The organism is Kitasatospora sp. NPDC089509, from assembly GCF_044749365.1.
In the GTDB taxonomy this organism is placed as follows: Bacteria; Actinomycetota; Actinomycetes; order Streptomycetales; family Streptomycetaceae; genus Kitasatospora.
On the sequence record NZ_JBIVHS010000003.1, the window covers coordinates 38,615 to 153,957 of the forward strand.

Sequence of the window (115,343 nt, forward strand, 5' to 3'; positions counted from 1 at the left end):
CGCGCCGGGGGCTGGGCCCCGGGGGCGGCCACCCGCCCCCCGGTTTGCACCCGCCCGGGGGGGGGGGGGGGGGGGGGGGGGGGGGGGGGGGGGGGGCGCCCGGCCCGGCGGGGGGGGGCCCGCTCGCCCGTTCCACGGGCCCGCTCCAGGGGCGGGCTCAGGCCTCCACGAGGGCCGCGAGCTTCGCCACCAGCCGCTCCGCCTGGTCCGCCTCCGGCAGGCCGAGCCGGGCGAAGAGGGCCTGCCCGACCTGCGCCTGGGCCAGCCCCGCACCGGGCCGCCCGAGGTCGCCCAGCACCTGTCCGATGACCAGCAGCGCGTTCCCCCGGTCGCGTTCGATCCCCAGCTCCTCGCAGAGCGCCAGCGCCCGTTCGCCCTCGGCCAGGGCCGCGTCGAGCGAGCCCAGCACCCGCTGGGTCTCCGCCAGCCGGAACCGAGCCTGCGCCTCCCGCCCGCGGATCCGGGCCGAGACGCACATGTCCAGGCACCTGGTGTAGCTGGTGACGGCCTCCGGGTACCGCCCGGCCTCGTGCAGGGCCATGCCGTGCACGTACCAGGCGTACGAGATCCCGTGCGGGTCCGCCATGGCGTGCAGGTCGACCAGCGCCTGCTCGCAGGAGGCCACCGCCTCCTCCGGCAGTCCGCTGCGCAGCCGGGCGTGGGCCGCGTTCAGCATGGTCACCAACTCACCGGAACGGTGGCCGAGTTCCCGGGCGAGCTCGATCGCCCGGTCGTAGTAGTCGACCGCGTCGGTGTACCGCTGCTGGAACTGCGCGATCAGGCCCCGGTCGTTGAGCAGCTGGCGCAGGATGACCTTGTCCCCGACCCGCCGGCAGGCGTCGGTCGCCAGCCGGGCGTGCAGTTCCGCCTCGGCGAGCTGGGTGGAGTGCAGGGCGGCGTTGCCGCACACGAAGCGGGCCCGCCCCTCCGCCTGGTCGTTGCCCTGGAGCGCCGCGGTCTCCGCCGCCGTCCGCGCCACCGCCGCGAGTTGGCCGTACGCGACGTCCCCGCTGAACGGGGTGAGCGAGACCAGCAGGTCGACGGCCGTGCACAGCATCCCCGGGTCCCGGCCGAAGGCGCCCCCGGCGGCCAGCGCGACCGCGCTGGTGGCGCAGTCGAACTCGGACTGCACCCAGGCCCGCGCGTCGGCCAGTGTGCCGAAGGCCGGGCGGGGCGTGGTGCCCGCCCCGAGCACGGCGCCCACCGGGTCCCCGGGCACCATGCTCTGGAAGGCCGCGCAGGCCCCGGCGAGCAGGTGGTCGAGCAGCCGGCGCAGCGCCGCGGCACCCGCCCCGCCGCCGCGGTCGTCGTCCGCGCGGACGGTGGTGAGCTGCAGGGCGAAGGAGCGGACCAGGTCGTGGTAGCGGTACCGGCCGGGCAGCGGGGCCTCCAGCATGGCCGCGTCGACCAGCGACTCCAGCACGTCCTCGGCGTCGTACGGGTCGAGGTCGAGCACCACGGCGGCGGCTTCCAGGCCGATGCCGGCCCGGGCGACCGGGGCGAGCAGGCGGAAGGCCCGGGCCTGCGCGGGGGTGAGCTGGTGGTACCCGAGTTCGAAGGCGGCCGCCACCGCCAGGTCGCCGGCGCGCAGTTCACCGATCCGCAGCCGCTCGTCGGCGAGTCGGTCGTTGATGGACGCGATGGTCCAGCGGGGCCGTGCGGCCAGGCGGGCGGCCATGATCCGCACGGCGAGCGGGAGGTGGCCGCAGAGCGCGACCAGCTCGCCCGCGGCCTCCGGCTCGTCCAGCACGCGCCGGGGCCCGACGACCTCCCGCAGCAGTCCCAGCGCCTCGTCCGTGTCGAAGACGTCCAGGTCGAGGTGGGTACCGGCGGGAAGCCCGGCTAGTCTCGCCCGGCTGGTGACGATCACGCCGCACTCGACCGAGCCCGGCAGCAGGGGTCTCACCTGTGCGGGGTCGCGCGCGTTGTCCAGCATCAGCAGGACCCGACGGGTGCTCAGGGTGCTCCGGAACAGCCGGCCCCGGTCCTCCGTCCCGGCCGGGATGCCCTGCGGGGGAACACCCAGCGCGGCCAGGAAGCCGCCGAGGACGGTCCCGGGGTCGGCCGGTTCCAGGCTGTTGCCGCGCAGGTCCACGTAGAGCTGCCCGTCGGGGAAGTGCCGGACGGCCTGGTGTGCGGCCCGGACGGCCAGGGTGCTCTTGCCGATGCCGCCCATTCCGGTGATGGACGCGACCGGTACGGACACCCGGTCCGGATCGCCGAGGACGACGGCCAGTGCCGCCACCTGGGCCGCTCTTCCGGTGAAGTCCGGTGTGTCGGCAGGTAATTGAGCGGGAACGGCGACGTCCGGGCCGGGTCTGAGCGGGGGTTCGCCGCCGCTCCCGGGCGGCGGGGTGCGCTCGGCGGACCGCCCCCGGGGTGCCGCCAGCAGCATCGGGTCGCTGGCGAGGATCCGCTCGTGCAGGGTGCCGAGCTCGGGCCCGGGGTCGATGCCCAGCTCCTCGGCCAGCACGTGCCGGGCCCGGCCGAACACGGCGAGGGCCTCGGCCTGGCGCCCGGTCGCGTAGAGCGCCCGCATCAGGAAGCCGTACGGTCTTTCCTGCATGGGGTGTTCATGGGTGAACGCGATGAGTTCCGGGATCAGCAGCTCGTGCCGACCGCCGCGCAGGTCGTGGTCGAAGCGCTCCTCCATCAGCGTCAGCCACAGCGCGGTGAGCCGGGAACGCTGCTGCTCCGCGAACGGCCCGGGCACGCCGGCGAGCGGTTCGCCCTGCCAGAGCGCGAGGGCCTCGGCGAGCAGGCGGCCGCACGCCGCCTCGTCACCGATGTCCCGGGCCCGCACCGCGCCGGTGGCCAGCGCCTCGGCGTGCACCGCGTCCACCGAGGACGGTTCGATGAGCAGTTGGTAGCCGTCCCGCAACGAGACCAGCCGCTTGGGCGTGGTGCGGTCGTCCTCCACGATCCGCCGCAGCCGCCAGGCGTAGGTGCGCAGACTCGACAGCGCGGACTCCGGCGCCGCCTCCCCCCAGATCGCACCGATCAGCTCGTGGGCGGAGACCGCCCGCCCCGAGCGAAGGAGCAACGCCCCGAGCAACGCCTGCTGCTGGGGTGCTCCGGTGGCCATACTGGCCTCGCCTCGGATGACCCGCACGCCGCCCAGCACAGTGAACCGGATGTTCTCTCCCACGGATCCCCACACCCCCTCCATGGCCGGCGCCGACGGCCCCCTCCGTCACGCCTCACTAGTGTTTTCGTCAAACTGAGGACTGTTTATCACACCGGATGGCGCCTTTCACCAGGTCACGGCCATTCTTTTGGAACACCCCCCACCGCGAAATCCGCGCGCCTCCACCGGCGGCCAATAGTCCCCGATTCGATGCGGACCGCCCCTGCCCCGAACGGTCGGAACCGCAGGTGAGAGCCCTTGCCGGAGCGTCGGGTCCGGCGACCGCGAAGCCCCCCGCGCCCCCCTCCGCCGGCGCATCCCGGGCTTCCGGCGGTTTGCCACCGAGGAAAAGGGAAGCCCGGACAGGGACTTCGAGGACTTCGCAGACATTCCCACCACCCCGGCCGATATCCCGGGCCGCGGCCGGGTCATGGACGTCGGCATTCGTCCGCCGCGGGCGGGAATGCCACCGACGACCGGACCGGCCTTCACGGCGCGGTGCCCGCCGGACCGCACAGCGGACGGCGACGCGGAGGTCGGCGAGCAGGACGGGCACGCGGGCGCGGAGATTCCATACCGCAAGGCTGTGTCGTGGCGGAGCTCCCCACCACCACCCCCGGGTGGAGCGACGGGTCTACCGTCGGTCCACCCGGGGGTGGTGGTGGAACTCCACTCGGGATGGCGGGGAGTCGCCCGGCGCTGGGGCTTCGCCAACTCCAGCCACTTCAGCCGCGCCTTCCGCGCGGCCTACGGCATCTCCCCCAGTGACTGGCAGGCCGGCGGCACGCCGCAGATCTGACGCTCCGACGACCGCGGCCGGGCAGTGTGCGATGTACTCCACCCCTGCCGGGCTGCACGAAGAGATCAAGTTCGCGTAAGCTGTCCAGCACTTTGGCATGGTGTTGCCGAGATTTGACAGTGCTCGGCGAGCCCTGGATCCGCCTGACTTCCCATTGCCCTCAACGGAGTTCTGATGGACCTGATTCCCCAGCATCGACAGCAGGTACTGTGCGGCGGCCAGGTCGGGACCGGCGACTGCCGCTTCGTCGGCGAACGGTCGGTCCGTCAGCCGGGGGTCTCCTGACGGGCCATCGTGCCGGCCGTGCCGCGCGCAGCGCCTCGGCGTGAGCCGCGCCTGCCGCTGCCGGGTCAGTACATCGTTCCTGCCCAAGAGTACCGCACAACTTCCGCACGTTTCCGGGATGTTCGCGTCTTCTCCACTGCCCGCAGCTTCCCGCAGGCCTGCGCCCGCTCCTGACCCCGGGCCCTGCGCGGAGTTGCCGATCGAGGCCCGACCACTACCCCCTAGGACCGCTCCCTCGTGACCTCCCAATCAGAACTGGCCCTCGGGCTAGGCGCCCTGGCCGTTCTCATAGCCGTCGTGGCCGCAGTACTGGCGCGATCACGCCGGGGACTCGCCCGGCAGAACCGGGCGCTGGCGGCCTCCCTGAAGTCCGCCGAAGCGCTGGCGCAGTCCGCCGATCAGCGCCGACAGGCCGCCGATCGGGACCGGCAGGCCGCCGAATCCCGCGCGGACGACGCCGCGGCCCGCGCGGCGGAGTTCCAGGACGAGGTGCGCCACCTGCACTCCGTGCGGCTTCCCGCCCTCGCCCTGCACCTGATCAGCTCCCACCACCCGGTCCCGGGGCTGCGCCACGAGAGCCTGGCGGGGTCGACGGAGGAAGAGCTCGTCGACTCCGTGATCGACCTGGTGACCGGCGTCGTGCTCAAGGAGCGCCGTCGGGTGGACGCCGCCGCCCGAGCGGCCCTGCGCGGCACCAGCCAGGACTCCCAGGCGCTGTCGTACCGTCTGCAGACGGAGATCGAGGCCCTGCAGAACGAGTTCAGCGCACCGCGGCGGTTGACGGAGCGTCTGCTCGCCACGGACCACCTCAACGAGCAGAACCTCCGCCTCATCCAGCGGACCGCGATCGTGTGCGGCGCCTGGCCCGGCCACGTGCGCAAGAACACCTACCTGGTGGAGCTGGTGCAGGGTGCCTCGTCACGACTGCGCGGCTTCGAACGCGTCAAGATCAACTCTCGGCTCGGGGCCTCCAACCTCGGCATCGTCGGGCGCGCGGCCGAGCCCGTCGCCGTGGCCTGTGCCGAGCTCATGGCCAACGCGCTGGAGCACTCGCGCGACGACCTCGCCGTGGAGGTCAGCCTGATCCAGACCGGGAACGGCAGCGTCTGCATCACGGTCGACGACGCGGGCAAGGGCATGACCTCGGAGGCCCTCGGCCGGGGTGTCCGGCTGGTCTCCGGTGAGCAGCGCGAAGTGATGCTCACCGAACTGGGCGACCCGCCGTCCCAGGGGTTCGCCGCCATCGGCCGTCTCGTCGCCGACTACGGCTTCCACGTCTCCATCGACAATCCGTCTCCCTACGGCGGGGTGCGTGCTGTGGTGTCTGTTCCCCCGAACCTGCTGACCTCCATCGACGAAGAGGCCGAACCGCCGTCGGCGATGGCGCCGTTGCCTGTAGTGGCGCCCCAGGTCGCCCAGCGCCCGGCCCCGACCCCGGCCGTCCAGGCCGACCCGGGCACGCCGGCTCCCGCGCCGACCGCGGCGGGGGCCGCGCCGGAGCTGCCGCAGCGTCGCCGTCGCGCCGCCACGGCGACGCCCGCCCCGAGCACCGCGACCTCGACGCCGCGGGCGCTGGACCCGGAGCGGGAGCGCAACATCTGGGCCGCCTTCCAGGAGGGCCACACCAGCGGCCGTAACGAGACCGATCCCGAAGGAGAGCAGTGACCGTGCCCGAGAACCTCACCGCGGCGGACCAGTCCGCCTGGTACCTGAACCCGATCACCGAGATCCGGGGCGTGCGACACGCCCTGATCATGACCCTCGACGGGATGGTTCAGGGCAGGTCCCAGAACCTCACGGTCGACGAGGCGGACGGCATAGCGGCGATGACCGCCGCGATGCACGCCGCCGCCCGCGCCGCCACGAACACCGCCCTGGGCGCGGCCGAGAACCTTCCCATCCAGACCGTCACCGCGGTGAACGCGCTCGGCACCTACATGGTCATGCCGGCCGGCGCCGGTACCAACACCCTGATCGCGGCCGCCGGCGACGAGGAGATGCCGATGGGCGTGGTCGCCCACACCATGGCCCGGCAGGCGAAGAAGCTCGGCGAGCAGGTCATGTCCGTTCCGCGCCGCGGGACCGAGGCCGGAGCGTGAGCCGCGGTCAGCAACAACGACGGCTGCTGCCCTCCTACCTGGCGACCGGAAGCAGCAGCCTTCCGGCCCGCAGCACCCTCGATTCGCTGACTGCCCTGCGTGCCACGGGCGTTCCGCCCGCCTCCTACCACACCGCCGTGCACCAGCGCGTCGTCCGGCTGCTCACCGGTGGCGCCCTCACCGTCATCGAGGTGGCCGGCTATCTCGGCTTACCGGTGAGCGTGAGTCTGGTGCTCGCCGAACAACTCGTCAGTGACGGTCACCTGAAGGCCACCGTGCCGCTCCCGGATGCCCTCGCCCCCTCGAACGCCGGGCGCCCGTCGAAGGAAGTAATGGAAGAGGTGTTGAGTGGACTCCGCGCCCTCCTCGTCTGACCCGCGTCCCGTCTACCTGCCCGAGCGGGACCACCGCAGGGTCAAGATCCTGGTGACCGGCCCGCTCGGGGTCGGCAAGACGACGGCGATCAGAACCCTGTCGCAGATTCCGACCCTCCACACCGACGAGGTCATGACGGACGCCGCGGTCGGCACCGACGACCTCAGCCTGGTCGGGCTGCGCAACAAGAGCACCACCACGGTGGCCATCGACTTCGGCCGGCTGACCCTGCCCGGCAACCGGGTGGTCCTGTACCTGTACGGCACGCCGGGCCAGCGGCGGTTCCTGCCGCTGTGGGAGGGCATCGCGCACGGGGCGCTCGGGGCGCTCGTCCTGGCCGACACCCGGCGGCTGGACGAGTCCTTCGAAGTGATGGACCTCATCGAGGAGCACGGTCTGCCGTACGCCGTCGCCGTGAACGTGTTCCCCGATTCCCCCGACTACGACCTGGAGCTGCTGCGTTCGAAACTGGACCTCGCCCCGGACACTCCCCTGGTCACCTGTGACGCCCGTGCGAAGAACAGCAGCCTCACCGCTCTGGTCGAGCTGACCGCCCACTCCCTGTCCCTCGCTGGAGCACAAGCGTGACGAAGATACCCACCGCGGCGCCGGTGCCCCTGTATGGTGCCGAGCACGCCGCGGACCCCCAGCGCAGCTACGACCTGTTGCGCCTCCAGGGCGCCGTCGGCCTCGCCGAGATCGCCCCCGGGGTCGTGGTCCACCTGGTCACCGACTACCGGGCCGCGCTGGACCTGCTCCAGGATGCCGAGACCTGGACCAAGGACACCCGCGGCTGGCTGTCCCAGGTGCCGCTGTCCAGCCCGATCCGGCCCAACGTGGAGTGGCGGGACAGCCTCTTCTACGCCGACGGCGAGTACCACGCGCACCTGCGCAAGGTGATCACGGACAGCTTCGGGCTGCTCGACCCCCACGACGTGCGCATGGTGACGTTCCGCTTCGCCGACACGCTGGTGCAGCGGTTCGCCGACACCGGGACGGTCGACCTCGTCGACCAGTACGCGCGGCAACTGCCGCTGATGGTCTTCAACCAGCTGTTCGGCATGCCGGACGAGTACGGCCCCCGGCTGGTGGACGCCCTCGCGGCCATGGTCGACACCGACCCGGAGCGGCAGGCCGCGGGTGGGCAGGCCTTCGGCGAGTACCTCGGCACCCTCTACCAGACCAAGGCCGAACAGCGCGGCCACGACCTGACCTCCTGGTTCATCGACCACCCCAACGGTCTGAACCAGGAGGAGGCCGTCAACCAGATCCTGATCACCCTCGGGGCCGGGAACGAACCGCTGTCGAACCTCATCGCGAACACCTGTGTCCGGATGCTGAGCGACGCGCGCTACTTCGGCACCCTCACCACCGGCAGCCTGCCGATCCAGCACGCCATCCACGAGGCGCTCTGGCAGAACTCGCCGCTGGCCAACTACAGCCTCCACTTCCCCAAGCGGGACCTGACCTTCCACGGCACCCACCTGCCGGCCGGCTCACCGGTCATGGTCTCGTACGCCGCGGCCAACACCTGTCCGCACGCGGGCGTCCCGTCCGACGGCTACCGCTCCGGCACCAAGGCGCACCTGGCCTTCGCGGCCGGTCCGCACGCCTGCCCCGCCCGTGACCTCGCCCTGCTCATCGCCACCGCCGCCATCGAAAGGCTCACCAGCTACCTGCCGGACATCGAACTCGCCGTCCCGGTCGAGCAACTGACCTACCGCGAGGGCCCCTTCCACCGCACCCTCACCGCGCTCCCCGCCCGCTTCACCCCGCTGGCCCCCGACGCCGAGGGGGCGACTCCCTGGAGCCGGAGCCCCGCCGACGCCGGCCCGGACGCCGGACCGAACGCCGGGCCGGACGCCGCGCCCGCCCCGACGGCGGGCCCGACGGCGGCCCCGCTCGCCGCGAGGGCCTAAGCCCGCAGGCGGTGGTGGTGGCGGCGGACGCCACCACCACCGCGCGCCGACGGGAACCCGTGTCCTCGTTCTGTCCAGACGGAAACCACCGCGACGGCCACCGACCGAAGAAGGAACCCAGGATCCGATGACGGACACGCTCGCCCAGACCGCTCCGCCCGACCTCACCTCGCTACGGCAGCAGGTGGACGCGGCTCTCACCGGCTTCCTGCACGCCAAGGCCGAGGACCCACCCGGTGTCGAGGTGCTCGACCTCACCGACACCCTGCGCACCCTGCTCTTCGGCGGCAAACGCCTGAGATCCGTGCTGTGCCTCTACGGCTGGCACGCCGGCGGAGCATCGGGCGAGCCGACGGCCGTCGTCCGCGCGGCCGCCAGCCTCGAACTCTTCCAGGCGTTCGCCCTGGTCCACGACGACGTGATGGACAACAGCGACCTCCGGCGCGGGACACCCTCCGCCCACCGGGCGCTCGCCACCGCCTACACCGCCGACGGCGGCCCGCAGGAGCGGGCGCAGGCCTACGGTCTGGGCGCCGCCGTCCTGCTGGGCGACCTGGCCCTCGTGTGGTCCAGCGAGCTCCTCCACACCGCGGGCCTCGACCCCGACCAGCTGGCCCGGGTGCTGCCCCTGGTCCACGCCATGCGCAACGAGGTCATGTACGGCCAGCTCCTGGACCTGCGGAGCACCGGCCGGCTCTCCGGGGACGTCGACACCGCGCTGCACGTGATCCGCTACAAGACGGCCAAGTACACCGTCGAACGGCCGCTGCACATCGGGGCCACCCTGGCCGGGGCCGCCCCGTCGGTGCTCGACGCGTGCACCGCCTTCGGCGTACCGCTGGGAGAGGCGTTCCAGCTGCGCGACGACCTGCTCGGCGTGTTCGGCGATCCCGCCAGGACCGGCAAACCGGTCCTGGACGACCTGCGCGAGGGCAAGGCCACCGTGCTGATGGCGCTCGCCGTCCAACGCGCCACGCCCGCCCAGTCGGACACCCTGCACCGCCTGGTCGGCCGGAGCGACCTCACCGGTGAACAGGCCGCCGAGGTACGCGAGGTCCTCGAAGCCACCGGTGCCCGGCAGACCGTGGAGGAGATGATCAGCGCACGGTACGACGCCGCCCGCACCGCCCTGGACCGGGCCCCGTTCCCGGCCGCGGCCGCCCTCGGTCTGCGCCGGCTCGCCGAGGCCGCGACGGCGAGGCAGAGATGACCGACCGCCGCAGAACAGTCACCGCAGCCAGCCAGGGGGAGCACCCTTCCGTGAACACCACCCAGACCCACAGGACCTACGCCGAACGGGCCGGTGCCCTGGTGGCCCGGGTCGACCGGGACGACTGGGGCAGTGTCCGCCCCTCCCTGTACGAGACGGCCCGGGTCGCCTCGGCGGCGCCCTGGCTGCCCGGGGAGTCCCGCCGCCTCGCCCATCTGCTGGCGGAGCAGGCGCCCGACGGCAGTTGGGGTGAGGGACCGGAGCCGTACCGGCTGCTGCCGACGCTCAGCGCGGTGGAGGCCGCGTTGGCGGTCCTGCTCCGGGGCACCGCGTCCGCGCAGGACGGCGCCCGGCTCGCGGCGGCGGCGGACCGGGGGCTCGCCGCCCTGCGCGCGCTGCCGACGGACTGTTCGTGGCCGGACACGGCCGCCGCCGAGATCCTGGTGCCCGGTCTGGTCGCCCGGATCAACGAGCACCTGGAGCGGGCCGCCGCCGAGGGACTGCCCCGGCTCGGGCCTTGGCACGCGCGGCCCCGGCTCGCGGTCCCGCACGGCTACCACGAGGCGGCGCCCGCCTACGTGGCGCGCAAGTACGCGTCGGCCGGTCGCCTCCCGGTCAAGTTCCACCACACCTTCGAGGGCGTGGCCGGGTACCTGCCGCAGGACCTCATACCCGAGATACCCGGGGCGGCGGGCCTGTTGGGCAGCTCACCGGCGGCCACCGCCGCGGTGGCCGCCGTCGCACCCGCCGCCGTCCCCCGGGCGATCGCCGACCTGGGAGCCGTCGCCCAGCGCTACGACGGCCTCTTCCCCGAGGCGGCCCCGATCCTCGTCTTCGAACGCCTCTGGGTGGCCGTCGCACTGGCCCGGGCCGGACTTCCCGCCGCCGCCGTGGAAACCGTCCGCTCGTGGGTCGACCGGATCTACGACCCCGCGGGGGTACGCGGCGCGCCCGGCCTCATGGTGGACGCCGACGACACCGCCATGGCCGTGCTGGTGGCCTCGCTCGTGGGCCGGCCGTACGGCCCCGCGCCGCTGGAGCTGTTCCACAACGGCGGCCACTACGACTGCTACGTCGGCGAGGACACCGGCTCGGTCACCGCCAACGCCCACGCCCTGCAGGCCCTCGACGGCCACCTCCGGCTGCGTCCCGACGCCGGGCCCGGCCACCGCCCCCGGATGCACCAGCTGTCCGAGTGGCTGGTCGACGTGCAGCAGCCCGAGGGGCACTGGCACGACAAGTGGCACGCCTCCCCCTACTACGCCACCGAACGGTGCGTGACCGCGCTCGCCCGCCACGGCGGCGACCGCGCCGGCGCGGCGGTGGACGCGGCCGCCACCTGGACGCTGAACACCCAGCGCGAGGACGGTTCCTGGGGAATCTGGGGCGGCACCGCCGAGGAGACCGCCTACGCCGTGCAGATCCTCCTGTGCGCTTCCGCCCGTTCACACCGGCCCCGGCACGAGCAGGCCCTGGACCGCGCCGCGCTCTTCCTGGAGTCGACGGCGGCCCCCGGACACCGGCACCCCGCCCTCTGGCACGACAAGACCCTGTACGCGCCCGGCGCGATGATCGAGGCCGAGGTGCTCGCAGCGCGCGAACTCCTGCGCGCCCGGCACGACTCGGCGGATCGACGGGCCACTGCCGCGGGCCGCTCCGTCGGCGCCCACCTGCAAGGAGCACGCCCGTGACCGCCGACCTCCGGACACCGTCGACCGCTCCCGGGCGACTGCCGCTCCTCGGCCACGCCGTGCCGCTGATCAGGGACCGCCTGGCGTTCATCCAGAGCCTGCGCGCGCACGGGCCCGTCGTGCGCATCACCGTCGGCCCGAAGTCGGTGACCGTGGTGAACTCGCCCGAGTTGATCCACGAGATGCTCACCAGCAAGGCCGATCAGTTCTCCAAGGGGCTGCTCTTCGAGAAGCTCAAGCTCTTCGGCAAGGACGCGCTGCCGGTCGCGGAGGGCAGGGCGCACCTGCACCGCAGGCGCCAACTGCAGCCCGCCTTCCACCGGGAGAAGATCAGCGGCTACGTCGACTCCATGCGGGAGACCGTGACACCGACCGTCGCGGGCTGGCACGCGGGGGCCGAGCTCGACCTGAAGGCCGAGATGCAGCTGATGGCCCAGAACGTCGTCATGTCGGCGCTCTTCTCGTCGACCCCGGAGAGCGGCGCCGCCCACGCGATCCTGGAGAGCGTCGACACGGTCTTCACGGCCGCACTGCGGCGGGCCCTGCTTCCGGTGTCCGTGCTGGAGAAGCTGCCCACCCGCGGCAACCGGCAGGTCAAGGTGGCCAACGGCGTCCTGCGTGCCGCGGTCGCGGAGATCCTGGCGGAGCACCGGGCGAACCCGGACGCCTACGACGACATGGTGTCGCTGCTGCTGACCGTCGAGGACGGCGACGGTCAGCCGCTCTCCGACGACGAGATCCTCTCGGAGATCACCGGACTGCTCGCCGCGGGATCCGAGACCACCGCGGTCGTGGTGGCCTGGCTGTTCTACGAACTCGGCCGCAATCCCGACCTGGAGCACCGGCTGCACGAGGAGCTCGACGCCGTACTCGGCGGCGAGCCGGTCACCGCGGAGCACCTCGGGCGGCTCACCTTCACCCGCAGGCTCCTCAACGAGACCCTGCGGCTGTACAGCCCCGCCTGGCTGGTGACCCGGCAGGCGCTCGCGCCCGTGCGCCTCGGCCCGGTCGAACTGCCGGCGGGGGCGGACCTGGTGTGGAGTCCGTTCGCCCTGCACCGGGACCCCGACCTGTACCCCGATCCGGAGCGCTTCGACCCCGACCGCTGGCTGCCGGAGCGCCCCCAGCCGCCGAAGGGGGCCTTCATCCCCTTCGGTTCCGGCAAGCGCATGTGCATCGGGGACGCGTTCGCGTCGACCGAGGCGATGGTCATCACGGCGGTCATCGCCTCCCGTTGGCGGCTGCGGCCGACCCGCCCCGACGCGGTACGGCCGATCGGCGAGATCACCGTCCACCCCTCGTCGCTCCAGGTGGCCGTCGAGAACCGGCTGACCGCGGGGCGGCACGCCCACGCGGGGAGGACCGCATGACCGACACCGCCCAGCCCGCCCAGCCGGCCCCGCCCGCCCCACCGGCCCTGCCGATGCCCGACCTCGGGCACTGCTTTCCCGGCCCCTTCGCCGTCAGCCCCCACGCCCACGACATCGAGCGGCAGACCGCCGAGTGGCTCGGCGCCTTCCCGCTCGTCGGCTCCCCGGGCAAGCTGAAGGCCCTGTGCAACATCACCGGCCACGGCATGGCGCGCACCTTCCCGACCGCGGACCGCGAGGGCCTCTTCCTCTGCGCCGACCTCCTGCTGTGGCTCACCGCGTTCGACGACACGTACGGCGAGGCCGCCGGAGCCCGTGACCCGGCCGGCCTGGTCCGCCGGATCGGCGAGTGCGTCCACCTGCTGGCCGGTCACGGCGAACCTCCCGGCGACACCGGCGTGTTCGGTGCCGCGCTGCGCGACCTCCTGGCCCGGCTCCGGGAACGGGCTCCCGGCACGCGGTACCTGCGGCTCACCGCGCACCTGCGGGACAACCTGTTCGGCATCCTCTGGGAGGCCCACCACCTCGACGGACCCGACCCGGTCGGCCTCGCCGACTACCGCGCGATGCGACCGCACACGGTCTTCGTGCGGACCGTCATGGCGGCCGCCGAGGTGGTGCTCGGCTACGAACTGACCGAGCGGCAGCGCGAGTCGGAGGCAGTGCGGGAGCTGGAGTCGGCCGTCGCCGACCTCGCCGGCTGGATCAACGACCTCGCCTCCTACCGGAAGGAGGCGGCCCACGACGGCCCGCCGCCGCTGAGCCTGCCGACCCTCCTGATGCGGCAACACGCCTGCGACCTGGACGAGGCCTTCCGACTGGCCTCGCGGATGTGCGAGGACCGTGCCACCAGGGCCGGCGCCCTCATCACCGAACTGACCGGCACCGGCGACGGCGCGCTCCGCGAGCACGTGGGAGCCCTCCGGTCCATCGCCTCCTCGTACGTCTGGCACATCGAGCACGCCCGCTACCGGGTCTCCTGACGGCCCCCTCGGCGAAACCCATGGACAGGCGCGTTCCGGGCGCCGAACGACGCTAGCGTCGTTCGGCGCCCGGTTCGCGCGCGGGCAGGCCGCGGAGCAGCGTGCCGAGGAAGAGGTCGAAGCGGGGAGAGCCGTCGCCGAGGTCGTGGGGGTGCTCCTGGGCGGCGAGCCAGCCGACGACTGAGGTGATGAAGACGTACCAGCTCTGTTCGGCGAGCTGGGGCGGGACGCCGGCGTCGGTGAAGGCCGCGATGACGGCGGCGCGCAGCCGGCCGAGGGCCGAGTCGGTGTGGCGGTGCGGTCGGGAGAGCCGGGTCGCGTAGCCGGGCAGGGCGAGGAAGGTGTCGTGCATGCCCCAGGCGAGGTCGGCGAGCCAGGGCCGCCACTCCTGGCCGTGGGGGCCGTCGGCGGGGAGGACCCGTTCGACCATCACCTCGTTGACGAGGTCGAGCAGTTGGTCGCGGTTGGCGACCCAGCGGTAGAGCGCGGCGTGGGTGACTCCGAGCCGGGTGGCGAGCTCCCGCATGGTCAGGGTGTCGAGGTTCCCGGCCGCGACGGCGGCGTCGACGATCTGCTCGCGGCTGATCCGTGCGGGGCGTCCCCGGCGGGCGGGGGTCGTCGGGGTGTCGGCCATGGTCAGGACTATACGAGGGCCGCCGTCGGGCACCCGTCACGAGGGTTTGCTTCCGGGGGGTGGACTGGCGCGACTTATTAAGTAACCATTGGTAGATAAGTGGGTCGGCCGGTCGGCCGCCCACCGACACCCATGCCGCCACGGAGCCGGGAGGGCACGACGATGAAGGACAGGACTGTGGTCGAGAACGCAGTGCGGGGCACGGTGGCCGACGGCTTCGAGCCGGTGCGCGCGGAGTTCGCCGCCGTCGCGGCCGAGGAGGGCGGCGACCACGCCGCGCAGCTCACGGCCTACCGGTGGGGCGAACGCGTCGTGGACCTGTGGACCGGCCCGGAGACCACCGGGGACTCGCTGTTCGGCGCGTACTCCGCGTCCAAGGGCGCCGCGCACCTGGTCGTCGCCTCGCTCGTCCAGGACGGCGTGCTGGACCTGGACCGGAAGGTCAGCCACTACTGGCCGCAGTTCGCGGCGCACGGCAAGGGGGACCTCCTGCTGCGCGAGCTGCTGGCCCACCGGGCCGGCCTGGTCGGCACGGACAGCGGCTTCAGCGCCGAGGAACTCGCCGACGACCGGACCGTCGCCGAGCGCCTCGGCGCGCAGCGCCCGTACTGGCGGCCGGGCACCGCGTTCGGCTACCACGCACTGGTCGCGGCGGCGCTCAGCGGCGAAGTGGTGCGCCGCGCCACCGGGTGCAGCGTCCAGGCGCTGTTCGCCGAGCGGGTGCGCGACCCCTACGGCGTCGACTTCCACCTCGGGCTGGCCGCCGCGCAGGAGCACCGCTTCCTCGACGCCCGGCCGATGACGGCGACCCCCGAACGACTGGCCGCCCTGGCGGCCGACGCGGGCGCCCCGAACAGCCTGTCCGGCATCGCCTTCAACCGCCACCACCCGCGCAACCCCGCGGTGTGGGAGCTGCCGAACATCCCGGCGGTCCGCACCTCGGGGACGGCCTCCTTCGGCGGCGTCGCCTCGGCGCGCGGCCTGGCCCGGATGTACGCGGCGGCGATCGGGCCGCTGGACGGGACGCCGCCCCTGCTCGCGCCGGAGACCGTCGCGCTGGCCGGGCAGATCCAGTCCTCCGGCCACGACCTGGTCCTCGGCGTCCACAAGGCGTTCACCATCGGCTTCCACGCCACCGCCGAGTACCACCCCCAACTCGGCCAGGGCTCCTTCGGCCACAGCGGCGCGGGCGGCCAGCAGGCCTTCGCCGACCCCCGCAACGGCATCGCCTACGGCTACACCCGCCGCCGCACCCCGTTCCCCGCCGCGGCCGCACCCGAGAACGACCGCCTGATCCGCGCCCTGTACGCGGCCGCCGCCGCACGATGAGCGCCGAGCTGCCGGGGGCGCTCGGTGCGGTCGTCGTGTTCCGCTCGGCCGTCGGAGCGCCTCGGCCGGACAGGGCCTAGAGTTGCGAGGCCCCTCCGTCGACGGGGAACTCCGCTCCGGTCGAGAAGGTCGCGTCGAACGCCAAGTACGCGACCGCGGCGGCGACTTCCTCGGGCGTCCCCAGCCGCTGCATCGGGTTGGTGCTCCGGTAGGTGTCCTTCATCCCCTCGACGACGTCGGCGGGCAGCGAGGAGCGGTCCAGGATCCCCGAGTCGATCGGGCCGGGGCTCACGGCGTTGACGCGCACCTTGCGCGGAAGCAGCTCGCGGGCCAGGGTGCGCGTCATCGACCGCAGGGCCGCCTTGCTCGCCGAGTAGACGCTGAGCGCGTCGAGGCCCAGGACGTTCACCACCGACGTGGTGAGGACCACGCCGCTCCCCTCGCGCAACAGCGGCGCCAAGGCCTGCACCGTGAAGTACGGGCCCTTGACGTTGATGCCGAACAGCTCGTCGTACATCTCCTCCGTCGTCGAGTCGAACGGCGCGGACGCGGTGACGCCGGCGTTGACGAACAGCGCGTCCACCGTGCCGAACCGCTCCTGGACGGTGCCGGCCAGCGCCCTGATGTCCTTCAGGGAGGCGGTGTCGCTCCGGACGGCGATCGCCTCGTTCCCCAACTGCTCCAGGGCGGCGTCCAGGGTGGCACCGGTACGGCCGGTGATCAGTACGTGCGCCCCACCGGCCGCGAACAACCGGGCCGCGGCCAGGCCGATACCGCTGCTTCCGCCCGTGATCACGATCTTCTTGCCGTCGTAAGTGGTCATGTCCTCCAGTCAAATGTCCACCCGCGCACCGCGTCCAAGACCTGTTCCGCATGCCGCCATGCCCCGGGCGCATGACGGCGCACGACGTACCCTGGGCGGATGGACGTCGATCTGCGGCTCGTGCGCTACTTCACGGTCGTGGCGGAGTACGGCAACTTCGGCCGGGCCGCCACCAGGCTGCACCTGGCGCAGCCGTCGCTGAGCCGCCAGATCCAGCGGCTGGAAGCCGAGCTCGGAGTCCGGCTCTTCGACCGCTCGCCGCAGGGCAGCAGCCTCACCGACGCCGGTCAGGCCTTCCTGCCCAGGGCCCGGATCCTGCTCCAGGAAGCCGAGCAGGCCGCTCGCGCCGCCAGGGCCGCCGTCCAGCCCCGTACCCTCACCGTCGGCTACGCCGAAGGACTGGTCATCACCGCCTGGGTGCAGGAACTGCGCCGCCGGCACCCCGACAGCCAGGTCCGCACCCGGCACCTCGACTGGCGGGACACGGACGCCCTCGCCGAGGGACGGGTCGACGCCCTCGTCGCCTACCGGCCCCTGCCCGTGGGCCTGTTCGCAGGGGGCTTCCGGGTGACCACGCTCCACGAGGAGTCGCGGGTACTCGTCACGTCGGCAGGTCATCACCTGGCGAACGAGGAATCCGTCAGCCTGCGAGCCCTCTCCGACGAGGAGTTGGTGACCTGCGTCAGCACTCCGGTGGTCTGGAGCACGCCCAAGCCGGTCGGCGACCGCCCGGCACCGCCCCCGCCCGCGATCGACGACAGCTACGAGGACAAGCTGGAACTCATCGCCACCGGCCACTGTGTCGCGCTCTTCCCGGCCGGCGACCGACGCCCTGCCGTACGCGAGGACATCGCCCTGGTGCCCGTCCTCGACGCCGATCCCTGCGAGACCGTGCTCGTCACCCGCGCCGACGACCCCAACCCGCTGCTCGGATCGCTGGAAGACGTCGCACGGACGCTGGGAGAACGAACAAAGGTCTAGCGGCCGTCACTCCGACCCAGCACAATCGCTCGTGTGACGACCACCACGCATACTCCCCCGGCCACTCACAACACGCCCGTCGCGTGCGCCCGGGGGCTCCTGACCGGTGGTGTGGTCGGGGCGTCGCTCGCCGCGCTCGTCGTGGGCACCGTCGTCGAGGACGCACCGCTGTTCGTCGCGGGGTTGGTGGTGCCCACGGTCTACGGGCTGCTGCTGTTCCTCGCCGGCATGCCCAGGCGTGCCCGGGAGGCGGCGGTCGTGCACCGCACGGCGCTCGCGAGGATCGAGAGCCTGGAGGCCGTCCGGGGCGAGTCGAGCGACGTGCCCGTGCGCTTCGAGCTCACCGTCGTACCGGACGACGGGCCGGCGTTCCGGGTGGGGACCACGCAGGACATCAACCTCGTCGACCTGCCCGACTACCGGCCGCGCGGTGTCGTGGTGGTCGAGTACCCCCCGGACCGGCCGTGGCGGGTGCGCATCGTCAAACGGCCGACGCCGCCGTGGGAGGACCGGGCCGCATCGGCCGGCCTCGAACCGGTGTCCGCGACGACCACCGTGGCCGCGCCCCCGGAGGGTTGTGCCTTCGGCTTCGCCGTGCTCCTCGGTCTGCTGCTCGGCGCGGCGGCCGTGGTCCTGCTCTTCCGCGCGGACCTCTTCGGCCGGGACGACAGCGCGCAGCCGCCGCCGTCCGTCTCGTCCACGTCGTCGTCCACGTCCTCGACCACCTCGGCGACCGCCTCCTCGACCACGGTCGTCACGTCGGCGTCCGGAACGGTCACCCTGGGCGCGGGCCAGTCGTTCCTCGACAAGGGCGAGTTGGGCCGGGCCGTCGACTCGCTCACCAAGGGTGGGGACGCGCGCCAGGCGCTCACAGTCGTCGTCGGGGAACGCCTGCTGTCGGTCGTGTTCGCGCCGACCGGCGCCCCGCAGACCCCGGCGTTCGACCCCCGGGCGCTGCCCTACGACCGTTTCCCCGCCCTGGTGGACGAGGCCGCGACCGCCCTCGGCGCCGGCTCCCCACAGACCTGGCAGATCACCGCTGAGCGCCTCACCGGCTCCCTCGTCATCAGGGTCGTCGTGACCGGGCCCGGGGGTACCGCGTCACTGGAGGCCGACGGGCGGGGCGACGTGGTGCGCCGTGCCGGGACGGCACGCTGAGGCACCCCCGGACGAGAGCAGGAGAGTCGGATGGATTGGATGGATTGGCACGGATACCTGGTCCCCTGGTGCGGCGTGTTCGGCGCGGCGGCGCTCGTCGGCTACGGGCGGTCGCTGGCCGGGATGACCCGGGCGCAGCGGACGGTCCGGGTGCGGGGGCGGATCGAGCGGGTGGACGAGCCCCGGCACGGGAGCTCCCCGGAGGACGGGATCGGCGTGGTCGTCTCCTTCCAGGACCCGTCCACCGGGCAGGAGTTCACCGTCACCAACGACGGTGAGCGCGGCGAGCGGACCCGCGTGGCCTGGACGGGCCGGGAGATCGGAGTCCGCTACCCGCCCGGCAGGCCCCACGCCTACCGGTTCGTCAACGACCCCTCCGAGGGCGGCCGCGGGCTCGGCTGGCCGACCTTCGCGCTGCTCCTCTGCTACGCCGGTCCGGTCACCGTCCTCGCGATCGACCGGGGCTGGCCGTGGGCCCTGCTGGGCTTCTGCGGACCGTGGGCCCTCTCCGCGGCGTACCACCTGCCCGGGAACATCCGCGACCGCAACCGCCGCCTCGACCGGCTGGCCGCGATGGCCGCCGTACCCGGGCGTTTCGTCGCCGTCCTCAGAAGCGTCACCGTCGACGACGACGGGTACACCTCCAGCCGCCTGGTGCCGGTCCTCGCCTTCACCACCCTCGACGGCCGGGCCGTCACGGCCTACTGCGAGTCCAACCTGCCCGATGCCGCCAGGGCACGGGGCCTGGACGCCACGGTCCACTACGCCCCCGACGACCCGGCGGTCTTCGTCCTGGACGTCGAGGCCGCACGCCGTTCCTGGAAGCTGGACATGGCCGTCAACGTGGTGGGTCTGCTGGTGGTGGCGACGGCGGCCGTGGTGGGGGCGGTCGCGCTGTGACCGGGTGCGGCCGAGCCCGCCCGGCGTCCGCCGGTGGGCGGGTTCAGCGGTCCACCGGGAGGCCGTCGCGTTGTTTGATCGGCTTCATGATGATCTGCGAGTTCACGGCGGTGGCGCCCGGCAGCCGGGTGAGGCGTTCGGTCCACAGCTTCTCGTAGGCCGCCAGGTCGGCGACCGCGACGCGGACCAGGCAGCCGGGGCTGCCCATCAGGCGGTAGGCCTCGACCACGTCGGGGATGGCGAGGAGGGCTTCCTCGAACTCGGCGACCGAGCGGGTGTCGCGCTCGATCGAGACCAGGACCTCGAAGCTGCGGCCGATGGCCTGTGGATTGACGATCGCCCGGTAGCCCTCGATCACACCGTCCAGTTCCAGCTGGCGCACCCGGCGCAGACAGGGCGAGGCGGTCAGGCCGACACGCTGGGCGAGCTCCTGGTTGGTCAGCCGGCCGTCGTTCTGGAGCTCGCGCAAGATGCTTCTGTCGATTGGGTCCATGGCGGCATTATCTACCACGCCTGATCAAGACCCGGGCAGTGATTTGCAACCCCATTGCGGCCGTTTCGCCGTAATCTTGCGGCCGGCGCCGATCGCGCCGCACCCCGCACTCCGCACCCTCGAAACGGACACCGCCATGCAGTCTGCCCTCCAGCCGTCGACCCGCGTCGAGCACGACCTGCTCGGCGAGCGCGAGGTCCCGTCCGACGCGTACTACGGCATCCACACCCTGCGGGCGGTGGAGAACTTCCCGATCACCGGCACCCCGGTCTCGGCGTACCCGGAGCTGGTCAACGCGCTGGCCTGCGTCAAGCAGGCGGCGGCGTCGGCCAATCGCGACCTGGACCTGCTGGCGGACGGCAAGGCCCGGGCCATCGTGGCGGCCTGCGAGGAGATCCGGGCCGGCCGCTTCCACGAGGAGTTCGTGGTGGACGTGATCCAGGGCGGCGCGGGCACCTCCACCAACATGAACGCCAACGAGGTGGTCGCCAACCGCGCGCTGGAGCTGCTCGGGCACACCAAGGGCGAGTACCGCGAGCTGCACCCGCTGGAGGACGTGAACGCCGGGCAGAGCACCAACGACGTCTACCCGACCGCCGTCAAGATCGCGCTGTACTTCGCCGCCCAGGGCCTGCTGTCGGCCATGGCGGTGCTGCGCGACGCCTTCGCCGACAAGGCCGCCGAGTTCTCCGACGTGCTGAAGATGGGCCGCACCCAGCTCCAGGACGCCGTGCCGATGACGCTCGGCCAGGAGTTCGCCGCGTTCGCGGTGATGCTGGAGGAGGACCGCAGCCGGCTGGCCGAGGCCTGCGCCCTGATCCGCGAGATCAACCTCGGTGGCACCGCGATCGGTACGGGGCTCAACGCCCACCCCGCGTACGCGGCCACCGCCTGCGCCCACCTCGGCGCGATCACCGGCATATCCCTGGAGGTGGCCGGCGACCTGGTCGAGGCGACCCAGGACGCCGGCGCGTTCGTCCAGCTCTCCGGGGTGCTCAAGCGGGTCGCCGTCAAGCTCTCCAAGACCTGCAACGACCTGCGGCTGCTCTCCTCCGGCCCGCGCACCGGCCTCGGCGAGATCAACCTGCCCGCCGTGCAGGCGGGTTCGAGCATCATGCCGGGCAAGGTCAACCCGGTGGTGCCCGAGGTGGTCAACCAGATCGCCTTCGAGGTGATCGGCAACGACCTCACCGTCACCTTCGCCGCCGAGGCCGGACAGCTCCAGCTCAACGCCTTCGAGCCGATCATCGCCCACAGCCTGCTGAAGAGCATCACCCACCTGCGGGCCGGCTGCCTGACCCTGGCCGAGCGCTGCGTCACCGGCATCACCGCCAACCGCGAGCACCTCGCCCACCTGGTCGGACGCTCGATCGGCCTGGTCACCGCGCTCAACCCGCACATCGGCTACGAGAACGCCACCAGCATCGCGCAGGAGGCGCTCACCACCGGAACCTCCGTCCACGACCTGGTACTCGGCCGGGGCCTGCTCACCCAGGAGCAGCTGGGTGAGATCCTGCACCCCGACAACCTCGCCCGCCCGCACAGCAACTGAGGCACCGAAATGGAGCTGCCGATGACTCCCTCGACTCCCCGCCGGATCGCCGACGACCACGTCACCCGGGTCGCCGTCGTCGATCCGTCCGTCTCCACCTGGCTGGGCCTGGCACCGCAGGACGACCGGCTGCCCGACCTGTCGCCGGACGGCGCCGAGGAGGGCGCCCGGCTCGCCCGGGAGACCCTGGCCCGGCTCGACGCCCTCCCCCGACCGGACCGCGAGGCCGACCCGGCCGAGCTGACCTGCGCCCGGCTGCTGCGCGAGCGACTGACCGCCGAGCTGCGGGTGCACGAGGCCGGCGAGCACTTCCGCGCCGTGCGCAACCTGCAGACGCCGATGCACGCGCTGCGCAGCATATTCACCATGATGCCGACCGCCACCGAGGACGACTGGGTGCCGGTGCTCGGCCGGCTGCGCAAGCTGCCCGCCGCGCTGGACGGCTACCGGGCCACCCTGAACGAGGGCATCGACCGCAAGCTGCTCGCCGCGCCCCGCCAGGCCGAGGTGCTCGCCGACCAGCTCACCGCCTGGACCGGCGGGCCGGCCGGCGGCCCCAGCTGGTTCGGCGACCTCGTCGCCCCGGCCCCGCAGCGGCTGCGCCCCGAGCTGGCGGCGGCCGCGGACGAGGCGACCGCCGCCGTGGCGGAGCTGCGGGACTGGCTGCGCGAGACCTACCGGCCCGCAGCCGAGGGCACCCCGGACGCGGTCGGCCGCGAGCGCTACCTGGTGATGGCCCGCCAGTACACCGGCGCCGACCTGGACCTCGACGAGGCCTACGGCTGGGCCTGGGAGGAGTTCCACCGGGTCTGGACCCAGCTGCGGACCGCCGCCGCGCAGATCCTGCCCGGCGGCACCGTCCAGCAGGCCCGCGCCCACCTGGACGAGCACGGACACGGCGTGCAGGGCGCCGAGGCGATGCGGGACTGGCTGCAGGCGCTGCTGGAGGAGGCGATGGACGCGCTCGACGGGAGCCACTTCGACATCGCCGGCCCGCTGCGCCGGGTCGAGACCCGGATCGCCCCGCCCGGCAGCGCCGCCTCTCCCTACTACAGCAGCCCGAGCCTGGACTTCAGCCGCCCGGGCCGGGCCTTCCTGCCGGTGGCCGCCGGCGAGGAGCAGAAGACGTTCCGCAGCTGGCGGCTGGTCAGCACCTGGTACCACGAAGGCGTCCCCGGCCACCACCTGCAGCTCGCCTCCTGGGCGGCGGCCGCCGAACAGCTGTCGCGCTACCAGGTGACCCTCGGCAAGATCAGCGCCAACGTGGAGGGCTGGGCGCTGTACGCGGAGCGGCTGATGGAGGAACTGGGCTTCCTCACCGACCCCGGGCGGCAGCTGGGCTACCTGGGCAAGCAGATGATGCGGATCGTGCGCGTGATCATCGACATCGGCATGCACCTGGAGAGCGCCATCCCGGTCGCCTCCCCCTTCCACCCGGGCGAGCGCTGGACCCCTGAGCTGGCCACCGCGTTCATGGGCGAGTACGTCGGCCTGGCCCCCGGTCACCTGAACAGCGAGATCGTCCGCTACCTCGGCCGCCCGGGCCAGGCGATCGGCTACAAGCTCGGCGAGCGCGCCTGGCTGGCCGGCCGCGAGGCGGCCCGCCGCCGCCAGGGCGCCGGATTCGACCTCAAGCGCTGGCACATGGCGGCGCTGCGGCAGGGCTCGCTGGGCCTGGACGACCTGGAGGCGGCACTGGCGGCGCTCTGACCGGCCCGACGGGGATCGGGCAGCCCCGCGCGGAAGGCGCCCCGGGACCGCGGGCGCCTTCCCGGGGGTGCCTTCCTGGGGGCGCCTTCTCGGGGCTCAGACCGCGACGGGCTCCTTCGTGCGGTCCGGGGTCGTGGCCTCGGTCTTCCGGTTCGGCAGCGAGAGCCGGAAGACCTTGTGCCAGGCGGAGAACACCTGCCGGGGAAGCGGCCCGGTGACGTACTCCAGTCCGTACTTCTCGAACAGTGCGCGCACCTTCACCGCGACCTCGGCGTACCGGTTGCTCGGCAGGTCCGGGAACAGGTGGTGCTCGATCTGGTGCGACAGGTTCCCGGTCATGAAGTGCATGGCCCTGCTGCCGCTGATGTTCGCCGAGCCCATCATCTGGCGCAGGTACCACTGACCGCGCGTCTCGCCCTCAAGCGACCGGCGCTCGAAGACCTGCACGCCCTCGGGGAAGTGCCCGCACATGATCACCGAGTGGGTCCAGACGTTGCGGACCAGGTTCGCGGTGAACGTGGCGGCGAGGGTGGTGAGGAACGACGGGCCGGACAGCAGCGGGTGGATCACGTAGTCCTTGAGCACCTGCTTGCGGATCTTGCGGCCCACGGCCCTGGCCCGCGCACGGAACTCCGGGTCGCGCCGGCGGTGCCTGCGCAGGTTCTTGCCGAGCTCCAGGTCGTACGCGGCGATGCCGTACTCGAAGAAGCAGGCGTTGACGAGGTTCCACAGCGGCTGGCCGAGGTGGAACGGGCGCCACCGCTGGTCCTCGTCGACCCGCATGATGCCGTAGCCGAGGTCGTTGTCCTTGCCGATCACGTTGGTGTACGTGTGGTGCAGCTCGTTGTGCGAGTGCTTCCACTGCGCGGACGGCGAGACGTGGTCCCACTCCCAGGTGGTGGAGTGGATCTTCGGATCCCGCATCCAGTCCCACTGGCCGTGCAGGACGTTGTGGCCGATCTCCATGTTGTCCATGATCTTCGCCACGGACAGGCCGGCGGTACCGAGCAACCACGCGGGCGGGAAGATCGAGAACAGCAGCACGCCCCGGCTGGCCAGTTCGAGCTTGCGCTGCACCGAGATGACCTTGCGGATGTAGGCGGCGTCCTTCTCACCGCGGTCGGCGATCACCTCGTCGCGGATCGCGTCCAGCTCGCGGCCGAGCTCCTCGATCTGCTCCGCAGTCAGGTGGGCGGTGGGGTCGATGGCGGTCAAGGTGCCTCTACCGTTCGATGTCGCAGGGGCCCGCCGCGGCGGACACACAGGTCTGGATGAGGACGCCCGGCGCGGCCTCGGTGATCTCGCCGGTGCGCAGGTCACGGACGGCGCCCGCGGTGAGCGGCGTGACGCAGCCGAAGCAGATGCCCATGCGGCACCCGGACGGCATGAGCACGCCGGCCTCCTCGCCGACGTCCAGCAACGGCGTGGTGCCGTCCGCGTCGACGGCCTTGCCGGTGGTGCTGAACCTGACCGTGCCTCCGCCACCGGCACGGCCCCCGTCGCCGCCTCCGTCGCCGGTGAGGACGGTGGCGGGACGGAAGCGTTCGGTGTGCAGGCGCTCCGGGGCACCGTGCTCGGCCCAGTGCTCCTCGACGGCGTCGAGCAGCCCCCCGGGCCCGCACGCCCAGGTCTCGCGCTCAGCCCAGTCGGGCACGAGGCCGCTGAGACGCGCGAGGTCGAGCCGGCCGTCGGTGTCGGTGTGCACCTCGACGAGCCGCAGCTTCCCCTCCGCGACCAGGCCGTGCAGCTCGTCGCGGAAGATCACGTCCTGCGGCCGTGGTGCGCAGTGGACCATGACGACGTCATCGAGCCCGGTGTCGCGCAGCATGCCCATGACGGGCGTGATGCCGCTGCCGGCCGTCAGGAAGAGCACCTTGGCGGGCTCGGCCCCCGGCAGCACGAAGTCACCCGTCGCCTGGTCGAGTTGGACCAGCGTGCCCGGTGTCGCCCGGTGGACCAGGTGGTTGCTGACCCTGCCGTCCGGGACCGCCTTCACGGTGACGGTGATGCGGCCGTCCCGGCGGTTCGTCGGCGAGGTGATGGAGTAGGAGCGCCACAGGCGCACCCCGTCCACGTCGACCCCGATCCGCACGTACTGACCCGCCACGTGGCCGCGCCAGCCCCGTCCCGGCCTGATCACGACGGTCGCGGCGGCACCCGTCTCGGGATGCACGGCCTCGATGCGCCCGCGCAGGTCGGCGCCCGCCCGCAGCGGGCTCACCAGGTCGAGGTAGTCCGACGGCAGGAGCGGCGTCGTGACCATCTCCAGCAGTTTCCATGCCCTGCTGCGGAGGGCTGCGCTCGTCATGACTCCAGCTTGCTGCGCCCCAGGGCGTAAAGTCCTGACCGTAGGATGTGAATCTGCCCTGCTGAATTGTTCGTGGGAAACAAAAACGTGAGCCATGCCATCCGGAGGGCCGGCGAACCGGCCCTGGACGAAACGACGGTCGCCGCGCTCCGGGCCGCGCTGGCGGCCACCGCCGACGAGGTCGTCGAGGCGATCATCGACGAGGTCCCTCCCTATGCCAACGCCCTCTCGGGCCGCATGGGCGCCACCATCCGCCGGGCCGTCCGCACCGCCCTGGGGCACTACCTGGACCTCGCGAGCGGGAACGCCACGAGCGGCGACGCCGGCGACGCGGCCTATGAGCTGGGCCGTGGCGAGGTGCGCGACGGCCGTTCGATGGACGCCCTGCTCAGCGCCTACCGCGTCGGCGCCCGGGTGGCCTGGCGGTGCCTCGCGGCGGGCGCCGTACCCGCGGGCCTGCCCGCCGCCGAGGTCGCCAAGTTCGCCGAGCTGACCTTCGCCTACATCGACGAACTCTCCGCCGCGAGCGCCGCCGGCCATGCGGACGAACTGGCCGCCCGCGGCAGGGCCCACGAGCGCCACCTGGAACACCTGGCCCGCGACCTCCTCGCCGGCGCGACTCCGGACATGTTGCTGGCCTCCGTCCAACGGGCCGGGTGGCAGCCCCCGGTCTCGCTGACCGCGGTCCTGCTGCCCGCCGCCCAGGCCCGGCCCGCCTACCGGGCGCTCGACCCGAGCACTCTCGTCCTCGACGACCTGCCGGACGCCACCGGGGTGCTGCTCGTCCCCGACGCCGACCGGTCACACCTCCTGCGGCAACTGACCGACCGCACCGCCGTGGTCGGCCCGGCACGGCCCTGGACCCGTGCGTCCGCCTCGTACCAACGAGCCCTACGCGCGCGCTCCCTCTCCCCGGACATCCGCGACACCGAGGAGCACCTGCCCGAACTGGTGCTGAGCGCCGACGCGGACGCGTTCGCGGACCTGCGCGCCCGAGCCCTCGCCCCGTTGCGGGCCGTGCCGGCCACGACCGCACGGCGACTGGAGGAGACCCTGCGGTCGTGGCTGCTGCACCAGGGCAGACGGGACGAGGTGGCGGCGGAGCTGTTCGTCCACCCCCAGACGGTCCGGTACCGGATGTCGCAGCTGCGGGAGCTCTTCCCGGACCTCGCATCGCCGCACCGGGTCCTCGAACTGACCCTGGCACTGGGCCTCCGGGTCGGCTGACGGGCGACGGGCGACAGGTGACCGAGCCCCGGCCGGCCCTTCCGCCCTGGCCGCATCACCGAGTCGACCCGCGACGGAAGTGTCGGCCCAACGTCCGGTGAACGTCGTGGTGGCCGGCTGCGGCCGTCAGGAGGATGGTGTCGAGGTTGCCGGCACAGGGGCGTCAAACGCCTGTCGTCCCAGCTGAGGTCGCCGGTGGACGTGGTTCACCGCCGCCCCGCCGCCCCCTCGGTGGCATGCCGGCCCGCCATGTTGATCCGTGGCTTTCCGGAACACCGCTGGATACCGCCAGGCGCGCCCGAAAGCCATGTCGAGCGCGGGCCGTCCCCGTCAACCGACACTTCTAGGAGCCTTTCCATGTCCGCTTCCGTCAGCGCCCACCTGCGCCAGCTCGAATTCGGAGAAACGCGCATTCCCTATCACTACGGCGTCGGTCTGGAGGGCGGGATACCGGACCTGCTGCGGCAGGGCCTCGGCGATGCCGACGTGCTCCTCTTCCTGGTGGACGGCAGACTGGCCGACACCTACCAGCGGCTCGCCCGGCACCTGAGACCGGCTTTCGAGGTGAGCTCGATCGAGTTCGAACCCTCGGAGTATGCGAAGAACCTGAACGCCGTCGGCGACATCATGGAGCAGGCGGTCGCCCGGGGCGTCACCCGCAAGTCGGTGATCGTGGCACTGGGGGGCGGCACCATCGGCAACATCGCGGGCATGGTGGCCGCGTTACTCTTCCGGGGAATCCGCCTGGTGCACCTGCCCACCACTCCGGTCGGCGCCTTCGACTCGGTGATCTCGCTCAAGCAGGCCGTCAACCTGACCGCCGGAAAGAACCTGTGCGGCACCTTCTTCGCACCCACCCTGGTCGCCTGCGACCTGGACTGGCTGACCACCGTGCCGGCCCGGCTGCTGCGGACCAGCCTGGTCGAGATGGCGAAGAACGTGCTCACCACCTCGCCCGGGCAGGAACGGAAGTTCCTCGCCGCCACCGAACTGCTGACGGCCGACCAGGCCAGGGCGCTGGAGGCGTTCCTGGAGATCGGCATCTCGGCCAAGCAGCCGCTGCTGCGCGCCGACGGCAAGGAGAAGCGCGAGGCCCTGGTCTTCGAGTACGGCCACACCGTGGGCCACGCCATCGAGTTGGCCTCGGCCGGCACCGTCGGCCACGGCGAGGCGGTGGGCTGGGGGATGCTGGTCGCGGCCGAGATCAGCCGGGCCCGGCTGGACCTGTCGGCCGAGGACCTGCACACCCACACCAGGCTGATGGGCGCGCTGGGGATCACCCGTACCACCCGGCCCGCCGTCGACCTCGCCGCCGTCGGGGAACTGGTCGCCAAGGACAACAAGCGCGGCTACATCGCCTGCGGGCCCGACGAGGTGGCCATGGTGCTGCTCCGGTCGGTCGGCGAAGTCGCCTGCAGCGCACCGGGAATGCCGCTGGTGCCGGTCCCGGTCGAGGTCCTCGACGGCGCGCTGCGCACCGTCCTCGGGTGAACCGCCCGACGCCGGTCGGCGAACTGCGCCGGGAAGGACGGCAGTTGCGCATCCTGCGACTCACGCCCTGGTACTACCACGACCAGGTGGACGCCTGGCCCGTCGAGTACGACTCGATGGGTGGCATGCAGATCCAGATCACCCGGCTGTCGCGGACGCTGGCCGCGCACGGCGTCCGGCAGCTGGTGGTCACGGCCGGCTTCCCCGGACTGCCCAGGTACCACCGGGACCGGGACGGTCTGACCATCCGGGTGGCCCGGGCGCCGATCCCGCCGATCCGCTCCGAACTGACCTGCCTGGTCGGACTGATCCCCGCATGGTTCGCCGCCACGCTCACCGCCTGCCTCGGCATCCGGCGCTGGAAGCCCGACCTCGTGCACGTGCACGCCGACGGTTCGATGTGGCCGCTGCTGCTCGCCCCGCTCGCCGCCCGGACGGTCGGCGCGCCGTACGTGCTGACCCTGCACTGCTCCTGCCTGGCGGGCTACCTGTCCGACGCCGGACGGCTGCGGCAGCGGCTCGCGGCGGCGGCCGAGCGGATCGCGATCCGCCGCGCGGCACAGGTGATCACGCTCACCGAGGGCACCGGGCGGCTGGTGGCCGAGGCACTCGACACCGGCGACGAGCGGTTCACCGTGGTCCCCGACTTCCTGGACACCGAGACGAAGCCCGCGGGAACGGGACGGTTCGACTTCGCGGGCTGGGCGGCCGCCGCACCCGGGCGACCGGTGATCGGCTTCGTCGGCCGGATCGCCCACGAGAAGGGCTGGCAGCACCTGGTCCCGCTGGCCCGGCGACTGCGCGACCTGCGCCCCCGGTTCCTGGTGGTCGGCGACGGCCCGCAACGCCACCGGCTGGCCGAGGCGATCCACGACCACGGGCTGACGGACGACTTCCTGATCACCGGATTCATCCCCAACACCGACGTGCCGGACGCTCTCGCCGTGATGAGCACGGCCCTGGTTCCCTCCGCCTACGAGGAGCTCGGCGGCGCCGCGCTCGAAGCGCTGATCGCCGGAACCCCGGTGGCGGCGTTCGGCGTCGGCGGACTCCTGACCACCGTCGGAGAGCTCTGTCCGCAGATGCTGGTACCCGCCGGGGACCTCGACGCGCTGGAGGCGAAGGTCCGCGAGATCGCCGCGGACCCGCGCCACTTCGCCGACCTCGCCGCCGCCGCCCGCCCCGCCATCGAGGAGCGCTACGGCACACCGGCGGCGGTCCGGGAGCTGACGGCCGTCTACCGGCGGGCGCTGCACCCGGGCAGCGGTCGGGACCGGGCATGAGCGCCGGCCCGGCCGGCCTGCTGCGCACGGGGCCTGCCAGGAACCTGACCGTGGTCGGCGCCCTGGTCTTCATCGGCGACGGCGCCGAACCGCTCGCCTTGCTGCTCTTCCTGGTGCACGCCGCCGGGTCGTTCGGCGCCGCCGGACTGGTGATCGGCTGCTACGGCCTCAGCGCGGCCGTCACCGCGCCGCTGCGCGGACGGCTGACCGACCGTCACGGCGTGCGCACCCTGGTCGCGGTCGCCGTCCTGCACCTGCTGCTCACCCTGCTGCTGGTCGCCGCCGGCCAGGCCCGTGCGCCACTGGCAGTGCTGGTGGTGGTCGCGGCGGCGCTCGGCACCGGCTACTCGGTGGCGTTCGCGGCGATGCGCTCGGCCTGGTCACGGCTGACCGGCGAGGCGGAGCGGGGACAGGCCTACGCCCTGCAGGCCGTGCTCCAGGAAGTCGGCTACATCGGAGGCCCGCTGATCGCCGGGGCGCTGATCGCCGTCGCCGGGGCCACCGCGGCGCTGCTCGTCACGGCCGTCCTCACCTGCGCGGCCACCCTGGCCTTCGGCCGGCTCGCGGCCGTGCGCAGCCAGCCCCGGGCCGAGGTGCGGTTGTGGGGCAGGCCGGCCGTGGTGGCCAGCGGCCCGCTGGCCGTCCTGGTGGCGACCACGGTGCCGTCCTGCCTCGCCTTCGGCGTCGTGGAGGTCAACCTCCCCGCCTACGCCACGGAGCACGCGCTGCCCGGCATCGCCGGGCTGCTGCTCGCGCTGATCGCCGTCGGCAGCATCCTCGGCGGCCTCGGCTACGGCCGGCGCAGCTGGCGGTCCGCGATCACCCAGCGGTACGCGGCCACCTTGCTCGCGCTCACCATGACCATGAGCGCGCTCGCGCTCGCCGACTCGGTCCCGGCCCTGGTGCTGCTCACCCTGCTGGTCGGGCTGCCCGCCGCCCCCATGATCACCTGCCGCTACCTGCTGCTCGACGGCACGGTGCCGGCCGACTCCGCCAACGAGGCCTTCATGTGGATCACCACCGCCGACGCCGTCGGCACCGCCGTCGGGCAGGCGCTCGGCGGCGTGCTGGTCGAGCACGGTTCCTTCACGGTCGTCTCGCTCGCCGCCGGCCTCGCTGCGGCGCTGGCGCTGGCCGCCGCCGTGCTCGGCGGCCAGGTCCTCCGGCGCTCGGTGCCGCGCGAGCTGACGGTGTGAACCAACCCGCGTCCCCGTGACCACCCCCGTCCCCCCTGACCACCCTCCTGCCCCCTGACCACCCTCCCGCCCCCAACCACCCCCGTGCCCCTGACAATGAAGGACAGGTCATCGCCATGCCCGAACTCGCAGTCGCCGGAGGCACCCCCGTCCGGTCCACGCCGTGGCCGCGCTGGCCGCAGCCGGCCCCCGGAGCGCTCGCCGTCCTCGACGAGGTGCTGAACTCCGGCCGCTGGGCCATCAGCGGCCCTTACAACGGGCAGCAGAGCCGAGAACGCCGGTTCGCCGCCGAGTTCGCCGCCTACCACGGCGTCCGCCACTGCGTCCCCACCGCCAACGGCAGCTCGGCGCTGACGACCACCCTGGAGGCCTGCGGCGTCGGCGCCGGCGACCAGGTGGTGATCCCCGGCATCACCTGGGTGGCCAACGCCTCGACCGTGATCGGTGTCAACGCCGTACCCGTGTTCGTGGACGTGGACCCGGACACCCTCTGCCTCGACCCGGCAGCCGTGGCGGCCGCGCTCACCCCCGCGACCAAGGCGATCGTGGTGGTCCACCTCTACTCCGCCGTCGCCGACCTGACGGCCCTCCAACGGATCGCCGACCGGCACGGGATCCCGCTGATCGAGGACTGCGCCCAGGCGCACGGCGCGCGCTTCCTCGGCCGCAAGGTCGGCACCTTCGGCCGCGCCGGCACCTTCAGCATGCAGCAGAGCAAGGTGCTGACCAGCGGCGAGGGCGGTGCGGTGATCACCGACGACGACGCGCTCGCCCGCCGGATCGAGCACCTGCGGGCCGACGGGCGCAGCTACGGCAGCACCCCGCCCGCCACCGGCGCGATGGAACTGCTGGAGACCGCCGAACTGATGGGCAACAACCGCTGTCTCTCCGAGTTCCAGGCAGCCCTGCTGATCGGCCAACTCGGCCTGCTCGACGAGGAGAACGCCCGCCGCGCACGGAACGCCGCGGACCTCGACGCCAGGCTGGCCGAACTCGGCTTCCGCCCCCAGCGGACCACCGAGGGCACCACCGAGCGCACCTACTACAACTACGCCGTCGCGGCCGTCCAGGAGGAACTGGCCGACATCGGCGCCGAGCGGCTGTCCGCCGCCCTCAGCGCCGAACTCGGCCTGCCGGTCACCCCCGTGTACACGCCGCTCTACCGCAGCCGGCTCTACCGCCCGCACACCCGCTCCCGGTACGCCCTCGACGCGGAGCACCAGCGGCGCATCCACCCGCAGGGCCTCTCGCTGCCCACCTGCGAACGGGCGGCGAAGACCTTTCTGACCTTCCACCACGCCCCGCTGCTCGGCGACAAGGCGGAGGTGGACGACATCGCGGCCGCCTTCGAGAAGCTGGTGACACACCGCCAGGAGTTGGCGGCATGAGCGGACTGCTGCTGGTCGCGCCGCACCCCGACGACATCGCCCTGTCGGTCGGCGGGTGGCTCGGCGCGCTGGTCGACGCCGACGCGCGGGTCGGCCGGGACCGCTCGATCACCCTGCTGACCGTCTTCACCCGCAGCCGCTGGGCACCGTACGCCCCGGGAGCGGAGGGGCTCGACGAGGACGGCGTCCGGAAGCTGCGGGAGGCGGAGGACGCCGCCTACGCGCACAGCCTACGGCTGTCGTACACGGCTCTCGGCCTGCCGGACAGTTCCGCGCTCGACATGGACGACGACGAAGAACTCAACGAGCCGGACGGGTCGGCCACTTCGCGGGCGCGGGAGCAGGAGGCGGCCGAGGCGATGCGGCCGCATCTCGATGCCGCCGCGCTGGTCGTGGCGCCCTCGGCGGTCGGCGGCCACATCGACCACCGGCTGGTCCGCCGGGCCGTCGGCCGGTATCCGGGCCCGCAACTGCGCCTCTGGTACGAGGACCTGCCCTACGCGCTGACTCCGTCGGCACCGCGGCCCCGCTGGGACGATGTCGAACCCGTCGGCCTCGGGCTGGAGTTCATCCTCGGGCGGTGGGCGGAACCCAAGCGGGTCGGGCTCGGCCACTACGCCTCGCAGCTGACCGGTGCCGATGTCGCAGGCGTGCTGCGGCACGGGGTGGAGGAGGGCGGGCCGGCCGTCGAGCGGGTCTGGCTGGCGCCGAGCGACGCGGGCCGCCTCGGGCGGTGCCGGGAACTCGGGCTCACTCCGGCCGGCGGGGAGCCGTCAGCGAGTTGAACGGAGTCCGTGCCCGGCAGAGCACGAGATCGGGGGCGGAGATGCGGCGCGGAGATCCCGCGGACCAGGAGCTGCGCGGGGCATTCCACGCGATCCTGGCGGACGTCCTCGCCCATGGGGCCCGCGCACCTGCGGCGGAGCGGACGGCGGCAACGGGGCGAGCGCCGGAAGGGCCGGCCCGGCGGCCATCCCGCCCCCCAGCCACCGCCAGCACCGGGACCCGACCGGCCGACGCCGCCACGGGCGCCCTCACGCCCCCCGGCCGTCCCAGCCGATCCCGCGGCGCTGCCGCTCGATCGCCTTGTGCGCGGCCTTCATGCCCGGCGACACCCCGCGGTACTTCGTCCTGTCCTCGTACGACTCGCGTACGGCGGCCGCCTCCATCGCAGGGGTGGCGTTGGGGTGCGCCCGTCGGTACGCCGCGAGCCAGGCGTGGAACTCGCGGTGCGAATCGGGCTCGCCCGTAGGCCGGGGCACCGGTGCCGACGGGGCTGCCGGTGCCGACGGGACGGCCGATGCGGCCGGACGGTTCCCCGACGGAGGCGCCGGACGCGGCGCCCCGTAGCTGGGCTCCGACTTCGGGCGGTGGAGCGCCGCGGCGATCACCACCACGAAGAACAGCACGGCCGGCGCCGTCACCAGCACCAGCACAATCCACCCGACCACGGAGCCACCCCCTTCTCTTGGCCCAGGTATACCCGCTCAGCCCGTGACAAGTCCGGGCCCCGCCGTCCGCCCTGCGACGACGCCGGGCCGCGCGCGCGGGCCGCCCCGGGATCGGCTTCCGCCGGGGGCGGTCGGCAGGATACGGTCTGACGGAACGTCAGCAGCGGGCCGAGGGGGGTTTGATGACGGGCGTGGAGATCGCGGTCGGGTACGTGTTCGCGTGGGCGGTGCGCAAGGCGAGGCGGGTGGCCGGGCGGGCGGACGCGGAGGTCGACCGCACGCTGGACGCGGGGATGGACCGGCTCCACGACCTGGTCGGCCGCAAGCTCGGGGAGGACCCCGCGCTCAGGAAGCTGACCGAGGAGGCCGACGCGGGCCTGGCCGAGCCGAGCGAGCGCACCCGGCGCCGGGTGCAGGACTCGCTGGAGGAGGCCGTCGAGCAGGACCCCGGCTTCGCGCGGGCCCTGGAGCGCGCGGTGGAGGAGCTGCGGGCCGCGGACCGCGCCGCCGGCGGGGTGTCGGCGGGGGACGCGGGCACGGCCGTCGGCGGGAACGTGGACATCCGCGCGGACCACGGGTCCGCCGCGGCCTGGACCATGGGGGACGTGACGCTGGGAAACCCTCCGCAGCCGGGTCCGCAGCAGGCCTGAGCGGCCCCGGCGCACCCCCGGCCCCGCCCGTCGCCCCACCCGCGGAACCGCACGCGGAGCCGTCCGCGGAACCGCCCGCCGTCCCGCCCGCCGTCCCGCGCGCCGCCCTGTTCGCCGACCACGGCGGCGTCGTCGTCGGCCAGGCGGCCGCCGTCCACCACCACTCCACCCCGGCGGGCACGGGATCGCCGCTGGACGCCGCCGCGGACGCCCTGACCGCCGCCGTCCTCGAACAGTGGAACCAGGCCTCTTACGACCGCAAGCTGCGCGCCCCGAGGCCGATCCCGGTGCGCTGGCGGTGGTCCGGCCGCGGGGTCGCCAGCCCCATGGCGGCCGCACTCGGGGACTCCGAGAGCCCCGCCGCCTTCCCGCCGCTGCCCGGCGTTCCCGCCACGGACGCCCGCACCCTGCGCGAGGGCGGGATCAAGGACCTGTTCCGGCTGTACGGCAGCCTGCCCTCCGGCCGGATCGCCCTGCTGGGCCGCCCGGGCAGCGGGAAGTCCGAGACGGCGCTGCTGACCCTGCTGGAGGCGCTCAGGCACCGTGGCGGCGTCAGGAACCCGGCCGAGCGCGCCGCCGTACCGGTGCCCGTCCTACTGAGCGTCACCGGCTGGGACGCGAGCCGGGACGACCTGGCCGACTGGGCGGCCGCTCGCATCGCCGAGGACTACCGCCTCCTCAGACAGCGCCAGTACGGGCGCCGGGCGGCGGAGAAGCTGGTGTACGGCGGCCGGATCGCGCTCTTCCTCGACGGGTTCGACGAACTCGAACCGGACATGCGCCGGGCCGCGCTCAGGGAGATCGGCCGGCACGCGGTGTCCCGGATCATGGTGTTCGCGCGCACCGAGGAGTTCACGGCGACCGTCCGCGCCGGCCACCTCCCCGGCGCCACGGTGCTGGAGCTGGCGCCGATCCCCGGGGCCGAGGCCGCCGTGTACCTCCGGCACTACCAGGTGGACCCGCCGCCCGAGCCCTGGCAGCAGCTGATGGACCACCTGGAGCGCCGGCCGGACAGCGTCCTGTCCCGCGCCCTCGACGTACCGCTCGGCCTGACCCTCGTGCGCGACGCGTTCCCCCGCCCCGAGGCCCTCGCCGACCTGCTGGACGAGGACCGCTTCGCCACCCCCGAGGAGGTCATGGTCTACCTGCTGGACCGGTTCATCAGCATCGCCTACCAGCCGCGCCAGCCCTCCGACCTGGTGCCCTACAACGCGGCGCAGGCCCGGCGGTGGCTGGGCTACCTCGCGGCCAAGATGGCGGAGCACGGCACCTACAGCCTCGACTGGCGGCAACTGCCGCGCTGGGAGCGGGCGTTACCGAGGATCGGCATGCTGGGCGCCCTCTGCACGGTCACCGCGGCGGCCGGCGGCGCCCTGGTCTACGGCTGGGGCCACTTCAACACCCACCGGATCAGCGGGCCGGGCCCGGGCAGCCTGGTCGGGGCCGCGCTGGGTCTGGTCCTCGGAGTGGCCGCGGGAACGGCGTCGGAGCTGCGCGCCTTCCGGCCCGAGGGCGTCTGGTGGCGGTTCCCGCCCGGCCGCGGCCGTCGGAGGCGCCTGGGCTTCAACCCCGGAGTGGCGGTGATCGTCGGGCTCGTCATCGGCATCGTCTCCGGCGACCACGCCCTCAACGTCACCCACCACGCCCTGGCGTCGCTCGCCGTGCTGGCCGCGGCCGGGACGGCGGCGGGCGCCGTCGCCGGCGTGAGCGCGATGCGCGTCCACCCGGCGCCCGGGCCGGGCGGACGGTTCCGCGGGAAGGCCGTCCACTCACGGCTGCCGCTGCTCCCCGGCGCCGTCGCCGGCGGGCTTCCGGTGGGGTTCCGGTACCTGTTCCCCCACGGCATCTCCCACGAACTCCACCCGCTCGCCGGTCCGTTGAACGGCATCTGGGGCACGCTCATGGTGGCCCTCATCATCGGAGCCGCGCGCCTGCCCTCCCAGGTGGGCGTGCACAGCGACCCGCTGGCCATCTGGCGGCAGGAACTCCGCTGGGACATCGTCTTCGGCGCGCTCTTCGGGCTCTGCGTCGGCCTGGGGTTCGGCCTGCGCGAGGGCTTCATGTGGGACAGGGACGTCGTCGCCGGGATCTTCCAGACGATCGGCATCGCCGTCCCCTGCGGGATCTGCGTCATGAGCGCCGGCTCCGACGCCGGGCGCAGCACCCTGCTGTTCCTCCAACTGCACCTCCAGGGCGTCTTCCCCGCCCGGGGCATGAACTTCCTGGACGACGCCCACCACCGCCAGGTCCTACGGGCGGACGGCCCCAGGTACCAGTTCCGCCACGCGCTGCTCCAGGACAAGCTCTCCTTCTGACACCGCCGGTGCACTGCCGGGCCCGGGCCGGCGGCGGGTACGGCCGTCACCCCCGCGGGGACGGCCGTCCGGGTTCTGAAGTGTCCGGCCGGCGACGGGTCGACGTCGTGGCGGGCCGACGCCTCGGCATCGCCACCCGCACCGCCAACAAGCACATCGAGCACATCTACCGGAAGCTCGGCACCCGCGACCGCGTCTCCACCCTCAACCGGGCCCGCACCAGCAGGAGAGTCGTTGCGGACCGTGTACGGGATCTTGAGGCCACGAGCAGCCCATGGCAGGCTCGTGCCGCATGATCGATGAATTCGCGAAGGACAACCTGCACGGGAGACTGCAGCGGGACCGCGAGGCGCTGCTCTGGAAGCTCGACGGCTTGTCCGAATACGACGCCCGCCGACCTTTGACGGTGACCGGGACCAACCTCCTCGGCCTGGTCAAACACGTGGCCACCGTCGAGGCCAGGTACTTCGGCGAGGTCTTCGACCGCCCTTCCCCGGAACCGCTGCCCCGGTGGCAGGATTCCGACGGCAGCGATCTGTGGGCGACCGAGGACGAGACCCGCGATCAGATCATCGCGTTCTACCGGCGCACGTGGGAACACTCGGACGCGACGATCGACGGGCTTCCCCTCGACGCCCCCGGCCACGTGCCGTGGTGGCCGGATTCTTATGCCGACACGAACCTGTTCGCCGTCATGGTCCACGTCCTCGGCGAGTCCAACCGGCATGCCGGGCACGCCGACATCCTGCGCGAGGGCGTCGACGGCCGGACCGGGATGCGCCCCGAACACGAGAAACAGATCGACGAGCAAGCCCGTGCAGCCCACCGAGCGAAGATCGAGCAGGCCGCCAGGTCGGCCGCACCGATCAAGGCTTGAATCGACCGAGTCTCGCGACAGGGCGACACTGCCCCGCGGAGCTCGCCGGGTTCGGGGCACCAGGCCGGAGGAGGGTCGGGGTATCCCCACTGGGTCGGGGGGCGGGTCGGACAGTCGGTCGACTGCCCGACCCGGCCCCCGCGTTCCGTCAGGATTCAGCGACGCGCGAGGACTGCACGTGCCTCGGGCTGAGGCGGCACGCGAGGCGGTCCTGCGCGGTGGCCCCTCGTCCGGAGGGCGGTCCGGGGGCCGCCCATGCCCGGCTACGCCGCGGGTTCGGAGGTCGCCGTCGCGGCACGCCAGGCGGCGATGATGCCGGCCGCCTTGGTCTCGAAGTCCGGGTCGCGCCAGGCGCCCGGCATGCCGATCACCGCCGGCAGCTTGAAGTCGCCGTGCTCGCGGTGGGTGACCCGCACGACGTCCCCGGAATCGGGGCGGTCCCGGTTCTTCCCGACCGCGACGTTGGTGATGTCCGCCCAGGCGAACCGCTTGCGGGAGCCCAGCGACCCGGTCCACCAGATCTCGCGCTCGTCGAGGCTCACGCTGCTGAAGGCGCCCCTCACCTGGAGGACTCCACTGATGATCAGGAGAAGGCCGAAAGCCACGGCGAGGGCGGTCCGGGCGCTCATCGGGACGAGCGAACTGCGGTACAGAAGGTAGGCACCACCGGCCAGGAAGAGCGCCGAGAAGATCCACTGACGGCGTATCTGCGCCGGATGGAGACGGTAGGTCACGTGTTTCACCAGCGGATCCTGCCAGGCCGGACACATCTGAGGAAGCGTCACTTCCGGCCCTGCCCGCTTCGCTCCCCGAGCGGATCGGCTGCCTCGCGACCGGCACCAGCCGGACTCGGAGAAGGACCGCACGGCACGGAATTCCCGCTCGACGTTCCACTCGCTATGCGATGTGCTCGCGAATGATTTCGCCGATCCGCCGAGGAAGTCCGGGCGAGAACAATGAATGCCCCATTCCCGGGATCGACCGGAATCGGGAATGAGGGATCTCCTCGGCGAGGGCGCGGCCGTGCGGGAGCGGGCGAAGGGGGTCCTCGGTGCCGTGTACGACCAGTGTCGGGGCCTTGATCGAGGACAGCGGCACCTGACGGTCTTCGGTCATCCGACGTCCGGCCAGGTCATGGTTGAGGGCCGCGGCGGGGTCGCCGGTCCGGTCGAAGGAGGCTTGCACGAAATGCCGAGCGGCCGGCTCGTCGAACGGGAGGACGTCGCCGTTGAGCACGCGCCACGTCTCCAGGTTCGCCGTGACGTACTCGTCGCGAGTCCCCTGCGGGAGGGCGGCGCGCTGTGCAAGGTGCGTCAGGAAGCGTGCCGCGGGCGGCGGCAGGTCGCTCGGGTCGGGCTCCTGGCCGGCCATGGCGCGTGCCCAGGCCGGGCCCGCGCTGTGGCCCATCGGGCCGGTCATGATCGCGGTCAGAGTCAGCACGCGTTCGGGGCGGTGCACGGCCAGCCACTGGCCGATGGCGCCGCCCAGGGACGCCCCGACGATGTGCGCGGCGGCCACCCCGTAGCCGTCGAGCACCGCCGTCGCATCGGCGGCCATGTCCGCCAGCGCGTAGGGGTGCGTGGTGAAGTCCACGCAACTGGACCGGCCGGTGTCCCGATGGTCGAAGCGGATGACCTGGCGACCACCTGCGACCAGCTCATCCACCAGCTCGTCCGGCCATCCGATGCCTGGTGCGGCGGTCCCCATCACCATCAGGACCGCCGGGTCGCTTGAGGCGCCGATCCGTTCGGTCCACAGTCGCAATTCACCGGATTCGACAATTAATTCAGTGCGCGCAGTCATGACTGCCAACATAGCGAACAGGTGGGCAATTTTCTACGGCTCTATTCGATATGACTTTCCATCACTATTCTGGTAGAATACTGAATTACTGCGGACCCCGGATCACCGAGGAGGTCAACCGGTGGCTCCGACCGCACTTACGTCTCCCCCACGGCGACGTCTACTGTGGCCGGATGAGTGAGGAGTCGAATCCGCAGGTGTTCTCGAACCGCTGGTCCGTCGCCGCCGGGCCCGGCGGCGACGGACCGCCCCGCGACCTCTGCCGGTGCATCCAGTACACCAACTCCAGGCCGCAGCGGCCGACCCGCTTCCATCGGGAACGCCAGGACACCACGGCACCAGGCTGGATCCGCCTTCTCGAACTGGTCGAAGAGGCGGCAGCCGACGGACGGGAGGTCTTCGAGCCGCTGGTGGAGCTCACCGCGGAACAGCGGCGTCAGGTCGTCACACTCCCACCCACCATCGCCGAACTCACCTCGGTGAAACACCTCGTGCTGTACGGCAGCAACCTGGTACGCATCCCGCCCGAGATCGGCGCGATGAAGAGTCTTGAAGAGTTCACCCCGTACACCTCCTACCGCCTGCACTGGTTCCCGTACGAGCTCACCCGGTGCCCCGACCTGCGGCGCAGCACGGTGAGCACCCGCGCGATCTACGGCAACTACAAGACCCGATCGCCGTTTCCAGCGCTGCCCTCCGCGGCGCCAACGGGCACCCGAGGCGTTGACCTCGACGACCTGGACCCCGGCGCATGGGGTGCCGAAGCCATCCGCGCGTGCAGTGTCTGCGATCGGCGCATCGAGGACGGGAACCTTCGCCAGGTCTGGATCTCCCTGTGGACATCGGGCGCCGACGTTCTGCCACTGCTGGTCAACGCGTGCTCGACCGCCTGCATCGAAGCGCTGCCCGGCCCGGCCGAAGGCTATGTCCGGACGCCGCACACCGGTGGGCCGAGCGTCGACCAGCCACCGGCCGGCTGGCAGCCTCGCTGACCCCGTCCGCGTACCGGAGCGCCCATGGTTCAACGGCGCCACGACCGGAAGTGGGAGACAGCCACGGGCGCCGGGTTCGGGAGGGCCGGGTCGGTCAGAGGAGGGCGCCGCCGGAGACCTCGACCCGCTGGGCGGTCATCCAGCGCAGGCCGTCGGACGCCAGCGTGGCGATGGCGTCGCCGATCTCCTCGGGTTCGCCGACCCGGCCGAGCGCGGTCTGCCCGGCCAGTACCTGGCGCATACCGGCGTCGTCCCGCATGGCGCCGCCGTTGAAGTCGGTGGCGGTCGGCCCCGGGGCGACGGAGTTGACCCGGATGCCCCGGGGGCCGAGTTCTGCGGCCAGGGTGCGGCTCAGGGCCTCGACGGCGGCCTTCGAGGCGGAGTAGACCGAGGTCGCGGGGCTGGTGTGGCGGGTCAACGACGACGAGACGTTGATGACCCGGGCACCCTGCGCCAGCAGTGGCACGAGCGACTGGACGAGGAAGAACGTGCCCCGCACATTCGTGTCGAACACCGTGTCGAAGTCGTCGACCGTGACGGCCTCCAGCGGGCCGAAGACGCCCACCCCGGCGTTGTTGACCACGACGTCGAGCCGCGAGGCCCCCCAACGCCCCAGCAGTGCGGTCAGCTCGGACGTGAAGGCTCCGAAGGAGGAGACGTCGCTGATGTCGAGGCGCAGGACAGCGGCGGTCCCACCCGCAGTGTGCACGTGCCGCGCCGTCTCCTCGGCCCCGGCCGCATCACCGCGATGCGTGACCACGACCCGCATCCCGCGCGCCGCCAGCGCGAGAGCCGTACTCCGGCCCAGACCACGGTTCGCACCGGTCACCAAGGCGATCCTGTCGGCTGTCATCCGCTACTCCCTCATCACACGGCGCCGGAGAGGCATGGGGCACCACAATCCGAGGCGAGTCACTCGACTCGCCTTTCCGTGGCAGCGTAGGCGCGCCCAAAGAGGCGAGTCAAGTGACTCGCCTCGGATCTGGGGCATACTGCACGCATGGCAGCAGAGCTCTCCGCACACCACCGCCGTCTCGCCCAGCAGAAGCGTGCGGCGATCATCTCCGCAGCCACGGACCTCTTCCTGAACCGCGGTTACGACGGCACGTCCCTCGCGCGCATCGCCGAAGGGGCGGCGGTCTCGAAGTCCACCCTGTTCAAGCAGTTCCCCACCAAGGCGGCCCTCTTCGAGGCCATCGTCACCGAGTCCTGGCAGCGTGACGCCGCAGACGCCGGCGCGCGACCTCAGGTCGGAGACCTGCGCTCCGGCCTGACCTCCATCGGCCACCGCTACGCCGACCTGATCGGCCGGCCCGGTATGACAGCCCTGTTCCGCATCGTCATCGCCGAACTGCCCCGCTTCCCCGAACTGGGACGGATGCAGTTCCAACTCGGCAAGCTGCCCTACTTCACCTCGGTCCAGCGCTACCTGGAGTCGGAGCACGAGGCCGGCAACGCCGACGTCCCGGACGCCGAGAGCGCCGCCAACCAGTTCCTCGGGATGATCGCCAACTACGTCCTGTGGCCCCGCATGCTGCTGACCGACTGGAACCCCACAGCCTCCGACGTCCGCCACGCCGTCGAGCAGGCGGTGGAGACCACGCTCGCCCGCTACGCCTCCGGTCGACCCGCCTGATCCACGAGCCGACCTTCGTACGCCGCCTTCGTACGCCGCCCTCGCCCGCGGCCACCACGTCGGCCGCGGCCCCCACGGACGGAGACGGTCGTCGGCGGGCGGCTGCGGGCCGGGCGGCGATGGGCCGTTCGGTCGAACCGCAGCGCCCGGCGGGTGGGGGCGGGGCCGCATAGTGGGCGGTGAAGGGGGCTGCCCGTGGGTGGAGGTGGTGGTCGATGGCCGGTGACCGTCACGGGCACGCCGTCGTGGTGGGCGGAGGAGTCGGCGGGCTGGTCGCCGCCCGTGTCCTGGCCGACCACTTCGACCGGGTGACCGTCCTGGAACAGGACACCCTCACGGCGGACACCGGCTACCGCAAGGGCGTACCGCAGGCACGCCATACCCATGCGCTGCTGGCCCGGGGCGGTCACGTCATGGAGCAGCTCTTCCCGGGGCTTCGCGAGGAACTGGCCGCGCAGGGTGCGCCCGTGTTCGACCTGGGCGAGTCGGCGCGCTTCCGGTTCCCCTCCGGCTGGGCCCCCCGCACGCACATCGGCGTTCTCGTCCAGAACGCCACCCGGCCCGCGTTGGAGGGCTGTCTGCGGCGAAGGGTGCTGGCGCTGGAACCGGTGTCGATCCGATCGGGATGGCGGGTCCAGGACCTTGGCTGGGACCCCGCTCACCGCCGCGTCACAGGGGTTCTGGCCGCTCCGACGAGCGAGGCTCCGGGGGCCGGGCTCCGGCCGGTCGCGGCGGACCTGGTCGTGCACGCCGCGGGCCGCGACTCCCACCTGGCGGACTGGCTGCACCGCGCCGGGTACCCCGCCCCGGCCTCCCGGACCGTCCGGTCCAGCACGACCTACGCGTCCCGGCTGTTCAAGGCCCCACCCGGCGTCATGAACGGCTACCACGTCGTGGGCGGGACGCCGCACGCCCCGGACGTGCGCCGGGCGGGCGGCGTCCAGGCCGTGGAAGGCGGGATGGTCATCGTCACGCTGCTCGGTGCCGGGGGCGAGGTGCCGCCCGGGGACGAGCGGGGCTTCCTCGCCTACGCCCGCTCGCTGCCGCATCCCGACATCGCCGAGATCATCACCGCCGGCACTCCGGTCGGTCCCGTCTACCGCGCCCTGCGGCTGGACAACCGCTGGGTGCTGTACCACCGCATGCCGCGCTGGCCGGAGCGCCTGCTGGTCCTCGGGGACGCGGTCTGCTCCTTCAATCCGGTGTACGGCCAGGGCATGACGGTGGCGGCCCTTGAGGCCGAGCTGCTCGGCCGGTTGCTGAGGCGGGCGGACCGCGTCCGCGACCTGGCCGGGATCGCCCCGCGGTTCCAGCGCCGGCTTGCCCGCGCCCTCGCCGTGCCCTGGGCCGTGGCGACCAGTACCGACCTCGGCTGGGCCCCGGGCGGGTCCTCGCCCAGGGCCCGCCTCACCCGCTGGTACGGGGACCAGCTGATCGCCCTCATCCCCGACAGCCCCCGCGTCTACCGGAGCGTGTACCAGGTGGCGCAGATGGTCAGATCCCCCGTGGCGCTCCTGCACCCCGCCGTCCTGGGGAGCGTCGCGCGACACGCCGTCCGGCCCCGTCGCCGGCGCGGACCGTAGGCCCCCGACCGGTGGTCCCGGCCTGCGGCGAGGTGGATACGATCAGCGGGTAATCACACCGCAGGTTTGGATGACATGACTCACCCTCAACTGGCCGATCTCCTGGCCCATGTACGCGAGCACTCGCCCTTCTACCGCGACCTCTACGCCGGACTGCCCGACGACGTCGCCGACCTGTCAGCGCTGCCGCTGATCGACCACAGCGCCTACTGGGGCGCCCACGGCATCGAGAGCAGCGATCTGCTCACCGGCCCGCACCAGGACGGCATCGTCTTCAAGACCGGCGGCACCACCGGCGCACCGCGCGTCTCGGTCTACACCCGCGACGAGTGGCATGCGATGGCCCGGCGCTTCGCCGACGGGCTGCCCGCCGCCGGGGTGCGCGCGGGCGACCGGGTGGCCAATCTGTTCTACGCCGGGGAGCTGTACTCCAGCTTCGTCTTCACCCTCAACGCCTTCCAGGAGTCGCCCGTCCCGGTGGTGCAGCTGCCGATCGGCGGCGCGGCGCCGTTGGACTTCACCGTCGAGACCCTGCGCGACTTCCGCGCCACGGTCATCTCCGCGCCGCCGACCTCGCTGTGCCGGCTGGCCCGCCGGGTGGCCGAGACGGTGGGGACGCTGCCGCAGGTCCGGCTGGCGCTGTTCGCCGGGGAGGCCTTCTACGGCGACCAGTTGGCGCTGATGGCCACCGCCTTCCCGAACGCGCTGGTCCGCTCGATCGGCTACGCCAGCGTGGACGCGGGCATCCTGGCCGGGCCGGTGGCGGACGAGCCGGACACCCGGGTGCACGAGGTGTTCACCGCCGACAAGGTGATCGAGCTGCTCGACCCGGAGACCGGCGAGCCGATCACCGAGGAGGGCCGTGCGGGCCGGGTCGTCGCCACCGACCTGGTGCGTCGCCTGATGCCGGTGATCCGCTACCCGGTCGGCGACATCGCCGAGTGGGTCGACTACCCGCGACGCCGCTTCCGGCTGCTCGGCCGTTCCGAGGAGGGGGCCCGGGTCGGTGTGGTCACCGTCTACCTGGAGGACCTGCGGGCCATGGCCGCCCGGGCCGACCGGCGGGGTGCGGTCGGCGACCTCCAGGTCGTGCTCCGGCACCGCGAGGCCAAGGACGAACTGCTCCTGCGCCTGGCCGGCCCGGCCCGGTCGGCCGACTTCGAGCGGGAGTTGCTCGCCGTGCTGGACGAGGCCCGGCCGATGTTCGGCGCGGAGGTCCGGCAGGGGAACATCCACCCGCTCGCCTTCGAGTGGGTCGGCCCGGACGGACTGGACGTCAACCCGCGGACGGGCAAGCTGATCCGGCTCGTCGACCAGCGCGCCAACTGACGTCCCGGCTGCCGGAAAGCCGGCAGGGGCGTGGGAAACCGAAACCCACGCCCCTGCCGGACCGCCAGAGAACCTCAGAGAACGTCAGAAGACGTCAGCTGTTGCGGGACCGCCGGTCCACGACGGCCAGCAGCTTCCCGCTCGCCGCCGTCTGCGCGAAGTCCGCGGCCGGTACCCGCTCCACGCGCAGCTCCACCAGCCGGTCCAGCTCCACCGCCGCCGCGAGGTCCGGGTACCCGTCCAGGAACTCCCGGGTGCCCGGCGCGTCCTGCGGCCGGCCCTCCAGCCGGACGGTCAGGCTCTCGTTGGCGTCGTCGTCCTCGTCCAGCAGGATCTGCAGCGCGCCGTGGTGGTCCAGCCGCTCCTCCGCGACCTCCACGAACCGCCGGTAGTTGAGGAAGTAGCTGCCGCTGCGGAAGATGTCGCCGAAGCGCCCCAGCAGTTCGAAGCGCGGGGTGCGCCGACCGCACGGGCAGTCCTCGGTCAGCCAGCGCCCGAGGTCGCCGATCTCGTACCGGTCCAGCCGCTGTCCGCGCCGGGTGTGCGCGGTGAACACCAGCCGCCCGGCCTCACCCGCCGGCGCGGGCCGGTCCGCCTCGCGGTCGAGGATCTCCAGCGTGTGCAGCCCGCTGAACAGGTGGTACACCCGGTCCGGGGCGTGCGGGCACTGGTAGCCGAGCGGGCCGGCGTCCACGCTGCCGTACGCGCCGGCGCGGACCAGCTCGACCCCGAACTCCTCGCGCAGCCACTCGCGCTGGCGGGCCGGGAAGTGCTCGCCGCCGTAGAACAGCTTGCGCACACCGCGGTACTCGCGCAGCAGGTCCGCGCCCTCGGTGAAGACCCGCAGCAGGTAACTCGGCATGCCGAACAGGGTGTTGACCTGGTGGTCGACCACCGACCGGGCGACCGCCGCGTGGTCGTCCTGCGCCATCATCGGGTACTGGACCGCCCCGAGCGTCTCCAGCACCGAGTAGAAGCTGGAGAACCCGCCGTACAGCTGCCCGCCGAAGAAGAGGTTCATCGACCGGTCGGTCCGCGGGTCGAACCCGGCCGCGAGCAGGCCCTCCGCGCCGGAGCGCATGTGCTCGTGGTAGTCGTCCCAGCTGAACGCGGAGAGCTTGGGGGCGCCGGAGCTGCCGCCGCTGCGGAAGAAGACCTCCGCACGGCTGAGGTCGGTCTGCAGCCGCTCGAACTCGGTCTTGACGGTCACCGCGACCGCCGGGGGCGCGAGTTCACGCGCACCGACCAGGTCGTCCAGGCAGGCGTCGCCGCTGAACCGTCCGTCCAGCTGGACGTCCACCCGGCGGCTGTAGCGCTGCAGCGCGTACACGCCGTCGTGCGGCTCGCCGTCGTAGCTGCCGAGCATTCCGCCGGGCACCGTCACCCGCAGGACTCCCGCCGCCAGCACGGCACCGGCCAGCTCCGCGGTGTCGGTGCGGCTCGCACCGATCCCGGCGGTCTGCAGGTAGCGGCGCATCGGGCGCAGCACCTCGGCGATCCGCTTGCGCGGCAGCGGCTTGACCCAGACCGTGCGGTGCAGCGGCGAGGCGCGCAGCGCGCTGCGGGTGTCGGCGAGCACGTGCCAGCTCGCGTCGGGGGCGGCGTGCACCTTGGTGAGCCCGAGGTGCTCCTCCAGCCGGGCCACCAGGACGGTGTTGGTGATCTCGGCGCTCTCCAGCGGGTCCCGGTCGTGCGGTGCGGGTGCGCGGGCGGCGAGCACGGCGGCGAACCGCTCGGCGAAGGCGAAGAGCTCGTCCTCGTCCTCGGTGTCCAGGTACACCACCTGCGGGCTGGCGCAGGCCTGCTGTTCGAGCCGGCAGATGTCGTCGGCGATGCCGTCCAGCGTCTCGGGGGCGGACCAGGCGTCGGCCGTCAGATAGGCGAAGGAGAGCTTCGGACCCCAGTCGACCAGTCGGCAGCCGGCGGGTATCAGCGCGGAGATCGAGGCGATCGCCTCCTCGCCGCCCCACGCGGCGACGGCGTCGGCGGCCGCGCACAGCCGCTGGAGCCAGTCGGTGCGCGAGGAGGGGAAGCCGAGCACCACGATCTGCCGGGCGATCGCCCCGGTCTCTTCGAACTCGGCCACGGCGGCGAGCAGTTCGTGGGTGAACCGCTCCCGGCCGCTGGTCTTGACGATGTTGAGGTTGCCCGCGAGCAGGCCCTCGATCACGGTGAAGGCCCCGGCGGCGGGTGCGTTGCCCGGTGCGATGTGCACCAGCAGGCCGACCGGCAGCCAGCCCTCGAAGATCTCCCGGCGGAAGTCGAAGCGCGCCAGCCGCCCGGGGTCGGAGCCGCCGAGCTCGCGGGTCAGCTTGGCCTCCAGCGCCTCCCGGGACAGGGCCTCGATCAGGTCGCGCATCGTCCGCGAGGTCTCGTCCTCGGGCACGCCCGCCTCGCGCAGCAGACCCGCCAGCCGGACGGAGTGCTCGCTCGCCGGGTCGGCCAGCGCGACGGCCAGGCGGTCGCAGGCGGCGAGCACGGTGATCGGGCTGAGCCGCTCGGCCAGTGCGCCGGCGGCGTACTCGTCGAGGCGCTCCAGGCGGGCCGCCGCCTCCGCGTCGTCCACCCACGCGCCCTGCCAGTAGTGCTGAGTCACTTCTTCCCCTCGGTCTTGAGCAGTTCGGCGGCGGCGACGGCGCAGCTGCGGTTGCGGCTGAGCCCGGCCCGCCCGAGCACCTCGAACCAGGGCGTGGCCAGGCCGCAGCCGCACTCCTCCGGCGCGTGCTGGGTGACCAGGTCGCCCATCAGCACGGACTGGGCCGGCACCGAGGTGATGTACGGCGAGATGAACTGGGGGTAGCCGCTCTCGCCGTACGGCAGCGGCTGAAGCGTGCGCACGTCGCGGACCAGCAGACGGGCCCAGACCGGGACGTGCAGACGGTGGTTGGGGCACTCCATGTGCAGGACGGAGTGCTCCACCGCGCCGTAGCCGTCACGGATCCGCTCGTCCGGGATGCCGAGCTGCTCGTGGATGCGCCGGTACAGCTCCGGCTTGGCGACCTGCTTGTCCGCTTCGCCCTTCCAGCCGCCGCCGAAGGCCACCAGCGACTCCGGGTTCAACTGGATCGGCGGCAGGCCGAGTTCGCGCATCCGGTCCAGCGTGAAGGAGAGGAAGGCGGGGAAGCCGAGGATCCGGACCGGCGCACCCTCCTCGGCGAAGCGGATCAGCGCGCGGACGCAGCCGAACGGGTCGAACTCGTGGCCGCTGCCGGTGTGCTTGAGCGCGTACTCGACCGAGCGGACGGGGGCGAAGTGGCACAGGTACTCGTCGGTGAACGAGGTGCCGAGGTTCAGGCCCGGCCGGGGCTGGTAGTTGGAGAGCAGGTAGTTGACCGGCTCGTCGTCCTCGGACGTGATCCAGCCGTAGTGGTCGAAGACCCGGGCGACCATCCGCTGGCCGTTGCGCAGGGTGAAGTCGTCGAAGGCCATCTGCGACTTCTGGCCGGTCGTGCCGGAGGAGGTCAGGGTCAGCAGCGTGTCCTCGCGCGGCAGCGACAGCACCTCGTGCAGCTTGAAGAAGTTGGCGTGCACGAACGGGAGCCGGTGGAGGTCCTCGACGGACTCCAGGGTGTGCCCCTCGGCCGCCCACAGCCGGCCGAAGTAGGGCGAGCGCTCGGCGTGCCAGGCGTTGATCTCGTTCATCGCCGCCGTGAACAGGGCGTCCACGTCGTCCCCGACCCGGTACGGCTCGGCCAGGTCGGCCAACTGCTGCACGTGGGCGAGTGCTTCGGGGTCCGGTACCGAGACCGGTTGGAGGTACTTGTTCATTGGAATATCCCGTGGGTGTCGAGGTGCTGCTGCTTCCACAGCTCGATGTACTGCTCGGTGAACGGCTGGAACGCGGCGTCGATGGCCAGGCCCCGGAAGTCCAGCGGCTGCAGGATCCGGGCCAGCACCACGTAGTCGCGGAAGCCCTCGCCCTCCCGGCGCATCGCCGGGTAGGCCGCCACCGGCAGGAAGCCGTGCCCGAGCAGCCGGCGCAGCGAGTGGTAGCTGTCCAGCGGCACCAGGGCCTCGATGTACCGGGCGCCGTGCGCGGCCAGCCGGTCGGTGACGGTGTCGAGCTCCTCGCCGATCTCCGCGAGCTCGATGCCGATCAGCGTGCAGTACCCGTCGGCGGGGCTGAGGTGCGCGTACACCTCGTAGGCGCCGTCGGCGGCGGAGAGCATGACGTTCGGCTCGTGGAACGGGTAGAAGGACTCCCCCAGCCCGCCGAACCGGCGGCTCACGAAGGCCGGCGCGTCGATGAACTCCAGCTCCCGGACGACGCTCCCGCCCTTGCGCGGCCTGGGCAGCGGCTCGTCCACGAGCTCCGGTGGCTGCGCGGGCCCCGGCACGTCCGCCAGCGCCCGGACCAGCCCGCCGAGCGCGGCCGGGACCTTGTGCACCGGAAGGCGCCGCTCCAGCACGCCCGCGCGGTGCTTGGCCAGCAGCACCATGGTCTCGTGCCAGGCGGCCTTGCGCAGGTTCGGCAGCACGCCGAGCGCGCGGAAGCCGGACTTCAGGCAGATGCGCTGCGGGGCGGTGGTGTCGGTCCGGGCGGTCGCGTACACGGAGTCGACCGGGTGGTCGCCGGTCAGCAGTTGGTCGGCGAGCTGCTGCACGGCGAGGTTGGCCGCGCCGAGCCCGCGGGCGTCGGGATGGATCACCAGACCCTGCAGCTTGCCGATCCGCGCGGTCGGGTCGACCGTGCCGAGGATGGACCCGAACAGCCGGTCGCCGCCGGGCTCCCGGGCCACCAGCCAGGTGGTGTCCGGGGCCGTGATCTCACGGGCCATCACCTCGGGGTCGGTGCCGAGCGGCAGCGCGTAGCTCCGCCCATACACCTGGCGATAGAGCGTCAAGAGACCGTCCACGTCATCAAGACGGGCCGGTATGAATTCGAGGGCCAAGTCGCCTCTCCCAAAAGGCGGCGCGAACACGGTTCATCGCGCGCGCACCACGAAAGAAACTTAAGTCGCAAGTAGGCGTGCCCGGTCGGAGCAGCCACGTTGCCGCTCCACCACAGTAACGCCACGCATCGGCGCACCAGGCCGCCATGGTGCTAAAAGGCCGTCAGAAGGCGCGGATGCGACGAGAATCACAGGCCCCCGAAATATGGTTGAAATTGAACCGATGAACTTCCGCTGAACGTTGTCCGGTCATTCGTCGACCGATCGTCACGGATTGGCCCAGCTGTTGTGGGCCGCCCGGTGATGCTTCTCGACGACCTGCGCGCGCCGGGCGCGGGGACCGTGTGCGCACGGGCTCTTGCCGTGCTGCGGGTGCTCCCGTGCGCGGGGAGGGTGGCGCCCCTCGGCGGTGTGCGGCGGGAGAGGGTCGGCCGTGTCGGGCGTCGGGCCCGGCGCCGGGCCGGTCCCGGGTCCGGGGGTCCGGGTCCGGTTCGGTGGTGTTGTGGTGTTTCGGTGCTGTAGGGAGTGCTGTGTCCGGATCATCGTTGTGGAGCCGGCCGCTCGTGGAGCTGTTCGACGAGCAGGCCCGGCGGCGTCCGGGGAACGTGGCGATCGACGCCGAGGGGCGGCGGCTGACCTATGCCGAGCTCGCCGGTGGCGCGCAGCGGTGTGCGCGCGGTCTGCGGCGGCGGGGGGTGGTGCCCGGGGCGGTGGTCGGCGTGGCCGGCCCGCGCGGCGCGGACGCCGTTCTGGCGATCCTGGGGGTGGTCCACGCGGGGGCGACGTACCTGCCGGTGGACGGGGTGCTCCCGCCGGCCCGGGTGCGGGCGATGCTGCGGCTCGCCGGGGCGGGGCTGGTCGTCCGGCTGCCCGGTGCCGACGTGCCGGTGGACGGCGGGGCCGACGTCGTGGACCTCGCGGACGTCCTGGCGGACGGCGGCGCCGGCTCCGGGGAGCCGGAGCTGCCGGAGCTGCCGGGTGCGGGCGACGCCGCGGCGACGCCCGCCTACGTGATGTTCACCTCAGGGTCGACCGGGGAGCCGAAGGCGATTCCCGCACCCCAGCGGGGAGTCGCGCGGATCGCGCTGGACAACGGGTTCATGGACGTACGGCCCGACGACCGGGTCCTGCACGCCGCGTCGCTGTCGTTCGACGCGTCCACCCTGGAGATCTGGGCGACGCTGCTCAACGGCGCGTGCCTGGTGCCGGTCGAGCAGCAGGTCCTGCTGGCCCCCCACGAGCTGCACCGACGCATCGAGCGCGAGCGCGTGAGCGTCATGTGGCTGACCGCGAGCATCTTCCACCACGTCGCGAGGGAGCGTCCGCAGACCTTCACCGGCCTGCGGTACGTCCTGGCCGGCGGGGAGACGATGCGCCCCGACGCGGCACGGCGCGTGCTGGCACACGGGCGGCCGCTGCACCTGCTCAACTGCTACGGCCCCACCGAGACCACGGTCTTCAGCCTCACCCACGAGATCCGGGACCTCGACCCGCGGGCCACCACCGTGCCGATCGGCCGCCCCGTCGCCGACACCGTCTGCCATGTGCTCCGCGAGGACGGCACGCCCGCCGGGCCGGGTGAGGAGGGCGAACTCTACGTCGGGGGCGGCGGCGTCGCCCCCGGCTACCTGGGCAACCCGCGGGAGAGCGCCGAACGCTTCCGCGTCGCCGTGGACGGCGGGGCCGACGGGGAGGGTAGCGACGGCGGGCGCCAACTCCTGTACCGCACCGGCGACTTCGTGCGCTGCAGACCCGACGGGCTGTTCGAGTTCCGCGGGCGGCGCGACGACCAGGTCAAGGTGCGCGGCTTCCGGATCGAGCCGGAGGAGATCCGCGCGGCCCTGGTCGACCACCCCGGCGTCGCCGACGCCGTCGTGCTGGCCCACGAGGACGACACCAGCAGGTACCTGGCCGCCCACGCGGCCGGCCGGGACCCGGACGCGCCGCCCACCGAGGCGCAGCTGCGAGCGCACCTGGCCGAGCGGCTTCCCGCCTACATGGTCCCGGCCGTGATCACCGTGCTGGACCGGCTCCCGCTCCTGGCCAGCGGCAAGGTCGACCGTGCCGCTCTCCTCGCCGCGCGGCCCCGGCCGGACACGCCGACCGCGCCGATCGCGCCGGACACCCCGGATACGCCGGACACCACGGACATACCGAACTCACCGGACACCCCGGACGACGGCGCCCGGCCGCAATCGACCCGCCAGGCGGTGGCCCAGGCATGGGCCGCCGCACTGCCCGGAACGGCCGCGGGCGCCGGGAGCTTCACCGACTGCGGCGGCAGCTCGCTCCATGCGGCCCAGCTGGTCATCCGCCTGCAGCGCCGCCTGCGGATCGGCAGCGCACACGGCTACCGGCTGGTCACGGCCCTGCTCGCCGAGCCGACGATGGCCGCGTTCACCGCCGCGGTCGAGCGCATAGTCGCCGGGCCGGCGCAGACCGCCGCGACCGCCGACAGGTGGCGCAGGGACCTGGCCTGGGACGCGCCACCCGTCCTCGCCGAACCTCCCGTCCCGCGCTGGCGGGCCCCGCGCAGCATCCTGCTCACCGGCGGCACCGGATTCCTGGGCGCACGCCTGCTCGACGAGCTGCTGACCAGGACCGACGCCGACGTCCACGTCCTGGTCCGTGCGCGCGACACCGGCCACGCCCGCGATCGCCTCGCCCGGGTACGGGCCCGCTACGCCATCGCCGGCGCCCTGCCCGACGACCGCGTCCACCCCCTGCCGGGAGACCTGGCCCTCCCCCGCCTCGGCCTCGCCGACGCCGACTGGGAGCACCAGGCCGCCACCGCCGACGCCGTCCACCACTGCGGCGCCCACGTCAACTTCCTCTACCCCTACGAGCAGCTGCGCGCGCCGAACGTCGACGGCACCCGCGAGATCATCGCCCTCGCGGCGCGCCGCGCGATCCCGGTGCACTACGTCTCCACCGTGGGCGTGGCCGGGGGCATCGACGCCCTGGGGGTGCGCCACCTCGGCGAGGACACCCCGGTCGACCACGTCGAGCTGCTGTCGACGGGGTACTGGGAGAGCAAGTGGGTCGCCGAGCAGCTGATCCGCGACGCCGCGGCCCGGGGGCTTCCGGCCGCGATCTACCGCCCGTACGACATCTGCGGGGACACCGTCACCCACACCTGGGACCCCGCCGCGGCGATCTCCCAGTTCTTCAGGATCATCGTCGAACTGGGCCTGGCCCCCGACTCGAACCCGCCGCTGAACCTCGTACCGTCCGACTTCGTCGCCCGGGCCGTCGCCCACCTGAGCCTCACCCAGCCCGCCCGCGGCCGGACCTTCCACGTCGTCAACCCCCGCGCGGGCCTGCTCGACGCCCTCCTGGACCGGCTCCGCGCCCACGGCTACCCGGTGCGCGCCGTCCCCTACCGCGAGTGGTCCCGGACGATGGCCCGGCACCTGGCCGACCATCCCGACCACCCGTTCGGCCCGTTCGAGCCGCTGTTCACCAATCCGGCCGCGACCCGCGACATCACGGTGGCCGAGCTGTCCGCGCACTTCCCCCGGATGGACCACAGCAGGACCGACGCCGGCCTGGCCGGGTCGGGGATCAGCTGCCCGCCCGTCGACCGGGTCCTCCTGGACAACATGATCCACTCCTTCCGCCGCACCGGGTACTTCCCTGCGCCGGCCGCCCCCGGCCCGACGGCCCCGCAGTAGGCCCGCGCGCCCGCCGCCCCGACGATCGCTTGAGGCGGCGGGCGGTGGGGCGGCCGTCAGTCGGTGCCGCCGGCGGGCAGGAGCAGGAGCTTCCCGTGGGCGTGCCCGGTCAGGCTGATCTCAAGGGCCTTGCGCCAGTCCGCGAGGGGGAAGGTTCCGGCGACCGGCACGGAGAACCTGCCCTCCGCGGCCAGCTGTACGAACTCGGGGAAGGCGCCGAAGAGTTCGTTGTCGGTCCGCTTCGCGGGGTCTTCGTGAAAGGTGTCGCGCACCCCGAGTTCCGGCGCTGCGGCCAGGTCGGAGCAGGTCAGCACACGCCGGGGATCGCCACCGACGACCTGCACGAGTTCGGGCAGGGCGCCGCTCGGCGGCGCGGTGTCGAAGGCGAGGTCGACCCGGCCGACGCCGAGGGCCTCGACCCGTTCGGTCAGGCCTTCGCCGTAGCCGACCACCGCGGCCCCCAGGTCGCGCAACCGCTCGGCGTGGGTCTGTCCGGCGGTCGCGATCACCCGCGCCCCGCGGACGAGGGCGATCTGCACGGCCGCGTAGCCGATGGTGGTTCCGGCGCCGTTGACCAGGACCGTGCGGTCCGCGATCGAGCCGAGTCGCGCGAGGTGCCAGGATGCGGTGCTCAGCGCCATCGGGAGCGCGGCGGCCCGGGTGAGGTCCAGGCCCTCGGGCACCGCGAACCAGTGGTCCAGCACGGCGCGGTCCGCCGCGCCGGCGCTCGGCTGGCGGGCGAAGTCCGCGGTGCCGAACACCCGGTCGCCGACGGCCACGTCCGTGACGCCCGCGCCGACGGCCTCGACGATGCCCGAGACGTCGCAGCCGATGCCGCGCGGCAGGGTCCCGGGGAAGAGCCCGCGGCACAGCGCCCAGTCGGCCGGGGCCAGTCCGCACGCGTGCACGGCGACCCGGATGCGGCCGGGCCCCGGTTCGGGCACGGGAGCGGTCTCCAGGCGCAGGACGTCGGCGGGCTCGCCGTTCTCGTGGAAACGCACCGTGCGCATGGTGCCCGGCGCGGAAGCGGGTTCGGACATGAGGTCCCCTCCAAGGTTAAGCGGAACGCGTTCCGTTTGACTCGGGCTTAGACTACCCCGACGACCGACTCAAATGGAACGTGATCCGTTTAGACATGACCGCCGAACCGTCCCCGGAAGCCCACCAGCCGCTGCGCGCCGACGCCGCGCGCAACCGCGAGACCGTGCTCGCGGCGGCCACCCGCGCCTTCGCCACCTCCGACACCGAGCCGTCGATGCGCGCGATCGCCCGACAGGCGGGCGTCGGCGTCGCCACCGTCTTCCGCCACTTCCCGACCCGGGAAGCCCTCGTCGACGCCGTCTACCAGGACCAGGTCGTCCGACTGACCGCCGGGGCGAGCGAGTTGCTCGCCGACCACCCGCCCGCGCAGGCGCTGCGCCTGTGGATGGACCTGTTCGCGGAATGGCAGGCCACCAAGCACGGCATGACCGACACCCTGCTCGCCATGATCGATTCCGGCGAGATCTCCCTCGCCCACACCCGACAGGAGCTCCTGTCGGCCATCACCACGATCCTCGACGCCGGCGCCACCACCGGGGACATCCGCCCCGACGCCCGCGCCGACGACGTCTCCGCCGGCATCCTCGGCATGCTCGCCGTCGCCGCCAGGTCCGGAGAACCCGCACAGGCCCAGCGCCTGCTCGACCTGCTCATGGACGGCCTCAGACCACACTGAGCCCGGGAGCACGAGAGGGGCAGCCGCAGGCGGGTGGCGAAGGCCCGGCCGACGCCGGGGGAGCGAAAAGGCTGGTAGGTGGGGTCGACGGACCCGGGTAACGTTCCGTAGATCACTTCACATCGTTGACCGGAGACCCTGACCATGAGCAAGAACATCAACAACCCCGTGGGCATGGGTGGCGGCCAGCGCAAGAGGCTGTCCCGCACCGAACGGCAGAACAACGGTCCGCACCGCAACCTCGACCGCCAGGGTGCGGCCGACCAGAAGGCGGAGCTGGTGCGAAAGATGCGCGACAAGGCGGGCACGGCCGAAGACGCCGCGCAGACGGGCGACGACACCGCACAGAACTGACGCACCGCCGCCGCAGGGGGCACGCGGCAGGGCCCGGACCGCGACGCGCGGTCCGGGCCGACGACAGCCGGGCCCACCTCTTCCGCGAATCCCGGGATCACCACGCGGATGGGAATGTACGGTTCAACCGCCGTGTTCCGCCCGTCGATACGCGCGAGTACGGTTCGCGGTGTCGAGACGGACCGGAAGAAGAGGAACGGGGGCATCAGGTGGGGCGGGAGAAGGCTCTTGTGCTCGGGGGCGGCGGCGTGGCCGGGATCGCCTGGACGTTCGGCGTGCTCGCCGGGCTGGCGGACGGCCCCTCAGGCGTCGACGTCAGGACGCCGGACGTGGTGATCGGCACGTCGGCGGGCTCGGTGGTGGCGGCGCAGCTGCGGCCCGAGGTGTCGCTGCTGGAGCGCTACGAGCACCAGATCAAGCCGCGGCCGGACGGCGCCGAGACGGAGCTGACGCCCGTCGGGATCGACCTTCAGGACCTGTGGCTGCAGCTCACCGAGGCGCGGACCGGCACCGACGATCCGCGGGAGCAGCGGCGTCGGGTCGGCGCGCTGGCGCTGGCGGCGTCGACCGTGGACGAGGCCGCGCGGCGGGCGTCGGTGGCGGCCCGGCTGGCGCTGTCCTCCTGGCCGGAGGGCGATGTGCGGATCACCGTGGTGGACGCCCGCACCGGCGAGGACGTGGTGTTCACCCGCCAGTCGGGCGTCGACCTCCTCGACGCGGTCACGGCCAGTTGCGCGGTGCCCGGTGTCTGGCCGCCCGTCACGATCGGGGACCGCCGGTACGTGGACGGCGGCGTGCGCACCATGGTGAACGCCGACCTCGCCACGGGCTTCGACCGGGTGCTGATCCTCGCCCCGCTCGCCACGCCCGACCTCGACCAGGAGGTGGCCGAACTGGCACTGCACTCCCGGGTCGTGGTCATCACCGCCGGCGAAGCCGCCCAGGCCGCCTTCGGCACGAACCCGCTGGACCCGAGCACCCGCGCCCCCGCAGGCCTCGCCGGCTTCGCCCAGGGGCAGGAGAACGCCGAGGCCGTACGCGCCCTGTGGACCGAGTAGCGGTCTGCACGGTCACCGAACCACTGTTCCGACCCCCGACCCCCGGCCACCGGCTCGGGCACGCCGTCCCCGGCGGTCACCAGAAGCGGGCGAGGGCGCTGTCCTTGAACGGCTGGGGCGAGACGCTGAGGTCTCCGGAGAAGGGGTGGTCGAGGACGATGACGAGGAGCAGGCTGAAGCCGATCAGGGTGGCGACGGTGCCGACGAACAGGAGCCGGGCGGGCCGGGCGCGTACTCCGTAGAGGAAGGTCAGCATGGTGATCACGGCGGCGCCGCCGAAGACGAGGACCTGCAGCAGCGCGGGCAGGCTTCCGTGGCTGTCGGCGATGCGGGTGCGGCGCAGGGCCGCGACCTCGTTGAGGCTGTCCAGGGCCTTGGTGTAGAAGGCCTGCTCGGACGTGGTCCGGGGTTCGTAGTCGGTGAGGGCCCGGTACAAGCCGTCGACCGCGCGGGTGGTCACCGCCGAGTCCCCCTTTCCCGTCCGCATCAGGGGCCACTGGTCCTCGACGACGGCGTGGACGTAGTCGTGGACGGCGGTGTCCACGGCCTGGCGGGTGACGGGCGGGAAGGCCTGCGCGTCGCGGGCGATCTGGGAGACGGCGCTGGCCTCGCCGGCCACGACGTGCCCGGCGTCGTGCAGCTCGGTCCACAGGTTGACCACGACGAACGCCAGGATGATGCCGTAGATCGCGCCGAACACGCCCAGCAGTACCCCGACCATCTCGTTGTACCCGCCGTCCGCCAGCCGCGGGAACCAGCGCACCGCCAGCACGCTGCCGGCCAGCGCGGCCAGCAGGAACCCGCCGACCACCAGCGCGGTCAGCGGCACGGTCGGGACGTGGTTGAGCAGCCACAGGTCCAACGCGTCTGAACTCCTTGCGGGCCGGGGCCCCTGATGGGCTTTCGCCGCCATCATCATCCGAGCCGCCTCGCTTGACTACTTTTCGTACATCTGCGCTTGCGATGCGTCATCATCTGGACGGGCCCACGCCGCCGGGGACGTGTCGTGGGACCGCCCGGCCGGTGTGGTCCGGCCGGGCGGCCTTCCTTGTCGGACCGTACGTGGTGCCCCGGGGTGAGGGCCGGTCAGCCGGTCACCAGTCGTGGTCGTCCTGGGTGGCGGTGTAGCCGTTGAAGCGCAGGTCCTTGGCGACGCCGCTGGTGGCGGGCGGGTTGGGGCCGGTGTAGGAGGGGCAGGTGGCGACGCCGTGGGCGTCGGTGGTGGCGGTGCACAGGACGGTGCCGTGGCCGGTGCTGCCGCTGGTGAAGACGAGGGTGGCCCGTCGGCGGTTGAAGGCGGTGTCGGTCGCGGTCAGCGCGGTCGCGGTCGGGGCCGGGGTGACCGCCACGCCTTCCGGCCCGGTGCCGACGGGGATGGTGGCGGTCACGGTGTTGGTCGCCGTATCGATGACCGTCACGCTGTTCGCGAACGTGTTGCGCCGGACCCGGCACGGTCGCCGAGTTCCCCGGAGCCGATCCGCCGGCCGTCGCACGAGCCGAGGTTTGAGTACGCGTACTCATGCGGCACCCGGAGGCACCGGTGGAAGATCATCAAGGCCGCACCGCGCGGCCGCCGCCAGGCCTGCCCACGCCGACTAAGGCGCTTCCGCCTCGGCCGGCACCCGACCGTCATTCCCCGGGGGACCTTTCTTGCGCTCCGCAACCGCACTCCGCACCGCCGCCGTTCCGGCCGCCGTCGCACTCGCCCTCGTCCTGACGGGCTGCGGCCCCGACAACAGCGACGGCCCGGCCGGCGCGGCCACCACCACCGCGGCCCCGGCCACCGCGCCGCCGTCGACGGCCGGCAGCGCGCTGCCCGGCATCACCGCCGCACCGACCACCGCCACCCCCACGGCCCCCAGCCGCTTCGCCGACGCGCTCGCGCCGACCGCCACCGCGAAGGGCACCTTCGCCGACCACGAGAAGGGCGACATCTCCCTCACCATCGGCCCCGTCAAGGTGGTCAAGGGCGACATCGCCGACCTCGCCAAGTTCCTCAAGCCCGAGGACATGGCCGGCAAGACCCCGTACTACGTGCACGTCACCTACACCCACACCGGCGGCAACGGCATCTTCGAGCCCTACTTCAACCTCCGCCTGCACGCCATGACCGGCGACACCACCCAGGCCCGCAAGGTCGACCTGCTCAGCGCCTTCCCCACCTGCGAGAGCGACGTCCCCCAGGGCGGCAAGGACTTCGTCAAGGGCCAGAGCGACCACGAGTGCGCCGTCTACCTCGCCCCCTCCGACAAGCCCGTCCAGTACGTCGCGTGGCTCGACAAGGACGACAAGCCGCTCGCCTGGAAGGCCGGCTGACGCCGGACCGGCCCGGACCGGCCCGCACCCTCAACTCGCGGTCAGGAGAACGTCATGGCCCGTCCTGCGGGGGGACGCCACGCGGGAGTTCCCGCGCGGGGCCGGTCTCGATGCCGCCGCCACCGTCCACCGCCACCCCCGTGAGCAGCGCCTGGCGGCGGCGTTCACGGGGTGAGGTCCCGTACTGGGCCCTGTACGCGCGGCTGAACTCGGACGCGCGCGGGATGCCGCAGGCGGCCGCGACGGCGTGGACCGGGGTGTCCCGCAGGGCCGGGTCGGCCAGGTCGCGATGGGCCCTGGCCAGGCGCTGGCGGCGGATCGAGGCGGCGACGGTCTCGCCGCCGGAGTGCCGGGTGAACAGGCGGTGCAGCTGGCTGACGGAGACGTGGTGCGCGGCGGCGATCACCGGTGGGGTCAGTTCGGGGTCGTGGAGGTTGCGCCGGACGAACTCCCGGACGGTCTCCACCAGGGCCCGCTGCCGGGACTCCTCGGGCAGCGTGTGTTCGGCTTCGAGTTCCCCGGCGATCCAGGCCGCCGTCAGGTCCGTCACCACCGTCCCCAACCGCGCTGCCTCCGCCGGCCGCAGCGCGCCCCCCTGGCGGTCCAGCCCGACCAGGAACTGCCCGAGCAGCGCCCCCGCACCCGCCCGCGCGGAGAGCCTTCGCCCCAGCAGGCCGCGCACCAGACGAGGGGGCACCGGCAGTGACGACTGGGACAGGTTGATGCCCACACCCGTGACTCGCTGAACCTCCCCGTCGGGGTGCCGGTCCCCGACCATCCGCACGTCGTGCGCAGTGGAGGTGTCGATGAGGGCGAGGTCCCCGACACCGAACGTCGCCACCTGGTCCCGGCCGCGTCTGAGTCCGTGTGTTCCGGAGGTCAGCAGCGTCAGGTAGTACTGCTCCCGGTCCGAGCGCCGGATCATCCGCTCCGTACTCAGGAACCGCGCCGACGGGAACGACGACCCCACCAGCGCGACCGGCCCCAGCTCCACGCACCGCAGGTCCGCCTCGAAGCTGTCGGCGTGAGCACTGGTCATCTCGCACTCCCGCGCCTTCCCCAACTCATGCCGCCAGCGCTCGAATCGGTCCTTCGCAGACAGACCCTTGTCCCACGGTTCCCCCCGAACCACCATCTCCGACTTCGTCCTCCCCGGAAACGACCCGCACCCGACTGGCCGGGCTCCCCCGCCGACATCATTCGCTCCCCGAGGAGCGCGGAAACCATGGGCGAGGCGGTTTGTGCGGGTGCGCAGGAGACAGGAGACAGGAGACAGGAGACAGGAGAGGCAAGCGAATCGTTGCCGGAGCAGCCGGCCGCTTCGACGTCCGGACGGATCGGATGGATTGGACGGATCGGACGTCAGACGGCCGGGCACTCCGCACGAACACGGCCGCCGGGCTCTGTCCAAGCCCGGCGGCGAGTAGTGGCGGAGCGAGGTGGGCGCCCGGGAACCCCGGGCGCCCCTCGATCGGGACGGTCAGCCGGTGGTGGTGGCCGTGATGGCCGTCACCCCGGTGGCGCCGCCGGGGATCTCGCGCCACGGTGTCCACGTGCCGGCGTTGTAGTCGGCGTCGCGGCTGTAGACCTTGTTGTCCTCGTTGACGGCGACGACGTGGACGACGTTGCCCTCGGCGCTGCTGCTGATCGCCTTCAGGCGGTTGTCGCTGACCTTCTGCCACTGCGGGTCCCAGTAGCCGAGGTCGTAGTGGCCGTAGGTGGTGAACAGGTCGCCGAGGCCGCCGATGATCTGCAGGTCGACGGTGTTGCCGCGGGCGGCGGCGGTGATGCCCTTGACACCGACGGCGCCGCCGGGGATCTCGATCCACTGGGTCCAGCTGCCGTTGGCCGGCTTGTCGCGGGTGTAGACCCTGCCGTCGGTGCCGACGGAGTACAGGTGGACCGTGTTGTCGGGAGTGGTGGCGCTGCTGAGGTGGTCCGCGGTGTTGTCGCCGAGCTTCACCCAGCCGCTCCAGCTGCCGGTTCCGTTTCCGTAGTCGCCGGTGGCGTCCCACACCGTCTTGTCCGAGCCGATGATCTGGAGGCTGACGGTGTTGCCACGGGCGGTCGCGGTGATGCCCTGGACGCCGGCGGCGCCGCCGGGGACCTCGCGCCACGGGGTCCATGCGCCGCCGACCTTGCCGTCCTTGGTGTAGACCCGTCCGGCTCCGGCCACGAAGACGTGCACGGTGTCGCCGATCGTGACACTGTCCACCGCGGTCAGCGCACTGCTGTCGATCGGCGACCACGAGCCGAGCCAGCTGTTCGTCCTGCGGTCGACGGCGGTGTCCCACAGCCCGGTGTTGCCGCCGACGATCTGGACGTGCAGGCCTGCCTTGACCTCCGCCGTACGGTAGCTCAGCACCTTGACCCAGGGCCCGAGGTCGTCCACGCGGGTGGCGTTGGCGCCGGTGCGGGTCTCGGTCGAGGGGGTGTCCAGGCAGCCGCCCTGCCAGGAGCGGGTGGCGATGGCGGCGAGCTCCGTGCTGCCGTTCGTGCCGCGCAGGGTGGGGGCGCCGGCGTCGCCCTGGCAGAGCGCGGCCTGGCCCGCGGCGGGCGCGGTGTCGACGGCGGTCGCCGTGACCGCGCCGACGGTGTGGGTGGTGGTGTGCAGCTTCGTGGGCACCCAGTCGGTGGCGGTGCGGCCGTAGCCCGGGATGCGCAGGGTCTCTCCGGCCGTGGGCGCGGTGCCGGCGATCACGGCCGGGGTGATGCCGTCGACGGGCGTGGCCAGCCGGGCCATCACCAGATCGCGGTCGGTGCGCGGTACCAGCTCGGCCACGTCGACGACGGCGCCGGTGCCGGTGTTGGTGAGGTCGGTGCGGCCGACGGTGGCGGTGGTCCTGTCCTTGGGCGGGCCGGCGGTGACGGTGGACAGGTCGTTCGGGGTGTCGGTGAAGCAGGACGCCGCCGTCATCAGCCAGTACCGGTCCACCAGTGTGCCGGTGCAGGAGCGCTTGCCGTCACCGACGTTGACCTTCGCCGCGAAGGCGAGGGCGGGGTCGGTGGGCTGGGGCGCGGGCGCGGGGGCGGTGGATCCGGTGACACGCAGTTCGAGGACCACCGCCCGGCTGTTCGGGTCGAGCGTCTCGCCGATGCCCTTGTCCCCGCCCGCAGCGACGTCGACCGTCTCGGTGGGCTTGTGGTCCGTCGACAGGCTCGCCCGCACCGAGCGGCCGTACGTGCTGACCCGGTACGCGTTCGGGATCGACAGCGCCAGGTACCCGGAGGCGCCCGGTGCGGCGAAGCAGACCTCGTCGTTCGGGTTCGGCGGCGTGGTGATCGCCCGCACCTTGATCTGGAAGCTCCCGGCCTTGCCGCAGTCGGTCAGCGTGATACCCCCGTCGCCACGGGTCAGGGTGATCCCCCGCGCCGCCAGGATCTGCGCCGAACCGGGGTAGCCGAAGGTCTCCACCGCGGCCGACGGCGCATCCGCCGCCGCGGTCGGCGCGGCACCGGCGGGCGCCGCCGAAGCGGTGCCCCAGCCCGCCACGGTGGACAGGACGAGAGCGGTCGCCACGGCTGTCATGCCGCGATTTCCTGCAAGGTTCTTCATAACTCCTCATCGGTTCGAGAGCGATTCAAGAGCGGTTCGAGAACGGTTCGATAACGGTTCGAGACATCACCAGGAATGAGGTTCTCCGGTACGAGAACCCAAGGAATCGACTTAAGACCCGCCCACGAGTGTGGCCGCATTGACACGGAATTCGTCGCGAGTGGCTCCCGGTGAATTCTGGCAGGGGCACGGCCCGGCTTTTTGTGCACTGCGTCGACAGTCCTGTGCACTGCGTCGACAGTCCGGTGCGCCCCACCGACCCGTGACGGCGGCCGACGGCCGGCGGTCACCGCGCCGCACGGCGCCCCGAGCACGCAATCCGTTCCCGCACCGCACCCCGCCCGGTCGACAGGCAGGGCGCACATCCCCGGCAAGGCGGCTGAAACAGACATTTGCCGCTGCTTTGCCAGCGCTTGATTCGATCGTCGAAGCGGACTCTCATGGAGCTCCACCACTGCGGTGAACGGATGCGTACGGCCAGACCGGAGGAATTCCCGCGGCCGTGTTCCGCGCTGCCCGGAATCAATCCGTCCGATATGGCTACGTCCGATATGGCGCCGTCCGATACCACTTCGTCCGAATTTTGCGAGGAAAACATGAGTTCAGCTTCGACGGGCTTGGAACAGCGGGGAAGGAGGGCCGGGCTGAGGCTGCTGTGCCGTACGGTGCTGCCGGTCGCGCTGCTCGCCTCCACCCTCTCGGTCGCCCCGGCCATGGCGGACGGGACGACGCCCGCGCCGCCGCTGACGGACCGTGGGCGGGTACTACAGGCTTGGAAGGACGGTGGCCCGAGCGTCAAGGCGGCCGCCGAGATCGCCCTGACCGGGTCCGCGGACCAGGTCCGGCTGTTCCTCGGCACGCCGCAGAGCCCGCAGGACGGCGAGCTGGCCAAGGCCGAGGCGAAGGACACCCGGGCGGCCCTCCTGCAGATGGTCACCGCCGGCGGCCCCCGGCTGCGCGCGGCCGCCGAGACGGCGCTCGCCGGCACCGACCAGGGCGTCGCCGCCTTCGCCAAGGACGGCTGGAAGGCCCCGCTGGAGCAGGACCAGCGGGTCCTGGTCTCCCAGATCGCCGAGGCCGCCGGCCCCCGGACCAAGGCCGCCGCCCTCGCGGTGCTGGACAAGCCGGTCACTGACATCCAGGCCTTCCTGGAGCAGAGCCGGTTCTCGCTCCAGGAGTCCGACAACCGGGTCCGGGTCTCGCAACTCCTCGAAACCGGCGGCCCCGCGACCCAGCAGGCCGCCCGGATCGCCCTCGACGGCAGCGCGGAGGAGATCCGCACCTTCCTGGAGACCGGTCAGCCCATCGCCGCAGCCCGGGACCAGGAGCACGCGACCGTCGACCAGTTGGTCCAGCAGGCGCAGCAGGCCGGTGCGGAGGCGTCACGCAAGAAGGACGCCGCCAAGGAGGCCTCCGACCGCGCCGTCGAGGCCGCCGCCCTCGCGAAGAAGGCCACCGACGAGGCCGTCGCCGAGACCCTCGCCGCCAAGGACGACGCCCAGCGGGCGACGGCCGCCGCCAGGCGCGCCGCCGAGGCCACCCAGCGCGCCGCCGACGCGGCCCGGGCCTCGATCGCCGCGGCCCGGGCCGCCGTCCAGGCCGCCAACCGCGCCTCGGTGGCCGCCGGCCGGGCCGCGGCCGCCGCCGCCGGCGCCGCCCAGGCCACCACCCGCGCGCTCGCCTCCGCCGCCGCCGGCAAGGTCGACGAGGGCGCGGCCGCGGCCGCCACCCAGGCCGCCGCCCAGGCGCGCGCCGCCGGCGCCACCGCCGACAACGCCTCCAAGGCCGCGATCGAGGCCCAGTACGCCGCGGAGAAGGCGGCGTCAGCCGTCGCCGACGTGAACGCCACCGCCGACGCGGCGGACCAGGCCGGCAGCTACGCCGACCGGGCCGGGGCCTCGTCCGTCGAGGCCAGGCAGGCCGCGGCCAAGGCCCGCCGCAACGCCGGCGAGGCGACCCGCTCCGCCAACGCCGCCGCCAAGTTCGCCAAGGAGGCCGGCCAGGCCGCCGCCGAGGCCCGGGACGCCGCCAACTCGGCCGCCGACCGCGCCACCAGGGCCGCCGAGTCCGCGCGCAACGCCGCCGCCAACGCGGGCAACGCCACCAACGCGGCCCAGCAGTCCGCCGCCCACGCCGACAGCTCCCGGCAGGCCGCCGACGCCGCCGATGCCGCCGTCACCAAGGCCCGCCAGGTGCACACCCAGGCGCTGGCCGCCGAGACCGAGGAGCAGAACTCCCGCACGGCCGACGGCATCGTCCAGGCCCAGGACCTGAAGGCCGACTACGACGCCGGCCGGCGCGCGGCCGACGACGCCACGGCCGCGGCGCTGCGCCTGGACCAGGACGCGGTGCAACTCGCCGCCCGCGCGTCCCAGCCCGGCACCGACCCGGCCACCGTGGTCGCCGACGGCCGCAGGATGGCGCTCGCCGCCCTCAAGGTCCGCGGCCCGTGGGCCAAGTCCGCCGCCGAGTACGCCCTCAGCGGCAGCGACGAGGCCGTGGTCGACTACGTCCGCACCGCCTGGCAGACCTCGTCCGAGCAGGACGAACGCACCGAGGCCCGCCGTCTCGCCGACAGCAGCGAGTACGACGCCGTCCGCACCGCGGCCCGCACCGCGCTGGCCGGCGACGGCGCCGCGGTCCACGCCTTCCTCCAGACCGGTCGGCACACCGCGGCGCTCAGCCAGTACCGGGTCAAGGTCTCCCAGCTCATCGAGACCGGCGGTCCCCACCTCCAGGAAGCCGCCAAGGCCGCACTGGAGACCAACACTCCCGACGCCCTCGTCACCTTCCTCGCCCGCGGCCGGTACGAGGCCAAGGCCGTCGACGACCGCCTCACGGCCTCCCGGCTCATCGAGACCGGCGGCGCGGAGGTCAAGTCCGCCGCCCGGATCGCCCTGGAAGGCCCCTACCCGGTCCTCACCGACTTCCTGCTGATCGGCCAGTCCCAGGCCCAGCAGCAGGACAACCTGACGGCGACCCACGTCGCCTCGATCGACAACGCCGTCAACGGCGCTTCCCAGGTCGCGGCCCTCGCCCGGCAGAACGCCGCCCAGGCCGCCCAGTACGCGGCCGTCGCCGCCGGGGCCGCCGACGCCGCCAACACCGCGGCGGCCCAGGCGAACGCCGCCGCCAACGCGGCCGCCGGCTACGCACAGCAGGCCAAGACCGCCGCCGACAAGGCCGACGCGTCCGCCACCAAGGCCGCCGGCTACGCCGCCACCGCCCGTACCGCCCAGGCCACGGCCAACCGGGCGGCCGAATCCGCGCAGAACTCGGCCACCTACGCGGCGGCCAGCGCGGCTGCCGCGCGCGGCTCCGCCGACCTCGCGTACGCGGCGGTCGCCTCCGCCCGCCAGTCCGCCGAGAACGCCGGGAAGAGCCGCGACGAGGCCCGCTCCATCGCGGAGAGCGCCCAACTGGACGCCGTGCGGCAGGCGCAGCGGGAGGACGCGATCCGACGGATGGCGGAGCAGGTGGCGGGGTCGGTGCTGCACGAGTACAACGCTCCGGCCGAGCTCTTCCGGAGCTGGTACGACAGGTTCTCCACCGTGGGTCACGCCGCCCTCGGCGTCGCCAGCTACATCCCGGAAATCGGCGTGGCCGCCGCAGTCGTCAACTGCGCCTGGTACGTCGGCGAGTACTTCGCCGACTACAGCAGCGCCTTCGACGTCTTCACCAACTGCACCCCTGTGAAGGCCGAGAAGGACGCGGTCAAGTGGGGCCCGAAGCTCAAGGACGCCGGCGTCGCGGTCGGCAAGTGGGCCGCCGACCAGGGCAGGAAGGCGGCGGCGCAGGTCCGGAAGTTCCTCGACCGCATTCCCGGCTTCAACAGCTTCCCCGCCGGCACCCTGGTGCTGATGGCCGACGGAACGACCCGCCCGATCGAGCAGGTCCACGTGGGCGACGCCGTCGCGGCCGCCGACCCGCAGACCGGCGTGTCCGGCCCGCGGACCGTCCGGGCGACCATCTCCAACCCGAACGACACCGAGTTCACCGATCTCACCGTCGCCGGCCCGGACGGTGGGACGTCCACCCTCACCGCCACCGACAACCACCCCTTCTGGGCGCAGAACAGCGCCCGGTGGACCGAAGCGGCCGACCTGCGGCCCGGCGACACCCTGCACACCGACACCGGTGCGGCCGTCCGGGTCGTCTCCGTGGGGCACCGGAGCGCGCCCGCCCCCGCCTACAACCTCACCGTCGACGAACTGCACACCTACTACGTGCTCGCGGGCGACACGCCCGTCCTGGTCCACAACGACGGGCGGGAGAAGTTCGCCGAGCAGATCCTCGGCAGGCTTCCCGCCTGGCAGAAGGGCGGCACCGCCTGGGGAACCGTCATCGTCCAGGGCTGGGAGGGGGACTCCTACCCGCTCAGCGGCGCGTTCCCGAGCGGGGAGGGCGTCGACGCCCAGGAGATCGCCGCCTTCCTGCACTCCTCCGGCCCGGCCAACGGGCTCGTCGAGACGAAGCTCGCCTGGCAGATGGTCAAGAACCGGATGTCGCTCGGCGAGGTCGTCATCAACGACCCCCAAGGCCTGTGCGACATCGACGGGGACCGGACCGCCTGCCTGAGCGCCGTCCGATCGATCCTCCCGAAGGGCTACCTCCTCAGGGTGTGGTGGAAGGACCCGGCCGGCGCCATGCAGTGGCAGGAGCTGACCGGGACGCGTGACCTGACCACGGTCTGAGGTTCGTTCTCCTCCGGCCTTCTCCGGCGTCTCCGGCTTCTCCGGGACGCAGGTGGGCGCGGTTTCCGCGGGACGGGTGGGTCCGGTCCGCGGGAACCGCGCCGGTCCTCCGGCACGGCCCGGATCACCTGTAGGGCCGGAGCCGGTCGTCGAGTACGGCACCGACGTCGGGGCAGTTCCTCCGGACGGTGTCGAGGAAGGCGCGCAGCACCGGGGAGGGGTCGCGGGCCGCGAAGGACAGGACGAGATCGGGCAGGGGCGTGCGCGGGGTCACCTCGCAGAACCGCACTCCCGGACGCGGGACCGCCCTCATCCGGGACGGCCCCAGGCCGACGCCCACGCCGGAGGCGGCCAGGCCGATGATCGTGTGCACGTCCCTCGCGACGGTCGCGCCGACGAGGGCCGGTGAGTCCGCGCCCAGCAGGGTGCGCAGCCCGGCGACGACTGCGGGCTCGTCCTCGCCGGCCGACACGATCAGCGGCTGGTGCCGCAACTGGTCGACGTCGACGGATGGTTGACCCGCGTACGGGTGCGCCGTGCTCACCACGGCGATCACGTGGTCGCGTCCGATCGGGACGGACACCAGGTGCTCGGCTCCGGCCCCCTGGGGCGGGCCGAGGGTGACGGCCACGTCCAACTCCCCGGCCGCGAGGGCGGTGCTGCTGCGGCTGGTCGCCATCTCGTGCAGTTCCAGTCTCACGTCGGGCCGTTCACGGCCGAACCGGCTTAGGACGCCCGGCAGCGGGTCGAGCAGCGCCGAGGCGATGAAGCCGAGGCGCAGCCGTCCCGTCTCACCGCGCGCGGCCCGGCCCGCGTCGACCGTGGCCGCCGCGATCTCGTCGAGCGCCCGGCGCGCCCGCGTCAGGAACGCCTCGCCGGCGGCGGTCGGGAACACTCCCTGACGGGTGCGGTCGAACAGCCGGGTCCCGACCTCGCGTTCCAGGTCGGCGATCTGCTTGGACAACGGCGGCTGGGTGATGCCCAGTTCGTCGGCGGCCCGGCCGAAGTGTTGCTGTTCGGCGAGGGCGACCGCGTACCGCAGGTGTCGCGCTTCCATGCCCCGCCCCCGCCCTCGCCCCGTCGGTCCCATCGATGCCATCGGTCCCATCGATGCCATCGGTCCCATCGATCCCATTGATCCCATCGCCGCCGGCGATTCCTCGAAGATATCGCCGTGCCACTCATCGGATCTATGCGTGGATGGCGCTTCGGTTCCGGTCTGGAATGGAGCCATGAAGAACGCGACTCCGACCGGTACCGTCTTCGTCCTCGTGCACGGCGCCTGGCACAGCTCCGGACAGTGGGCGGCGACCCAGCGCGCCCTGGCCGGACCGGGCGCCGCGAGCGTGGCCGTCGACCTGCCGGGGCACGGCTTCGACGCACCCCTGCCCACCGGATACCTGCTGCCCGGCCAGCCGGGACTGCCGACCGAGAGGTCCCGGCTCGCCACCCTGACGATGGACCACTGCGCCGAGGCCGTCCTGAACGTCCTACGCCGGGTGCGCCACCACCGCACCGTCGTGCTCGTCGCGCACAGCGCGGGCGGCGGTCCCGCGTCCCTGGCCGCGGAGCGGGCGCCCGAGCTGGTGGACCGGATCGTCTACCTGTCCGCGTTCGTCCCGGGCGGACGGCCGCGGTTCGTCGACTACCTGAGCACACCCGAGAACGCCACCGCGCGGGGCCGGAGCCTGCACCTCGGCGACCCCGACGCCCTGGGCGCCATCCGGATCAATCCGCTCTCACCGGATCCCGCCTACATCGACGAACTCCGGGAAACCCACTACCACGACACCCCCCGGAACCGTTTCGACCGCTGGCGCTCCGCGCTGAGCCCCGATCTGCCACTGGCGATCCCGACCACTCCGGTCACCCTGACCGCGGCACGGTGGGGACGGATTCCACGAACCTTCCTGCGCTGCGCCGAGGACCGGGCACTGGCACCGGCCGCGCAGGACCTGATGATCGCGGAAGCCGACCGGGCCTTCCCCGACAACCCGTTCACCGTGCACACCCTCCCCGGCAGCCACAGCCCCTTCGCCGCCCGCCCGACCGAACTCGCCGCGGCCCTCGCCCGGTAGGACTGACGTACTGCCGGGGACTGTGGACGGTCACGTCGCCCCGGGGGATCTGGTCACATAACTCCCCAGGTGCGCACGTTGGCCGGCGTTGGTGTCCTCAGGTGTGTGATTCCGCACGGGCTCGCTCGCGGTCAGTCGGTCGATTGAGGGGAGCGATCTGTTCGCGGAGCCGGTCGCCTCGTCACGGGCCGCGGGCCTGCCGAACGGCTGATCACCCCTCCGCCGGCTCGAATACGAAACGGAACTGCTCCGCCACGCTGAGCAGTTCCGTTTCCGTTTGTTCGCCCGACTCCAACAGGCTTCCCCAGAAGACATGGAGCATGAAGTCGCGCGACGGCCCACCGAGATCCAGCGTCAGACCGGCAGGGCCGGAGAACAGAGTCCATGCCTCGATGCGCCCCGTAAGAGACCTGTAGGGAGCCCTGGCGATGAGTCTGCACCCGTCCGGGCGGGCCGGCTTGTCAGTGATCTCAAGGGTCACGGCCGCATAGTGTTCCCGAATCGGGCTTCGAATCTTGATCGCCCCGTCGGTCAGCGTGATGCCCGGAACATCGCCGCACAAGGGAAGGTCCATCCAGTCGCCGTCCTCGGCGAACTCGTCCTTTTCCCAGAGCCCGAACTGCGAACGTTCAACCGAAACCAGACCTGCCGCCTCGGCGGGAAATGACCGCATATCGCCGATCCTTCTACACGCCTGTCACGCCGGATGAGCCGACGACGCGGCCGGGCGCCGCGTCGTCGACCACGCCTCACGCGTTCGGGTCCCAGGCGACGAGCCGCTCGAAGATGACCCGGTCGCCGTCGATCTTCACCGAGCCCAGCGGGGTGCGTCCGTAGAACCACAGGACCAGCTCACCGGCCGTGCCCTGGGCGGAGGCGTCGGCCGGGGCCAGGGCCTCGCCCTCGCCGACAGCCGGGAGGCGGACGGCGCGGGCGCCGTTCGCCTCGACCGTGAAGCGCCAGGAGCGGCCCTCGGTGGCGTGGTAGTCCACGACGGCCGGCTCGTGCGGCCAGACGCCCGACCACGCGCAGCAGGTGAACAGGAAGTCCTCGACACCGTCCAGCGCCACCTCCGTCGGCAGCGGCTGCGCGGCGCCCACGGTGAGCTGGGCGTCATAGGTGTGCATCGCGATCTCCTGGAGCTGGTGCCGGGCGACGGCACCGCTGGTCCGCGGCGACTGCGAGGCACCCCACCACGTCCAGCACTCGGCGTCCGGGCCGACCTCCCGCAGGGTGTCCAGCAGCTCCTGCGTCGACTCGGCCAACCAGGCCACCAACGCCTCGCGCTCCCGGGGCGCCTGCGCCTCGGCGCGCGCCGTCACGGCCTCGGCCGGCGGGGCGTCGGCCGGACCGGCCTCGACGACGGCGGCCCAGAACGGGCGGCCCGAGCCCACGTGCCGCGCCAGGTCGAACAGCGTCCACTCGGGACAGGTCGGCACCTGGGCGTCCAGACTCGGCGCGGCGGCGATCGCGGCTCGGAAAGCCGTCGCCCGCTCGTCGATCAGTCGCAGCAGGTCGGGGAGTTCGAGATTCTTCTGCACAACGGCTGTCTATCACCGCACACCGGCGGCCGAAAGCGAATTTCCTTCGAGACCAGTGGTGAACACGGCCGACAAACGGCGGTTCCCGCCATCCGTCGTGGATGGCGGGAACCGCCGTTCAGGCCCTGGCCCCTCGGTCCGGCAGACGTGCCGGGTGGGGGCTCAGGGGGTCGAGCGGGTGGTGCGGTCAGCGCTCACGGCGGCGCCTACGGGCGAGGAGCAGTGTCCCGCCTCCTGCCGCCACCAGGACCGCGGATGCGGCGAGCGCCACCGTGCTGGTGCCGTCGCCGGTGGGCGGCAGGTGACCGCCCGTGCTCGGCACCTCTGTTGCGGACGGCGGGGAGACGGGGGGCTCGCCGTTCAGCGGGGTGCCGGTGGCGGTGGCCGCGTTGGTCACCTTGCCCGCGTCGACGTCCGCCTGGGTGACCGTGTAGCGGGCCGTGCAGGTGACATTGGCGCCCGGGGCGAGGGACTTGGCGGCCTCCGGGCAGGTGACGACGGGCTTGGCCCCGGTGCCGGAGAAGCTCGTCTCGGTGACGGTGACGTCGGCGAGGGTGACGTTCCCGGTGTTGGTCACCAGGAAGTCGTAGTGCACGACGTCACCGGCCTTCGCGTACGACGTCTCCTCCGCCTTCTTCACCAGGGCGATGCCGGGGTTCGGCCGGCTGGGGACCTCGGTCCGGGACGGGGGCGAGACCGGCGGCGGACCGGACGGCGGAGTGCCCGTCGCCGTCGCCGCATTGGTGACCTTGCCCGCGTCGACATCCGCCTGCGTGACCGTGTACGTGGCAGTACAGGTGACGTTGGCGCCCGGGGCCATCGACTTCGCCGTGTCCGGGCAGGTGACGGCGGGCCTCGTACCGGTGCCGGAGAACTCGGTCTCGGTCACCGTCACGTTCGTGAGGGTGACGTTGCCCGTGTTGGCCACCACGAAGCTGTAGTGCAACACCTGTCCCGGAGCCGTGAACTGCTGCTCCGTCACCGACTTCACCACGGTGATCGCCGGAACCGGCTCGCCCGGGACCTGCGCACCGGACGGCGGGGAGACCGGCGGCGGACCGGACGGCGGAGTGCCGGTGGCCGTCGCCGCGTTCGTCACCTTCCCCGCATCGACATCCGCCTGCGTGACCGTGTACGTCGCCGTACAGGTGATGTTGGCGCCCGGGGCCATCGACTTCGCCGTGTCCGGGCAGGTGATGGCCGGCTTCGTACCGGTGCCGGAGAAGGCCGTCTCGGTCACCGTCACGTTCGTGAGGGTGACGTTGCCGGTGTTGGTCACCACGAAGTCGTAGTGCAACACCTGGCCCGGGGCGGTGAGTTGCTGCTCCTCCACGGTCTTCGCCAGGGTGATGGCAGGGTTGGGCCGGCTGGGGACGTCGGTCCGGGACGGGGGCGAGACCGGCGGCGGACCGGACGGCGGGGTGCCCGTCGCCGTGGCCGCGTTGGTGACCTTGCCCGCATCGACGTCCGCCTGGGTGACGGTGTACGTCGCCGTACAGGTCACCTTCACGCCCGGCGCCACGGACTTCGCGGCATCAGGGCAGGTGATGACCGGCTTCTTGCCAGTACCGGAGAAGGCCGTCTCGGTCACCGTCACGTCGGTGAGGGTGACGTTGCCGGTGTTGGTCACCACGAAGTCGTAGTGCAGGACATCGCCGGCCTTCCCGTACGACTTCTCCTCTGCCGACTTCTCCACCGAGATGCCGGGCTTCGGCGGACTGGGGACCTCGGTCTGCGACGGGGGCGAGACCGGCGGCGGGCCGGACGGCGGGGTGCCGGTGGCCGTCGCCGCGTTGGTGACCTTGCCCGCGTCGACGTCCGCCTGGGTGACGGTGTAGGTGGCCGTGCAGGCCACCTTCACGCCCGGCGCCATCGACTTCGCCGCATCAGGGCACGTGACGGTGGGCTTGGCGCCGGTGCCGGAGAAGCTCGTCTCGGTCACCGTGACGTCGGTGAGGGTGACGTTGCCGGTGTTAGTGACCAGGAAGTCGTAGTGCAGGACGTCACCGGCCTTCGCGAACGACTTCTCCTCAGCCGACTTCACCAGCGCGATGCGGGGGCTCGGCACGCTCGGGACCTCGGTCTCCGACGGCGGTGACACCGGTGGCGGGCCGGACGGCGGGGTGCCGGTGGCCGTCGCCGCGTTGGTGACCTTGCCCGTATCGATGTCGGCCTGGGTGACGGTGTAGGTGGCCGTGCAGGTCACCTGGTCACCGGGCGCCATCGACTTCGCGGTGTCCGGGCAGACGACGGTCGGCTTCGTGCCCGTGCCGGAGAACGCCGTCTCGGTCACCGTCACGTTGGTGAGCGTGACGTTGCCCGTATTGGTGGCGACGAACTCGTAGTGCAGCACCTGCCCCGGGCCGGTGAACTGCTTCTCCTCCACCGACTTCACCAGGGTGATGGCCGGGTTCGGGGGGCTGGGGACCTCGATCTCGGACGGAGGCGAGACCGGCGGCGGACCGGACGGCGGAGTACCCGTCGACGTGGCCGCGTTCGTCACCTTGCCCGCGTCGACATCCGCCTGCGTGACCGTGTACGTCGCCGTACAGGTGACATTGCCGCCCGGGGCAAGAGACTTCGCCGCGTCCGGGCACGTGACGGCCGGCTTCGTGCCGGTGCCAGAGAACGCCGTCTCGGTCACCGCCACATTGGCGAGGGTGACGTTCCCGGTGTTGGTGACCAGGAAGTCGTAGTGAAGGACGTCGCCCGTCTTCCCGTACGACTTCTCCTCAGCCGACTTCACCAGGGCGATGGCCGGGTTCGGCGGACTGGGGACCTCGATCTCGGACGGAGGCGACACCGGCGGCGGACCGGACGGCGGCGTACCCGTCGCCGTCGCCGCGTTCGTCACGTTGCCTGCGTCGACATCCGCCTGCGTGACCGTGTACGTCGCCGTACAGGTGACATTGGCACCCGGGGCAAGGGACTTCGCCGCGTCCGGGCAGACGACGGTCGGCTTCGTGCCCGTGCCGGAGAAGGCCGTCTCGTTCACCGCCACATTGGCGAGGGTGACGTTCCCGGTGTTCGTGACCAGGAAGTCGTAGTGCAGAACGTCGCCCGCCTTCGCGAACGACTTCTCCTCCGCCGACTTCACCACCGAGATGGCCGGGTTCGGCGGACTCGGGACCTCGGTCTGCGAAGGCGGGGAGACCGGCGGCGGGCCGGACGGCGGAGTACCGGTGGCCGTCGCCGCATTGGTGATCTTCCCTGCGTCGACGTCGGCCTGGGTGACGGTGTAGGTCGCCGTACAGGTGACATTGGCGCCCGGGGCAAGGGACTTCGCCGCGTCCGGGCACGTGACGGCCGGCTTCGTGCCGGTACCGGAGAACGCCGTCTCGTTCACCGCCACATTGGCGAGAGTGACGTTCCCGGTGTTGGTGACCAGGAAGTCGTAGTGCAGAACGTCCCCGGCCTTCCCGTACGACTTCTCCTCAGCCGACTTCACCACCGAGATGGCCGGGTTCGGCGGGCTCGGGACCTCGACCTGCGACGGAGGCGACACCGGCGGCGGACCGGACGGCGGAGTACCCGTCGCCGTAGCCGCGTTCGTCACCTTCCCCGCGTCGACATCCGCCTGCGTGACCGTGTACGTCGCCGTACAGGTCACCTTCGCACCCGGCGCCATTGACTTCGCCGCATCAGGGCACACAATCGTCGGCTTCGTCCCCGTCCCTGAGAACGCCGTCTCGGTCACCGCGACATCGGCCAGGGTGACATTGCCGGTGTTGGTGACCAGGAAGTCGTAGTGCAGAACGTCCCCGGCCTTCGCGAACGACTTCTCCTCCGCCGACTTCACCACCGAGATGCCGGGGTTCGGCGGGCTCGGCACATCGGCGTGCGAAGGCGGCGACACCGGCGGCGGACCGGACGGCGGAGTACCCGTCGCCGTCGCCGCGTTCGTCACGTTGCCTGCGTCGACGTCCGCCTGGGTGACGGTGTAGGTGGCCGTGCAGGTCACCTGAGCGCCGGGGGCCATCGACTTCGCCGCATCGGGGCATGTGATGGTCGGCTTGGTCCCCGTCCCCGAGAACTGCGTCTCGTTCACCGCGACATCGGTGAGGGTGACGTTGCCCGTGTTGGTGACGACGAAGTCGTAGTGCAGCACCTGCCCGGGGCCGGTGAACTGCTTCTCCTCCACCGACTTCACCACGGTGATCGCCGGGTTCGGCGGGCTGGGGACCTCGGTCTGCGAAGGCGGGGAGACCGGCGGCGGGCCGGACGGCGGCGTACCGGTGGCCGTAGCCGCGTTCGTCACCTTCCCCGCGTCTACATCCGCCTGCGTGACCGTGTACGTCGCCGTACACGTGACCTTCGCGCCCGGCGCCATCGACTTCGCCGCGTCCGGGCAGACGACGGCCGGCTTCGTGCCCGTGCCGGAGAACGCCGTCTCGTTCACCGCGACATCGGTGAGGGTGACATTGCCGGTGTTGGTGACCAGAAAGTCGTAGTGCAGGACATCGCCCGCCTTCCCGTACGACTTCTCCTCCGCCGACTTCACCACGGAGACGGCCGGGTTCGGCAGACTGGGGACCTCCGTCTGCGACGGAGGCGACACCGGCGGCGGACCGGACGGCGGCGTACCCGTCGCCGTCGCCGCATTGGTGACCTTCCCCGCATCGACATCCGCCTGCGTGACCGTGTACGTCGCCGTACACGTGACCTTCGCGCCCGGCGCCATCGACTTCGCCCCGTCCGGGCACACCACAGTCGGGGGCGTCCCCGTCCCCGAGAACTGCGTCTCGTTCACCGCCACATTGGTGAGGGTGACGTTCCCCGTGTTGGTGACCAGAAAGTCGTAGTGCAGGACATCGCCCGCCTTCGCGAACGACTTCTCCTCCGCCGACTTCACCACCGAGATGCCGGGGTTCGGCGGGCTCGGCACGTCGACCCGCGAAGGCGGGGAGACCGGCGGCGGGCCGGACGGCGGCGTACCGGTGGCCGTCGCCGCGTTCGTCACCCTCCCCGCGTCGATGTCGGCCTGGGTCACCGTGTACGTCGCCGTACACGTGACGCCGGCGCCGGGCGCCATCGACTTGGCCGTGTTCGGGCAGACGACGGTCGGCTTCGTGCCCGTCCCCGAGAACTCCGTCTCGGTCACCGCGACATCGGTGAGCGTGACGTTGCCCGTGTTGGTCACCACGAACTCGTAGTGCAGTACCTGCCCGGGCCCGGTGAACTGCTTCTCCTGGACCGTCTTGACCAGGCTCAGCGCTGGTTTCGCCGGATTCGGGGTGTTCGTGAACGTGCAGAGGATGTTCGGGCTGGGCCGCTCCGGCTGGGCTGCGGGGAAGGGGAGGGTGATCGTCGTCCCGTTGCCCGAGGCCACCGCGGCGTTGTCGTTCGCGGTGTCGACACAGGCGTACGTCGACGTGTAGTTCGCCAGGTCCGCGCCCGAGGCCCCGGTCTCGGCGAGGGTGTAGGTCTGGCCGGGGCGGCCGATGACCGGGCCGGCGGACTGGGGCTGGATCCCGGTGGCGGTTCCGGCGGTGGTGGCCTTGTTGTTCTGGGTGACGCCGCCGCCGGTGATCGAGAGCGCGAACTGGTCGTTGGAGGAGGTGGTCTGCGCGAAGCGGCCGACCACGTTCTTCTGCAGCGCCAGGGTCGGGTTGAGCGCGCAGGAGGCGAGGTCCGAGAAGAGCGCCGTGTTGGCACTCATCGACGGGCCGGCCGTGACCTTGCCGGTGTTCGGATTGATCCGCTCCAGCTGCGCCCTGGTCGTCCCGTCCGGCTGCCTCCTGTTGAAGGAGACGTACAGGTTGCCGGCGTTGTCGAACGCGTCGCCGTTGTAGGAGTCGGCGGTGGGGTTGGTGATCGAGCTCAGCTTCTGCAGGGTCAGCCGCTGGCTGCCGGGGGTGGTCGGCATCGGGCCCTGCACCAGGGACAGCACGGTGTCCGTGCCGGACTGCGCGAGGACGTACATGTTGCCCGCGCCGTCGAAGGTGATGTCGCCGTTGGGGAAGCCGGCGCTGTTGAAGGGGAGGTTGAACGTTCCGACCACGCCGATGAAGGTGTTGGTCGTCGTGTCGAACCCGTAGAGCGTGCCGACGCCGGGAGAATTCGCGGTGCCCGCACCGTAGTTGGCGAAGTAGAAGATCCCGTTGTCCGGGTTGACGGCCCCGGCGACGAAGAACGGCTGGTTCAGGCGCACCGGGTAGGACGCCCAGGTCCCGGTGGCGGCCGTGTAGGCGTACACGAACGCGTTGCCGTTGGCGTCCGGGTAGTTGAGCGCGTAGGCGGCCGTGCCCCCGTTGGTGATGCCCAGCGCGTTGGCGCTGAACGACCCGGCCGGGAAGGTGCTGACCGTCGTCGGGGTCACCTGGGCCGGGCCGATCGCGCCGGTGCTGACGGCGACGAGCCTCGACGGGCTGCCGGAGGACTGCTCGATCCCGTAGATCGTGCGCCCGCTGCAGTCGAGGGTGTCACCGGCGGCGCGCGGGGCCCGGTGGCCCTCCCGGGCCCGGTGGCCGGTGCCGGCCACGGCGAGCGGGGAGAGGGCCAGGAGCAGACCGGCGGTGACCGTGCCCGCGATGACGGAGCGCCATCTCGACCCCTGACCCGGCGCCCCGGTCGGCTGCGGTCTCGCGTGGGGGGCGGCCGACTTGCGGTCGCGTGGTCGACGTAGGAAGCGCATGTCATCCCGCCTTGTCGGGTCAGCCTCTAATGATCAAAAAGGCAGGATGACTATGCGGGCGGGAGGCATTCACCCGTCGGTGAACACACCACCGAGAGCCCGAACTCGACCTGTTCGGACGCTTCCAGGGGCCCCTTGGCCGATAACTGGGCACATGAGCATATGAGTAGGTGAACGGAGATCAGGTCGGTGCGAGCTTGGTGGCGAAGACCCATCGGTTGGCGGCCAGGGAGTCGTCGCGCTCCGGACGGGGCGCGCGGGGGTGGAGGGCCGCGAAGTCGAACGGGGTGCGGACGCGGGTGAGCCAGCCGCGTTCGACGAGGTCGGCCGCGGTGTCGGGGCGGGGGCCGGCGGCGAAGAGGGCGAGCAGGTCGATGCCGATGTGCTCCCGGGCGGCGGTGTAGGTCGCGCCGGCGCGGACGGCGGTGCTCTCCAGGTCGAGTTTGACCTCGTAGGCGAGGGTGCTGCCGGGGGCGCTGAGCCGGTCGAGCGCGTCGATCAGGCGGCACTCGGCCGCGGCCGGGAGGTAGAGCAGCAGTCCCTCGGCGATCCAGGCGACCGGCGCGGCCGGGTCGAGTCCGGCCGCGGCCAGGGCCTGCGGCCAGTCGTCGACCAGGTCGGCGGCGACGGTCCGGCGGTCCGCGGACGGCTCCGCACCGAGGGCGTCGAGGACCTGCTGCTTGTAGGCGAGGACTTCGGGTCGGTCGAGCTCCCACACCGTCGTACCGGCGGGCCACGCCAGCCGGTGTGCGCGGGAGTCCAACCCCGCCCCGAGCAGCACCACTTGGCGGATGCCGGAGTGGGCCGAGGCCAGGAGGTGGTCGTCCAGTACGCGGGTGCGCAGCGCGAAGTAGGCCGCCAGCCGGCCCCAGAGCGGGTCGGCGGGGGACACCTGCGCCGGGTGCAGCGGCCAGTCGGCGCAGCCGGGGGCGGCCCGGACGAAGTGTTCGGCGTAGGAGTCGCGGGACATCGCGTCGGGCCGGTGGGCCTCGACCGCCCGGGCCGCGGCGACGAGCAGGGCGGTACGGCCGACTCCGGCCCCGATGCCCCGGTCGGTGCCGGCGGGGGTGCTCATCGGTCGCCTCCTGCCGTTGTGGGCGCCTCGGCCGTCCGTGCCGTTGGTGCCGCCCATGCCGTCGGTGCGAGGGCGGGGTCGGCGGGGTCGGCGGGTTCGAGGTCGGCGAGTGTGGTGATGCGTGCGCCGTACACGCGGGCCATGAAGCGCAGGATGTCGGTGTCCGCGAGGTGGAGCGCGGTGGTGCAGTCGCGCAGCACCGTGAGGTGGAAGCCCCGCTGGAACGCGGTCCGGGCCGTGGAGTCCACGCAGACGTCCGTGAAGAGGCCGACCAGCACCAGGTGTTCGATGCCGCGCCGCCGCAGGTGCGGCTCGAACTCCGGGTCCAGGAAGGCGTCGAAGCAGGCCCGCTTGGTGAACTCGGCCTCGCCGGGCAGCGGACGCACCGCGTGGTAGTCGGCGCCCCAGGTTCCTTCCAGGCACTTCGGGCTCTTGCCGAGCTCGGCGTCCCGTCGCCGCCAGGCGGCGCCCTGGTGGGTGAGGTCGCCGAGGAAGCGGACGAACAGCACCTCGATGCCGTGGGCCCGGGCCGTCGCGACCGCCTGGGCGCACCGGGCGGCGGTCCCGGTCAGCCGGGCCGGGTCGCCCGGGAAGCGGGCCGCGGCCACCGGTCCGGCGCAGAAGTCGTTCTGGAGGTCCACGACGACCAGGGCCGTGGCGGAGCCGCTCGGGCCGGTCGTACCGACGGGCGGCACGACGGGCGGCACGGCGGGGCCGAGGGATCCGCTCACCGCAGTGACCCGGCGGCCGGCGAGAGCGGTCCGGCGGGTGCGGGCCCGGCGGCGGGTGGGTCGAGTTCGGCCATGAGTTCCTCCACCACCTGCGTCGTGGAGGACTTCCCTCCGAGGTCAGCGGTCATGACCCCGCGGGCGTGGACGGCGTTCAGGCCCGATTCCACGGCCGCCGTCGCCCCCGGACAGGCACCGTACCGTTCGGCGATCCGGGCGGCGGCCCGGATCGTGGCGACCGGGTTGACCAGGTCACGGCCGGCCAGGTCGTCGGCCGAGCCGTGGACGGTCTGGTACTCCGTAAGCCCGTGCAGTTCCGGGGCGAGGTACGTGTTCTCGGTGCACCGGTTCTCCTGCCGTTCGGAGCCGTACCGGTCGAGCAGCACCACGTGCATGATGTCCGCCCACTCGTTCCCCGCCACCAGGACCGTGCGGTCCTCGGGCCCGTGGGCTATCAGGTTCCGGTTCACCGTGTCCGGCTGGAAGACGCCGATGTCCACGCCGAGTTCGGCGGACAGGCCGGCCGTCCAGTCGTCCAGTGCTCCGTCCAGGAGGTGGTACTTGTAGGCCATCAGCACCCGCGACGGTCCTTCGGTCGGCCATTGCTCACGGGCCGCGCGTACGGCGTGCCGCACCACCTGCTCGGTGACGGCGCGGCTGAACTCCATGGTGCGCACGACCCGCCCCGGGGTGTGCCGGTTCTCACCGGTGTAGAAGCCCTGCGCCTGGTCCCGGATCAGCAGCAGCCTGGCGCCGTGCGCGGTGAGTTCCTCCGTCTTGACGGCGGTGAGCCGCTGCCGGACGAGGTAGAGCGACTGGGCGTTGACGGCGGTGCGGAACACCACCCGGACGCCCGCCGCCGCCTGGTCACGGCAGAAGCGCTCGTAGTGGTCGGCGTCCTGTTCGGTGAGGAGGGCGGCCTGCCCGGTGCCGCCGGCTTCGGCGCGCAGCGAGGCGTAGGAGTGGTATATCCGGGGCGAGCGGACCAACTCGGCCTCCACGCCGTGCAGTTGGACGATCCGGTGCAGGACGCGTTCGAAGACCGTGGCGAGTTCGGGTCCGGTGCCCCGTCCGACGGCCAGGCCGATCTGTACGGTGTCCATGCGGGCTTCCTCTGGTCGGCGACGGATGGTGCGGGCGTGAGCCGGTACCGCGGCGGGAGCGACGGGGCGCCCGCAGTCGCCGCCCGGCCCCGGTGGGCGCCCTGACGCGCTCGGGGCGCGCGACAGGGGCGCGGAGGAGCTGCGGAGCGCCGACTGGGTGCTTCCTTCCCAGGTGCCGCGCCGGGACACTCCAAGATCAGGACAGTGGCGCGGACCCGCGTAAACCCTTCCGCCACAGGCTTCCTTCGTGCACGAGGCACAATCGGCCCGGCCACGGCCACCGCCTGACGCCGGTGACCGTCGGGGACGGGTCGGTCACGCAGAGCCCATGAGTGGCCTGACTGGGTCTTGCCCGTCACCGTTTCCTGTGGGTCGGCGCCGGGGGCGTCGCACAGGGTTCCCCTCCGCGCCGTTGCGGGACCGTGCCGCGACCCCTCCGCCGGAGTACCCCCGGGCGCGCGGCCGGGGCGGCGACGGTAGGACGGATACGGACCGACCGGGAGGAGCGAGCATGAAGATCGTCGTCGACCTCAACCGCTGCCAGGGTTACGCGCAGTGCGCGTTCCTCGCGCCCGGGGTGTTCGAGCTGCACGGCGAGGAGGCCCTGATGTACACCCCCCAGCCCCCCAGTGACCAGAGGGAACGCGTCCTGCGGGCCGCCGTGGCGTGCCCCGTGCAGGCCATCCTGGTCGAGGACGGCGCTGCGGGCCCGGCCTCGGGCGAGGAGGGCCGCTCCGGTGTCCGTTGACCTGCGCGGCGGCCGGATCGTCGTCGTCGGCGCCTCGCTCGCCGGGCTGCGCGCCGCGGAGACGCTGCGCGACAAGGGCTTCGAAGGGCGGCTGACCGTCGTCGGCGAGGAGCACCTCCCCCCGTACGACCGCCCGCCGCTGTCCAAGCAGGTGCTGCTGGGGCGGGTGCGCGCCGAGGAGACCGCGCTGCCGCGCCGTCGCGAGGTAGACGCGCACTGGCGCCTCGGCGTCCGCGCGACCGGCCTGGACGGGGCCGCCCGGGAAGTGCTGCTCGCGGACGGCGAGCGGCTGCCCTACGACCGGCTGCTCATCGCGACGGGCACCCGGGCCCGGCCCTGGCCGAACCCCGCGGAAGCCGCCCTGGACGGGGTGGTCACCCTGCGCACCGCCGAGGACGCGGCCGGCCTGGCCGAACGCCTGGCGGCCGGCCCGCGACGGGTGCTGGTGATCGGCGCCGGGTTCACCGGCTCCGAGATCGCCTCCGCCTGCCGGGAACGCGGCCTGCCGGTGACGGTGGCGGAGCGCGGTCCCGCCCCGCTGGTCGGCGCCCTCGGCGGAGCCTTCGGGGCCTTCGCGGCCGGTGTCCAGCGCGCCCACGGGGTCGACCTGCGCTGCGGCGTGACCGTCACCGCGCTCGACGGCCGGGCGGGCCGGCTCACCGGCGCCGTGCTCTCCGACGGCAGCCGGATCGAGGCGGACGTCGCCGTGGTCGCCCTGGGGGCCGTGCGCAACACCGAGTGGCTGGCCGACTCCGGGCTCGCCGCCGGTCCGCGCGGCGTCGCCTGCGACGCGGGCTGCCGCGCCTTCGACATGTACGGGATCGTCACCGACGACGTCTTCGTCGCGGGCGACGTCGCCCGCTTCCCGCACCCCCTCTTCGAGTACCAGCTGCTCTCCCTCGAACACTGGGGCAACGCGGTCGCCCAGGCCGAGGTGGCCGCGCACAACATGGTCAACCCGGGACCGCGACGGCTGCCGCACCTGAGCGTGCCCGCCTTCTGGTCCAGCCAGTTCGGCCTCAACATCAAGTCCGTGGGCGTGCCGACCTTCTCCGACCACGTGATGGTCGCCCAGGGCTCGCCGCAGGAGCGGCGTTTCGTCGCGGTCTACGGGTACCGGGGCCGGATCACGGCCGCCGTGAGCGTGAACCGGGGCAAGTGGCTGGAGCACTACCAGGGGCTGATCGAGACGGCCGCCCCGTTCCCGCCCGACTGGGACGGCGTGGAACCGCCGGCCTCCCGCACCCCCGTGCCGTCCGACGTGCCCGATCCGAAGGTGCTCTCGCACGGTCCCACCGTCGCGGTCACCGGCCACCTGCCCGACCGCCGGCTGGTCCTGCGGCGCTGGGGCGGCTGACCGCCGACCGCCCCGAGGACCACCGCCGCCACCCCGAGGAGCCCGCCATGACCGCCGCCGACACCGCTTCCACCGGCACCCCCGGCACCCTGTACAGCCGGATCACCGACTACGCCAACCGCCCCGACCCCTACCCCCTCTACGCCGAACTGCGCGAGCACGGCGTGGCCCGCCAGGACGACGGCAGCTACCTGGTCGGCACCCACCGCGAGATCGCCGCGCTGCTCCACGACCCGCGGATCAGCTCCGACCGCCGCAACCGCACCGTCCCGGACGAGGTGCAGGGCGTCCCGGTCGCCTTCATCGGCCGGGACGACCCCGAGCACGAACGGCTGCGCGCCATCGCCATGCGGCCCTTCGGCCCGCCCCACGCGCCCGGCCGGATCGACGCCATGCACGACGAGATCACCGCGATCGCCGAGGAGCTGATCGACGGGCTGCGCGGCCGCGACCGGATCGACCTCGTCGAGGACTTCGCCTATCCGCTCCCCGTCACCGTCATCTGCCGACTGCTCGGGGTCCCGCGCGAGGACGAACCCCGGTTCCACACCTGGTCCGAGACGCTGATCGAGGGCTTCGACCCCACGCCCGGCACCGACCCGGCCGAGCGCCAGCGCGTGGCCCTCCAGGCCCGCACGGAGATGGGGCTGTACCTCGGCGAACTCGCCGAGGCCCGCCGCGGCAAGCCCTCCGACGACATGCTCTCCGCCTTCGTCAACGACCCGGGCCCGGACGGCGGCTTCACCCCGACGGAGCTGATGGCCACCGCCGTGCTGCTGCTCATCGCCGGGCACGAGACCACCGTCAACCTGATCACCAACAGCGCGCTCACCCTGCTGCGCCACCCCGACGCCCTCCAACTGATGCGCGAACGGCCCGAGTTGATGCCGGGCATGGTGGAGGAGGTGCTGCGCTACGAACCCCCGGTCCAGCTGCTGCCGCAGCGCACCGCACTGACCGACGTCGAGGTCGCCGGGGTCACCGTCCCCAAGGGCCAGCCGCTGATCCTGGTCCTCGCCGCCGGCAACCGGGACCCGCTGCGGTTCCGCGACCCGGACCGCTTCGACCCCACCCGGCAGGACAACCAGCACCTCGGCTTCGGCAGCGGCGTGCACAGCTGCTTCGGCGCGCCGCTCGCCAGGATCGAGGGGCAGATCGCGCTCACCGCGCTGATCCGCCGCCTCGACAATCCCCGGCTCCTCCAGGACCCGCCCGTGTACCGCCGCAGCCCGATCCTGCGCGGGCCCCGCCACCTGCCGCTGGGCGTCTCCGGCATCACGGACTGAGCAGGGGGCTGGGTGGCGGGGGCTGGGTGGCGGGTGGCGGGTGGTCAGGCGCCGAGGCCCACGGAGGAGACGTACTGGTAGGCGCCGTAGTCGGAGTCGAGTTCGCTGATGACGTCGTCCCAGATCTCTTCGAGCTTGGTGAGGTCGCCGGTGGTGAGGGCGTCGACGCTGTCGTCCCAGATGTAGCGGGCCTGGAAGGAGCGGACGCGCAGGTTGTCGCGGCGGCGGGGTTCGTCCACGACGTCCTGGTTGACGGGGTGGATCTCGATCCGGGTGCCGCGGCCGTCGCGGTTGAGGTGGGCCTTGAGGATGGCGGGGTTGGCCAGGACGTTGGCGGCCCGCAGGTTCCAGTACGCGGTGTCGATCGCGTCCAGGTTCGCGGTGCGGGGGCGCTGGCTGCCCTTGGTCCAGGCCCGGATGGTGGCGGCGGCCGCGGTGATGCCCGCCTGGGCGAGGGCGGCGGGACCGCCCTTGTGGGTCGTCAGGTAGCGCATCCGGGCGATGAGGCCGCGACGGGTGGTGGCCGGGGACTTGATGCCGCCCTCGACGATCATGCGTTCCACCGCGTCTTCGAGGGCGCGGCCCAGGGCGACGGAGCCGTGCACGTTGCCGCGGTCGCGGTCGGCTCCGTAGCGGCCGAAGTTCTTCCAGCCGTCGGTCGACATCTAGACGCTCCGGGTGCGGGTGCGGCTGCCGGTGTGCGGCAGGGTGTACTGGTTCTTGAGCTTCAGCTGGGTGGTCAGACGGCCTTCTTCGAAGGGTCCGCCGCCGGCCTTTCGCCATTCGCCGCCGGTGACGTGGAGTTCGTCGGTCCCGCGCAGGGCGACGATCGTGAGTCCGGCCTGGTGGGCGCGCTGGGACTTGTGCCAGAGGTTCGCGAAGGCCTGGGAGCGGATGATGTGCATCCAGTCGGGTCGGCGGATGTCGCGGTTGTAGGTGGACTCCCCGATGGTGGACGCGAACTTCGCGTAGATGGCCTTGACGTACTTCTCGGTGATGGGGTCACCGGCGGTGATGGCGTCCTCGCGGGCCTGGGTGAGGACCCGGCGGAACTTCTCCAGCAGACCCTCGGACGCGCCGGAGGTCCAGGCCTGGGTGATGTGCGGGGCCTCGGCGAGGCCCAGCTTGTGACAGCGGATGAGGAGGCGCACGGTGGCGTCGTCCAGGAGCAGCGGGCCCGTCTCGTGGCGGTTGCCGATCGGGTCGGGCAGGTGGGGGTGGTGCCAGGCGGGGCGGGCGGGGAGCAGGTAGATGCCGGAGCGCTTGGGGTCGAAGCCGCCGTCGGGGCGCTGCTGGAGCGCGCCGATCGGCAGGTGGGTCTTCAACGCGCTGCAGTAGGCGGCGTTGGTGTCCAGGACGTCCACCTCGACGGGGTCGGCGGTGCCGGCTCTGAGGGCGGCCATCAGCGGGGCGTTCTCCCACTTGTGGCGGCCTTCCCAGATGTCGTCGGCGCCGTTCCGGGCCTTCTTGGAGAGGAATTCGAGGCGCTCCGGGTAGGCGGTGTGCTCGTAGGCGGCACCGACGCGGGTCGCGTCGAACAGGGCCATGCCGTTCGGGATGGCCTTCTTCTCCAGGGCCTCGGAGGCGGCCTCGGCGTCGCCGTCGTGTTCTTCCAGGGCCTGGTCGACGGCGGAGGTGATCATGTCGAGGTAGTAGCCGAGGTCCCGGCCGGTGCCGGCGTACTCGCGGTTGCGGGTGGGGGCGGCGGGCGGGGCGGGGGTCGGGGCGGTGGGCGGCGGCGTCGCCGGACGGGGCGCGGCGGTCGGGGTGGGCGCGACGGTCGGGGTGGGGGCGGTGGGTGCGGGTGCGTCGGCGGCGGGTGCCGGTGCCGGCGCGGGTACCGGCGCGGGGTCGGTGAGGCGGGCGTGGGTGAGGTCGGCGGTCAGGGTGAGGGTGGTGAGGGTACCCAAGTCCCTTTCGGTGACGGTGAGTTCGGTGCGGGCGGGGTCCCGGGGGTCACGGGTGAGGGTGAGGGTGACGTCGGCGGCCAGGGTCTGCAGGAGGGCCGGGTCGTCGCTGTCGATGGCGGCGAGGACGGGGAGGTGATGGGTGCGGGCGAGGTGCGCCAGGGCCTGGACGGCGTCGGTGAGGGCGGTGGGGCCGGACAGCGGCAGGCGGGGGTCGTGGGTGGCCTGGAGGCGGTCGACGACGAGCAGGGCCAGGTCGGGGATGTCGATGGCGGTGGAGGTGATGGCGTCGGCGTCGAGGCCGGTGCCGTCGTCGATGAACAGCGGTGCCGCGGTGAGGAGTTCGGCGGTGGTGGCGACCTGCCGACGTTCGTCGTCGGTGAGGGTGCCGGCCCGCAGGCGACGATAGTCGACGGGGGTGTGGGCGGCGATGACCCGGGCGGCGATGTCCTGGCGGGTCAGGCCGGAGGCGGCGTAGAGGACGGTGCGGTGGTGGGTGAGGGCCGTGGTGCGGGCGGCCGTGGTGGCGATGAGGCTGGATCCGGCGCCGGGGGCGCCGGCGGCCAGGTAGAAGCGGCCGGGCTGGAGGCCGCCGAGGGCGTGGTCGAGGGTGACGATCCCGGTGGGCAGGCCGGGAGGCGTGGCGGCCTGGGTGGGGTGGGACGGGGTGCCGGGGGTGGGGGTCAGGACGGCGGTCAGGGCCTGGCCGAGAGGGGCGAGCGGGCGGCGGGGTGGGGTGGGGGCTTCGGCTTCGGCTTCGGCTCCGGAACTGGCCGGGGTGGGGACGGCCGTAGAGCCGGGGGCGGCGGGCTGGTCGGTGGCGGGGACCAGAACGGCCACCGGTGTGGTGTGGCGGCGCAGGACCTGGGGCGTGCCTTCGGCGGCGGCCTGGATCAGGTCGCCGAGCTTCTTGCGTGCGTCCGCGATCCCGTGGGTGGGGGCCGTGCGGAGGTCGTGGCCGGCGGCCGCGGCCCGCTCGGGTGAGGTGAGGCGTGCACGGTGGCTGCCACGGGCGAGTTCGGCGTCCTGACCCTCCGCGGCCGACCTGATCAGCTGGGGCAGCTGGCCGCGAGCCTCGTGCAGCGTCGCCGGCACGGACCCCGCAGTGGTGGGCGAGGGGGCGGCCGTGGCCGAGGCCGGAACGGGCGGAGCAGACTCGGCGGACACCGGGACACCTTCCAGGAGCCAGGACATGACCAAAGGCACGGGCACGGGACGATCTCCCCGAGAACGGGTACACGTCCAGGGGTTTGTAACGAGAAGCGTAACGGCTCGAACCCGGCAGTGAAGCCGACGAAGGTTGTGTCCCGGGCCTACTCGGGCGGACCCCCGAAGGTGACGACCATGTAGGTCTCCCCCGGCCCCGGCGGGCGGGTCCAGGAACGGGTGGTGAAGGTGTGCAGCCGACCCTCGGTGATCGCGAACCGGGGCAGGCCCACACCGAACTCGGCCGCGATCGCCGCCAACGCCCGACGCCCGGCCGGGATGCCGGATTGCGAAGAGTTCTTCGCGAAGACATCTTTGCGAAGAACTCTTCGCGGTCTAGGGTGTGCCCTATGACAGATGCGTCGAAGAGGCCGGACGGAACGGCCGTTGAAGAGGAATCGGTCGTCCTGGATGCCAAGGGACTGCGCGCCCTGGCCCATCCGGTCCGCGTGCAACTGGTCGGCCTGCTGCGGAAGTACGGCCCGTCGACGGCCACCCGCATCGCGGAGCGGCTGGGAGTGAACTCCGGGACGGCCAGCTACCACCTGCGCCAGCTCGGTGTGGCCGGCTTCGTCGAGGAGGACGTGGAACGCGGCAACGCGCGGGAGCGCTGGTGGCGTTCGGTCCACCGGACGACGGAGCTCAGGGGCCGGGACGTGGTCGATCAGGAGCCCGAGGCCGCGCTGGCGTACCTGCAGTCCGTCGCCGGCACCTACACCCTTCGCATCCAGCAGGCGTTGAACGAGCTGCAGACGGTGCCCCGCGCCTGGCGGGGGACCTTCGACATGACCGACTGGGCCCTGCGGCTCACGCCCGAGGAAACCGTGGCCCTGCGCGAGGAGTTGAGGGACGTGATCGGCCGCTACCGGCAGGACACGCCCGAGGCGGCGGCGAGTGCGCCCGAGGGAGCCGAGCGGGTCGGTGTCATCACCCACCTCCTGCCCGAGGTGGAGACACCCGCCCCGGCACAGGTGCGCACCGGTCCCGGGACGGCGACGGAACCGGAGACGCCGTGACGGAGGAAGCCCCGGGCGTCGACGCAGCACCCGGCAGGCGGTCCTTACGGCCGCTGGGCGGGGTACTGGCCGCCATAGCCGTGTCACTGACCGGCACCCGGATCTCCGTCGTGGCGCTGCCCTGGTTCGTCCTCGTCACCACCGGCAGCGCCACCCGGACCGGACTGGTCGCGTTCTGCGAGATGGCCCCCTACGTGGTGGTCAAGGCCTTCACCGGCCCGCTGGTCGACCGGATCGGCCCGCGGGCCGTCTCCTGGACCACCGATCTGGCCAGCGCGACCGCCGCCGCCACGGTCCCCCTGCTCCACACCCTGGACCTGCTGTCCTTCCCCCTCCTCCTGGCCCTCGTCGCGCTGATCGGCGCGGCCCGGGGGCCCGGCGACCTGGCCAAGGAGGTGATGGTCCCGGAGGCGGCCGAGCGCAGCCGGGTGCCACTGGAGCGGGCCACCGGTCTGGCCGGTGTGACCGAACGGCTCGCCTCCACCGTCGGCCTGGCGGTCGGCGGATCCCTGGTGGCACTGCTCGGCCCCCTGACCGGACTCGCCGTCAACGCGGGCTGCTTCGCCCTCGGATCGGTGATCGTCAGGCTCGCGCTGCCCCGCGGCATGGGTCACCCGGTCGAGGAGGCCCCCACGCCGGCCGGGCAGACGGGACCGGGCTACTGGCAGCGGTTCGGCGAGGGCCTCACCTTCCTGCGCGGCGAACCGCTGCTGCTCACCGTCATCGTGATGGTCGGCATCACCAACCTGCTGGACGCGGCGTTCACCCCGGTGCTCGTACCCGTCTGGGCCAGGCAGTCCGGCAACGGACCGGCCGCGATCGGCCTGATGGGCGGCGTCATGGGGGCCGCGGCGGTCGGCGGGAGCCTGATCGCCGCGGTGGTCGCGCACCGGCTGCGGCGCCGGGTGACGGTTCTCACCGGCTTCCTGCTGGCCGGCGCACCGAGATTCCTGGTCCTCGCCCTCGACGCCCCGCTGGGGGTGGTCCTGGCCGTCCTCGCGGTCAGCGGGTTCGGCGCCGGCTTCGTCAACCCCGTGCTGGGTGCCGTGCTCGTCGAACGGGTGCCACGCCGGATGCTGGGCCGGGTCAACGCCCTCGGCGACTCGCTGGCCTGGGCCGGCATCCCCCTCGGCGGGCTGATCGCCGGGGCGGCGGTGACCGCTGTCGGCCTCGCCCCGGTGCTACTCGTCTGCGCCACCGCGTACTTCCTCACCACGAACCTGGCCGGACTGCGGCCGGAATGGCGCGAGATGGACCGGACGCGCGGGCGGGGCGCCCCGGAGCCGCATCCCGGCGAAGCGTTCTCCCAGGACCGTGCGAACACGGCGAGTTGACGCCTACGGGGGTTCAATTCCCGGTGTACGAGAGGGCCGCCCGTCCCCGTACTGTGCGCGGGTCCGCCGGGTCACACGCCCCACGGACCATGGTCAGCCATGGCCTTGATCCACTGTCGCGACACGTCCCAGCAGCGGGGCCAGCGCGTCGCGCAGCGTGTCCGGGTCGCGGTAGTGGACCGCGGTCATACCCACCGTGCGGGCCGCCTCGACGTTGACCGCGAGGTCGTCGACGAACAGACAGCGCCCGGGCGCGACCCCCGCGCGGGCTGCGGCGAGGTGGTAGATCGCGGGGTCCGGCTTCACCAGACCGACCCGGGAGCTGTTGACCACGTGGTCGGCCAGATCGGCCAGCCCCAGCCGGTCGAGGTCCTGGTCCAACCACGGGGTGGCGTTGCTGACCAGCACCACCGGCACCCGGTCACGGACCTGCCGGACCAGGGCCACCACCTCCGCGTCGACCCGTGAGGGCGCCTGGGCGAACGCGTCGGCCAGCTCCCGGGCCCGCACTGCGGAGACCTGCCGGGCCAGCGCGGCGGCGATGGCAGTGGCCCATTCGGCCCGGGTGATCCGGCCGAGCAGCAGCGGAAGGTCCTGCTCGGGGGCGAAGGCGATGTCCGCAACGGTGCCCGCGGCCAGCCCGGCCGCCTGTTCCAGCCGCGCCACCTCGGTGTAGTCGAAGGAACGGATCACACCGTCGATGTCGCAGAGCAGCGCGCCGGGCGTTCCGGGGTCCATGGGATCGATGGAGTCCATGGGATCTATGGGGTCCATGGGGTGCGATCATGCCAGGCCCCGGCGCCGAGCCGGTCAGGCCCGCAGGCCGTGGCGCTTGGTGTAGCCGAGGTGGAACAGGAACAGCGGTACGGCGATGACCGGCCAGCAGGCGTGCATGGCGGCGGGTGCGGCGTCGAGCGGCAGCAGGTGGGCGATGGCCAGTTGGGCGAGGGCGTTGAGCACGCTGGCCGCGCCCCAGACCGCGGTGAGCACCCGGAGGCCGTGCCGGAAGCCGGCGTCCTGGTGCCAGCGCGCCTCCCAGGCGCGCAGTCCGTCCTCACCCGCCTTGACCTGCACGAACGAGCGGAAGAGGACCATCAGGGCCGGGCGTCCGTAGCCGACGGAGGCGAGCAGCCAGACGCCGAGCAGTCCGCCGAGCATCCCGGTCCAGGCTTCGCGGACCAGCAGGGTGCGGGGGTCGCCGGTCAGGGCGGAGAGGACGAGACCGAGGGCGATCATGCTGAGGACGAGGAGGGCCACGAAGTCGACCCGGCGGGTGCGGGCCAGCCGGAGGAGCACGGTGACCGCCGGTACCGCGGCCGACCAGAGCAGGGACCACCACTGGTCCACACCCGCCAGGCGCAGCCCGTAGTAGACGCCGAGCGGCAGGGCGAGGTCGAGCAGCAGCGGTAACAGGGCGGCGGCGCCGGTGCGGCGGGGGACGGTGTGGAGGGTCATGCCGTGCCTCCGTTGCGGGTGGCGAGGTCGAACAGGGTGACCAGTTCGCGTCCGTAGGCGAGCGGGTCGAAGTCGTCCCCGGCGGCGAGCCGGTTGGCGGCCGCGTCGATCGAGGCGCGGATCGCGGTGGCCATCGCCTCGGCGTCGAAGGACCGGAAGGCGCCGCTGCGCTGGCCGTCACGCAGGTGCTGCACGAGCAGGGCGACGGGGGTGTCGAAGCCGGCCGTGCCGACCAGCGGGCCGCCGTCCTCCCGGCGGGCGTTGGCCAGGACGTCCACCAGGGCCCGCACCTCGACGGGGTGTTCGGCGAGGAAGGCGAGGTTGGCCTCGATGTAGGCGGCCAGCATCGCGGCCGGTTCGTGGTGGGCGCGCACCTGGGGCTGGATGGCGGTCCGGGCCTGCTCCTGGACGGTGTCGACCAGGGCCTGGAAGAGGTCCGCCTTGTCGGCGAAGTGGTAGGAGATCAGCCGCACGCTGGAGATCTTCGCCCGCTTGGCGATCTGCGCGAACGAGGCCTTGGCGTAGCCGAGTTCGGCGACGGTCTCGATGGCTGCGGCGACGATCTGGACGCGCCGCGCGTCGTTGGTGAAGCTCCATCCGGTGTCCGGGCCGGCACCACTGTTTACTCGCATGAGTAAAAAGTAACACGGGTCGGCAAGAAATGGGGCGTGCGGAACACACGACCGGGGCTCCGTACGGGTGCGCGGGCTCGCCCGGTGGTGCCGACAGTCCTTGATCCACGCGGTACGCCTGTCCGTGCGGTACGGCCGTACGACTCCGTGAAGTACGCGGCCACTTCGCGCGTGTCAGGGTCGTCGCCGGCCAACGCACGGGCTACCAGCCGACCGAGCAACTCCCAGGCCTCGATGTGGGCGCGGAGTTCGGCGAGACGCCGGTACTCGTCGTCCTCGACCGCCGCTCAAGGACCGGAACGCCCCGCCCCTGGGCTACTTGACCAGCCGGAAGCCGGGCCGGTTGATCCAGGCCCGGAGGAACTCCGCAGTGCCGAGCACCGTCGGACCCCCGGCTGATCGGATTGCGCGGGCTCAGCCGACGTCAGTCGGCTGCGGGCGGCGTCAGTCAGCGTCAGTCGGCGGCGGGCGCCGCGTGGTGGCGCTGGTAGTGGCGGGCGGCGCGGGCACGGTTGCTGCAGGAGGCCTTGCAGAACTCCTGCCGCCCATGCTCCTTGAGGAAGTAGCGGACGCAGCGGGGGGCGGTGCAGGCGCGCAGCCGGGGAAGGTCGGGGCTGCTCAGGAAGGCGATCGCCGCGCGGGCGAGCGCGGCGGGCAGGGCGGTCGACGAGCTGGGGGAGGCGGGGTGCAGGCGCGCGACGGGTTCGGTGTCCGCGGGCCAGTGGAGCCGGGGGACCACCGGGCAGTGGGCGGCGACTGTGTTCAGTCGGGCCAGCGCCTGGTCGGCCGGGGGCAGGCGGTCCGCATCGGCTCGGCTCGGCGGCGCCGGACTGACCGCCCGCGCCAACAGGGCGCGTAGCGCGGCTCGTACGGCCAGCACCTGGGTCCAGCTCGCCTCGTCGACGTCGAAGCGGACGTCGACGTCGGCGTCCATGTCGACGTCGGCGTCCATGTCGACGTCCACGTCCACGTCGAAGCGGGCAGCGGATCCGGCAGCCGTCGCCGCAGCGCCCGTTCCGGCTGCCGCGAACCCCTCCGCCGCCAGTAGCTCCTCGTGGGCCGCGACCCAGGAGGTCAGGCCGCCGACCGAGGTGAGTTCGTCTGCCACCCCGCCGTTGCCGTCATGGCGGATGGTGCTCGCCAGTTCCAGGGCCAGGTACCGACTCGTCGCCACGGGCCTTCTTCCTCTCACGCGCTCTTGATCACCGCGTCGACGATAGTCTACCGTCCCTAACGGATTGAGCCGCATTTACCGTTAGTAAGTCGGAGGGGTGTGCCACACCATGGTCCTGCTCGCACAGATCAGTGATCTCCACCTGGACGGCACCGAGCGCGCGCGCGAACGCGCCGCCCGGGTCATGGACTACCTACGGGCACTGCCGACACCGGTCGACGCCCTCCTGGTCACCGGCGACATCGCCGACCACGGGGCGTCGGCCGAGTACCGGGAAGCAGCGCACCTCCTGGCCGCGCCCTTCCCGGTGCTGACCTGTCCGGGCAACCACGACGCCCGTGGGCCGATGCGTGCCGGGCTGCTCGGCGAAGCGAGGGAGGACGGCCCGGTGAACCGTCTGCACCGGATCGGCGGCACCGCGATCCTGATGTGCGACTCCAGCGTCCCCGGCGAGGACGAGGGCCTGTTGGACCCGGAGACCATGAGCTGGCTGGCCGATTCACTGGGCGGGTTGCCCGCCGACACCCCCGCGCTGATCGCCTTTCACCACCCACCGGTGACACTGCACCACCCGCTTCCCGACTCCTACACCTTGCAGAACGGCCAGGACCTCGCCACCCTGCTGGCCGGACACCCCGAAGTGGTCGCCGTCATCACCGGGCACGCCCACACCGCCGCGGTCTCCAGCTTCGCCGGACGGCCGCTGCTGGTCGGCCCCGTCGTCACCTGGACCCTGCGCCTTCCCTGGGAGGGCGATGAACCGGCGGACCGCGACCAGCCGCCGGGGATCGCCTTTCACGTACTCGACGAACGGCACCGACTGACCACGCACTTCCGCGTGGTCCTGCCGTGACACAACTCCCCAACCAGCTGGGCCCGTTGCCACTCAAGGCCGTCATCGGCTACCTCGTGGCAGTGTTCCCGCTGATCGCCACCCCAGGCGCCAGCCTCGCCCTCCTCGCGCAACGGGTCGGCGACAGCGGACGGCGCGCGGGCCCGCCCGTCGTCCTCGGGACCGTAACCGGCCTCTACGTCCACGCGACGCTGGCCGGGCTCGGGCTCTCCGCACTGGTCATGCGCTCCAGCCAGGCCTTCACCGCAGTCCGGCTGGCCGGCGCGATCTACCTGGTCGGGCTCGGCCTCTGGACCTGGCGGACAGCCGCCGCCACCCGCCGCACCGACCGGGACACCCGGTCCCGACGCCGGCGGCAACCGCCCTGGACCGGACACTCCGCCTACCAGCAAGCACTGCTGGGCAACGTCCTCAACCCGAAAGCCGCATCGATCTTCCTGACCCTGACACCGCAGTTCCTCACGCCCCGCCAACCCGTACTACCGCAGATCCTGCTGCTCGCCACCGCGCAGGTGCTGCTGGTCGCAGCCTGGCTGCTGCTCTGGACGGTAGTGATCAGCAGCGCGGCGGCCACCCTCAACTCAGCCACGCTGCGCGCACCACTCAGGCGACTCACCGGCGCCCTCCTGGTCGCCCTCGGACTTCGGGCCGCGGCAACCTGACCCTGCCCGGCCGTCGAAGCCCAGGAGGTAGGTGCGAGAGGTCGACGAGACTGTCTCCCGTCCCGCCCCATGGGCCCCACCGTCACGCCCGGCCCCTCACGACAGCGCTCCCCCGCCGAACCGGCCGGGATCGCGTAGAAATCAGCCACCCCGTTCGCCGGCCGAGCGCCGGCCGACCACCGCGGCGGTTGCCCCCGGTGCCGCCGGGCCGGCCCCGCGTCACCCGGCCCGCAGCGGCTCGCGCACGTCCTGCCAGTCACGGTCGATCGCCGCCACCCGCTCGTCCCGCCAGGAGGAAGGGGCAAGCGCACGGTGGTTGCGGAGTTGGCGGACGAGCAGTACGGCCCGGTTCACGGTGAACGCGGCACGGACGGACGGGGGTTCGGCCGCCACCAGCTCCTCGATCCGCGTACGGGCTTCCGGGGTGGCGGCCAGGACGATCCAGAGCACCGCCAGGTCGTGTCCCGGGAGGTAGTGTCCCGCGTGCTCCCAGTCGATCACGGTGGCCCCTCCGTCGGGCCCGATCACGAAATTGGTCGGCAGCGGGTCTCCGTGGCCCGGGACCAGGCCGGTGTCGGCCCGGTGGAACAGGTCGGTCAGGGCCTGGAACTCGTGCTGGGTGACCAGGCCTTGGCAGCGGTCACGGTCCAGGCGCCCGAGGTAGTCGAGGGTCCGGGTGAACGCCCCTGCGGGGGGACGCCATCGGCCGAGGTCGGTCATGGCCGTCAGCATCGCGGAGACGTGTGTCGGGTCCAGCGCGTGCGGCGGGAACCGGTCGCGGCCCTGGACCGGAGGACGGCCGCGGACGTGCTCGACCAGCAGCACGTGGTGCTGCCGGTCAGCGGCGATGAGGGCGGGTACGCGCACCGGCGGGGGCGTGTCGACGAAGCACCGGTAGGCCTCGATCTCCACATCGAACTTCTCCACCCAGAGCGCTTCCCGGGTGGTCAGCAGCTTCGCGACGACCGGCCCGTCCTCGCAGTCCCCGGCGATGAGCAGTGACTTGTCGGTACGGGAGAGGACCGCGGCGGGACGGAAGTCCGGGCGCAGCCGGATGGCCGGTGCGGCGGCGCCGGTGAGTTCGTCGGGCACGGGGCTCCTCGGTGTTCGGAGCGCGGACGGCCGGGTGTGGTCGGCCGGTTCCGCGCGGCAGCGGGGTGGTGTCCCCGCTCGGTGCGTACGGGAGAACGCCCGGCCGCACCGCCGGGTGCCCGGTGCCCGTGACTGTGCCCCAGGAATCCCGCCGAGAAGAGCGGACCAACTGCCTCATGGAACGAAAACGTAGGACGCCGACCCGACGCTAGCCGACGGTGAGGTCGAAGGTGGAGACGCTGCCGTCCGCCTTCGTCAGGGTGACCGGCCCGAACGTGATGACCACGTATGAGGAGTTGCCCCCTGGGCCTCTGTAGTACCCGGTCGCCCCGGTGACCCGGAACGCCAGGGCCGCGAGCGTCGAAGCAGTCCGTTCGTCGGCGTCGATCTTGGGCTGGGCCAGCTCGGGATGTCCGTTGGCCTCCGCCCAGTCGCAGAAGCTGCGGGAGTCGCGGCTCAGGTCGGGGAGGAGGCTCTGGTTGGCCCAGGCCCACATCCAGGAGCCGGCCCGCGGAGCGAAGCTGCCCAGGATCTGCGCGGGCGCGGTCGCGGTCTTGTCGGGGAAGGTCCAGGTGATGATGCCGGTCGTCTGGTCCAGATCCCAGCGGTCCGCCGAGCCCAGGCCCCAGGACGTATGAGCCCGACCGACCTGCTCGATCATGTCCTCACCCTGCAGCAGGAGTGCGCTCAGGTCGGCTCGCTCCCCGGCCTGACCTGCTCTGTCCGCCATGCTCCCCCGCTTGAACGTTCCCATGCCGCGGAGTCTGCCAGACGCCTCCGACCGGCCGACGACACCCCCGCACGTCTGTCGCTTCAGCAGCGACCGGGTGGGGAGTTCCGGGCTCTGTCGCCGCATCTTGCGACGCGAGGCCAGTCGATCGTTCGGATCGGCGTGCGATTCAGAGGGTTGCGTCGGGTCTTGCCGCAAGAAGGGGCTTCCGCAGGTCATGCCCGGGGTCCTCAGTCGACCAGCAGGTGCCACCAGCGGCGTCGGCGCGTCGGCAGTGGCACAGGCTCGGCGGGCGGCTCGGGGATATCGAGGACCAGTGGTGGCGGGGGCAGGGTGGGGACGAGATGGTGCTCGCCCTCGGGCCCGAGGGCCTCGACCAGCTCTGCCCGCCACCGCTTCGCCCACTCGGGGTCCAGTGCGTGCAGCAGGGTCGCCCGGCGCTTCCACTTGGCCGCCAGATGCTCCTCCCCGACCAGGTGCTGCTCGTTCGTCCACTCAAGGGCGACGTCTGCGGTTACATCGTCGAACGCCCAGTACAGCAACTCGTCGGGATCGCGGGTGGACCGCTCGAAGCAGAGCTTTCCCCGTTCCAGGGCGAGGTAACAGAACACCCCGTTCCCGCCGACCAGCATGAACGGGCTGGCGCCGTCATGGTTGACGAAGGTGGGCACGTTCCGGTCCGTCAGTCCGATGGTGGCGCTGAGCAGTGCGATCTCGTTCTCCAGGCGCCGCTGGATCCGTGCTGCCTTGGTCATGGTCATTGTCCTCACCGTGTCGCTGCCGCATCTGCTCCGGATGGGGCGGAACGAAGTCTCGGCCGTGTGCGGCTCGTTCCTGAGTCGCAGATCGAGATGTCGACCGCGCGTGCCGAGCATAACCGATTCTCGTCGATCTGACGATAAATGCCCGGAGGTGGCCACCCTCGGCCCCCGGGGTCCGATTCGACCCGCCCCAAGATCAGCGGCAGAGCCGGATCATGCGGTCGTCCCCCTCAGCAACGCCCGCCCCGGTGTTGTGTCGTGGCACCCCGTGGACGACGGCATACGCTCTGGGGCAGGAATGCGGACTCGTGGGGGGCCGACTGTTGGACATCAGCCTGCTGCAGCAGTCGCTCGACGATCTTCGGTGCCGCATCCTGCCCGGTCAGCCCCAGCTGTCGCTGCCGTCCGCCGCCGCCGCTGACGACGCCGACGGCGACGCCGACGCCGACGCGCAGCAACGCTACGAGCGCCTTGAGGCCACTCGTCTGCTTGTGGGCGAGGCGCTGGCGGCCGACCCCGCCCTGACCGTGCGCGTGGCCGACGACGTGCTGCCGCTGCTCACATTGGACGACAACCTCACCAGCCAGCTGGTCTTCCCGCTGGTCGCGGCGCTCGGGCGTCGACCGGTCCTGACGTTCCTCATCGCCCACTCCACGAGCGGCAGTTGGCAAGCCCGCACGAACTCCTGCGCGGCCGCCTACTGGGTCGACGTGTGGCGCTCCACCACCAGGCGTGCCGAGATCATCGCCGCCACCCGCCAAGGCACGCTCACCCGGGAACAGGCCCGCACACTCCTGCAACAGGACGCGCACCAACCGTACTGGCGTACCAGTGACCATGTCAGTGACCTGTGGCCGAGCCTGTGGGCGGCCGCGGCCGACGCATTCGTCCGCTGTCAGGACAACGAGCTGCGTCAGCGCCTCCAGAGCGCCTTCCCGCTGGACGCGGCCCACTACCCGCCCGGTCACGGCCGACTGCTGCACCAGGCCCGGACCGTCGCCGAAGCGATGCCGGATCTCTTCGGCCGACTCCTGGCCGACAGGTCGGGCTACGGCACGGTGATCTGACCTGCCGACCGCATCGGTGCGGTCGCGCCGGACAGGCTTCGACGAGCAGCTGTGGCCAGCACCGGCAAAATCGGTGGTTGCCGGATGCCGAGTGGGTCAGAGTGACCGGGTGACGACATCCGATGCGGATTTCCTCCCCGGGCTCGCACTGTCGCGCGTTCTCTACGAGGAGGCGGTGCGGCCGATCCTGGCGGAGACGTATCCGGGATTGCCGCATGCCGCCGCGCTGGTGGGTGCGGGCTCGGAGGTCCTGGGGTTCGACACTCCCAGGTCGACCGACCACGACTGGGGTCCGCGGCTGCTGCTCTTCCTCGGTCCGCGGGACGCGACCGCGCACGGTGCCCGCATCCACCGCCTGCTGGCCGAGCGGCTGCCCAAGCAGGTCCGTGGGCGCCCCACGCACTTCCGGCTGGTCAACGACCGGGTGGGCCACCTGGAGCCCACCGAGGGGCCGGTGAACCACCGGGTGCTCACGCTGGACGCCGGCGCGTGGCTGACCGGGCACCTCGGCGTCGATCCCACCTCGGCCGAGCCCACGGTCCGCGACTGGCTGGCCGTACCGCAGCAGCACCTCGCCGAGATCACCGGCGGCGAGGTGTTCCACGACGGTCTCGGCACGCTCACGACGGCCAGAGAACGACTGTCCTGGTATCCGGACCAGGTGTGGCGGTACCTGCTGGCCTGTCAGTGGCAGCGGATCTCCCAGGAGGAGGCGTTCGTGGGACGCTGCGCGGAAGTCGGGGACGCGCTGGGGTCGGCGGTCGTCGCCGGACGCCTCGTCCGCGACCTCATGCGACTGTGCCTGCTCCTGGAGCGCCGCTACGCGCCCTACGGAAAGTGGCTGGGGAGCGCGTTCGGGCAACTGCCGGTGGCCGGGACGTTGACGCCGTTCCTCCGAGGAGCTCTGGCGGCGACGGAGTACCGCCCGCGGGCCGAGCACCTGTGCGACGCCTACGAGGCCGTGGCCGCACTGCACAACGAGGCCGGCCTGACGGCACCGCTGGCCACGACCTGCCGGCCGTACCACGGCCGCCCGTACCGTGTGCTGTTCGCGGAGCGATTCGCGGACGCGTTGGCCGGGACGGTCACCGACCCGTACCTGCGCGCCCTGCCGCGGATCGGGAGCGTCGATCAGTGGGCGGACAACACGGACTTCCTGGGCTCGCAGGAGCGACGACGGGCTGTCGTCGAGGTAGTTCCCTGATGCGTCCCGTCAGCACTTTCGCACCACCACAACACCTGCCGGCTCGGCGGTGACCTGCCGCAGCACGTCCGTCGACGAGGCCAGGACGGCGTACCAGGTGTTCGCGGTCTCGTCCGCGGCCGGGGCCCAGGCGGCCACCACGGGGAGTTCGCAGTGGTCGCCGGTCTCCAGCGGGGGCAGCGTCCAGGTCATGCCGTGCTGGTGGTCGGCGTCCACGCCCCAGGTGCTGTGCGAGTGGTCGTGGACCTGGTCGATCAGCTCGGCCCACCGACGCGGGACCTCCGCGCCGGCGGCGTGGCAGATCGCCTCCTCGTCGTTGCCTCCGATAGTGAGCTTGGTGCTGTCGTCGTCGACCGTGATCGCGGCCAGCGACTGTCCACCGTCCCACCCCGCGTCGGCACCCTCCGGCAGCCGAACCGGCAGCACCGCCCCGAACTGCACCCGCCCGATCGGCGCGAGGACGTCGATCCGCCACACCGCCGCGCGGCAGTCGGTCAGCGGGCCCCAGTTCTCGGGATCGAGCCCGGGGTCGTACGGGGACAGCAGCAGCTCGACGCGGGCCACGGGGGTGCCCCAGCGGGCGACCGTACGACCGCCCGGCAGCTCGAAGAGCGCATCGGGCAGCAGCGGAAGGGCCGTGCTGCCGATGGCCGTGGTGAAGGTCAGCGGACCGAACGGCGTGTCGATGGCCGGCCGGACGGTGGACCGCAGGCGGACGCGCGGAACGGCGGGAAGCAGCATCGCCCCAGGGTAGTGGGCCCTCCCGTCGTCCCGGCCGGACCTCCGGCCGGCGGCGGGTGCGATGGCCCTGCCTCAGGGCCGAGTGTCGTCGTCGTGAGCCGTCGGGCCGGTGGGGAAGCGGATCGGGCTGAGCAGGTAGGGCCTGCGCCCCGGTGTCGGTTCGTTCGCCAGGTAGGGGCCCAGGACCGCGAGCAGGTCGCCCGTCATCCGCCCGAGTTCCTCCGGGCTCAGCCACAGGGTGCCCTGCCGGTAGGAGACCCCGTCGGCCACCGGGTCGGCGCCCTCGCGGTCGAGGTAGGCGTTGAACTCGGCGATCAGGACGGCCATGGCGGCGGCGAAGCCCCGGCGGTGGTCGTCGGGCGTCATCGCGGCGGCGTCGTCGGTGCCGACGCCGGGACGGTCCCGGCGCAGCCGGTAGTACCGCTCGACGGCGCCGCGCACCCGCTGCTCTTCGGCGACCTCCAGGAAGCCGGCCTCGGCGAGCACGCCGATGTGCCGGTACATGGTCACCTTCGGTACCTCGGGCATGCGCTCGCACAGCTGGGAGGTGGTCAGGACCCGGTCGCCGGCGAGCGCGTGCACGACGCGCAGGCGCACCGGGTGGAGAAGCACGTCGGTGGTGTCCATGGGCTTTACGATTCCACAATCGACACTATTATCGAAAGTGGAAATGGTCGGGATCGACGGCAATCGGAGGGGCCATGCGCCAGTCGACGGGGCGGGCGGTACCGGTGAACGGCCGGACCGTCCACGTGGAGGAGTCCGGCACCGGGCCGGACCACGTGGTCTTCGAAGCGGGCGGGGGGATGGGGCGCACCTGCTGGGACCCGGTGCTGCCGCTGCTGGCGGACCGGGCGCGCCTCGTGGCGTACGACCGCGCCGGGTTCGGCCGCAGCGGCCGGACGTCGGCCGGGCTGAGCCTCGACGACCTGGCCGCCGACCTCGTCGCGCTGGTCGAGACGGTCGTGCCCGGCCGTCTCGTGCTCGTCGCGCACAGCATGGGCGGCCTGGTCGCGCGCCGCGCCGCGGAAGCACTGGGCCCACGGCTGCGCGGGTTGCTGCTGCTCGACCCGACGGCGGAGACCGCGCCCGCCTACGACACCTTCGACCGGACCGTCACCCAGGTCGACCGCACCCTGGCCGTGCTGCAGGCGCTCGTCCGGTTCCCCTCAATGGCCCGTCTGACCAGCGGGAACATCCGCCGGGTGTTCCCCGCGGACACCTACGCGGCCATGCTGGCCGAGGAATTCGTGCCGGCGGGCGTCGCGCAGACGAGGAAGGAGATCAAGGCGGTGGCCGAGGCCATCCCCCGACTCCGCGCCGAACCGCCCGCCGCACCGACGTGTCCGACCGTCCTGCTCTCGGCCACCCGTCCGCAGCCGGGCCGGGCGCGGCACCACGCCGCCATGGCCGAGCACCAGCGCCGGTGGGTCGAGGCGCTGCCCGACGGCCGGTTCGAGCGAGCCGACTCGGGCCACTTCATCCAGGCCGAGCAGCCGACCGTCGTCGCCGAACACGTGCGCCTGCTGCTCGACCGGTCCGGCCCTGCCGCCGGGGCAACCGGGGCAACCGGGGCGACCGGGGCAACCGGGGCAACCGGGGCGACCGGGGCGACCGGGGCGACCGGGGCGACCGGGGCGATCCGGTGACGAACGGGCCCGACGACGCCGTCGGCGAAGGTCGGCGTCGGCGAGGCCGGCCATGTCGCCGCCGGCCACGGGGTCCTGATGCACCGACGGTGGATCAGGACCCCTCGCCGAGTCCGGCGTCGTGACCGCCGTACCGACGGTCCGCCGCCGTCACTGCATGCGCGCGCCGAGGGTGCGGGCGACCTGGCGCAGCACCTTGTCGCCCCAGTTCCGGTCCGCTGCCGGGTACTGCCCCACGCCGCTGGCCGTCGACATGCCGCTCAGCTCGAACTCGTACGGTCCCTGGTGGCAGGTCAGGTTGCCCCTGGCGAGGTCGTCGGAGTAGCAGCCTTGCGGGCCGAGCGAGGTGCCGAGGTCGTCGAACTCCTTGTGGTACTTGGTCGCGTCCTCGCGGGCGCGGGCCAGGTCCTTGGCGTAGCTCTTCGTGACGAGCGCGGGATCGGCGACGGCGGTGAAGGTGAGCGTGATGCTGCTGTTGCTCTTGCTCTCGTACTTGTCGGGCAGGCCGAAGCCGAACTTGCAGCCGGCGTCGGGCGCATCGCCCGTCGTGCCGGGGTCGGCCTCGGTCAGCGGGTTGAAGTTGATGATGGTGACCTTGACCGGCTGTCGCTTGATGCTGTCGGCCTGCGGCAGGATCGCCTTGATCTCGGCGTCGCTCAACACCTCGCAGCCGTGCGGCCATTGGGCCAGCTTCAGCGAGCGACCCGACGGCGGCTGGGCGGCGAGCCGGTCCCCGGACGGCTGCGCGGAGCCGAACTTCAGGGCGGGCACCTCCGTGCCGCATCCGGCGAGCAGGAGTGCCGCCGCCCCGGCCAGGGCCGTGGCAGCGGAGAGTGCGTGGGCGCGTGTCGTCATCGTTCCCCCCGGAAGTGTGCGCGTGCGTGTGCCTGACCGGCGGGTGCGCCGGCGATCAGGACAGGAATTGACCTTCCCATGGGATTGTTCCACGGGGTCGGCGCTCGCCATCGGCGTCACCCTCGTCGACGGCGGCCCGTGCCACCATGGAGGCTTCTCCGGGCGGGAGTTGGCCCGGAAGGACTTCGAGGGGGAGCCTTGTCGAGTGTGAGCTTCCCGCCGGCGCGGGCGGTCGGGCGCGGGGCGGCCTGGTACCGCGGGGACTGCCATGTCCACTCCGTCCATTCGGACGGGGAACTCACCCCCGAGGAGCTGGCCGTTCGGGCGCGGGCGGCCGGGCTCGACTTCATCGCGACGACGGAGCACAACTCGGTCGCGGCTCCGGGGGTCTGGGGGCAGGTGGCCGCCGATGACCTCCTGATCCTGCTCGGCGAGGAAGTGACCACGAGGACCGGGCACTGGCTGGCGCTCGGCCTCGGGCCCGGCCAGGTCGTCGACTGGAACCACCAGGTCAGGGACGGGCTGGTGGACGAGTGCCTGGATCAGGTCCACCGGGTGGGGGGCCTGTGCGTCGCCGCGCACCCGCATGCGCCCTACCCGTCGGGCGACTTCATGTTCCCCTTCCACGGCTTCGACGTGGTGGAGGTGTGGAACGGGCTGTGGAGGTCGGACCGGCCCTGGAACGCCGACAACGAGGCGGCGCTGGCCGAGTGGGGGCGGAGCCTCGCGGCGGACCTCCGTACCGGCTCGTGGCGGCCGGCGATGGGCAACAGCGACGCCCACCTGGAAGGGCAGCTGGGGACCCCGCACACCGTGGTCTTCGCCGAGGAGCTGAGCACCGCGGCGGTGCTGGCCGGGATCCGCGCCGGCCGCAGCTGGATCGCCGAGTCGGCGGAGGTGGACGTGTCGTTCACCGCCCGTGCCGACGGTCGCGTCGCCGGGGTCGGCGAGCGGCTGGCGACGCGGGGCGGGCCGGTGGAGGTCCGGGCGGCGGTACGCGGTGTGCCGGCGGGGACCGTGAGCTTCCGCACCGACCGGGGGAAGGTCCACCGGGCCCCTCTCCCCGGCGACGGGGCGGGAGCGGTGTGCTGGGACACGACGGCGGAGGAGTCGGCGTTCGTCCGCATCGAGGTCCGCCGTCCCGACGGGCAGGCAGCCGCTCTCACCAATCCGATCATCCTCGACTGATCACTCGCTTGATCACTCGCTCCACCGGGCCGGCCCGGTCGCCGGGGCGGGCGGGGCCGGCTCAGGCGTGCAGGTGGGCGAGCAGCGTGTCGCCCGCCGGGTAGGGGCGCTCGGCGGGCAGGAGCCGGCGGGCGGCGTCCAGGTCCCCGTCCCGTACGTGGGCGTGGATCGTGTGCGCGAGGGCGGTGACGTCGTCGATCGAGACGATCCAGTCGTCCGCGTAGCGCTCGGCGGCCTCGCCCGCGAGGCCGAGTTGCAGGGAGCGGTGGGGCAGCGGCCGCAGGTGCAGATCGCGTTCGGGGTCCCACTGCACGCGGGTCGGGGCCCGCTTCAGCCGGCGTTTCCAGGCGGCGCGGTCGGTGTGCAGCCCGCGTTCGTAGTGGGTCAGGCAGGCGTTGGCCAGGGCCCATTCGAAGCCCTCGCGGGTGATCTCGATCGCGAGGACGGTCTCCTGGCCCTCCTTGCCCGCCCATCCGCAGCGGTACATCATCCAGCGGAACGACGGCTTGATCCACGTCATGCGGTCCCGCTGCCAGGCCTGCGGGAAGCGGCCGTCCCGGGCGGCGGGCAGGCCGATGTGCGGGGCGTAGGCCTGGTAGACGGTCACCGTGGAGGCCGTGTGGAGGGCGCGGATCTGATGCTTGGGCTCGTGCACGGTGACCAGGGTCGGGGGTCGGTGTGCGTCGCGCCAGCGAATTACAGCGCATCACAGCGAGTCGCAGCGCATCACCAAGCGCCGGATGGGGCCGGCGCGGGCCTGCACGGCGTAGTTGTAGATTCAATTATCTCGTCACATGCCTTTCACCGTCCATGACTTGACGACAAATCAGCACCACGAGCGCACCACCCCCCTGAACCTGGTTCGTAGGCCAACCCGTTGGGTCCGGCGAAGGGGTGGCGCAACGGCGCCGCCCCGCCATCGACCCCTGTGGAGGGCCGCAGTGCATCACCGTTCCCGTCCGACGGCCGGATTGCTCGGCACCGGCGCCGCGCTGAGTCTGGCGCTGGCACTCACCGTGACCGTGTCGCCCGCCCTGGCCGCGCCACCGGGCCCGTCAGCCGAGCCCGATCCGGTACCCGCGCTGGTGGCCGGTGAGGGCACCGAGGCTCCGCAGTTGGTGACCGGGCTGTCCGAGGCCGCGCCCGGCGGCCCGGCGGAGGCGGCCCGGGCCTTTCTGGCGGCCCACGCGGACCGGTTCCGGGTCGACCCGGCGCGCCTGACCGAGGTCGCGGTCGAGCGGACCGGGCAGGACCGGCACACCGTCAGGTTCCAGCAGGACCACGGCGGCGTGCCGGTGCTCGGCGGCCAGTACCTGGTGCGGCTGGTCGGGGAGGGCGCCGACCAGCGGGTGGAGTCGGTCGGCGGCAGGTACTTCACCGGCCTGACCGCCCCGACCAAGCCGGTCGCCCCGGCCGCGGAGCTGCGCCGCCAGGCGCTCGACGCGGTGCAGGATCCGCGGGCCAGGGCCGGGGCCGCCGTCGAGGACCGCGGCCCGGTCGTCCTGCCGGGCGGCGCCGGCCGGCTCGCCCAGCACTTCAGCGTGCGCGCCGACGACGCGGCGGGCGGAGGCCCGCTGGTGCACGACGTGTACGTGGACGCGACCACCGGGGTGGTCGCGCTCGCCCAGGAGTCCTCGACCCCGTACCGGGTCGGCGGCCCGGACACCGCGGCCGCGAGCGGGCCCGCCGCCGTGCCCGCTGTCGGCAGCGCCCCCGACCTGCACGGCCGCACCGTCCCGGTGAACGTCTCCCGCCAGCCGGACGGCAGCTACCAGCTCGTCGACGCCACCCGTTCCGCCGGGATCCTCACCTACGACGGCGGCGGGCGGGACTTCACCGAGTTCGGTGGCGGCATCCCGGACGGCATCCTGCCCGTCTCCTCCCCAGGCCCGGACTTCCCGGCCTCGGCGGGCAGCAGCGGCGCCACCGACGCCCACGTCAACGCCGCGGCCGTGTACGACTTCTACCGCAACCGGCTCGGCCGCGACGGCCTGGACGGCAAGGGCAGTCCGATCCTGTCCGTGGTGAACGTCACCGACCACGGCCGGCCGTTCGTCAACGCCGCCTGGGGCGGGCGGACGATGGTCTACGGCGCCGGCGACGACCTGCACCTGCCGTTCTCCGCGGCGATGGACGTGGCCGGCCACGAGATGACCCACGGCGTCGTCGAGCACACCGCCAACCTGGTCAACATCGGCCAGTCCGGCGCGATGAACGAGGGCATCGCCGACTACTTCGGCAACGCCGTCGAGGTCACCGCGCACGGCATCGCGATGGACGACCCGACCGCCCCGCTGATGGGCGAGAGCCTGTGCCGCACCGGCACCCCGCAGGAGTGCGCGACCCGCAACCTGGACAACCGCCACACCACCGTGAACGACTACCTCGGTGCCGGCAAGGAGTTCGACAACGGTGGCGTCCACGCCAATTCCACCATCTTCAGCGGTGCGCTGTGGGACATCCGGCGCACCCTCGACCCGCTGACCGCGGACCGGCTGGTCTACCGCGCGCTGGCCGAGTACCTCACCCCGCTGGACGACTTCGTGGCCGGGCGCAACGCGGTGCTGGCCGCCGGGAAGTCCCTCAAGCTCAGCGCGGCCGACCTGCGCAAGGTGGCGGCCGCGTTCGACGCGCACGGCATCAAGGCCGGCTGGCAGAGCCGGGTCGGGACGGACAGCCGCACGCTGATGCCCGGCGGAACCGCCCCCCTCGGTCCGGTCACCGGCGGCGGCCACTGGGTGATGGGCAGCGTCCTCCCGAACGACAAGGGCATCGCCCTGTACACCGGCTCCACCACCGGCACCGGCACCCCGGTGCGGCTCAGCCCGGACGACGGACGCACCCACGGCTGGGCCGCCACCGACGGCAAGTCCGCCGTCTGGCTGGCCGTCGGGCCCGACTCCACCGGCACCTGGGGGATAGCGGTGGTGACCGCCCCGCTCACCGGCGGCCCGCTCCGCACCCTCTTCCAGGGCCTGCACGGGTCGCTCGCCAACCTGCGGATGTCCGGGGGCGACATCGCCTTCACGCTGACCGACAACGCCACCGACCAGACCCGGGTGTACCTGTCCCACGACGGCGCCACGCCGACCCAACTGCCGCTGCCCGAGGGACACAACGTCTCCTCCTCCCTCGCCTTCCGGGACGGCCGGCTCGGCTGGATCGAGACCTGGAGCGCCGACGGCGCCACCGTCCAGGCGCCCACGGTCTACTCGACCGCCACCGGCAAGGTCACCGCCCAGTACCCGGTGAGCACCCCCCAGGACGGCGCCAAGCCCTTCCTCGGCTCCCCGGTCCTGGCCGGCGACCGGCTGCTCTGGCTGGCGGCCCCGGCCGACCGCACCCTCCCCACCGCCCTGCGCTCCGGCTCACCGGACGGCTCCGGCGTGACCGACCTGCTGCCCGCCGACTCCCGGTACAGCCTGACCGAGCGGGAGTTCACCGCCAGCGACCAGGCCGTCAGCTACGTCCACCGCAGCCCCGAGCCCACCACCGGCTGGTCCAACGCCGCGCTGCCCAAGCTGTACCAGCTGCCGCTCACCGGCGGCACGCCGGTCCGGGTCTCCTGCAACCGGGGCGGCCAGTACCACCCCGTGGCCGACCAGGGCACCCGGGTGCTCTGGCTGGACGGCACCGTCGGGCGCAACGACCTCGTGGTCCGCGACAAGCCCGCCGGGTCGTGCTGACCGGGCTCTGCTGACCGGGTCGGGTGTGACCGGACGCCACCGAAGTCCGGCCCCGCTCGTACTCCCCGTCCGCCCCGGTGCCGGCACCCGCCCGCACCGGGGCGGACGTCCCCCGATGTTCTTATGTTCGGCTTAGAACATCCTTCTAGCGTCCCGCGCATGATGATGCATCGTGGAGCCGTCGGCTCCGTCGCCCTCGCGGCCCTCGCCCTGACCACCACCGTCGGGGTGGCCGCCGCGGATCCCCTCCCCCACCGGACCACCGCCTCGGCGGCCCACGGCAAGGTGACGGACAACCTGTACATGTCGCTCGGCGCGTTCGAGGACGCCACCTCCGGCGCGGACCCCAAGGTCAAGGCCATGATCGACCGGCCGGACATCGGCGGCGTCCAGGTGGTGGCCCCCTGGAAGGCCCTGGAGGGGAAGCAGGGGGAGTACCGGTGGTCGCGCCTGGACGACGCCCTGACGTACCTCCAGGAACGCCACAAGAAGCTGTACGTGCAGGTCCAGGACCGGTTCTTCGACGTGGCCCTCGCGGACGCGAACGTCCCCCAGTACGTGAAGGACGAGGGCGGGGTCGCGCCGACGGTCGACGAGAACCCCGACAACCCCACCACCCACGGGGCCATGGTCGCGCAGTGGAACACCGGGGTGCGGGCGGACTTCCAGGCCATGCTGAAGGCGATGGCCCAGCGGTTCGACGGCAGGCTCGCCGGGGTGAACCTGCCGGAGACCGCGGTCGAGGTGGACACCGCGAACGACCGGACCGCGTACACCTCCGCTTCCTACATCGACGCCGAGATCGACAACATGCGCTTCGGCAAGAGCGTCTTCACCAGGACGCAGTTCATCCAGTACATCAACTTCCTGCCGGACGACGACGACCACACCCGCATGAGGGAGATGTTCGACCTCGCCCGGAAGGACCGGATCGGCATCGGAGGACCGGACACCCTGCCGGACCGGCCGTACCAGATGGAGAACTCCTACAAGTTCCTCCACGAGTACAAGGGTTCACTCCCCCTCGTCGCGATGGCCGTCCAGGAACCGGACATCAACGCCAAGGATCCCAGGACCGGGAAGCCGTACACCCGCGGACGGTTCACGGACTTCGCCCGCGACTACCTCGGTGCGCGCCAGCTGTTCTGGACCGTCGAGGCGGACTGGCTGCAGACGCCCCGGGCCTGACGCCCGCAACGGCCGGAGCCGACGCCCGCAACGGCCGGGGCCGGGGCGTCAGTCGAGGTCGAGGCGCTTGGTGAGGGCCTTGCCCGAGGGCAGGGGGTCGATGAACCGGTGCAGGAACGTGAGCATCGCGTCGGTGTCCAGGCCCTCGCAGGCGGCGTCCATCCCGGCGTAGAGGAGTTCCTCGATGCCGGCCACCTCGGTGGCCAGGCGTTCGCCCGCGGGGGTGAGGCTGAGGTGGAGGTAGCGGCGGTCCTCGGCGTCGGTGCGGCGCTCGACCAGTCCGGCGGCGACGACGCGGTCGACCAGCCGGCTGGGGTTGGTGCCGCTCTCGCAGACCAGGAGCTGGCCGAGCCCGCTCAGGCTGAGGGTGCCGTGCTGCTGGAGCAGGCGCAGCACCTCGGCCTGGGACGGGGTGATGCCGTGGGGTTTGAGGGCCTGGATCAGCAGCCGGTTGCCCTCGCGCTGGGCCGCCAGGATCGCGAACCGCAGGTGTTCGGCCTTACGCACCGGCACCTGCCCGGGTTCCCGGCAGGGCGGCGAGGAAGTCGTCGACCGCGGCGGCGTAGCTGACCGGGTGGGAGAAGCGGAACATGTGGCCGGTGCGCGGCAGGACGACCTCGCGGGCGTCGGGGATGCCGGCGAGCATGGTCCGGGAGGCGTCCTCGCCGATCAGCACGTCGTGCGCGGGGGACAGGATGAGGGTCGGGACCTGGACCCGGCCGAGCGCGTCGACGTAGTCGGCGGTGAGGCTGGCCCGCACGCGCGCGCCGAAGGACGCGGCCGGGGTGTTGACGAGGAACAGTTCACGGCTGCGCGCCTCGTTCCAGGGCTCCTGTCCCTCGCCGTCGAACGGGGAGGCGAGCCGGTGGGCGTGGGCCCGCAGCGTGAGCTGCCGGTAGAGCGGGCCGCGGGCCTTGCCGATCACCCGCATCAGGGCCTTCCACGGCTTCGAGGTGACCGGGTTGGCGGCGAAGCCGCCGGACAGGACGAGGGCGCGCAGGCCCTTCGGGCGGCGGGTGGCGAGCGCGAGCGCGATGTTCGCGCCGAAGGAGTCGCCGACCAGCACCCAGTCGTCCAGGTCCGCGACCGCGTCCGCCACGTGGTCGGCGTACCGCTCCATGTCGTCGACGCCCTCGGGCAGGCGCAGCGTGCGCCGGGGCGCGTCGCCGTAGGGGGCGAGCTGCTCGACGCTCCAGGGGGCGCCGGAGAAGCAGGGGATGAAGACCAGGGTGGGATTCTTCGCTGAAGTACTCATATCGGACACGTTACACGACACATGTGTCGTGACACATGTTTTTCCCGGATCGAATTTCTGCATGATGTTCAAATGTCTGATGTTTGTATAGAGTGCCGTCATGACACGCATCAGCGCACCGCGGCGGACCGCCAGCCTCTCCGCCCAGCTCGTGGACAGCCTCCGCTCCCACATCGAGTCGGGCGGCTGGCCGGTGGGGACGCGGATCCCACCGGAGCAGGCCCTCGTCGAGGAACTCGGCGTCGGCCGCAGCACCCTGCGGGAGGCGATCGGCGCACTGGTGCACCTGGGGCTGCTGGAGCCCCGGGCCGGCGACGGCACCTACGTCCGCTCGTCGAGCGAGCTCCAGTCGGTCCTGGTGCGACGGGCGGGTTCCGCACGGCGGGACAACGTACTGGAGCTGCGGACCGTCCTGGAGGAGTACGCCTCCGGAGCCGCGGCCCTGCGCCGCGACGAGGACCAGTTGCGGCAGCTGCGGGAGCTGCTGGCCGACGCCGACGCGGCCTGCGCCGGTGACGACCCGGCCGCGGCCCTGAACGTCGACGCGCTGTTCCACCGGGCCGTGGTCCGGGCGAGCGGGAACGACCTGCTGGTCGAGGTGTACGACCACCTCGGCACGGCACTCACCTCCTCGCTCGGGGGCCTGGCCTGGGACGCCGCCCAGGTCGAGGAACACGCCCGGCTGCACCGGCGGCTCGTCGACGCGATCGAGGCCCGGGACGAGGGCGGCGCCCGTACCGCGGCGGCGGCGATCGTCCACCTCACCCGCGAGCACGCGACCGACGCGACCGACGCTACGGACGCCGCCGACGCTACGGACGCCGCCGACGCCACCGACGCGCCAGGAGCCACGGAAGACCGGTGAACGCGGGGCCGGCCACCCCGCCCGCCGGCCCTCCCTTGGAGACGAACACCCCTGCCCCCACGGCAACTCCCCTCGCCCGAAGGGGCCTTCACGGCCGTACAGGAGATCACTCGTGTCCCAAGCCCGACCCTCCGCACCCGAACGACCCTTTTCCTTCGAACGCCCCTCCGCCGTCGACCTCGACGCCCGGACCGACCGGCGGAGCGCCCGCCTGTACGAGACCGACGCGCAGTTCCGTGCCACCGCACCCCTGGACGCCGTCACCGAGGCGATCCGGCGGCCCGGACTGCCGCTCGCCGCCCTGGTGGCCACGGTGATGAAGGGGTACGCGGACCGGCCCGCCCTGGGCGAGCGTGCCACCGAGCTCGTCACCGACCCGCGGACGGGCCGGACCGCGCCGCGTCTGCTGGAGCGGTTCGACACACTCACCTACCGCGAACTCCACGAACGGGTGGGCGCGGTGGCCGCCGAGTGGCGGCACCACCCCGGCCACCCGGTGGGAGCGGGCGACCTCGTCGCCGTCCTCGGCTCCCCGAGCGCCGAGTACGCCGTGGTGGAGCTGGCCTGCATACGCTCCGGCGCGGTGTCCGTCCCCCTCCAGGCCGGAGCCCCGGCGTTACAGCTGGCCCCCGTCGTCGAACAGACCGGCCCGCGCCTGCTCGTGGTGGACGTCGACCACCTGGAGGTCGCGCTCGAACTGGCGGAGAACGCCCCCTCGCTGGGCCGGATCGTCGTCATCGGCCACCGCCCCGGGGTCACCGCCCACCAGGAGGCGCTGGACTCCGCGCGCGGCCGGCTCACGGCGCAGCGCCGGGTCGTCGTCCTGGACACCCTGGCATCGGTCATCGACCGGGGAAGGGCGCTGCCGGAACTCCCCGAAGTCCCCGACGGGTCGGCGGCCGACGCGCTCAGCACCCTGATCCACACCTCGGGCAGCTCCGGCACCCCCAAGGGCGCCATCTACACCGAGCGGCTGGTCAGCCAGTTCTGGCTCGACTTCGTCCCCGGCCAGGGCGTTCGGCCCTCCATCGCGCTGAACTACCTGCCGCTGAGCCACATGATGGGCAAGGGCGTCCTGTTCCACACACTCGCCCGGGGCGGCCTCGCCTGCTTCACCGCCTCCGGCGACCTGTCGACGCTCCTGGCGGACCTCGCGCTGGTCCGGCCCACCGAGTTCGTCATGGTCCCCCGCATCTGCGACCTGCTCCTCCAGCACTACCGGGCCGAGTTGTCCCGCCGGACCGCGCCGGACGACGGCGCCGCCACCGCCGCCGCCGAGCACGCGAAGGCGGAGTTGCGGGAGCAGGTCGTGGGCGGCCGCCTCCTGTGGGCCGTCAGCGGCTCCGCTCCGCCGAGCGCCGAGCTGACGGCGTTCGTCGAGGACTGCCTCCAGGTCAGGCTACGCGACGGCTACGGTTCGACGGAGGCCGGGACGGTCGCCCTCGACGGCCGGCTGCTGCGCCCGCCGGTGACCGACCACAAGCTGGTCGACGTACCCGAGTTGGGATACTTCGGGACCGACTCGCCGTACCCCCGGGGCGAACTGCTGATCCGGTCCGACCGGCTCGTCCCCGGCTACTTCCGGCGCCCGGACGCCACCGCCGAGGCCTTCGACGAGGACGGCTTCTACCGCACCGGCGACATCATGGCCCTGGTCGGCCCGGACACGCTGCGGTACGTCGACCGCCGCTCCAACGTCCTCAAGCTGTCGCAGGGCGAGTTCGTCACGCTCTCCCGCCTGGAGGCGCTCTACGGCGGCAGTCCGGTCGTCCGGCAGATCTTCCTGTACGGCAACAGCGCCCGCTCCCACCTGCTCGCGGTCGTCGTGCCGACCCGGGACGCCCTCGACCGCGCCGACGGGGACCCGGAACGCATCAGGCCGCTCCTGCGGGAGTCCCTGCGACAGCTCGCCGGGGGCGCGGGCCTCAACTCCTACGAGATCCCACGGGACTTCCTCATCGAGAGCGAGCCGTTCAGCCAGGAGAACGGACTGCTCTCCGGCGTGCGCAAGCCGTTGCGGCCCGCCCTGACGAAACGTTACGGCGAGCAGCTCGAAGCGCTGTACACCGAACTGTCCGACCGCGAGGCCGACGAACTGCGGGCGCTGCGCCGACTCGGCCCCGACCGGCCCGTCCCGGAGACCGTGCTCCGCGCCGCACAGGCGCTGCTCGGGCCGCGCACCGGTGACGTGGAGCCGCGGGCACGCTTCCTCGACCTCGGCGGCGACAGCCTCACGGCGCTGTCGTTCTCCCGGCTGCTGAAGGAGATCTACCGCGTCGACGTTCCCGTCGACGTGGTCATCAACCCGGTCAACTCACTGCAGCGGGTGGCCGACCACGTCGAACGGGCACTCGCGTCGGGCCACGGCCGCCCCACCGCCGACAGCCTCCACGGCCCGGACGCGACCCGACTCGACGCGGCCGACCTGCGGCTGGACGCGTTCCTCGACGCCCGGACCCTCGCCGCCGCGAAGGTCACGGCCGGGAAGGTCGCGGCCGGGACCGTCGCGGCCGGGAAGGTCACGGCCGAGCAGCAGGCCGGTCCGCTGCCCGAGGCCCGGACCGTGCTGCTGACCGGCGCCAACGGCTACCTGGGCCGTTTCCTGTGCCTCGAATGGCTGGACCGCGTGGCGGAGCGCGGTGGCACGCTGGTGTGCGTGGTCCGCGGCTCCTCCCCCGAGACGGCCCGGGCCCGGCTCGACGCCGCCTTCGACAGCGGCGACCCGGAACTCCTGGCGCGCTACCGCACGTCCGCCGCCCGGCACCTGCGGGTGATCCCCGGCGACATCGGGGAACCGAACCTCGGACTCGACGACGCGACCTGGCGACAACTGGCCGACACCGTCGACCTGATCGTCCACCCGGCGGCCCTGGTCAACCACGTCCTGCCCTACGACCAGCTGTTCGGTCCCAACGTCCGGGGAACCGCCGAACTGATCCGGCTCGCGGTCACCTCCCGGATCAAGCAGTTCACCTACCTGTCGACGGTCGCCGTCGTCTTCGGCAACGAGGCCGCGGCCGACGAGTCGGCGGACATCCGCACCGCCTGCCGGACCCGCGACCTCGAAGGCGACTACGCCGACGGGTACGCGGCCAGCAAGTGGGCCGGCGAGGTGCTGCTGCGCGAGGCGCACGACACGTTCGGGCTGCCGGTCGCCGTCTTCCGCTCGAACCTGATCCTCGCGCACCCGCGCTACCGCGGCCAGTTCAACCCCACGGACGTCTTCACCCGCCTCCTGCTGAGCCTGCTGGCGACGGGCATCGCCCCCGGCAGCTTCTACACCCGGGGCACCGGGGACGGCGGCGCGCACTACGACGGGCTCCCGGTGGACTTCACCGCGCGGGCCGTCACCGCGCTCGGTGACACCGCACGCGAGGGCCACCGGACTTTCAACGTGGTCAACCCGCACGAGGACGGCATCTCCCTCGACACCTTCGTCGACTGGCTGGCGGCGGCCGGACACCCGCTGAACCGGGTCCAGGACCACACCCAGTGGCTCGCCCGTTTCGAGACCGCCCTGCGCGGCCTGCCAGACCACCGGAAGCAGCACTCGCTGCTCCCCCTGCTGCACGCCTTCGCCCGACCGGAGACGCCACTGCCCGGGTCCGCCCTGCCCGCGGACCGGTTCCGCGCCGCGGTGCGGGCCGCCGCCCTGGACGGGGCGGACGACATCCCCCGGCTGTCACCGGCCCTCATCGCGAAGTACGTGACCGACCTCCGGGCGCAGCACCTGATCTGACCCGCACCCCTGGCCGCCACCGCCACCGTCCTCGCCCCGGCCGGGCGTTGCTCCGTCCGGCCGGGGCCCCGGGGTCCTGTGGGCCGTCCGCAGCAATGTGCCCCGCACCCGCTCGTGCCTGCCGCCACGGCACCCGCCCCGGGCCGAACAATCGGCCTGGTCCGCACCCAGGGACGCTTCCGAGCGGCAGTGAGCATTGACCAGTGAGGGGAACGCAGCGATGGACGGAACCGGTCACCCGAGTCGTCGGGCACTGCTCGCGGGCGGGCTGGTGAGCGCCGCGTTCGCGCTCACCGGATGCACGACGACGAGGGCGGACTCCCCCGCCTCGCCGTCGTCTTCGCCGTCATCTTCACCATCGTCGACGCCGCAAGCACGGCCGACCACGCCCGCCGCCGCGTTCAACAGGCTGATGGACGGCAACAAGCGCTGGGTCAGCGGAGACCTGCAGCACCCCGACCGGGACCCGGACCGGCGTCAGCTGGTGGCCCAGGAGCAGGAGCCGTTCGGGTCGGTCCTCTCCTGCATCGACTCGCGGGTCCCGCCCGAGCTCCTCTTCGACACCGGCCTCGGCGACCTGTACGTGATGCGCACGGGCGGTGAGGCGGTCGGCCCGGTCGTCACCGGGTCCGTCGAGTACGGGCCCGTGACGAGTGGCACCCCCCTGATCGTCGTCCTCGGGTACCAGCGCTGCGGCGCGGTCAAGGCGGCGTACGGATCCTTCCGTGACGGCAAGCCGCTGCCCGGCAACCTGGAGGCGATCGCCCAGGCCCTGCGGCCCGCGTACGACCAGGCGGTCCGGGAGGGCGGCGCCGACCCGGTCGAGACGATGTCCCGCGCCCAGGTCACCCTGACCGCCGCCGACCTGCGCACCAACTCCGACCTGGCCCCGCTGGTGGCGAAGGGCGCCCTGGCCGTCGTCGGCGCCTACTACTCGCTGGACACCGGCGTGGTGGAGGTCCTGTCCGGGGCACCCTGACCGTGCCGCAACGCTGGTGTCAGCGGTGCCAGTTGTGTCAGATGTGTCAGATGTGTCAGCTGACGAAGATCCGGTGCGGGGCGTCCGTGGCGGCGAACTGGTTGCGCTCCACGTGGACGCCCGGATAGGCCTTCGCCGAGCTGCGCACGCCGAAGCTGAAGAGCACGGCCATCAGGCCGCTCACGCCCGACAGACCGGGCACCGCGCCGCCACCGCCGATCAGGCAGGCGATGACCACCAGGGCGATCCCCACCGCGAGCAGTAGCCAGCCGAGCGTGCCGCGGGTCCGCTGCTTCTGCAGGGCGGTCGGCTCGGACTCCAGCACGA

At 72.6% G+C, this 115,343-nt stretch carries 96 protein-coding genes and 1 pseudogene (1 of these 97 cut by a window edge); 53 read left to right on the top strand and 44 right to left on the bottom strand.

Annotation, left to right across the window (positions count from 1 at the left end; translation table 11 throughout):
• Positions 1-157 precede the first annotated feature (157 nt).
• Positions 158-3,085 (bottom strand): BTAD domain-containing putative transcriptional regulator, encoded by a 2,928-nt coding sequence (locus ACIP4P_RS06510; RefSeq protein ID WP_400915403.1) that lies wholly within the window; start codon positions 3,083-3,085, stop codon positions 158-160.
• Between the two features lie 730 nt (positions 3,086-3,815).
• On the opposite strand from ACIP4P_RS06510, the pseudogene ACIP4P_RS06515 reads away from it, so the two are divergent.
• From ACIP4P_RS06515 to ACIP4P_RS06560, 10 genes and pseudogenes are all read left to right on the top strand, one after another.
• Positions 3,816-3,926 (top strand): annotated as a pseudogene (locus ACIP4P_RS06515) (helix-turn-helix domain-containing protein); the annotation flags it as partial.
• A gap of 522 nt (positions 3,927-4,448) precedes the next feature.
• A complete protein-coding gene (locus ACIP4P_RS06520) occupies positions 4,449-5,876 on the top strand; it encodes a sensor histidine kinase (protein ID WP_400915404.1) in 1,428 nt (475 codons plus the stop codon).
• Complete coding sequence (locus ACIP4P_RS06525) at positions 5,873-6,310, top strand: roadblock/LC7 domain-containing protein (RefSeq protein WP_400915406.1); 438 nt, start codon at positions 5,873-5,875, stop codon at positions 6,308-6,310. Before ACIP4P_RS06520 ends, ACIP4P_RS06525 begins: the two co-directional genes overlap by 4 nt.
• The gene (locus tag ACIP4P_RS06530) at positions 6,307-6,684 is read left to right on the top strand and encodes a DUF742 domain-containing protein (RefSeq protein WP_350517912.1); all 378 of its coding nucleotides are present in this window, start codon (positions 6,307-6,309) and stop codon (positions 6,682-6,684) included. The genes ACIP4P_RS06525 and ACIP4P_RS06530 overlap by 4 nt, the downstream gene beginning before the upstream one ends.
• Positions 6,659-7,273, top strand: a complete 615-nt coding sequence (locus ACIP4P_RS06535) for a GTP-binding protein (RefSeq protein ID WP_400915408.1) — start codon at positions 6,659-6,661, stop codon at positions 7,271-7,273. The genes ACIP4P_RS06530 and ACIP4P_RS06535 overlap by 26 nt, the downstream gene beginning before the upstream one ends.
• The gene (locus ACIP4P_RS06540; protein WP_400915409.1) at positions 7,270-8,604 is read left to right on the top strand and encodes a cytochrome P450; all 1,335 of its coding nucleotides are present in this window, start codon (positions 7,270-7,272) and stop codon (positions 8,602-8,604) included. Before ACIP4P_RS06535 ends, ACIP4P_RS06540 begins: the two co-directional genes overlap by 4 nt.
• A 127-nt stretch (positions 8,605-8,731) precedes the next feature.
• Positions 8,732-9,814, top strand: coding sequence for a polyprenyl synthetase family protein (locus ACIP4P_RS06545; protein ID WP_400915411.1), 1,083 nt, complete (start codon positions 8,732-8,734; stop codon positions 9,812-9,814).
• 50 nt (positions 9,815-9,864) lie between these two features.
• Complete coding sequence (locus ACIP4P_RS06550) at positions 9,865-11,505, top strand: prenyltransferase/squalene oxidase repeat-containing protein (protein WP_400915413.1); 1,641 nt, start codon at positions 9,865-9,867, stop codon at positions 11,503-11,505.
• Positions 11,502-12,875, top strand: a complete 1,374-nt coding sequence (locus ACIP4P_RS06555; protein WP_400915414.1) for a cytochrome P450 — start codon at positions 11,502-11,504, stop codon at positions 12,873-12,875. The genes ACIP4P_RS06550 and ACIP4P_RS06555 overlap by 4 nt, the downstream gene beginning before the upstream one ends.
• Positions 12,872-13,858, top strand: a complete 987-nt coding sequence (locus ACIP4P_RS06560; protein WP_400915416.1) for a terpene synthase family protein — start codon at positions 12,872-12,874, stop codon at positions 13,856-13,858. Before ACIP4P_RS06555 ends, ACIP4P_RS06560 begins: the two co-directional genes overlap by 4 nt.
• Before the next feature lie 52 nt (positions 13,859-13,910).
• Here ACIP4P_RS06560 and ACIP4P_RS06565 read toward each other — a convergent pair whose 3' ends face one another.
• Entirely contained in the window at positions 13,911-14,492 is a 582-nt protein-coding gene (locus ACIP4P_RS06565; protein ID WP_400915419.1) for a TetR family transcriptional regulator, read from the bottom strand.
• Positions 14,493-14,669: 177 nt separating this feature from the next.
• Here ACIP4P_RS06565 and ACIP4P_RS06570 point away from each other — a divergent pair, with 177 nt between their 5' ends.
• Positions 14,670-15,821: a serine hydrolase domain-containing protein gene (locus ACIP4P_RS06570; protein WP_400915421.1), complete on the top strand. Its 1,152-nt coding sequence runs from the start codon at positions 14,670-14,672 to the stop codon at positions 15,819-15,821.
• Between the two features lie 76 nt (positions 15,822-15,897).
• On the opposite strand, the gene ACIP4P_RS06575 is transcribed toward ACIP4P_RS06570, so the two are convergent.
• Complete coding sequence (locus ACIP4P_RS06575) at positions 15,898-16,644, bottom strand: SDR family oxidoreductase (RefSeq protein WP_400915423.1); 747 nt, start codon at positions 16,642-16,644, stop codon at positions 15,898-15,900.
• Positions 16,645-16,743: 99 nt separating this feature from the next.
• Between ACIP4P_RS06575 and ACIP4P_RS06580 the strand changes: the two genes are divergently transcribed.
• Genes ACIP4P_RS06580 through ACIP4P_RS06590 form a run of 3 tightly spaced genes read left to right on the top strand, consistent with a single transcriptional unit; the run spans position 16,744 to position 19,683 of the window.
• Positions 16,744-17,625: a LysR family transcriptional regulator gene (locus tag ACIP4P_RS06580; protein WP_400915426.1), complete on the top strand. Its 882-nt coding sequence runs from the start codon at positions 16,744-16,746 to the stop codon at positions 17,623-17,625.
• Positions 17,626-17,658: 33 nt separating this feature from the next.
• Positions 17,659-18,783 carry a hypothetical protein gene (locus ACIP4P_RS06585; protein ID WP_400915427.1) on the top strand — a complete coding sequence of 375 codons (1,125 nt, stop codon included), beginning with the start codon at positions 17,659-17,661 and terminating at the stop codon, positions 18,781-18,783.
• Between the two features lie 39 nt (positions 18,784-18,822).
• Positions 18,823-19,683 (top strand): DUF3592 domain-containing protein, encoded by an 861-nt coding sequence (locus tag ACIP4P_RS06590; protein ID WP_400916389.1) that lies wholly within the window; start codon positions 18,823-18,825, stop codon positions 19,681-19,683.
• A 43-nt stretch (positions 19,684-19,726) separates the two neighbouring features.
• Here ACIP4P_RS06590 and ACIP4P_RS06595 read toward each other — a convergent pair whose 3' ends face one another.
• Positions 19,727-20,176, bottom strand: a complete 450-nt coding sequence (locus ACIP4P_RS06595) for an Lrp/AsnC family transcriptional regulator (protein ID WP_350517923.1) — start codon at positions 20,174-20,176, stop codon at positions 19,727-19,729.
• Positions 20,177-20,312: 136 nt separating this feature from the next.
• On the opposite strand from ACIP4P_RS06595, the gene aspA reads away from it, so the two are divergent.
• Entirely contained in the window at positions 20,313-21,728 is a 1,416-nt protein-coding gene (gene aspA, locus ACIP4P_RS06600; protein WP_400915429.1) for an aspartate ammonia-lyase, read from the top strand.
• A 21-nt stretch (positions 21,729-21,749) separates the two neighbouring features.
• Complete coding sequence (locus ACIP4P_RS06605) at positions 21,750-23,438, top strand: DUF885 domain-containing protein (protein ID WP_400915431.1); 1,689 nt, start codon at positions 21,750-21,752, stop codon at positions 23,436-23,438.
• 96 nt (positions 23,439-23,534) lie between these two features.
• Here ACIP4P_RS06605 and ACIP4P_RS06610 read toward each other — a convergent pair whose 3' ends face one another.
• Together ACIP4P_RS06610 and ACIP4P_RS06615 are read right to left on the bottom strand one after the other, a co-directional pair.
• The gene (locus ACIP4P_RS06610) at positions 23,535-24,653 is read right to left on the bottom strand and encodes a fatty acid desaturase family protein (RefSeq protein ID WP_400915435.1); all 1,119 of its coding nucleotides are present in this window, start codon (positions 24,651-24,653) and stop codon (positions 23,535-23,537) included.
• 7 nt (positions 24,654-24,660) lie between these two features.
• Complete coding sequence (locus ACIP4P_RS06615) at positions 24,661-25,746, bottom strand: ferredoxin reductase (RefSeq protein WP_400915437.1); 1,086 nt, start codon at positions 25,744-25,746, stop codon at positions 24,661-24,663.
• 87 nt (positions 25,747-25,833) lie between these two features.
• Between ACIP4P_RS06615 and ACIP4P_RS06620 the strand changes: the two genes are divergently transcribed.
• From ACIP4P_RS06620 to ACIP4P_RS06645, 6 genes are all read left to right on the top strand, one after another.
• On the top strand, positions 25,834-26,973 hold the full coding sequence (locus tag ACIP4P_RS06620) for a PucR family transcriptional regulator (RefSeq protein ID WP_400915438.1): 1,140 nt from the start codon (positions 25,834-25,836) through the stop codon (positions 26,971-26,973).
• Between the two features lie 357 nt (positions 26,974-27,330).
• Positions 27,331-28,464 (top strand): hypothetical protein, encoded by a 1,134-nt coding sequence (locus ACIP4P_RS06625; protein ID WP_400915440.1) that lies wholly within the window; start codon positions 27,331-27,333, stop codon positions 28,462-28,464.
• Complete coding sequence (locus ACIP4P_RS06630; RefSeq protein WP_400915442.1) at positions 28,461-29,747, top strand: glycosyltransferase family 4 protein; 1,287 nt, start codon at positions 28,461-28,463, stop codon at positions 29,745-29,747. Before ACIP4P_RS06625 ends, ACIP4P_RS06630 begins: the two co-directional genes overlap by 4 nt.
• On the top strand, positions 29,744-30,943 hold the full coding sequence (locus ACIP4P_RS06635; protein ID WP_400915443.1) for an MFS transporter: 1,200 nt from the start codon (positions 29,744-29,746) through the stop codon (positions 30,941-30,943). Before ACIP4P_RS06630 ends, ACIP4P_RS06635 begins: the two co-directional genes overlap by 4 nt.
• Before the next feature lie 116 nt (positions 30,944-31,059).
• Positions 31,060-32,331, top strand: coding sequence for a DegT/DnrJ/EryC1/StrS family aminotransferase (locus ACIP4P_RS06640; protein ID WP_400915445.1), 1,272 nt, complete (start codon positions 31,060-31,062; stop codon positions 32,329-32,331).
• On the top strand, positions 32,328-33,116 hold the full coding sequence (locus ACIP4P_RS06645; protein WP_400915446.1) for a PIG-L deacetylase family protein: 789 nt from the start codon (positions 32,328-32,330) through the stop codon (positions 33,114-33,116). Before ACIP4P_RS06640 ends, ACIP4P_RS06645 begins: the two co-directional genes overlap by 4 nt.
• Positions 33,117-33,365: 249 nt before the next feature.
• Here the strand turns inward: ACIP4P_RS06645 and ACIP4P_RS06650 are convergent, their stop codons facing one another.
• Complete coding sequence (locus tag ACIP4P_RS06650; protein ID WP_400915447.1) at positions 33,366-33,782, bottom strand: hypothetical protein; 417 nt, start codon at positions 33,780-33,782, stop codon at positions 33,366-33,368.
• Positions 33,783-33,964: 182 nt separating this feature from the next.
• Here ACIP4P_RS06650 and ACIP4P_RS06655 point away from each other — a divergent pair, with 182 nt between their 5' ends.
• From ACIP4P_RS06655 to ACIP4P_RS06670, 4 genes are all read left to right on the top strand, one after another.
• Entirely contained in the window at positions 33,965-34,432 is a 468-nt protein-coding gene (locus ACIP4P_RS06655) for a hypothetical protein (RefSeq protein ID WP_400915449.1), read from the top strand.
• 326 nt (positions 34,433-34,758) lie between these two features.
• Positions 34,759-36,747: an NACHT domain-containing protein gene (locus tag ACIP4P_RS06660; protein WP_400915450.1), complete on the top strand. Its 1,989-nt coding sequence runs from the start codon at positions 34,759-34,761 to the stop codon at positions 36,745-36,747.
• Between the two features lie 107 nt (positions 36,748-36,854).
• The gene (locus ACIP4P_RS06665; RefSeq protein ID WP_400915452.1) at positions 36,855-37,043 is read left to right on the top strand and encodes a LuxR C-terminal-related transcriptional regulator; all 189 of its coding nucleotides are present in this window, start codon (positions 36,855-36,857) and stop codon (positions 37,041-37,043) included.
• Positions 37,040-37,624, top strand: a complete 585-nt coding sequence (locus ACIP4P_RS06670; RefSeq protein ID WP_400915454.1) for a DinB family protein — start codon at positions 37,040-37,042, stop codon at positions 37,622-37,624. Before ACIP4P_RS06665 ends, ACIP4P_RS06670 begins: the two co-directional genes overlap by 4 nt.
• A gap of 263 nt (positions 37,625-37,887) precedes the next feature.
• Here ACIP4P_RS06670 and ACIP4P_RS06675 read toward each other — a convergent pair whose 3' ends face one another.
• Together ACIP4P_RS06675 and ACIP4P_RS06680 are read right to left on the bottom strand one after the other, a co-directional pair.
• On the bottom strand, positions 37,888-38,367 hold the full coding sequence (locus ACIP4P_RS06675; RefSeq protein WP_400915455.1) for a DUF308 domain-containing protein: 480 nt from the start codon (positions 38,365-38,367) through the stop codon (positions 37,888-37,890).
• Between the two features lie 154 nt (positions 38,368-38,521).
• On the bottom strand, positions 38,522-39,427 hold the full coding sequence (locus tag ACIP4P_RS06680) for an alpha/beta hydrolase (RefSeq protein WP_400915457.1): 906 nt from the start codon (positions 39,425-39,427) through the stop codon (positions 38,522-38,524).
• Positions 39,428-39,600: 173 nt separating this feature from the next.
• On the opposite strand from ACIP4P_RS06680, the gene ACIP4P_RS06685 reads away from it, so the two are divergent.
• The gene (locus tag ACIP4P_RS06685; protein ID WP_400915458.1) at positions 39,601-40,419 is read left to right on the top strand and encodes a leucine-rich repeat domain-containing protein; all 819 of its coding nucleotides are present in this window, start codon (positions 39,601-39,603) and stop codon (positions 40,417-40,419) included.
• 94 nt (positions 40,420-40,513) lie between these two features.
• Here ACIP4P_RS06685 and ACIP4P_RS06690 read toward each other — a convergent pair whose 3' ends face one another.
• On the bottom strand, positions 40,514-41,272 hold the full coding sequence (locus ACIP4P_RS06690) for an SDR family NAD(P)-dependent oxidoreductase (protein WP_400915459.1): 759 nt from the start codon (positions 41,270-41,272) through the stop codon (positions 40,514-40,516).
• Positions 41,273-41,419: 147 nt separating this feature from the next.
• On the opposite strand from ACIP4P_RS06690, the gene ACIP4P_RS06695 reads away from it, so the two are divergent.
• The 3 genes from ACIP4P_RS06695 (at position 41,420) to ACIP4P_RS06705 (ending at position 44,967) form a co-directional block, all read left to right on the top strand.
• Entirely contained in the window at positions 41,420-42,055 is a 636-nt protein-coding gene (locus ACIP4P_RS06695; protein ID WP_400915461.1) for a TetR/AcrR family transcriptional regulator, read from the top strand.
• A 215-nt stretch (positions 42,056-42,270) separates the two neighbouring features.
• A complete protein-coding gene (locus ACIP4P_RS06700) occupies positions 42,271-43,638 on the top strand; it encodes an FAD-dependent oxidoreductase (RefSeq protein WP_400915462.1) in 1,368 nt (455 codons plus the stop codon).
• Between the two features lie 75 nt (positions 43,639-43,713).
• Complete coding sequence (locus ACIP4P_RS06705; RefSeq protein WP_400915463.1) at positions 43,714-44,967, top strand: phenylacetate--CoA ligase family protein; 1,254 nt, start codon at positions 43,714-43,716, stop codon at positions 44,965-44,967.
• A 94-nt stretch (positions 44,968-45,061) separates the two neighbouring features.
• On the opposite strand, the gene ACIP4P_RS06710 is transcribed toward ACIP4P_RS06705, so the two are convergent.
• From ACIP4P_RS06710 to ACIP4P_RS06720, 3 genes are read right to left on the bottom strand one after another with little or no spacing between them, the layout of a single operon-like run.
• Positions 45,062-47,563: an acyl-CoA reductase gene (locus ACIP4P_RS06710; protein ID WP_400915464.1), complete on the bottom strand. Its 2,502-nt coding sequence runs from the start codon at positions 47,561-47,563 to the stop codon at positions 45,062-45,064.
• Positions 47,560-48,735, bottom strand: coding sequence for an acyl-protein synthase (locus tag ACIP4P_RS06715; RefSeq protein WP_400915466.1), 1,176 nt, complete (start codon positions 48,733-48,735; stop codon positions 47,560-47,562). The genes ACIP4P_RS06710 and ACIP4P_RS06715 overlap by 4 nt, the downstream gene beginning before the upstream one ends.
• Positions 48,732-49,811 carry a GNAT family N-acetyltransferase gene (locus ACIP4P_RS06720; RefSeq protein ID WP_350517932.1) on the bottom strand — a complete coding sequence of 360 codons (1,080 nt, stop codon included), beginning with the start codon at positions 49,809-49,811 and terminating at the stop codon, positions 48,732-48,734. The genes ACIP4P_RS06715 and ACIP4P_RS06720 overlap by 4 nt, the downstream gene beginning before the upstream one ends.
• Before the next feature lie 611 nt (positions 49,812-50,422).
• On the opposite strand from ACIP4P_RS06720, the gene ACIP4P_RS06725 reads away from it, so the two are divergent.
• Entirely contained in the window at positions 50,423-53,533 is a 3,111-nt protein-coding gene (locus ACIP4P_RS06725; protein WP_400915467.1) for an amino acid adenylation domain-containing protein, read from the top strand.
• 56 nt (positions 53,534-53,589) lie between these two features.
• Here the strand turns inward: ACIP4P_RS06725 and ACIP4P_RS06730 are convergent, their stop codons facing one another.
• Positions 53,590-54,543 carry an NADP-dependent oxidoreductase gene (locus ACIP4P_RS06730; protein WP_400916391.1) on the bottom strand — a complete coding sequence of 318 codons (954 nt, stop codon included), beginning with the start codon at positions 54,541-54,543 and terminating at the stop codon, positions 53,590-53,592.
• A gap of 125 nt (positions 54,544-54,668) precedes the next feature.
• Between ACIP4P_RS06730 and ACIP4P_RS06735 the strand changes: the two genes are divergently transcribed.
• The 3 genes from ACIP4P_RS06735 (at position 54,669) to ACIP4P_RS06745 (ending at position 56,662) form a co-directional block, all read left to right on the top strand.
• A complete protein-coding gene (locus ACIP4P_RS06735; RefSeq protein WP_400915469.1) occupies positions 54,669-55,250 on the top strand; it encodes a TetR/AcrR family transcriptional regulator in 582 nt (193 codons plus the stop codon).
• Positions 55,251-55,394: 144 nt separating this feature from the next.
• Complete coding sequence (locus tag ACIP4P_RS06740; protein WP_400915471.1) at positions 55,395-55,604, top strand: DUF6243 family protein; 210 nt, start codon at positions 55,395-55,397, stop codon at positions 55,602-55,604.
• A gap of 209 nt (positions 55,605-55,813) precedes the next feature.
• The gene (locus ACIP4P_RS06745; protein WP_400915472.1) at positions 55,814-56,662 is read left to right on the top strand and encodes a patatin-like phospholipase family protein; all 849 of its coding nucleotides are present in this window, start codon (positions 55,814-55,816) and stop codon (positions 56,660-56,662) included.
• Between the two features lie 76 nt (positions 56,663-56,738).
• On the opposite strand, the gene ACIP4P_RS06750 is transcribed toward ACIP4P_RS06745, so the two are convergent.
• Both ACIP4P_RS06750 and ACIP4P_RS06755 read right to left on the bottom strand, forming a co-directional pair.
• A complete protein-coding gene (locus ACIP4P_RS06750) occupies positions 56,739-57,524 on the bottom strand; it encodes a DUF4239 domain-containing protein (protein WP_400915474.1) in 786 nt (261 codons plus the stop codon).
• Between the two features lie 232 nt (positions 57,525-57,756).
• Complete coding sequence (locus ACIP4P_RS06755) at positions 57,757-58,080, bottom strand: hypothetical protein (RefSeq protein WP_400915475.1); 324 nt, start codon at positions 58,078-58,080, stop codon at positions 57,757-57,759.
• Positions 58,081-58,312: 232 nt separating this feature from the next.
• On the opposite strand from ACIP4P_RS06755, the gene ACIP4P_RS06760 reads away from it, so the two are divergent.
• A complete protein-coding gene (locus ACIP4P_RS06760) occupies positions 58,313-58,978 on the top strand; it encodes a hypothetical protein (RefSeq protein ID WP_400915477.1) in 666 nt (221 codons plus the stop codon).
• Positions 58,979-59,030: 52 nt separating this feature from the next.
• Here ACIP4P_RS06760 and ACIP4P_RS06765 read toward each other — a convergent pair whose 3' ends face one another.
• Positions 59,031-60,113: a helix-turn-helix domain-containing protein gene (locus ACIP4P_RS06765; RefSeq protein WP_400915479.1), complete on the bottom strand. Its 1,083-nt coding sequence runs from the start codon at positions 60,111-60,113 to the stop codon at positions 59,031-59,033.
• Positions 60,114-60,458: 345 nt separating this feature from the next.
• Positions 60,459-62,507 (bottom strand): trypsin-like serine protease, encoded by a 2,049-nt coding sequence (locus tag ACIP4P_RS06770; protein ID WP_400915480.1) that lies wholly within the window; start codon positions 62,505-62,507, stop codon positions 60,459-60,461.
• A 623-nt stretch (positions 62,508-63,130) separates the two neighbouring features.
• Here ACIP4P_RS06770 and ACIP4P_RS06775 point away from each other — a divergent pair.
• The gene (locus ACIP4P_RS06775; protein ID WP_400915481.1) at positions 63,131-67,228 is read left to right on the top strand and encodes a polymorphic toxin-type HINT domain-containing protein; all 4,098 of its coding nucleotides are present in this window, start codon (positions 63,131-63,133) and stop codon (positions 67,226-67,228) included.
• A gap of 124 nt (positions 67,229-67,352) precedes the next feature.
• On the opposite strand, the gene ACIP4P_RS06780 is transcribed toward ACIP4P_RS06775, so the two are convergent.
• Complete coding sequence (locus ACIP4P_RS06780) at positions 67,353-68,285, bottom strand: LysR family transcriptional regulator (RefSeq protein ID WP_400915483.1); 933 nt, start codon at positions 68,283-68,285, stop codon at positions 67,353-67,355.
• Between the two features lie 175 nt (positions 68,286-68,460).
• On the opposite strand from ACIP4P_RS06780, the gene ACIP4P_RS06785 reads away from it, so the two are divergent.
• On the top strand, positions 68,461-69,306 hold the full coding sequence (locus ACIP4P_RS06785; RefSeq protein ID WP_400915484.1) for an alpha/beta fold hydrolase: 846 nt from the start codon (positions 68,461-68,463) through the stop codon (positions 69,304-69,306).
• A gap of 211 nt (positions 69,307-69,517) precedes the next feature.
• Here the strand turns inward: ACIP4P_RS06785 and ACIP4P_RS06790 are convergent, their stop codons facing one another.
• From ACIP4P_RS06790 to ACIP4P_RS06815, 6 genes are all read right to left on the bottom strand, one after another.
• Positions 69,518-69,979 (bottom strand): hypothetical protein, encoded by a 462-nt coding sequence (locus tag ACIP4P_RS06790; RefSeq protein ID WP_400915485.1) that lies wholly within the window; start codon positions 69,977-69,979, stop codon positions 69,518-69,520.
• A gap of 76 nt (positions 69,980-70,055) precedes the next feature.
• Positions 70,056-70,847: a maleylpyruvate isomerase family mycothiol-dependent enzyme gene (locus tag ACIP4P_RS06795; RefSeq protein WP_400915487.1), complete on the bottom strand. Its 792-nt coding sequence runs from the start codon at positions 70,845-70,847 to the stop codon at positions 70,056-70,058.
• 187 nt (positions 70,848-71,034) lie between these two features.
• Positions 71,035-77,481 (bottom strand): hypothetical protein, encoded by a 6,447-nt coding sequence (locus tag ACIP4P_RS06800; protein ID WP_400915489.1) that lies wholly within the window; start codon positions 77,479-77,481, stop codon positions 71,035-71,037.
• 181 nt (positions 77,482-77,662) lie between these two features.
• Entirely contained in the window at positions 77,663-78,556 is an 894-nt protein-coding gene (locus ACIP4P_RS06805) for an SAM-dependent methyltransferase (RefSeq protein WP_400915491.1), read from the bottom strand.
• Positions 78,553-79,287 carry a cysteine hydrolase family protein gene (locus ACIP4P_RS06810; protein WP_400915492.1) on the bottom strand — a complete coding sequence of 245 codons (735 nt, stop codon included), beginning with the start codon at positions 79,285-79,287 and terminating at the stop codon, positions 78,553-78,555. Before ACIP4P_RS06810 ends, ACIP4P_RS06805 begins: the two co-directional genes overlap by 4 nt.
• Complete coding sequence (locus tag ACIP4P_RS06815; RefSeq protein ID WP_400915494.1) at positions 79,284-80,387, bottom strand: isocitrate/isopropylmalate family dehydrogenase; 1,104 nt, start codon at positions 80,385-80,387, stop codon at positions 79,284-79,286. The genes ACIP4P_RS06810 and ACIP4P_RS06815 overlap by 4 nt, the downstream gene beginning before the upstream one ends.
• A gap of 511 nt (positions 80,388-80,898) precedes the next feature.
• Between ACIP4P_RS06815 and ACIP4P_RS06820 the strand changes: the two genes are divergently transcribed.
• Genes ACIP4P_RS06820 through ACIP4P_RS06830 form a run of 3 tightly spaced genes read left to right on the top strand, consistent with a single transcriptional unit; the run spans position 80,899 to position 83,778 of the window.
• Positions 80,899-81,135 carry a ferredoxin gene (locus ACIP4P_RS06820; RefSeq protein ID WP_400915496.1) on the top strand — a complete coding sequence of 79 codons (237 nt, stop codon included), beginning with the start codon at positions 80,899-80,901 and terminating at the stop codon, positions 81,133-81,135.
• On the top strand, positions 81,125-82,492 hold the full coding sequence (locus ACIP4P_RS06825; RefSeq protein ID WP_400915497.1) for an NAD(P)/FAD-dependent oxidoreductase: 1,368 nt from the start codon (positions 81,125-81,127) through the stop codon (positions 82,490-82,492). The genes ACIP4P_RS06820 and ACIP4P_RS06825 overlap by 11 nt, the downstream gene beginning before the upstream one ends.
• A 47-nt stretch (positions 82,493-82,539) precedes the next feature.
• Complete coding sequence (locus ACIP4P_RS06830; protein WP_400915498.1) at positions 82,540-83,778, top strand: cytochrome P450; 1,239 nt, start codon at positions 82,540-82,542, stop codon at positions 83,776-83,778.
• Positions 83,779-83,822: 44 nt separating this feature from the next.
• Here the strand turns inward: ACIP4P_RS06830 and ACIP4P_RS06835 are convergent, their stop codons facing one another.
• The 3 genes from ACIP4P_RS06835 to ACIP4P_RS06845 all read right to left on the bottom strand — a co-directional run bounded on the left by ACIP4P_RS06835 (position 83,823) and on the right by ACIP4P_RS06845 (position 87,151).
• Entirely contained in the window at positions 83,823-84,443 is a 621-nt protein-coding gene (locus ACIP4P_RS06835; RefSeq protein ID WP_350517291.1) for a hypothetical protein, read from the bottom strand.
• The gene (locus ACIP4P_RS06840; protein ID WP_400915500.1) at positions 84,444-86,852 is read right to left on the bottom strand and encodes a type II toxin-antitoxin system prevent-host-death family antitoxin; all 2,409 of its coding nucleotides are present in this window, start codon (positions 86,850-86,852) and stop codon (positions 84,444-84,446) included.
• 146 nt (positions 86,853-86,998) lie between these two features.
• Positions 86,999-87,151 carry a hypothetical protein gene (locus ACIP4P_RS06845; RefSeq protein WP_400915501.1) on the bottom strand — a complete coding sequence of 51 codons (153 nt, stop codon included), beginning with the start codon at positions 87,149-87,151 and terminating at the stop codon, positions 86,999-87,001.
• A gap of 90 nt (positions 87,152-87,241) precedes the next feature.
• Here ACIP4P_RS06845 and ACIP4P_RS06850 point away from each other — a divergent pair, with 90 nt between their 5' ends.
• Positions 87,242-87,907 (top strand): ArsR/SmtB family transcription factor, encoded by a 666-nt coding sequence (locus ACIP4P_RS06850; RefSeq protein WP_400915502.1) that lies wholly within the window; start codon positions 87,242-87,244, stop codon positions 87,905-87,907.
• On the top strand, positions 87,904-89,241 hold the full coding sequence (locus tag ACIP4P_RS06855; RefSeq protein ID WP_400915504.1) for an MFS transporter: 1,338 nt from the start codon (positions 87,904-87,906) through the stop codon (positions 89,239-89,241). Before ACIP4P_RS06850 ends, ACIP4P_RS06855 begins: the two co-directional genes overlap by 4 nt.
• A gap of 93 nt (positions 89,242-89,334) precedes the next feature.
• On the opposite strand, the gene ACIP4P_RS06860 is transcribed toward ACIP4P_RS06855, so the two are convergent.
• The 5 genes from ACIP4P_RS06860 to ACIP4P_RS06880 all read right to left on the bottom strand — a co-directional run bounded on the left by ACIP4P_RS06860 (position 89,335) and on the right by ACIP4P_RS06880 (position 92,502).
• Positions 89,335-89,979, bottom strand: coding sequence for an HAD family hydrolase (locus ACIP4P_RS06860; protein ID WP_400915506.1), 645 nt, complete (start codon positions 89,977-89,979; stop codon positions 89,335-89,337).
• A 72-nt stretch (positions 89,980-90,051) separates the two neighbouring features.
• Complete coding sequence (locus ACIP4P_RS06865) at positions 90,052-90,696, bottom strand: VC0807 family protein (protein WP_400915508.1); 645 nt, start codon at positions 90,694-90,696, stop codon at positions 90,052-90,054.
• Positions 90,693-91,328 carry a TetR/AcrR family transcriptional regulator gene (locus ACIP4P_RS06870; RefSeq protein ID WP_400915510.1) on the bottom strand — a complete coding sequence of 212 codons (636 nt, stop codon included), beginning with the start codon at positions 91,326-91,328 and terminating at the stop codon, positions 90,693-90,695. Before ACIP4P_RS06870 ends, ACIP4P_RS06865 begins: the two co-directional genes overlap by 4 nt.
• Positions 91,329-91,643: 315 nt before the next feature.
• A complete protein-coding gene (locus ACIP4P_RS06875; RefSeq protein WP_400916393.1) occupies positions 91,644-91,709 on the bottom strand; it encodes a DUF6368 family protein in 66 nt (21 codons plus the stop codon).
• 73 nt (positions 91,710-91,782) lie between these two features.
• Positions 91,783-92,502 (bottom strand): ABATE domain-containing protein, encoded by a 720-nt coding sequence (locus tag ACIP4P_RS06880; protein ID WP_400915512.1) that lies wholly within the window; start codon positions 92,500-92,502, stop codon positions 91,783-91,785.
• Positions 92,503-92,611: 109 nt separating this feature from the next.
• On the opposite strand from ACIP4P_RS06880, the gene ACIP4P_RS06885 reads away from it, so the two are divergent.
• Both ACIP4P_RS06885 and ACIP4P_RS06890 read left to right on the top strand, forming a co-directional pair.
• Positions 92,612-93,355, top strand: coding sequence for a metallophosphoesterase (locus ACIP4P_RS06885; protein WP_400915514.1), 744 nt, complete (start codon positions 92,612-92,614; stop codon positions 93,353-93,355).
• Complete coding sequence (locus tag ACIP4P_RS06890; RefSeq protein WP_400915515.1) at positions 93,352-94,017, top strand: LysE family translocator; 666 nt, start codon at positions 93,352-93,354, stop codon at positions 94,015-94,017. Before ACIP4P_RS06885 ends, ACIP4P_RS06890 begins: the two co-directional genes overlap by 4 nt.
• A gap of 219 nt (positions 94,018-94,236) precedes the next feature.
• Here ACIP4P_RS06890 and ACIP4P_RS06895 read toward each other — a convergent pair whose 3' ends face one another.
• The 3 genes from ACIP4P_RS06895 to ACIP4P_RS06905 all read right to left on the bottom strand — a co-directional run bounded on the left by ACIP4P_RS06895 (position 94,237) and on the right by ACIP4P_RS06905 (position 96,594).
• Positions 94,237-95,109: a phosphotransferase family protein gene (locus tag ACIP4P_RS06895; protein WP_400915517.1), complete on the bottom strand. Its 873-nt coding sequence runs from the start codon at positions 95,107-95,109 to the stop codon at positions 94,237-94,239.
• Between the two features lie 208 nt (positions 95,110-95,317).
• Positions 95,318-95,863, bottom strand: a complete 546-nt coding sequence (locus ACIP4P_RS06900) for a DUF6882 domain-containing protein (RefSeq protein WP_400915519.1) — start codon at positions 95,861-95,863, stop codon at positions 95,318-95,320.
• Positions 95,864-96,069: 206 nt separating this feature from the next.
• Positions 96,070-96,594, bottom strand: coding sequence for an Imm63 family immunity protein (locus tag ACIP4P_RS06905; RefSeq protein ID WP_400915521.1), 525 nt, complete (start codon positions 96,592-96,594; stop codon positions 96,070-96,072).
• Between the two features lie 329 nt (positions 96,595-96,923).
• Here ACIP4P_RS06905 and ACIP4P_RS06910 point away from each other — a divergent pair, with 329 nt between their 5' ends.
• Together ACIP4P_RS06910 and ACIP4P_RS06915 are read left to right on the top strand one after the other, a co-directional pair.
• Positions 96,924-97,667 (top strand): hypothetical protein, encoded by a 744-nt coding sequence (locus ACIP4P_RS06910; RefSeq protein ID WP_400915523.1) that lies wholly within the window; start codon positions 96,924-96,926, stop codon positions 97,665-97,667.
• A 109-nt stretch (positions 97,668-97,776) separates the two neighbouring features.
• A complete protein-coding gene (locus ACIP4P_RS06915) occupies positions 97,777-98,871 on the top strand; it encodes a DUF4037 domain-containing protein (protein WP_400915525.1) in 1,095 nt (364 codons plus the stop codon).
• Positions 98,872-98,880: 9 nt separating this feature from the next.
• Here ACIP4P_RS06915 and ACIP4P_RS06920 read toward each other — a convergent pair whose 3' ends face one another.
• Positions 98,881-99,612, bottom strand: coding sequence for a hypothetical protein (locus ACIP4P_RS06920; RefSeq protein WP_400915526.1), 732 nt, complete (start codon positions 99,610-99,612; stop codon positions 98,881-98,883).
• A gap of 72 nt (positions 99,613-99,684) precedes the next feature.
• Positions 99,685-100,239, bottom strand: a complete 555-nt coding sequence (locus ACIP4P_RS06925) for a helix-turn-helix domain-containing protein (RefSeq protein ID WP_400915528.1) — start codon at positions 100,237-100,239, stop codon at positions 99,685-99,687.
• A 74-nt stretch (positions 100,240-100,313) separates the two neighbouring features.
• Between ACIP4P_RS06925 and ACIP4P_RS06930 the strand changes: the two genes are divergently transcribed.
• On the top strand, positions 100,314-101,261 hold the full coding sequence (locus ACIP4P_RS06930) for an alpha/beta fold hydrolase (RefSeq protein WP_400915530.1): 948 nt from the start codon (positions 100,314-100,316) through the stop codon (positions 101,259-101,261).
• Between the two features lie 150 nt (positions 101,262-101,411).
• On the opposite strand, the gene ACIP4P_RS06935 is transcribed toward ACIP4P_RS06930, so the two are convergent.
• Positions 101,412-102,116, bottom strand: a complete 705-nt coding sequence (locus ACIP4P_RS06935) for a hypothetical protein (protein WP_400915532.1) — start codon at positions 102,114-102,116, stop codon at positions 101,412-101,414.
• A 207-nt stretch (positions 102,117-102,323) separates the two neighbouring features.
• Between ACIP4P_RS06935 and ACIP4P_RS06940 the strand changes: the two genes are divergently transcribed.
• Positions 102,324-103,304, top strand: coding sequence for a CehA/McbA family metallohydrolase (locus ACIP4P_RS06940; RefSeq protein ID WP_400915533.1), 981 nt, complete (start codon positions 102,324-102,326; stop codon positions 103,302-103,304).
• A gap of 61 nt (positions 103,305-103,365) precedes the next feature.
• On the opposite strand, the gene ACIP4P_RS06945 is transcribed toward ACIP4P_RS06940, so the two are convergent.
• A complete protein-coding gene (locus ACIP4P_RS06945; protein WP_400915535.1) occupies positions 103,366-103,959 on the bottom strand; it encodes a DUF4291 domain-containing protein in 594 nt (197 codons plus the stop codon).
• Positions 103,960-104,245: 286 nt separating this feature from the next.
• Here ACIP4P_RS06945 and ACIP4P_RS06950 point away from each other — a divergent pair, with 286 nt between their 5' ends.
• On the top strand, positions 104,246-106,990 hold the full coding sequence (locus ACIP4P_RS06950) for a M4 family metallopeptidase (RefSeq protein ID WP_400915537.1): 2,745 nt from the start codon (positions 104,246-104,248) through the stop codon (positions 106,988-106,990).
• 159 nt (positions 106,991-107,149) lie between these two features.
• Positions 107,150-108,178: a hypothetical protein gene (locus ACIP4P_RS06955; RefSeq protein WP_400915538.1), complete on the top strand. Its 1,029-nt coding sequence runs from the start codon at positions 107,150-107,152 to the stop codon at positions 108,176-108,178.
• A 48-nt stretch (positions 108,179-108,226) separates the two neighbouring features.
• Here ACIP4P_RS06955 and ACIP4P_RS06960 read toward each other — a convergent pair whose 3' ends face one another.
• Together ACIP4P_RS06960 and ACIP4P_RS06965 are read right to left on the bottom strand one after the other, a co-directional pair.
• Positions 108,227-108,691: a MarR family winged helix-turn-helix transcriptional regulator gene (locus ACIP4P_RS06960; protein WP_400915540.1), complete on the bottom strand. Its 465-nt coding sequence runs from the start codon at positions 108,689-108,691 to the stop codon at positions 108,227-108,229.
• Entirely contained in the window at positions 108,678-109,433 is a 756-nt protein-coding gene (locus ACIP4P_RS06965; protein ID WP_400915542.1) for an alpha/beta fold hydrolase, read from the bottom strand. The genes ACIP4P_RS06960 and ACIP4P_RS06965 overlap by 14 nt, the downstream gene beginning before the upstream one ends.
• 100 nt (positions 109,434-109,533) lie before the next feature.
• On the opposite strand from ACIP4P_RS06965, the gene ACIP4P_RS06970 reads away from it, so the two are divergent.
• On the top strand, positions 109,534-110,298 hold the full coding sequence (locus ACIP4P_RS06970) for a FadR/GntR family transcriptional regulator (protein ID WP_400915543.1): 765 nt from the start codon (positions 109,534-109,536) through the stop codon (positions 110,296-110,298).
• Between the two features lie 112 nt (positions 110,299-110,410).
• The gene (gene car, locus ACIP4P_RS06975) at positions 110,411-114,037 is read left to right on the top strand and encodes a carboxylic acid reductase (protein ID WP_400915544.1); all 3,627 of its coding nucleotides are present in this window, start codon (positions 110,411-110,413) and stop codon (positions 114,035-114,037) included.
• A gap of 234 nt (positions 114,038-114,271) precedes the next feature.
• Here the strand turns inward: car and ACIP4P_RS06980 are convergent, their stop codons facing one another.
• Complete coding sequence (locus ACIP4P_RS06980) at positions 114,272-114,460, bottom strand: hypothetical protein (protein ID WP_400915545.1); 189 nt, start codon at positions 114,458-114,460, stop codon at positions 114,272-114,274.
• Between ACIP4P_RS06980 and ACIP4P_RS06985 the strand changes: the two genes are divergently transcribed.
• Entirely contained in the window at positions 114,450-115,016 is a 567-nt protein-coding gene (locus tag ACIP4P_RS06985) for a carbonic anhydrase (protein WP_400915546.1), read from the top strand. The two genes, ACIP4P_RS06980 and ACIP4P_RS06985, sit on opposite strands and share 11 nt — an antisense overlap.
• Before the next feature lie 55 nt (positions 115,017-115,071).
• Here the strand turns inward: ACIP4P_RS06985 and ACIP4P_RS06990 are convergent, their stop codons facing one another.
• Positions 115,072-115,343, bottom strand: the 3' portion of a protein-coding gene (locus tag ACIP4P_RS06990) for a hypothetical protein (RefSeq protein ID WP_400915548.1). It continues 190 nt past the right edge of the window; only the last 272 of its 462 coding nucleotides appear in the window; its start codon lies off the right edge, out of view — the gene reads right to left on this strand; its stop codon occupies positions 115,072-115,074.

Excerpts from the sequence above, each read along its gene's own strand:
- ACIP4P_RS06830 (WP_400915498.1), top strand. The coding sequence starts at position 82,540 with ATGACCGCCGCCGACACCGCTTCCACCGGCACCCCCGGCACCCTGTAC.
- ACIP4P_RS06820 (WP_400915496.1), top strand. The coding sequence starts at position 80,899 with ATGAAGATCGTCGTCGACCTCAACCGCTGCCAGGGTTACGCGCAGTGC.
- ACIP4P_RS06780 (WP_400915483.1), bottom strand. The coding sequence starts at position 68,285 with ATGGAAGCGCGACACCTGCGGTACGCGGTCGCCCTCGCCGAACAGCAA.
- ACIP4P_RS06510 (WP_400915403.1), bottom strand. The coding sequence starts at position 3,085 with ATGGCCACCGGAGCACCCCAGCAGCAGGCGTTGCTCGGGGCGTTGCTC.
- ACIP4P_RS06925 (WP_400915528.1), bottom strand. The coding sequence starts at position 100,239 with ATGGACACCACCGACGTGCTTCTCCACCCGGTGCGCCTGCGCGTCGTG.
- ACIP4P_RS06635 (WP_400915443.1), top strand. The coding sequence starts at position 29,744 with ATGAGCGCCGGCCCGGCCGGCCTGCTGCGCACGGGGCCTGCCAGGAAC.
- ACIP4P_RS06935 (WP_400915532.1), bottom strand. The coding sequence starts at position 102,116 with ATGACGACACGCGCCCACGCACTCTCCGCTGCCACGGCCCTGGCCGGG.
- ACIP4P_RS06700 (WP_400915462.1), top strand. The coding sequence starts at position 42,271 with ATGGCCGGTGACCGTCACGGGCACGCCGTCGTGGTGGGCGGAGGAGTC.
- ACIP4P_RS06640 (WP_400915445.1), top strand. The coding sequence starts at position 31,060 with ATGCCCGAACTCGCAGTCGCCGGAGGCACCCCCGTCCGGTCCACGCCG.
- ACIP4P_RS06730 (WP_400916391.1), bottom strand. The coding sequence starts at position 54,543 with ATGCGCACGGTGCGTTTCCACGAGAACGGCGAGCCCGCCGACGTCCTG.
- ACIP4P_RS06615 (WP_400915437.1), bottom strand. The coding sequence starts at position 25,746 with ATGACGAGCGCAGCCCTCCGCAGCAGGGCATGGAAACTGCTGGAGATG.
- ACIP4P_RS06655 (WP_400915449.1), top strand. The coding sequence starts at position 33,965 with ATGACGGGCGTGGAGATCGCGGTCGGGTACGTGTTCGCGTGGGCGGTG.
- ACIP4P_RS06920 (WP_400915526.1), bottom strand. The coding sequence starts at position 99,612 with ATGCTGCTTCCCGCCGTTCCGCGCGTCCGCCTGCGGTCCACCGTCCGG.
- ACIP4P_RS06865 (WP_400915508.1), bottom strand. The coding sequence starts at position 90,696 with ATGACCCTCCACACCGTCCCCCGCCGCACCGGCGCCGCCGCCCTGTTA.
- ACIP4P_RS06595 (WP_350517923.1), bottom strand. The coding sequence starts at position 20,176 with ATGGACCCAATCGACAGAAGCATCTTGCGCGAGCTCCAGAACGACGGC.
- ACIP4P_RS06860 (WP_400915506.1), bottom strand. The coding sequence starts at position 89,979 with ATGGACCCCGGAACGCCCGGCGCGCTGCTCTGCGACATCGACGGTGTG.
- ACIP4P_RS06545 (WP_400915411.1), top strand. The coding sequence starts at position 8,732 with ATGACGGACACGCTCGCCCAGACCGCTCCGCCCGACCTCACCTCGCTA.
- ACIP4P_RS06625 (WP_400915440.1), top strand. The coding sequence starts at position 27,331 with ATGTCCGCTTCCGTCAGCGCCCACCTGCGCCAGCTCGAATTCGGAGAA.
- ACIP4P_RS06740 (WP_400915471.1), top strand. The coding sequence starts at position 55,395 with ATGAGCAAGAACATCAACAACCCCGTGGGCATGGGTGGCGGCCAGCGC.
- ACIP4P_RS06560 (WP_400915416.1), top strand. The coding sequence starts at position 12,872 with ATGACCGACACCGCCCAGCCCGCCCAGCCGGCCCCGCCCGCCCCACCG.
- ACIP4P_RS06965 (WP_400915542.1), bottom strand. The coding sequence starts at position 109,433 with ATGAGTACTTCAGCGAAGAATCCCACCCTGGTCTTCATCCCCTGCTTC.
- ACIP4P_RS06870 (WP_400915510.1), bottom strand. The coding sequence starts at position 91,328 with ATGCGAGTAAACAGTGGTGCCGGCCCGGACACCGGATGGAGCTTCACC.
- ACIP4P_RS06605 (WP_400915431.1), top strand. The coding sequence starts at position 21,750 with ATGACTCCCTCGACTCCCCGCCGGATCGCCGACGACCACGTCACCCGG.
- ACIP4P_RS06670 (WP_400915454.1), top strand. The coding sequence starts at position 37,040 with ATGATCGATGAATTCGCGAAGGACAACCTGCACGGGAGACTGCAGCGG.
- ACIP4P_RS06900 (WP_400915519.1), bottom strand. The coding sequence starts at position 95,863 with ATGGGAACGTTCAAGCGGGGGAGCATGGCGGACAGAGCAGGTCAGGCC.
- ACIP4P_RS06800 (WP_400915489.1), bottom strand. The coding sequence starts at position 77,481 with ATGCGCTTCCTACGTCGACCACGCGACCGCAAGTCGGCCGCCCCCCAC.
- ACIP4P_RS06565 (WP_400915419.1), bottom strand. The coding sequence starts at position 14,492 with ATGGCCGACACCCCGACGACCCCCGCCCGCCGGGGACGCCCCGCACGG.
- ACIP4P_RS06735 (WP_400915469.1), top strand. The coding sequence starts at position 54,669 with ATGACCGCCGAACCGTCCCCGGAAGCCCACCAGCCGCTGCGCGCCGAC.
- ACIP4P_RS06885 (WP_400915514.1), top strand. The coding sequence starts at position 92,612 with ATGGTCCTGCTCGCACAGATCAGTGATCTCCACCTGGACGGCACCGAG.
- ACIP4P_RS06955 (WP_400915538.1), top strand. The coding sequence starts at position 107,150 with ATGATGATGCATCGTGGAGCCGTCGGCTCCGTCGCCCTCGCGGCCCTC.
- ACIP4P_RS06815 (WP_400915494.1), bottom strand. The coding sequence starts at position 80,387 with ATGGACACCGTACAGATCGGCCTGGCCGTCGGACGGGGCACCGGACCC.
- ACIP4P_RS06850 (WP_400915502.1), top strand. The coding sequence starts at position 87,242 with ATGACAGATGCGTCGAAGAGGCCGGACGGAACGGCCGTTGAAGAGGAA.
- ACIP4P_RS06705 (WP_400915463.1), top strand. The coding sequence starts at position 43,714 with ATGACTCACCCTCAACTGGCCGATCTCCTGGCCCATGTACGCGAGCAC.
- ACIP4P_RS06695 (WP_400915461.1), top strand. The coding sequence starts at position 41,420 with ATGGCAGCAGAGCTCTCCGCACACCACCGCCGTCTCGCCCAGCAGAAG.
- ACIP4P_RS06685 (WP_400915458.1), top strand. The coding sequence starts at position 39,601 with ATGAGTGAGGAGTCGAATCCGCAGGTGTTCTCGAACCGCTGGTCCGTC.
- ACIP4P_RS06590 (WP_400916389.1), top strand. The coding sequence starts at position 18,823 with ATGGATTGGCACGGATACCTGGTCCCCTGGTGCGGCGTGTTCGGCGCG.
- ACIP4P_RS06905 (WP_400915521.1), bottom strand. The coding sequence starts at position 96,594 with ATGACCAAGGCAGCACGGATCCAGCGGCGCCTGGAGAACGAGATCGCA.
- ACIP4P_RS06805 (WP_400915491.1), bottom strand. The coding sequence starts at position 78,556 with ATGAGCACCCCCGCCGGCACCGACCGGGGCATCGGGGCCGGAGTCGGC.
- ACIP4P_RS06580 (WP_400915426.1), top strand. The coding sequence starts at position 16,744 with ATGGACGTCGATCTGCGGCTCGTGCGCTACTTCACGGTCGTGGCGGAG.
- aspA (WP_400915429.1), top strand. The coding sequence starts at position 20,313 with ATGCAGTCTGCCCTCCAGCCGTCGACCCGCGTCGAGCACGACCTGCTC.
- ACIP4P_RS06930 (WP_400915530.1), top strand. The coding sequence starts at position 100,314 with ATGCGCCAGTCGACGGGGCGGGCGGTACCGGTGAACGGCCGGACCGTC.
- ACIP4P_RS06690 (WP_400915459.1), bottom strand. The coding sequence starts at position 41,272 with ATGACAGCCGACAGGATCGCCTTGGTGACCGGTGCGAACCGTGGTCTG.
- ACIP4P_RS06575 (WP_400915423.1), bottom strand. The coding sequence starts at position 16,644 with ATGACCACTTACGACGGCAAGAAGATCGTGATCACGGGCGGAAGCAGC.
- ACIP4P_RS06775 (WP_400915481.1), top strand. The coding sequence starts at position 63,131 with ATGAGTTCAGCTTCGACGGGCTTGGAACAGCGGGGAAGGAGGGCCGGG.
- ACIP4P_RS06765 (WP_400915479.1), bottom strand. The coding sequence starts at position 60,113 with ATGGTGGTTCGGGGGGAACCGTGGGACAAGGGTCTGTCTGCGAAGGAC.
- ACIP4P_RS06970 (WP_400915543.1), top strand. The coding sequence starts at position 109,534 with ATGACACGCATCAGCGCACCGCGGCGGACCGCCAGCCTCTCCGCCCAG.
- ACIP4P_RS06790 (WP_400915485.1), bottom strand. The coding sequence starts at position 69,979 with ATGCGGTCATTTCCCGCCGAGGCGGCAGGTCTGGTTTCGGTTGAACGT.
- ACIP4P_RS06680 (WP_400915457.1), bottom strand. The coding sequence starts at position 39,427 with ATGACTGCGCGCACTGAATTAATTGTCGAATCCGGTGAATTGCGACTG.
- ACIP4P_RS06660 (WP_400915450.1), top strand. The coding sequence starts at position 34,759 with ATGGCGGCCGCACTCGGGGACTCCGAGAGCCCCGCCGCCTTCCCGCCG.
- ACIP4P_RS06785 (WP_400915484.1), top strand. The coding sequence starts at position 68,461 with ATGAAGAACGCGACTCCGACCGGTACCGTCTTCGTCCTCGTGCACGGC.
- ACIP4P_RS06835 (WP_350517291.1), bottom strand. The coding sequence starts at position 84,443 with ATGTCGACCGACGGCTGGAAGAACTTCGGCCGCTACGGAGCCGACCGC.
- ACIP4P_RS06645 (WP_400915446.1), top strand. The coding sequence starts at position 32,328 with ATGAGCGGACTGCTGCTGGTCGCGCCGCACCCCGACGACATCGCCCTG.
- ACIP4P_RS06985 (WP_400915546.1), top strand. The coding sequence starts at position 114,450 with ATGGACGGCAACAAGCGCTGGGTCAGCGGAGACCTGCAGCACCCCGAC.
- ACIP4P_RS06770 (WP_400915480.1), bottom strand. The coding sequence starts at position 62,507 with ATGACAGCCGTGGCGACCGCTCTCGTCCTGTCCACCGTGGCGGGCTGG.
- ACIP4P_RS06715 (WP_400915466.1), bottom strand. The coding sequence starts at position 48,735 with ATGAACAAGTACCTCCAACCGGTCTCGGTACCGGACCCCGAAGCACTC.